This window comes from Mobilicoccus massiliensis (assembly GCF_000826525.2).
Taxonomy (GTDB): domain Bacteria; phylum Actinomycetota; class Actinomycetes; order Actinomycetales; family Dermatophilaceae; genus Mobilicoccus; species Mobilicoccus massiliensis.
In genome coordinates, this window is record NZ_LN651328.1 from 1 (window position 1) to 115,343 (window position 115,343).

89 protein-coding genes, 4 pseudogenes and 1 riboswitch (1 of these 94 running past the window's edge) are annotated in these 115,343 nt (G+C 71.0%); of the genes and pseudogenes, 38 read left to right on the forward strand and 55 right to left on the reverse strand.

The window, feature by feature from the left end; genetic code table 11:
- Nucleotides 1–506: 506 nt before the first annotated feature.
- Nucleotides 507–2,099 carry an acyl-CoA carboxylase subunit beta gene (locus BN1197_RS06085; protein WP_052466104.1) on the reverse strand — a complete coding sequence of 531 codons (1,593 nt, stop codon included), beginning with the start codon at nt 2,097–2,099 and terminating at the stop codon, nt 507–509.
- A 254-nt stretch (nt 2,100–2,353) separates the two neighbouring features.
- Entirely contained in the window at nt 2,354–3,529 is a 1,176-nt protein-coding gene (locus tag BN1197_RS06090; RefSeq protein ID WP_040157342.1) for an acyl-CoA dehydrogenase family protein, read from the reverse strand.
- 85 nt (nt 3,530–3,614) lie between these two features.
- Here BN1197_RS06090 and BN1197_RS06095 point away from each other — a divergent pair, with 85 nt between their 5' ends.
- The 7 genes from BN1197_RS06095 to BN1197_RS06125 all read left to right on the forward strand — a co-directional run bounded on the left by BN1197_RS06095 (nt 3,615) and on the right by BN1197_RS06125 (nt 12,994).
- Nucleotides 3,615–4,019 carry a MerR family transcriptional regulator gene (locus tag BN1197_RS06095; RefSeq protein ID WP_040157343.1) on the forward strand — a complete coding sequence of 135 codons (405 nt, stop codon included), beginning with the start codon at nt 3,615–3,617 and terminating at the stop codon, nt 4,017–4,019.
- A gap of 247 nt (nt 4,020–4,266) precedes the next feature.
- A complete protein-coding gene (locus BN1197_RS06100) occupies nt 4,267–5,256 on the forward strand; it encodes an ABC transporter permease (protein ID WP_040157911.1) in 990 nt (329 codons plus the stop codon).
- Between the two features lies 1 nt (nt 5,257).
- Entirely contained in the window at nt 5,258–6,424 is a 1,167-nt protein-coding gene (locus tag BN1197_RS06105) for an ABC transporter permease (RefSeq protein WP_082043681.1), read from the forward strand.
- The gene (locus BN1197_RS06110; RefSeq protein ID WP_040157344.1) at nt 6,421–8,592 is read left to right on the forward strand and encodes a dipeptide ABC transporter ATP-binding protein; all 2,172 of its coding nucleotides are present in this window, start codon (nt 6,421–6,423) and stop codon (nt 8,590–8,592) included. The genes BN1197_RS06105 and BN1197_RS06110 overlap by 4 nt, the downstream gene beginning before the upstream one ends.
- Entirely contained in the window at nt 8,589–10,319 is a 1,731-nt protein-coding gene (locus tag BN1197_RS06115; RefSeq protein ID WP_040157347.1) for an ABC transporter family substrate-binding protein, read from the forward strand. The genes BN1197_RS06110 and BN1197_RS06115 overlap by 4 nt, the downstream gene beginning before the upstream one ends.
- Before the next feature lie 262 nt (nt 10,320–10,581).
- A complete protein-coding gene (locus BN1197_RS06120; protein WP_141397234.1) occupies nt 10,582–11,070 on the forward strand; it encodes a hypothetical protein in 489 nt (162 codons plus the stop codon).
- 118 nt (nt 11,071–11,188) lie between these two features.
- Entirely contained in the window at nt 11,189–12,994 is a 1,806-nt protein-coding gene (locus BN1197_RS06125) for an acetyl/propionyl/methylcrotonyl-CoA carboxylase subunit alpha (protein WP_040157351.1), read from the forward strand.
- Nucleotides 12,995–14,017: 1,023 nt separating this feature from the next.
- Here BN1197_RS06125 and BN1197_RS06130 read toward each other — a convergent pair.
- A complete protein-coding gene (locus BN1197_RS06130) occupies nt 14,018–15,460 on the reverse strand; it encodes an NAD(P)H-quinone dehydrogenase (protein WP_040157354.1) in 1,443 nt (480 codons plus the stop codon).
- 80 nt (nt 15,461–15,540) lie between these two features.
- On the opposite strand from BN1197_RS06130, the gene BN1197_RS06135 reads away from it, so the two are divergent.
- From BN1197_RS06135 to BN1197_RS06160, 6 genes are all read left to right on the forward strand, one after another.
- Nucleotides 15,541–16,791: a DUF7847 domain-containing protein gene (locus BN1197_RS06135; protein WP_040157357.1), complete on the forward strand. Its 1,251-nt coding sequence runs from the start codon at nt 15,541–15,543 to the stop codon at nt 16,789–16,791.
- 7 nt (nt 16,792–16,798) lie between these two features.
- Nucleotides 16,799–17,473, forward strand: coding sequence for a DUF4129 domain-containing protein (locus BN1197_RS06140; RefSeq protein WP_052466105.1), 675 nt, complete (start codon nt 16,799–16,801; stop codon nt 17,471–17,473).
- 161 nt (nt 17,474–17,634) lie between these two features.
- On the forward strand, nt 17,635–18,663 hold the full coding sequence (locus tag BN1197_RS06145; RefSeq protein ID WP_425437376.1) for a DUF4350 domain-containing protein: 1,029 nt from the start codon (nt 17,635–17,637) through the stop codon (nt 18,661–18,663).
- The gene (locus BN1197_RS06150) at nt 18,660–19,031 is read left to right on the forward strand and encodes a hypothetical protein (RefSeq protein ID WP_217991162.1); all 372 of its coding nucleotides are present in this window, start codon (nt 18,660–18,662) and stop codon (nt 19,029–19,031) included. Before BN1197_RS06145 ends, BN1197_RS06150 begins: the two co-directional genes overlap by 4 nt.
- A complete protein-coding gene (locus BN1197_RS06155) occupies nt 19,028–20,068 on the forward strand; it encodes an AAA family ATPase (RefSeq protein ID WP_040157359.1) in 1,041 nt (346 codons plus the stop codon). Before BN1197_RS06150 ends, BN1197_RS06155 begins: the two co-directional genes overlap by 4 nt.
- Nucleotides 20,069–20,076: 8 nt before the next feature.
- Nucleotides 20,077–21,399: a DUF58 domain-containing protein gene (locus BN1197_RS06160; RefSeq protein ID WP_040157361.1), complete on the forward strand. Its 1,323-nt coding sequence runs from the start codon at nt 20,077–20,079 to the stop codon at nt 21,397–21,399.
- 19 nt (nt 21,400–21,418) lie between these two features.
- Here BN1197_RS06160 and BN1197_RS06165 read toward each other — a convergent pair whose 3' ends face one another.
- Entirely contained in the window at nt 21,419–22,420 is a 1,002-nt protein-coding gene (locus BN1197_RS06165; RefSeq protein WP_040157364.1) for a stage II sporulation protein M, read from the reverse strand.
- Nucleotides 22,421–22,470: 50 nt separating this feature from the next.
- Here BN1197_RS06165 and BN1197_RS06170 point away from each other — a divergent pair, with 50 nt between their 5' ends.
- Nucleotides 22,471–23,316 carry an RDD family protein gene (locus tag BN1197_RS06170; protein ID WP_052466108.1) on the forward strand — a complete coding sequence of 282 codons (846 nt, stop codon included), beginning with the start codon at nt 22,471–22,473 and terminating at the stop codon, nt 23,314–23,316.
- On the opposite strand, the gene BN1197_RS06175 is transcribed toward BN1197_RS06170, so the two are convergent.
- The 3 genes from BN1197_RS06175 to BN1197_RS06185 form a co-directional block, all read right to left on the reverse strand.
- The gene (locus BN1197_RS06175; protein ID WP_040157367.1) at nt 23,299–24,483 is read right to left on the reverse strand and encodes an amidohydrolase; all 1,185 of its coding nucleotides are present in this window, start codon (nt 24,481–24,483) and stop codon (nt 23,299–23,301) included. The genes BN1197_RS06170 and BN1197_RS06175 overlap by 18 nt on opposite strands.
- A 120-nt stretch (nt 24,484–24,603) precedes the next feature.
- Nucleotides 24,604–26,193 (reverse strand): acyl-CoA mutase large subunit family protein, encoded by a 1,590-nt coding sequence (locus BN1197_RS06180; protein WP_040157370.1) that lies wholly within the window; start codon nt 26,191–26,193, stop codon nt 24,604–24,606.
- Nucleotides 26,194–26,265: 72 nt separating this feature from the next.
- Nucleotides 26,266–27,375 (reverse strand): mannose-1-phosphate guanylyltransferase, encoded by a 1,110-nt coding sequence (locus tag BN1197_RS06185; RefSeq protein WP_040157372.1) that lies wholly within the window; start codon nt 27,373–27,375, stop codon nt 26,266–26,268.
- Nucleotides 27,376–27,716: 341 nt separating this feature from the next.
- On the opposite strand from BN1197_RS06185, the gene BN1197_RS06190 reads away from it, so the two are divergent.
- Together BN1197_RS06190 and BN1197_RS06195 are read left to right on the forward strand one after the other, a co-directional pair.
- On the forward strand, nt 27,717–28,847 hold the full coding sequence (locus tag BN1197_RS06190; RefSeq protein ID WP_040157373.1) for a glycosyltransferase family 4 protein: 1,131 nt from the start codon (nt 27,717–27,719) through the stop codon (nt 28,845–28,847).
- A gap of 480 nt (nt 28,848–29,327) precedes the next feature.
- Entirely contained in the window at nt 29,328–30,821 is a 1,494-nt protein-coding gene (locus BN1197_RS06195) for a D-alanyl-D-alanine carboxypeptidase family protein (protein ID WP_052466109.1), read from the forward strand.
- On the opposite strand, the gene BN1197_RS06200 is transcribed toward BN1197_RS06195, so the two are convergent.
- From BN1197_RS06200 to BN1197_RS06235, 8 genes are all read right to left on the reverse strand, one after another.
- Nucleotides 30,745–31,287, reverse strand: a complete 543-nt coding sequence (locus tag BN1197_RS06200) for a 2'-5' RNA ligase family protein (RefSeq protein WP_040157374.1) — start codon at nt 31,285–31,287, stop codon at nt 30,745–30,747. The genes BN1197_RS06195 and BN1197_RS06200 overlap by 77 nt on opposite strands.
- A gap of 9 nt (nt 31,288–31,296) precedes the next feature.
- Entirely contained in the window at nt 31,297–32,322 is a 1,026-nt protein-coding gene (gene trpS / locus BN1197_RS06205; RefSeq protein ID WP_082043686.1) for a tryptophan--tRNA ligase, read from the reverse strand.
- 34 nt (nt 32,323–32,356) lie between these two features.
- Entirely contained in the window at nt 32,357–33,634 is a 1,278-nt protein-coding gene (locus BN1197_RS06210; protein ID WP_040157377.1) for a zinc-dependent metalloprotease family protein, read from the reverse strand.
- A 111-nt stretch (nt 33,635–33,745) separates the two neighbouring features.
- Complete coding sequence (locus tag BN1197_RS06215; RefSeq protein WP_052466110.1) at nt 33,746–34,582, reverse strand: hypothetical protein; 837 nt, start codon at nt 34,580–34,582, stop codon at nt 33,746–33,748.
- 7 nt (nt 34,583–34,589) lie between these two features.
- Complete coding sequence (locus tag BN1197_RS06220) at nt 34,590–35,468, reverse strand: hypothetical protein (protein ID WP_052466111.1); 879 nt, start codon at nt 35,466–35,468, stop codon at nt 34,590–34,592.
- A 177-nt stretch (nt 35,469–35,645) separates the two neighbouring features.
- Nucleotides 35,646–36,611, reverse strand: coding sequence for a hypothetical protein (locus tag BN1197_RS06225; protein ID WP_040157379.1), 966 nt, complete (start codon nt 36,609–36,611; stop codon nt 35,646–35,648).
- Nucleotides 36,612–36,753: 142 nt separating this feature from the next.
- The gene (locus BN1197_RS06230) at nt 36,754–37,656 is read right to left on the reverse strand and encodes a hypothetical protein (RefSeq protein WP_040157382.1); all 903 of its coding nucleotides are present in this window, start codon (nt 37,654–37,656) and stop codon (nt 36,754–36,756) included.
- Between the two features lie 238 nt (nt 37,657–37,894).
- On the reverse strand, nt 37,895–40,120 hold the full coding sequence (locus BN1197_RS06235; protein WP_040157384.1) for an NADP-dependent isocitrate dehydrogenase: 2,226 nt from the start codon (nt 40,118–40,120) through the stop codon (nt 37,895–37,897).
- A 155-nt stretch (nt 40,121–40,275) separates the two neighbouring features.
- Between BN1197_RS06235 and BN1197_RS06240 the strand changes: the two genes are divergently transcribed.
- The 3 genes from BN1197_RS06240 (at nt 40,276) to BN1197_RS06250 (ending at nt 43,455) form a co-directional block, all read left to right on the forward strand.
- Complete coding sequence (locus tag BN1197_RS06240; protein WP_040157387.1) at nt 40,276–41,256, forward strand: hypothetical protein; 981 nt, start codon at nt 40,276–40,278, stop codon at nt 41,254–41,256.
- A 310-nt stretch (nt 41,257–41,566) separates the two neighbouring features.
- Nucleotides 41,567–42,334 (forward strand): aquaporin Z, encoded by a 768-nt coding sequence (gene aqpZ, locus BN1197_RS06245; RefSeq protein ID WP_040157389.1) that lies wholly within the window; start codon nt 41,567–41,569, stop codon nt 42,332–42,334.
- 131 nt (nt 42,335–42,465) lie between these two features.
- Nucleotides 42,466–43,455 (forward strand): malate dehydrogenase, encoded by a 990-nt coding sequence (locus BN1197_RS06250; protein WP_040157392.1) that lies wholly within the window; start codon nt 42,466–42,468, stop codon nt 43,453–43,455.
- A 72-nt stretch (nt 43,456–43,527) separates the two neighbouring features.
- Here the strand turns inward: BN1197_RS06250 and BN1197_RS06255 are convergent, their stop codons facing one another.
- The 3 genes from BN1197_RS06255 to BN1197_RS06265 form a co-directional block, all read right to left on the reverse strand.
- Entirely contained in the window at nt 43,528–44,775 is a 1,248-nt protein-coding gene (locus tag BN1197_RS06255; RefSeq protein WP_040157394.1) for a serine hydrolase domain-containing protein, read from the reverse strand.
- Between the two features lie 237 nt (nt 44,776–45,012).
- Nucleotides 45,013–45,315, reverse strand: coding sequence for a DUF3017 domain-containing protein (locus BN1197_RS06260; protein WP_040157396.1), 303 nt, complete (start codon nt 45,313–45,315; stop codon nt 45,013–45,015).
- Between the two features lie 46 nt (nt 45,316–45,361).
- The gene (locus BN1197_RS06265; protein ID WP_040157399.1) at nt 45,362–46,216 is read right to left on the reverse strand and encodes a bifunctional methylenetetrahydrofolate dehydrogenase/methenyltetrahydrofolate cyclohydrolase; all 855 of its coding nucleotides are present in this window, start codon (nt 46,214–46,216) and stop codon (nt 45,362–45,364) included.
- Nucleotides 46,217–46,465: 249 nt separating this feature from the next.
- Between BN1197_RS06265 and BN1197_RS06275 the strand changes: the two genes are divergently transcribed.
- The gene (locus BN1197_RS06275) at nt 46,466–47,317 is read left to right on the forward strand and encodes a hypothetical protein (protein WP_040157403.1); all 852 of its coding nucleotides are present in this window, start codon (nt 46,466–46,468) and stop codon (nt 47,315–47,317) included.
- Here the strand turns inward: BN1197_RS06275 and BN1197_RS06280 are convergent.
- The 4 genes from BN1197_RS06280 to BN1197_RS06295 form a co-directional block, all read right to left on the reverse strand.
- Complete coding sequence (locus tag BN1197_RS06280; RefSeq protein ID WP_052466114.1) at nt 47,292–48,368, reverse strand: DMT family transporter; 1,077 nt, start codon at nt 48,366–48,368, stop codon at nt 47,292–47,294. The two genes, BN1197_RS06275 and BN1197_RS06280, sit on opposite strands and share 26 nt — an antisense overlap.
- 10 nt (nt 48,369–48,378) lie before the next feature.
- Nucleotides 48,379–50,028, reverse strand: a complete 1,650-nt coding sequence (purH, locus tag BN1197_RS06285) for a bifunctional phosphoribosylaminoimidazolecarboxamide formyltransferase/IMP cyclohydrolase (protein WP_040157406.1) — start codon at nt 50,026–50,028, stop codon at nt 48,379–48,381.
- Nucleotides 50,029–50,059: 31 nt separating this feature from the next.
- Nucleotides 50,060–50,137: riboswitch (ZMP/ZTP riboswitch) on the reverse strand.
- 123 nt (nt 50,138–50,260) lie between these two features.
- Nucleotides 50,261–50,869 (reverse strand): phosphoribosylglycinamide formyltransferase, encoded by a 609-nt coding sequence (gene purN / locus BN1197_RS06290; protein WP_040157940.1) that lies wholly within the window; start codon nt 50,867–50,869, stop codon nt 50,261–50,263.
- A 646-nt stretch (nt 50,870–51,515) separates the two neighbouring features.
- The gene (locus tag BN1197_RS06295) at nt 51,516–52,886 is read right to left on the reverse strand and encodes a cell division protein PerM (protein ID WP_040157408.1); all 1,371 of its coding nucleotides are present in this window, start codon (nt 52,884–52,886) and stop codon (nt 51,516–51,518) included.
- Nucleotides 52,887–53,226: 340 nt separating this feature from the next.
- Between BN1197_RS06295 and BN1197_RS06300 the strand changes: the two genes are divergently transcribed.
- Nucleotides 53,227–53,922 (forward strand): prepilin peptidase, encoded by a 696-nt coding sequence (locus BN1197_RS06300; protein ID WP_052466115.1) that lies wholly within the window; start codon nt 53,227–53,229, stop codon nt 53,920–53,922.
- Nucleotides 53,923–54,052: 130 nt separating this feature from the next.
- Here BN1197_RS06300 and sucD read toward each other — a convergent pair whose 3' ends face one another.
- The 3 genes from sucD to icmB all read right to left on the reverse strand — a co-directional run bounded on the left by sucD (nt 54,053) and on the right by icmB (nt 56,784).
- Entirely contained in the window at nt 54,053–54,940 is an 888-nt protein-coding gene (sucD, locus tag BN1197_RS06305) for a succinate--CoA ligase subunit alpha (RefSeq protein WP_040157411.1), read from the reverse strand.
- A gap of 32 nt (nt 54,941–54,972) precedes the next feature.
- Entirely contained in the window at nt 54,973–56,154 is a 1,182-nt protein-coding gene (gene sucC, locus BN1197_RS06310; RefSeq protein WP_040157415.1) for an ADP-forming succinate--CoA ligase subunit beta, read from the reverse strand.
- Between the two features lie 228 nt (nt 56,155–56,382).
- Nucleotides 56,383–56,784: a coenzyme B12-dependent isobutyryl CoA mutase small subunit gene (gene icmB / locus BN1197_RS06315; RefSeq protein WP_040157418.1), complete on the reverse strand. Its 402-nt coding sequence runs from the start codon at nt 56,782–56,784 to the stop codon at nt 56,383–56,385.
- 373 nt (nt 56,785–57,157) lie between these two features.
- On the opposite strand from icmB, the gene BN1197_RS17505 reads away from it, so the two are divergent.
- A complete protein-coding gene (locus BN1197_RS17505; RefSeq protein ID WP_217991163.1) occupies nt 57,158–57,937 on the forward strand; it encodes a M23 family metallopeptidase in 780 nt (259 codons plus the stop codon).
- 198 nt (nt 57,938–58,135) lie between these two features.
- Nucleotides 58,136–59,481: pseudogene (locus tag BN1197_RS06325) on the forward strand (MFS transporter).
- A 9-nt stretch (nt 59,482–59,490) separates the two neighbouring features.
- On the opposite strand, the gene pcrA reads toward BN1197_RS06325, so the two are convergent.
- From pcrA to gabT, 6 genes and pseudogenes are all read right to left on the reverse strand, one after another.
- Nucleotides 59,491–62,007 carry a DNA helicase PcrA gene (gene pcrA, locus BN1197_RS06330; RefSeq protein WP_040157420.1) on the reverse strand — a complete coding sequence of 839 codons (2,517 nt, stop codon included), beginning with the start codon at nt 62,005–62,007 and terminating at the stop codon, nt 59,491–59,493.
- Nucleotides 62,008–62,186: 179 nt separating this feature from the next.
- Nucleotides 62,187–63,755, reverse strand: a complete 1,569-nt coding sequence (locus BN1197_RS06335) for an APC family permease (RefSeq protein WP_245851842.1) — start codon at nt 63,753–63,755, stop codon at nt 62,187–62,189.
- Between the two features lie 81 nt (nt 63,756–63,836).
- The gene (locus BN1197_RS06340; RefSeq protein WP_040157949.1) at nt 63,837–65,036 is read right to left on the reverse strand and encodes an acyl-CoA dehydrogenase family protein; all 1,200 of its coding nucleotides are present in this window, start codon (nt 65,034–65,036) and stop codon (nt 63,837–63,839) included.
- Nucleotides 65,037–65,246: 210 nt separating this feature from the next.
- A pseudogene (locus tag BN1197_RS06345) lies at nt 65,247–66,413 on the reverse strand (CaiB/BaiF CoA transferase family protein); the annotation flags it as partial.
- Nucleotides 66,410–68,080 carry an aldehyde dehydrogenase family protein gene (locus tag BN1197_RS06350; RefSeq protein WP_052466117.1) on the reverse strand — a complete coding sequence of 557 codons (1,671 nt, stop codon included), beginning with the start codon at nt 68,078–68,080 and terminating at the stop codon, nt 66,410–66,412. The gene BN1197_RS06350 and the pseudogene BN1197_RS06345, both read right to left, overlap by 4 nt.
- Entirely contained in the window at nt 68,077–69,462 is a 1,386-nt protein-coding gene (gabT, locus tag BN1197_RS06355; RefSeq protein ID WP_052466205.1) for a 4-aminobutyrate--2-oxoglutarate transaminase, read from the reverse strand. Before gabT ends, BN1197_RS06350 begins: the two co-directional genes overlap by 4 nt.
- A gap of 233 nt (nt 69,463–69,695) precedes the next feature.
- On the opposite strand from gabT, the gene BN1197_RS06360 reads away from it, so the two are divergent.
- Nucleotides 69,696–71,144 (forward strand): PucR family transcriptional regulator, encoded by a 1,449-nt coding sequence (locus BN1197_RS06360; RefSeq protein ID WP_040157423.1) that lies wholly within the window; start codon nt 69,696–69,698, stop codon nt 71,142–71,144.
- A 469-nt stretch (nt 71,145–71,613) separates the two neighbouring features.
- Here BN1197_RS06360 and BN1197_RS06365 read toward each other — a convergent pair whose 3' ends face one another.
- From BN1197_RS06365 to BN1197_RS06375, 3 genes are all read right to left on the reverse strand, one after another.
- Nucleotides 71,614–71,967: a hypothetical protein gene (locus BN1197_RS06365; RefSeq protein WP_040157426.1), complete on the reverse strand. Its 354-nt coding sequence runs from the start codon at nt 71,965–71,967 to the stop codon at nt 71,614–71,616.
- 146 nt (nt 71,968–72,113) lie between these two features.
- Nucleotides 72,114–72,812, reverse strand: a complete 699-nt coding sequence (locus tag BN1197_RS06370; protein WP_040157429.1) for a LuxR C-terminal-related transcriptional regulator — start codon at nt 72,810–72,812, stop codon at nt 72,114–72,116.
- Nucleotides 72,809–74,134: an ATP-binding protein gene (locus tag BN1197_RS06375; protein WP_082043688.1), complete on the reverse strand. Its 1,326-nt coding sequence runs from the start codon at nt 74,132–74,134 to the stop codon at nt 72,809–72,811. Before BN1197_RS06375 ends, BN1197_RS06370 begins: the two co-directional genes overlap by 4 nt.
- Nucleotides 74,135–74,302: 168 nt before the next feature.
- Here BN1197_RS06375 and BN1197_RS06380 point away from each other — a divergent pair, with 168 nt between their 5' ends.
- Genes BN1197_RS06380 through BN1197_RS06390 form a run of 3 tightly spaced genes read left to right on the forward strand, consistent with a single transcriptional unit; the run spans nt 74,303 to nt 76,303 of the window.
- Entirely contained in the window at nt 74,303–75,301 is a 999-nt protein-coding gene (locus BN1197_RS06380) for a PspC domain-containing protein (RefSeq protein ID WP_040157432.1), read from the forward strand.
- Entirely contained in the window at nt 75,237–76,001 is a 765-nt protein-coding gene (locus BN1197_RS06385; protein ID WP_052466118.1) for a hypothetical protein, read from the forward strand. The genes BN1197_RS06380 and BN1197_RS06385 overlap by 65 nt, the downstream gene beginning before the upstream one ends.
- Entirely contained in the window at nt 75,998–76,303 is a 306-nt protein-coding gene (locus BN1197_RS06390; RefSeq protein ID WP_040157434.1) for an LPXTG cell wall anchor domain-containing protein, read from the forward strand. Before BN1197_RS06385 ends, BN1197_RS06390 begins: the two co-directional genes overlap by 4 nt.
- 6 nt (nt 76,304–76,309) lie before the next feature.
- Here the strand turns inward: BN1197_RS06390 and BN1197_RS06395 are convergent, their stop codons facing one another.
- The 3 genes from BN1197_RS06395 to BN1197_RS06405 all read right to left on the reverse strand — a co-directional run bounded on the left by BN1197_RS06395 (nt 76,310) and on the right by BN1197_RS06405 (nt 79,445).
- Nucleotides 76,310–77,173 (reverse strand): type 1 glutamine amidotransferase, encoded by an 864-nt coding sequence (locus BN1197_RS06395; protein ID WP_082043690.1) that lies wholly within the window; start codon nt 77,171–77,173, stop codon nt 76,310–76,312.
- Entirely contained in the window at nt 77,170–78,480 is a 1,311-nt protein-coding gene (locus tag BN1197_RS06400) for a MurT ligase domain-containing protein (RefSeq protein ID WP_040157436.1), read from the reverse strand. The genes BN1197_RS06395 and BN1197_RS06400 overlap by 4 nt, the downstream gene beginning before the upstream one ends.
- Nucleotides 78,481–78,602: 122 nt before the next feature.
- A complete protein-coding gene (locus tag BN1197_RS06405) occupies nt 78,603–79,445 on the reverse strand; it encodes a phosphatase PAP2 family protein (RefSeq protein ID WP_052466119.1) in 843 nt (280 codons plus the stop codon).
- 394 nt (nt 79,446–79,839) lie between these two features.
- On the opposite strand from BN1197_RS06405, the gene hemG reads away from it, so the two are divergent.
- Nucleotides 79,840–81,252 (forward strand): protoporphyrinogen oxidase, encoded by a 1,413-nt coding sequence (hemG, locus tag BN1197_RS06410; RefSeq protein WP_176489719.1) that lies wholly within the window; start codon nt 79,840–79,842, stop codon nt 81,250–81,252.
- Nucleotides 81,249–82,475 (forward strand): TIGR04053 family radical SAM/SPASM domain-containing protein, encoded by a 1,227-nt coding sequence (locus tag BN1197_RS06415; RefSeq protein WP_040157965.1) that lies wholly within the window; start codon nt 81,249–81,251, stop codon nt 82,473–82,475. Before hemG ends, BN1197_RS06415 begins: the two co-directional genes overlap by 4 nt.
- A 109-nt stretch (nt 82,476–82,584) precedes the next feature.
- Here BN1197_RS06415 and BN1197_RS06420 read toward each other — a convergent pair whose 3' ends face one another.
- Both BN1197_RS06420 and guaA read right to left on the reverse strand, forming a co-directional pair.
- Nucleotides 82,585–82,959, reverse strand: a complete 375-nt coding sequence (locus BN1197_RS06420) for a nuclear transport factor 2 family protein (RefSeq protein ID WP_040157439.1) — start codon at nt 82,957–82,959, stop codon at nt 82,585–82,587.
- A gap of 143 nt (nt 82,960–83,102) precedes the next feature.
- Nucleotides 83,103–84,713 (reverse strand): glutamine-hydrolyzing GMP synthase, encoded by a 1,611-nt coding sequence (guaA, locus tag BN1197_RS06425; RefSeq protein ID WP_040157441.1) that lies wholly within the window; start codon nt 84,711–84,713, stop codon nt 83,103–83,105.
- A 175-nt stretch (nt 84,714–84,888) separates the two neighbouring features.
- On the opposite strand from guaA, the pseudogene BN1197_RS17695 reads away from it, so the two are divergent.
- A pseudogene (locus BN1197_RS17695) lies at nt 84,889–85,218 on the forward strand (NADPH-dependent FMN reductase); the annotation flags it as partial.
- Nucleotides 85,219–85,288: 70 nt separating this feature from the next.
- Nucleotides 85,289–85,477 carry a hypothetical protein gene (locus BN1197_RS17700; RefSeq protein ID WP_245851856.1) on the forward strand — a complete coding sequence of 63 codons (189 nt, stop codon included), beginning with the start codon at nt 85,289–85,291 and terminating at the stop codon, nt 85,475–85,477.
- 133 nt (nt 85,478–85,610) lie between these two features.
- Here BN1197_RS17700 and purL read toward each other — a convergent pair whose 3' ends face one another.
- The 5 genes from purL to BN1197_RS06455 form a co-directional block, all read right to left on the reverse strand.
- Nucleotides 85,611–89,555, reverse strand: a complete 3,945-nt coding sequence (gene purL / locus BN1197_RS06435) for a phosphoribosylformylglycinamidine synthase (protein WP_040157443.1) — start codon at nt 89,553–89,555, stop codon at nt 85,611–85,613.
- 132 nt (nt 89,556–89,687) lie between these two features.
- Complete coding sequence (locus tag BN1197_RS06440) at nt 89,688–90,053, reverse strand: DUF3817 domain-containing protein (RefSeq protein ID WP_040157445.1); 366 nt, start codon at nt 90,051–90,053, stop codon at nt 89,688–89,690.
- 106 nt (nt 90,054–90,159) lie between these two features.
- The gene (locus tag BN1197_RS06445; protein WP_052466122.1) at nt 90,160–90,984 is read right to left on the reverse strand and encodes an SURF1 family protein; all 825 of its coding nucleotides are present in this window, start codon (nt 90,982–90,984) and stop codon (nt 90,160–90,162) included.
- 57 nt (nt 90,985–91,041) lie between these two features.
- Nucleotides 91,042–92,163, reverse strand: a complete 1,122-nt coding sequence (locus BN1197_RS06450) for a GuaB3 family IMP dehydrogenase-related protein (protein WP_040157447.1) — start codon at nt 92,161–92,163, stop codon at nt 91,042–91,044.
- Nucleotides 92,164–92,231: 68 nt separating this feature from the next.
- Nucleotides 92,232–92,711: a DUF3995 domain-containing protein gene (locus BN1197_RS06455; protein WP_040157448.1), complete on the reverse strand. Its 480-nt coding sequence runs from the start codon at nt 92,709–92,711 to the stop codon at nt 92,232–92,234.
- Nucleotides 92,712–92,955: 244 nt separating this feature from the next.
- Here BN1197_RS06455 and BN1197_RS18100 point away from each other — a divergent pair.
- The 4 genes and pseudogenes from BN1197_RS18100 to BN1197_RS06480 form a co-directional block, all read left to right on the forward strand.
- Nucleotides 92,956–93,735: pseudogene (locus tag BN1197_RS18100) on the forward strand (glucose PTS transporter subunit IIA); the annotation flags it as partial.
- A gap of 85 nt (nt 93,736–93,820) precedes the next feature.
- Nucleotides 93,821–95,749: a phosphoenolpyruvate--protein phosphotransferase gene (gene ptsP, locus BN1197_RS06470; RefSeq protein ID WP_245851843.1), complete on the forward strand. Its 1,929-nt coding sequence runs from the start codon at nt 93,821–93,823 to the stop codon at nt 95,747–95,749.
- A 25-nt stretch (nt 95,750–95,774) separates the two neighbouring features.
- Nucleotides 95,775–97,868, forward strand: a complete 2,094-nt coding sequence (locus BN1197_RS06475; protein ID WP_040157454.1) for a PTS transporter subunit EIIC — start codon at nt 95,775–95,777, stop codon at nt 97,866–97,868.
- Nucleotides 97,869–98,137: 269 nt separating this feature from the next.
- Entirely contained in the window at nt 98,138–100,087 is a 1,950-nt protein-coding gene (locus BN1197_RS06480) for a hypothetical protein (protein WP_141397237.1), read from the forward strand.
- An 82-nt stretch (nt 100,088–100,169) separates the two neighbouring features.
- On the opposite strand, the gene BN1197_RS06485 is transcribed toward BN1197_RS06480, so the two are convergent.
- The 6 genes from BN1197_RS06485 to rfbF form a co-directional block, all read right to left on the reverse strand.
- Complete coding sequence (locus tag BN1197_RS06485; RefSeq protein WP_052466124.1) at nt 100,170–100,739, reverse strand: Uma2 family endonuclease; 570 nt, start codon at nt 100,737–100,739, stop codon at nt 100,170–100,172.
- A gap of 1,082 nt (nt 100,740–101,821) precedes the next feature.
- Complete coding sequence (gene lhgO / locus BN1197_RS06490) at nt 101,822–103,180, reverse strand: L-2-hydroxyglutarate oxidase (protein ID WP_261795883.1); 1,359 nt, start codon at nt 103,178–103,180, stop codon at nt 101,822–101,824.
- Nucleotides 103,180–104,478, reverse strand: a complete 1,299-nt coding sequence (locus BN1197_RS06495) for an NAD(P)H-dependent oxidoreductase (RefSeq protein WP_040157458.1) — start codon at nt 104,476–104,478, stop codon at nt 103,180–103,182. Before BN1197_RS06495 ends, lhgO begins: the two co-directional genes overlap by 1 nt.
- Entirely contained in the window at nt 104,475–105,017 is a 543-nt protein-coding gene (gene rfbC / locus BN1197_RS06500; protein WP_040157460.1) for a dTDP-4-dehydrorhamnose 3,5-epimerase, read from the reverse strand. The genes BN1197_RS06495 and rfbC overlap by 4 nt, the downstream gene beginning before the upstream one ends.
- Complete coding sequence (locus tag BN1197_RS06505) at nt 105,017–106,042, reverse strand: NAD-dependent epimerase/dehydratase family protein (protein ID WP_040157462.1); 1,026 nt, start codon at nt 106,040–106,042, stop codon at nt 105,017–105,019. The genes rfbC and BN1197_RS06505 overlap by 1 nt, the downstream gene beginning before the upstream one ends.
- A complete protein-coding gene (rfbF, locus tag BN1197_RS06510; RefSeq protein ID WP_040157464.1) occupies nt 106,042–106,818 on the reverse strand; it encodes a glucose-1-phosphate cytidylyltransferase in 777 nt (258 codons plus the stop codon). Before rfbF ends, BN1197_RS06505 begins: the two co-directional genes overlap by 1 nt.
- A 430-nt stretch (nt 106,819–107,248) precedes the next feature.
- Between rfbF and BN1197_RS06515 the strand changes: the two genes are divergently transcribed.
- On the forward strand, nt 107,249–108,298 hold the full coding sequence (locus tag BN1197_RS06515) for a glycosyltransferase family 2 protein (RefSeq protein WP_040157466.1): 1,050 nt from the start codon (nt 107,249–107,251) through the stop codon (nt 108,296–108,298).
- On the opposite strand, the gene guaB is transcribed toward BN1197_RS06515, so the two are convergent.
- From guaB to shbA, 3 genes are all read right to left on the reverse strand, one after another.
- Nucleotides 108,231–109,766, reverse strand: coding sequence for an IMP dehydrogenase (gene guaB / locus BN1197_RS06520; RefSeq protein ID WP_040157468.1), 1,536 nt, complete (start codon nt 109,764–109,766; stop codon nt 108,231–108,233). The two genes, BN1197_RS06515 and guaB, sit on opposite strands and share 68 nt — an antisense overlap.
- A gap of 123 nt (nt 109,767–109,889) precedes the next feature.
- Nucleotides 109,890–110,969: a superantigen-like protein SSL4 gene (locus tag BN1197_RS06525; RefSeq protein ID WP_040157470.1), complete on the reverse strand. Its 1,080-nt coding sequence runs from the start codon at nt 110,967–110,969 to the stop codon at nt 109,890–109,892.
- A complete protein-coding gene (shbA, locus tag BN1197_RS06530) occupies nt 110,969–111,625 on the reverse strand; it encodes an RNA polymerase sigma factor ShbA (protein ID WP_187122593.1) in 657 nt (218 codons plus the stop codon). Before shbA ends, BN1197_RS06525 begins: the two co-directional genes overlap by 1 nt.
- A 272-nt stretch (nt 111,626–111,897) precedes the next feature.
- On the opposite strand from shbA, the gene BN1197_RS06535 reads away from it, so the two are divergent.
- A complete protein-coding gene (locus tag BN1197_RS06535) occupies nt 111,898–112,185 on the forward strand; it encodes a WhiB family transcriptional regulator (protein ID WP_040157975.1) in 288 nt (95 codons plus the stop codon).
- Between the two features lie 226 nt (nt 112,186–112,411).
- On the opposite strand, the gene groL is transcribed toward BN1197_RS06535, so the two are convergent.
- Both groL and groES read right to left on the reverse strand, forming a co-directional pair.
- A complete protein-coding gene (gene groL / locus BN1197_RS06540; protein ID WP_040157472.1) occupies nt 112,412–114,019 on the reverse strand; it encodes a chaperonin GroEL in 1,608 nt (535 codons plus the stop codon).
- A 143-nt stretch (nt 114,020–114,162) separates the two neighbouring features.
- Nucleotides 114,163–114,459 (reverse strand): co-chaperone GroES, encoded by a 297-nt coding sequence (gene groES, locus BN1197_RS06545; protein WP_040157474.1) that lies wholly within the window; start codon nt 114,457–114,459, stop codon nt 114,163–114,165.
- A 438-nt stretch (nt 114,460–114,897) separates the two neighbouring features.
- On the opposite strand from groES, the gene BN1197_RS06550 reads away from it, so the two are divergent.
- A protein-coding gene (locus BN1197_RS06550; protein ID WP_040157476.1) for a class I SAM-dependent methyltransferase crosses the window boundary here: on the forward strand, nt 114,898–115,343 show its start. Its footprint extends 832 nt past the window's final position; 446 of the gene's 1,278 nt are visible here — the first part of the coding sequence; the start codon lies at nt 114,898–114,900; its stop codon lies off the right edge, out of view.

The window sequence follows — 115,343 nt, forward strand, 5'->3', positions numbered from 1 at the left end:
CGCCAGCGTTCGTCCTGAGCCAGGATCAAACTCTCCATAAAAGAAATTCAAACCCAGCTGATCAATCCATTGACGATCAACCAACAAACAATTGGCATCGATTTTTGGCACGCTGTTGAGTTCTCAAGCATCGGATGCACTCGCTAGCCAGCGCCTGGTTCAGACGCTCGCCCTCCGGGGCAACCCCTCAAGGTTACCTGTTCAACTTAACGGTGTCAACTTGGCCGTTCACTCTGAGTCGAGTTGTGGACTTCGTTGTCACCTGCCGTTCAGGTGCTGTTGAAACTTACTGTGGCCCAGCGACCCGGTCAAATCGGCCGGTTAGTGCCGGTTTTCGCGATGCGAACCCCGTTCTGGGCAACCCGAGAACCATAGGACGCGGCGGCTCCGAGACGCAAATCGGCCCGGCCCCCTCGCCGAGGAAAGGCCGAGCCGATATGTCCAGCGTGTGCGAACGCGCAGGTCATCCTGCCGGGTGGGCTGCGACGCCACGTTTCAGACGCGCATCAGACCGGGGGAACTCCGTGCCGACGAGCCGAGAAGTACCGCTCCCGCCCACGCGCGTAGGTGAGCCGGCGGACGAGGTCGGCGCGCAGGCAGTCGGGCTCGATGACACTGTCGATGACGAGGTCGGCGGCGAGTCGCTCGAGGTCGACGTCGGTCTCGTACTCCGCACGGCGGGCCGCGACGTACTCGGCGCGCTCGGCCTCGTCCTCGATCTGGGCGATCTTGTTGGCGTACACGGCGTTGACCGCGGCCTCCGGGCCCATGACCGCGATGCGGGCCGTGGGCAGGGCGATGGTCGCGTCGGGCCCGAAGCCCGGACCCCCCATCGCGTACAACCCGGCCCCGTAGGCCTTGCGCACAATCACACAGAACTGCGGAACGGTGGCCTCCGACACCGCGCTCACCATCTTGGCGCCGTGCCGGATGATGCCGCCGCGCTCGACCTCCGAGCCGATCATGAAGCCGGGCACGTCGGCGAGGTAGATGAGCGGGATGCCGTACGCGTCGCACTGCCAGATGAACCGGGCCGCCTTGTCGGCGGAGTCGGTGAACAGCACTCCGCCCTTGACCGCCGAGTTGTTGGCGACGAGCCCGACCGTGCGCCCCTCCATCCGGGCGAAGCCGACGATGAGCTCCTGGGCGAACAGGGTCTTGATCTCGAAGAACGACTCGTCATCGACGAGCCCGTCGATGACGTCGTGCATGTCGAACGGCACGCTCTCGATCTCGGGCACCGACGTTCGCGTCAGCGGCTCGGCCGGCTCCTCGACCGCGTACACCGGCGGATCCTCGCGCCAGGTCGAGGGCAGGTAGGAGAAGTAGAGGCGCGCGAGTTCGATGGCGTCGGCGTCGTCGGTCGCGAGCAGATCTCCGACTCCCGAGACCGTGCAGTGCATGCGTGCCCCGCCCATGTCCTCCAGCGAGACCTTCTCGCCCACCACCATCTCGGCCATACGTGGGCTGCCGAGGTACATCGAGGCGTTGCCCTCGACCATGATGATGACGTCGGTGAAGCTCGGGATGTAGGCGCCGCCGGCAGCGCTCGGCCCGAACAGGCAGCAGATCTGCGGCACCCGGCCCGAGAGCGCCACCTGGTTGTGAAAGATGCGGCCGGCGCCCCGCCGACCGGGGAACATCTCGACCTGGTCGGTGATGCGCGCACCCGCCGAGTCGACGAACCAGAAGACCGGCAGCTCCTCACGCAGCGCGGCCTCGGTGGCCCGGATGATCTTCTCCACCGTGCGGGCGCCCCAGGATCCGGCCTTGACCGACGGGTCGTTCGCGATGACGATCGCCGGCCGGCCCTCCACCGTTCCCCGGCCGGTGACCACGCCGTCGGCCGGCAGCCCCTCGACCATCGCGTTCGCGTACCGCCCGTCCTCGACGAAGCTCCCCTCGTCGAAGAGCAGGTCGATTCGATCGCGGACGAACATCTTGCCCTGGCCGTCGAGCTTGGCCTTGGCCTTCTCGGTCAGCGTGGCCGACGCGGCGTGCGCAGTGTTGAGGCGCCGGCGGATATCGGCGACGCGCGCGTCGCCTCCCGCCGTGGGCCCGGCGAACGGGGCGTCGGTACGGCTCATCGAGTCGGTCATCACGACCTTCCTTGTCAGGACGCGCGGGCGGACGCCGCGGCGGGCGTCCTCGTCGTCACGTGCAGGCTATCTGGCAAAGCGATGCGGGGGGTCGAAGCGGGCGGACGAGTCCCCCACGCCGAGACCGCCGTCCCACCTGGCTCCGGCGGACCTGCGTCGGCGCCGGGTCAGCGCCAGGCCGTCGTCAGGACGACGCAGGTCCGCCCCCCCTTCGGGCGGCGATCCCCACCGGTCCACGCGGGGCGATGCGAGCGTCAGAGACCGAACGCGCGGGCGATGAGCATGCGCTGGACCTCGGAGGTGCCCTCACCGATCTCGAGGATCTTGCTGTCGCGGTAGAAGCGGGCGACGGGGTACTCCTCCATGAACCCGTTGCCGCCGAAGATCTGCGTCGCCATCCGCGTGGAGGTGACCGCGGCCTCCGAGGTGTAAAGCTTGGCGATCGACGCGGCCTGCTTGACCTCGCTCAGGGAACGACGGCCGGCGTCCATCTCGTCCTTGAGCCACGCCGCCCGGTACGTGAGCAGGCGGGCCGTCTCGAGCATGACCGCCATGTCTGCGACCTGGAACGACACGCCCTGGTTCGCGCCGATCGGCCGGCCGAACGCCATGCGCGTCTTCGCGTACTCGGCGGACTCCTCGAGCATGCGGGCGATACACCCCACCGCGAGCGCGGCGATGGCGATGCGGCCGTCGTCGAGGGTCGCGAGGAACTGCCCGTACCCCTTGCCGCGCTCGCCGAGCAGGTGATCCTCGGGCACGCGCACGTCGTCGAACGTCAGCCCGTGGGTGTCGGAGATGTTCCACCCGAGCTTGTCGTAGGCCTTCTCGACCACGAACCCGGGCGTGCCCGAGGGGATCATGATCGCGCTGATCTCGGGCTTGCCGTTCTCGCGGGTGCCGGTGCGCGCCGTGGCCGTGACGACCGAGGTGATGGGCGTGCCGGAGTTTGTGATGAACGCCTTGGAGCCGTTGACGACCCACTCGCCGTCACGCAGCTCGGCCTTGGTCTTGGTGCCGGAGGCGTCGGAGCCGCAGTCGGGCTCGGTGAGACCGAAGCCCGCGAGTGCGCGACCGGCGGCGAGGTCGGGCAGCCACCGCTCCTTCTGCTCCTGGGTGCCGTAGGTGAGGATCGGGTTGATGCCGAGCCCGACCCCCGCCTCGAGCGTGATGCCCATCGACTGGTCGACGCGGCCGAGCTCCTCGATCGCGAGGCAGAGGTAGGTGAACTCGCCGCCGTCGCCGGCGTGGCCACCGAACTCCTCGGGGACGACGAGGCCGAACAGGCCGAGCTCGCCCATCTTGGGGATGAGGTCGGCGGGGAAGTGGTACTCGCGATCCCACTCCCCGACGTGCGGAGCGATCTCCGCCTCGGCGAAATCGCGGACGGTACGGCGGAAATCCTCGTGGTCGGCGGTGAGCTCGAACATCGTTGTCCCTTCTCGGCGTTGACGCTTCATGACGGCGGAACGGTCGCGCTTGACGTTGACGTAAACGTAAAGCATCGTTGTCCACGTGACAACCCGTCCGCAGACGCCCGTCGAAGCCGAGCCTCGCACCATCGCGCAGGTGGCGGAAGAGTTCGGCGTCACCCATCGGACGCTTCGTCACTACGAGTCGCTCGGCCTCCTCTCCCCCGAGCGCCGCGGCACCCAGAGGCTCTTCCACCGCCGCGACCGCATCCGCCTCGACCTCGTGCTGCGCGGCCGCCGCCTGGGCTTTCCGCTCGAAGAGATCCGCCGCATCGTCGACATGTACGACGAGCACCCCGGCGAGCGCGGCCAGCTCGAGTACGTCCTCGCCCAGATCGACGCCCGCCGCGCCGACCTCGCACAGCGCCTCACCGACATCGAGGTCGCGCTCGCCGAACTCGACGTTCTCGAACGCCGTTGCCGAGAGGATCTCGACGCCCTCGCCTGATCGAGGTCGGTGACCGAGGTCACAGGAAGATCACGAAGATCTGTCGAATCGTTCCATTTCTCCCACCGGTTCGGGCGAGGCGGTGCTAGCTTCACGCCAACACGCGGGGGCGTCTTCCACTTCGGATGAAGGGGTTTCGACAGGCCTCGCGGCGCACACCCCGCGCGAGGACGAGAGGAACGACGATGCGCCAGACCACCCTGGCCACGCCCCAGGCACCGAACCGCGGAAGACCGGCGTCATGGACCTGATCATCTACATCGCGAAGCGCATGGCGAACTACGTCGTCATGATCTTCGTCGCCACCTCGATCGCGTACTTCGCGGCCGTGGGGTTCATGAAGCCCCAGACCCGACTGCTGCAGCGCACCCCGCGGCCGACGCCCGAGCAGGTCGACGCACAACTGCGGGCCATCGACCTCGACCCGAACATGAGTGCCCTCGAGCGCTACTGGCAGTGGCTCAGCAACATCGTCCTCCACTGGAACTGGGGCTACGGCGCCGACGGCGCGTTCGTCAACGACCAGTTCTTCGCGCGTGCCCTCATCTCGGCCCGGCTCGTGCTGCTCGCGACGATCCTCTCGATCGTCATCGGCGTCGCGCTCGGTGTCATCGGCGCCGCCCGCCAGTACAAGATCAGCGACCGGATCATCACGTACGGCACGTACTTCATCTCGGTGATCCCCGCCCCGGTCATCTACCTGCTCGTGCAGATGAGCGGCATCAAACTCAACGAGACGGCCGGCTCCCGCCTCGTCTACGTCACCGGCATGCGCTCGCCGCGCGCCCCCGCCGAGACGTGGCCGCGGATCGTGGACGAACTGCAGCACCTCATCCTCCCGACCATCGCGCTGACGATCGTCGCCTACACCGGCTACACGATCCTCCAACGCTCGCTGCTGCTCGACAACGTCAACGCCGACTACGTGCGCACCGCCCGCGCCAAGGGCCTCACCCGCATGCAGGCCATCAGCAGACACGCGTTGCGCACCTCGTTCATCCCGGTCGCGCAGAGCATCGCGTTCCAGATCCCCGGCATCTTCGTGGGCACCTTCATCATCGAGACCGTCTTCGCCTGGCAGGGCCTCGGCCGGTGGACCCTCGACGCGATCGTCGTCACGCAGAGCGTCAACATCGCCGTCGCGGGCGTCGCCTTCGGCGGCCTGATGTTCGCCATCGGCGCCATCCTGGCCGACCTCTCCGTCGCCATCGTCGACCCGAGAGCGCGGGTGAGCTGACATGACCGACCACACCTCCCGTCGTCCCGGCCCCGACGACAACCCCCGCGAGGGGCAGACCCCAGCGGGACCCCCGGCGGAGAACATCACCCCGCCCGGCGACGGCGTTTCGGCCGACGTCGAGGAGACGACACCCGTTCCCTCGCGTCAGCGCGCGCTCGAGGAGAACCCCGACTACCTGCCCTCGACCCCCCTTGCCGACGGTGCCAACTCGGCCGCGCGACTCGGCAGCGGCGCGATCCCACAGGGCGTCCTCATCGAGACCCAGATCCTCGAAGACCCCGACGACCCCGAGGGCGAGAGCGTCAAGGTCACCAACAAGACCATGCTCATCGTGCGCCGGTTGCTGCGGAACAAGGGCGCGGTGCTCGGCCTCATCGTGTTGGTGCTCATCACCCTGTTCGCACTCTTCGGCAACACCGGCAACCGGTTCACCTACCTCGACCAGGACCTGCTCAACCTCGGCGCCCGACCGGGCCAGGGCGGGCACCGCCTCGGCACCAACGGTGGCGGCATCGACCTGTGGGCCATGCTCGTGCGAGGCACCGGAAAATCGCTGCTCATCGCCTTCTTCGTCGGCATCCTCACCCCCGTTCTCGGCGCGATCTACGGCACCGCGATCGCATTCTGGGGAGGACGCCGCGAGAAGGTCGGCATGTGGATCCTCGACATGCTCATCCTCATGCCGTACTTCCTCATCGTCGCGGTGTTCATGGGCTCGACCGGCGGCAGTGCCGTCATCCTCGCGCTGCTGCTCACCGCATTCGGGTGGATGGGTCTCGCCCGTGTCATCCGTGCGACGACCGCCTCGCTGCGGGAACGGGAGTACGTGCGGGCCGCCGGATTCATGGGGGTCTCGGACTGGAACATCATCCGACGCCACATCATCCCCAACATCGGGTCGCTGCTCATCGTCAACATCATCACCGGCACGTATTCGGCGATCATCGCCGAGACCGCGCTCTCGTTCCTCGGCGTCGGAGTCCGGCCACCCGACGTCTCCCTGGGATCGCTCATCGGGCAGTCGGCCAGCCAACTCGCGGCCTACCCGTGGATGTTCTGGGGGCCGACGGTCTGCCTGCTGTGCATCACGTTCTCCCTCGCCCTCATCGGTGACGGAATGCGCGACGCGCTCGACCCGAACAGCAAGTCAGGAGGGCGGGCATGAGCGCCGCACAGAACTCCGGATCGCACGCCGCGAACCCCACGACCGGTCAGCCGGTGCTCTCGGTGCGCGACCTGCACGTGCGCTTCGGCACCGAGGCCGGATCGGTGCACGCCGTGCGCGGCGTCGACTTCGACCTCCAACCCGGCCGGGTGCTCGGCATCGTCGGTGAATCCGGCTCGGGCAAATCGGTCACCTCGCTCGCGATCATGGGCCTGCTCGCCGACAACGCGAAAGTCACCGGCTCGATCACCTACAACGGCACCGAGTTGCTCGGGCTCTCGGACAAGGCGATGTCGGGTTACCGCGGCAAGGACATCGCGATGGTGTTCCAGGACCCGCTGAGCTCGCTCACCCCCGTCCACACCGTCGGCGACCAGATCGTCGAGGCGCTGCGCGCACACGGTTCGATCGGCAAGGACAAGGCCCGGGCCCGCGCCATCGAACTGCTCGACATCGTCGGCATCCCCAGCCCCACGACGCGCGTCGACTCCTACCCGCACGAGTTCTCCGGCGGCATGCGCCAGCGCGTCGTCATCGCCATCGCGATCGCGAACAACCCCCGCGTCATCATCGCCGACGAGCCCACCACGGCCCTCGACGTGACGATCCAGGCGCAGATCCTCGACGTGCTCAAGATCGCCCAGCGCGAGACCGGCGCCGCGGTCATCATGATCACCCACGACCTCGGTGTCGTCGCCGGCATCGCCGACGAGGTCATGGTCATGTACGCCGGCAAACCCGTGGAGAAGGGCCCGGTCGACGACGTCTACGAGCGCCCCCGGATGCCGTACACCGTCGGCCTGCTCGGCTCGATCCCCCGCGTCGACAGCGCAGAGAAGCGCAGCCTCGTGCCGATCGAGGGCAATCCGCCCAACCTGCTCGTCGAACCCACCGGATGCCCGTTCGCCCCCCGCTGCCCGATCGCGGTCGACGCCTGCCTCGACGGGGAACCGCCGCTGCAGGGCGTGGATCCCGGGCATCAGGCGGCGTGCATCCGCAGCCAGGATCTGCGCAGCATCGACGGCGCGGAGGACATCTTCCCGGTGCCGCCCGTCGCCGAGAACGCCCTCACCCGGCGCCCGCGCGAGGTGGTTCTGCGCGTCGAGAACCTTCACCGCCACTTCCCCCTGATGAAGGGGACGCTGTTCAAGCGCCAGGTCGGCGACGTCAAGGGCGTCGACGGGCTCGACTTCGACATCCGCGAAGGCGAGTGCATGGCGATCGTCGGCGAGTCGGGGTGCGGCAAGACCACGACCCTGCTCGAGATCATGGAGATGTCGCCGAAGACCGACGGCAACATCGTCGTGCTCGGCACCTCGATCAAGGACGTCAGACGCAAGGCCGAGATCACCAAGCTGCGCAGCAACGTGCAACTCGTGTTCCAGGACCCGATGGGCGCCCTCGACCCCCGCTTCACCGTGTTCGAGGTCATCGCCGAGCCGCTGCAGACCGCCGGCTACAGCCGGGCCGACTGCGAGAAGCGCGTGCGCGAACTGATGAGGACCGTCGGGCTCATGCCCGACCACCTCAACCGCTTCCCCACCCAGTTCTCCGGTGGCCAGCGCCAACGCATCGGCATCGCTCGCGCCCTCGCGCTCAACCCCAAGGTCATCATCCTCGACGAGCCGGTCTCGGCCCTCGACGTGTCGATTCAGGCCGGCGTCATCAACCTGCTCGACCACCTCAAGGCGCAGCTCGGCATCAGCTACCTCTTCGTGGCCCACGACCTCGCGGTCGTGCGGCACATCTCCGACCGCGTCGGAGTGATGTACCTCGGCAAGTTCGTCGAGATCGGGGACGTGGACGAGGTCTTCGACCACCCAACCCACCCCTACACCCGCGCGCTCCTCTCCGCGATCCCCCTTCCGGACCCGGGCAAGGAACGCACGAGGCAACGCATCCTGCTCTCCGGCGACCTCCCCAGCCCACTGGAACGCCCCGAGGGATGTGACTTCGCGACCCGCTGCCCCGTGTTCAAGGGGCTCGACGAGGATCGTCGAAACCGTTGTCGCACAGAGGAACCGCCACTCATCGGTACCGGTGCGGCGGATCATCTTCAGGCATGCTTCTTTCCGGAGGAGAAGCTCGTCACCACCCGGGTCTCGGCCCGCAGCACGACGTCGGCGGACGACCGGCCGCAGGCGCACACCGAAAGGAACACTCGATGAAGAGTCGTCGGACCCAACTCGCCCTCGCCGTCGCCATGAGCAGCGCCCTCGTGCTCTCCGCCTGCGCGGACGGCGGCAACACCGGTGGCGGTGGAGACAGCAAGGGTGGGGGGAACTCTCCCGGTGCGGAGAACGCGAGCAACCTCGACGCCCGCAACCTGCAGGACCGCAATTCCCTCGAGCAGGGCGGTTCGCTCACCCTCCCTCTCGAGTCGTTCCCCACGAACTTCAACGGGTGGCACACCGACGGCAACCTCGGGGCCTGGCACGACGTCGAGCGGGCCACCGACCCTGCGCTGTTCCAGTACGCGCCCGACGGCACCGCCTCGGCCCGCGCGGAGTTCCTCACCGAGATGCCGAAGACGGACGACAGCAGCGGCAAAGAGGTGATCACCTACAAGCTCAACCCCAAGGCCGTGTGGAACGACGGCACGAAGATCGACTGGAAGACCTTCGAATCGACGTGGAAGGCCAACCGCGCCACGGTCGACAAGGAGGGCTTCAACAACACCGGAACGACCGCCGGCTACGAGGACATCGAGTCGGTCAAGCAGGGTGCCAGCGCCGACGAGGTCGTCGTCACGATGAAGAAGCCCTTCTACCCGGTCACCGAGATGTTCTCCGGTCTCGTCCACCCCAAACTCGGTGAGAAGGACGCCTTCAACTCACTGATGAAGACCGACCCGCACCCCGAGCTGCGCTCCGGCCCCTTCAAGATCGCGAAGCTCGACTCCCAGGCCCAGACGATCACCCTGACGCCGAACGAGAAGTGGTGGGGCAACAAGCCACTGCTCAACCAGGTCGTCTTCCGCCAGATGGAGGACTCGGCGACGATCCCGGCCTTCAAGAACGGTGAGATCGACGTGACCGGGGTGGCCAACAAGGCCCGGTTCGACCAGATCCAGGGAGCGCCCGACCTCGACATCCGCCGCAGCCAGCGCCTGGTGACCACGGTCTACGTGTTCAACTCCAAGGCCGAGGCACTCAAGGACGTCAACGTGCGCAAGGCACTGTGGCAGGGCATCGACCGCGAACAGCTCAAGCAGGTCCGCTTCAACGGCCTCGACTACACCGAGCCCCCGCTCGACTCGGCGGTGTTCTTCCCCTTCCAGCCGGAGTACGAGGCCAACATGCCCGTCACCTTCGACAAGGCCGCCGCCGAGAAGACGCTGCAGGACGCGGGCTACGCCAAGGGCAGCGACGGCGTCTTCGCCAAGGACGGCAAGAAGCTCTCGGTCGCCTACACGACGTTCGGCGACGACCCGATGACGACGGCCCTGGCCCAGACCACGCAGAACCAGCTCAAGGCCATCGGCGTCGACCTCAAGCTCGACATCCGCCCGAGCGCCCAGTTCGGTGCCGCCATGGAGAAGAAGGACTGGGACTTCCTCGCGATGGCCTGGTCGCCGAGCACCAACAGCCCGCTCGGCGGGATGTGCCAGACGATGTGCTCGGGGCAGTCCAACAACATGGCCGCCGTCGGCACCCCCGAGCTCGACGCCCGCATGAAGAAGGTCGGCGAGATCAGCGACCCGACCGCCCAGGCCAAGGAGATGAACGCCATCGAGAAGGAGTGGCTGCAGCTCTACGGCCAGATGCCCATGTGGAGCGGACCGATCATCGCCGCCCACCGCAAGGGCATCGCCAACTACGGTCCCGGCCTCTTCGCCTCCATCACCCCGAAGTGGGAGGACGTGGGCTGGGAGAAGGGCTCCAACCACAACTGATCGGTGACGGGTCGCGGCGGGCTGCGGTGACGCGCCCGCCGCCTGACTGATCCGACCGACGTCAGGGCCGGTCCCGAGAGTTCCTCGGGCCGGCCCTGACGCGTGTCCATGTGGCGACTCTCTCCTCCGATCGATCCGGTGAAAGCTTCCCCTCGGAGCGACACACCCCGCCCCGGGAACGACAGACCTCGGCCGATCCTGCGAAGATCGGGGAGTCACGCTCCGATTCGAGCCGCCGGACACACGAGAGGGGGTGGGCGCCGTGAAGAACCCCGGCCTGGCACCGATGGTGCTGCTCCTCTCCGTGCTGCTGCTCGCCTGGGGAGGGATGTTCGGCCTCACCCAGGTCACCGACGCCACCACCCCCCGCGACCGCCCCACCCCGACAGCCACCGCGTCTCCGACCGCACGGGACCGCGCACCCGCCGACCGTGAACGCCTCGGCACCGCACGCGACCGGGCTTCGGACGGATCCGCGCCCCCCGCATCCGACCGCTTCCTCGGCCGGGAGGATCGCGCCGGATCCGCCGACGAGAACCGTGCCGTCGACCGTGCACCCGCCGCCGAGCCCTCGGAACAACGCGTCGCCGACGAGCCGAACTTCCTCGACCGCCTCGCCGGACGCGACGGCACCGCCGCCTCCGCCGACGCCACCCGCGACCCCGACGGACTCAGCAACCGCGGCGCCGCGGCCCTCATCCTCGTGCTCCTCCTCGTCTTCGGCACCACCGCCTCTCGACGCAAGCGCTGAGCCGCGCGCCCCCGCACCACCGCACCAGGCGGCGAGCGGCACGAGTGTGGTTTCGGTCACCCGGCCGGTGGGCCTGCTAGCGATCCATCCACATCGGGAGCGCGCTAGAGTCCGGTCCATGGCGCCCATCAGCAAGGTACTGATCGCAAACCGCGGCGAGATCGCCGTCCGCATCGCACGCGCGTGCAAGGACTCCGGCATCGGCTCCGTCGCCGTCTACGCCGACCCCGACCGCGATGCGCTCCACGTCAAGGTCGCCGACGAGGCCTACGCCCTCGGCGGCTCGACCCCCGGCGACAGCTACCTCGTTCAAGAGAAGATCCTCGACGCCGCCCGCGAATCCGGCGCCGACGCCGTCCACCCCGGCTACGGATTCCTCGCCGAGAACGCCTCCTTCGCCCAGGCCGTCATCGACGCCGGACTCACGTGGATCGGACCCTCCCCCGAGGCCATCGACTCCCTCGGCGACAAGGTCAAGGCCCGCCACATCGCCACCCGCGCCGACGCCCCCCTGGTGCCCGGCACCAAGGACCCGGTCGCCGACGCCGACGAGGTCGTCGCCTTCGCCGAGGAACACGGCCTGCCCGTCGCCATCAAGGCCGCCTACGGCGGCGGCGGCCGCGGCCTCAAGGTCGCCCGCACCATCGAGGAGATCCCCGAACTGTTCGACTCCGCCGTCCGCGAGGCCGTCAGCGCCTTCGGCCGCGGCGAATGCTTCGTCGAGCGCTACCTCGACCAGCCGCGCCACGTCGAGACCCAGTGCCTCGCCGACGCCCACGGCAACGTCGTCGTCGTCTCCACCCGCGACTGCTCCCTGCAGCGCCGCCACCAGAAGCTCGTCGAAGAGGCCCCCGCGCCGTTCCTCACCGACGAACAGAACGCCGAACTCATCCGCGCCTCCGTCGCCATCCTCAAGGAGGCGAACTACCAGGGCGCCGGCACCTGTGAGTACCTCGTGGCCAACGACGGCACGATCAGCTTCCTCGAGGTCAACACGCGCCTGCAGGTCGAACACCCCGTCACTGAAGAGGTCTCCGGCATCGACCTCGTCCGCGAACAGTTCCGCATCGCCAACGGTGAAGAACTCGGCTACACCCAGGACGACCTGCTCGCCGGCGCCCGCGGCCACTCCTTCGAGTTCCGCATCAACGGCGAAGACCCCGGCCGCGGCTTCCTCCCCGCCCCCGGCACCGTGCTCACCTTCTCCCCGCCCAGCGGCCCCGGCGTCCGCCTCGACTCCGGCATCGAACAGGGCGATGTCATCTCCGGCCAGTTCGACTCGATGCTCGCCAAGCTCATCGTCACCGGCTCCACCCGACAGCAGGCCCTGGAACGCTCCCGCCGCGCCCTCGCCGAGTTCGAGGTCGAAGGCATGCCCACCGCCCTCACCTTCCACCGCGTCGTCGTCGACGACCCCGCCTTCGCCCCCGAGGGCGACGAACCGTTCTCCGTCCACACCCGCTGGATCGAGACCGAGTTCGACAACACCATCGAGCCCTACTCCGGCCCCGCCTCCGACGCCGTCACCGACGAGACCGAACGCCAGAAGGTCGTCGTCGAGGTCGGCGGCAAGCGCCTCGAGGTCAGCCTCCCCGGCGACCTCGCCATCGGCGGCGGCGCGACCGGCGGCGGCGGAAACTCCGCCCGCCGCAAGGCACCCCGCCGCTCCGGCGCCGGCGGCCGCGGCGGAGCAGCAGCAGGCGGCGACTCCCTCACCGCCCCCATGCAGGGCACGATCGTCAAGATCGCCGTCGACGAAGGCGCCACGGTCAACGAAGGCGACCTCGTCATCGTCCTCGAGGCCATGAAGATGGAGCAGCCCATCAACGCCCACAAATCCGGCGTCCTCACCGGCCTCAAGGCCAACGTCGGCGAGACCGTCACCAGCGGCGCCGTCCTCGCCGAGATCAAGGACGCCGAGTAACCTCTCCGCTGCACGCATGGCGCCGAGCCTCCGGTACTTCGCCGGGGGCTCGGCGCTTTTGGTGGGCGCGATGAACGGGGTCGCGGTGAGGTTCGCGCGGGCTGCCTGGGTGCGGTTCGCGCCGGTGTCCGGGTGCGGTTCGCGCGGGGCGCCTGGGCGGTTTCGCGGGGGTGCCTGGGTGCGGTTTCGCGGGGGTGTCTGGGTGCGGTTTCGCGGGGCTGGGGCAGGATGCGCGGCGTCTACCATCCGCGCTCCTCGCCTAGCGGCTCGGATCGCTCCCGCCAGACCCAGCCAGTCGCCGCGCATCCTGCCCCAGCCCCGCTGCGGTCATGTTCCGGTTCGCGGGGGCTCCGTTGCTGTTGCGACGCCTGGTCTGTGTGCGCCGTCCTGCGTCCTCTCGCCGAGACAGTAGGTTCGGGCCAGCCGGGAGGTGCACGTGCGGTTGACGTGGCGGCCCGAAGCTACTGTCTCGGCGGTTTGGGCACGGTTCTGGGTGCCGTGGGCCCTGCGGCCTCGGGGACTCGGCGGGTGCGCCGGCCTCAGAGAGGTTCGGGACGGTCGATGGGGGTCGGGGCCCTCCGGGCGGTGCGTGCCACGCCCTGCCTCCTTGCGGTAGGCGTCCACGGCCTCCGACGGCTTGCTCACCACGCCACCGATGACGCTGTTGCCTTTCGCCACCGCCTCGGTGAACCGGCCGTCGGTGCGCTCGTCGATGACCTCGCCCATGGCGCGCGCCGTCCTCCGCGCCTCGCCGGCGGCCTGACGAGCGCCCGCCGGAGCGTCGGCGGCGACCTCTCGGCCCTTGGCTCTCGCACGACGCCACATTCCGGACAGATCGACCATGGCCCTTCTCCTTCGCACGGGTGGAAACGCCTGTCTGAGCACGATTGTGCGTCGTGACCGGGTGGAACCGCCTGTGTGAGCGCGGATGTGCCGGTGAAACCGCCTGTTCGAGCGCGCCGACGGAACCGCCTGTTCGAGCGCGCCGGTGGAACCGCCTGTTCGAGCGGGTACGTGAGCGGATCAGTCCTCGACGGTGACGTGGAGGCGGCGGGCCGCCTCGGTGATCGAGCCGGAAAGCGAGGGGTAGACCGTGATCGTGGCCGCCACCTGATCGACCGTGAGGCGCTGCTGGACGGCGAGGGCGATGGGGAAGATCAGCTCCGAGGCACGAGGCGCGACGACGACGCCGCCCTTGAGCACGTTGCTGCCCTCGCGGGCGAAGAGCTTGACGAAGCCCTCGCTGAGGTTGTCCATCTTGGCGCGCGGGTTGGTGGCCAGCGGCATGAGGATCTGCCGGATACCGGGCTCACCCTCGACGGGCGACCCCTTCTCCTTGGCGGCCGGGGAGGCCAGGCCGGTGCCGACCGTGGCGATCTCGGGCTCGGTGAAGATGTTGGCGCTGATCCCCCGGATCTGCAGGGGCGCGACCGCGTCACCGAGCGCGTGCGCGACCGCGATGCGACCCTGCATCGCGGCGACGGAGGCCAGGGGCAGCACGCCGGTGCAGTCGCCGGCCGCGTAGACACCGCGGGCCGTGGTGCGCGAGACGCGATCGACGACGATGTGGCCGCTCTCCGACAACTCCACGCCCGCCTCGGCGAGCCCGAGGCCCTCGGTCTGCGGCACGGAGCCGACGGCGATGAGGGCGTGGGAGCCGGTGACGGTGCGACCGTCCTGCAGCGTGCAGACGATGCCGTCCTCCGTGCGCTCGACGCTCGCCGCGCGAGAACGGTTGAGCACCTCCATGCCCTGCGCACGAAAGACGTTCTCGATGAGTTCGGCCGCGTCGGCGTCCTCACCCGGCAGCACGCGGTCACGCGAGGAGACGAGCACGACCTCGCTGCCCAGACCGAGGTAGGCCTGTGCGAGTTCGGCGCCGGTGACACCGGAGCCGACGACGACGAGACGCTCTGGGACCTCCTGAAGATCCCAGATCTGCTTCCACGTGAGGATGCGCTCACCGTCGGGCCGCATCGTGTCGAGGACGCGGGGCGTGGAGCCCGTGGCGACGAGGATCATGTCGGCCGTGAGCGTGCGGGTCTCACCCGAGGCGAGCGTCACCTCGACGGTGGAGGCGTCGGTGAGTCGGCCAGTGCCGTCGAGCACGGTGACGCCGACGGTCTCGAGGCGCTCGCGGATGTCGTGGCTCTGCGCGTGGGCGAGGCCGAGGATGCGCTCGTTGACCTCGACGAGCTCGGGTTCGAGGGTGGTGTCGACGTCGGCACCTTCGGCGAGATGGACGCCGCGCTTGCTCGCCTCCTCGACCTGGCCGACGTACGCGGCCGTCGAGATCAACGCCTTGCTGGGCACGCAATCGGTCAGCACCGCCGCGCCACCCACGCCGTCTCGATCGACGACGGTCACCGAACCGCCGATCGCCGCCGCCACGAGGGCCGCTTCGTACCCGCCGGGCCCGCCGCCCAGCACCACCACGGAGGTCTGTCGCTCAGTCACGCCTCCCATCCTCTCAGAGAGCGGTGGGCGTCACAGGAGGACGGTGGTTAGGTCATCATGGCTGGTAGGTGACATCACGGGGAGGTTCGATGACTCAGTGGGACGACCCCACGCGGGGCGACGACTGGAACGACGGCTGGGGCGACGCGCGCAGCGGACGCACACCACAGAACGGGGAGCGGCTCACCCCTCCGGGGGCGTCGACGCCGCACGAGCAGGCGACGCCACCCGACTCCGGGACCGACTGGTCGACCAACTCGCCGACCGACGCCCCGGCCAACGACACCACCTCGCAGCCGCCCGCGACCCCCTGGGCGTCGACGGGCCCGGAGCCGGGGCGCGAGTACGAGCGCGGCCCCGCAGACGCCCGCGAGGGGTTCCGGCGGGTCGGACCGAATGGCGTGCCCGAGCTGTGGCCCGGGCCGATCCCGCTGCGCCCCCTGACGTTCTGGGAGGTCCTCGAGACCTCGTTCGGGGTGCTGCGGTTCAACCCCAAGACGCTGTTCGGCCTGTCGTTCGTCGCGATGGCCGTCGCGACACTGGTGTCGGCGCTCATCGCGGTCCCGGTTCTCCTGACGGATTCCTTGGCCGCCATCAGTGAGGGCGAGGACCCGGGCTCGTGGGTCATCAACCTCGCCAACGCCGTGACCGGCCTCGCGACGTTCGTGCTCAGCGGGCTCCTCATCGTGCCCATCGCCGATGCGGCCCTGGGCCGACGGTTGACGATGCGACAGAGCTGGGACGGCATGAAACGGCGCATCCCGGCCCTCATCGGGTACGCCGTGTTGCAGTTCCTCATCAACGCGCTGCTGATGGCGCCGTTGATCGCCGGCGTCGTCTGGGCGGTCGTGACCGAGCAGTGGACGGTCGTGCTCGTCGTTCTCGGCGTGGGCGGCCTCCTCACGTTCGCGGCGGTCGTCTACGTCAACGTGTCGCTGTCGCTGGCCCCCGTCGTCATCGTGCTCGAGCACTCCGGACCGATCGCGGCGATGCGACGTTCGTTCCACCTGCTCCGGGGCGGTTGGTGGAAGGCGCTGGGCCTCATCGTGGCCGTGTGGCTGCTCACGACGATCGCCTCCTCGATCCTCATGTTCCCCGCGCTCGCCGTCTTCGCCCTGGTGATACTCGGCAGCGTCGGCGGGCTCGATGCCGAGGCCGGCGCGGCCACCGTGGGGCCCGCGATGCTGCTCTGGTTCGTCGTCATCGCCGCGTTGTCGGTGGTCGTCGCCACGCTCATCCGCCCGTACCAGTCGGCGGTCACCGCGATGATCTACCTCGATCGCCGGTTCCGCACCGAGGCGCTCGCCGTCGATCTGCTCGCCGAGGCCGAGCGGCGTTGATTCGGCGGTGATCCCACCCCTCGTGCTCCACCTCGCCGCAGCCGCGCCGCCGGGTGTCGACGAGGCGCGCCGCGCGCTCAGGGACGAGTTGCTCGACCCGACCTACTGGCGCTCGTGGCGGGGCCTGGCACAACTGTGGCTCGTCGAACTCCTCGAAGCGCCCGGAGCCGGTGACGGACTCGGCGCGGTTCTCCTGCCCGTCCTCGTCGCGCTCGCCGTCGCGGCCGTGGCCGTCCTCGTGCTCGTGCTCGTCCGTCGGCGGCGGCAGACGACCTCGTCTTCGGAGGGTCACGTCGTGTTCGGAGCGGGCGAGGCGCTCACGGCGACCGAGTACCGGGCCAGGGCGCAGGCCCACCAGCGCGAGGGACGATTCGACGAGGCCGTCGTCGACGCGTTTCGCGCCGTCACGGCGCAGGCCGTGGATCGACGGATCGTGGACGGCTCCCCCGCCCTCACCGCGCACGAGGTCGGCCTCGCCCTCGGCGCCGCGCACCCCGACCTCTCCGCTCGCATCCGCGCGGCGGACCGCACGTTCGCCCGAGTGCTCTACGGCGGCGAGCGGGCGGGTGCCGCGCAGGCCGCCGAGATGCTCGACCTCGACCGGACCCTCGATGCCTTGCCGCCCAAGACCGGCGCGGCGAGCGACGCGGCAGCGCTCTCCGGGATCGAGGTGCCGCGGTGACCGACGTTCGCCACGACCACCGCGCGGCACCGCCCGGTGTGCGGGCCGGCGCGTCGGGGCCACGGCGCCGGGGGCGTCTCTCCTGGCGCGTCGCCCTCGGGCTGACAGCCGTCATCGTGCTCGCCGTGGCCTCGGTCCTCGCGGCGGGCAGTGGACGGCGGATGCCGCTCGATCCCGACGACCCCGGACCCGACGGATCGCGGGCGATCGCGCACGTCCTCGCCGACCGCGGTGTCGACGTACGCACCGCTCGCTCGACCGCCGAACTGCGGGCGGCCGTCAGCGAGCACTCAGAGGAGACGACCGTCGTCGTGCCGGGTGCGGATCTGCTGCCCGCGTCGTCGCTGGAGACGCTCTCCTCACTGGAGTCGGCGGCACGGCTCGTGCTCGTCACACCGTCGGCGGAGGTGCTCGGCAAGCTGCGGATCGACGCGCGGCCGGCGGGACGGTCGCGCAGCACCCTCGTCGCGAGCTGCGACACCGCCGTGCTCGATCCGGCCGACGAACTCGCAGCGGGTGCTGCCCTCTACCGAACGAGTCGAGGGCAGGCCGCGACCTGCTTTCCCGACGCCGACGAGGACGGCGATGCCGCGGCCGCCGCAGGTGCCTATCTCGACGTGCCGGCCGCGGGGTCGCGGCCGGCGACGACGGTACTCGGGCAGCCGGAGGTGTTCGCGAACGTCGGCATCACCCGCAAGGCCCACGCCGCGATCGCGATGCGGCTGCTCGCCGGTGGTGAGCGGGTCGTCTGGTTCGTGCCGCCGCCGGCCGAGGACGATCCGCCGCTGGGCACACCCGGGTCGGTCGACCCGCCCGCGTGGGCCCTGCCCGTGCTGGTCCTCGTGACGCTCACCCTGCTCGCGCTCGCGCTCTGGCGGGGGCGCCGCCTGGGCCCCCTCGTCACCGAGCCCCTGCCCGTCGCGGTTCCCGCCGCTGATACGACCCCCGCCCGGGCCCNGACGTGCCGGCCGCGGGGTCGCGGCCGGCGACGACGGTACTCGGGCAGCCGGAGGTGTTCGCGAACGTCGGCATCACCCGCAAGGCCCACGCCGCGATCGCGATGCGGCTGCTCGCCGGTGGTGAGCGGGTCGTCTGGTTCGTGCCGCCGCCGGCCGAGGACGATCCGCCGCTGGGCACACCCGGGTCGGTCGACCCGCCCGCGTGGGCCCTGCCCGTGCTGGTCCTCGTGACGCTCACCCTGCTCGCGCTCGCGCTCTGGCGGGGGCGCCGCCTGGGCCCCCTCGTCACCGAGCCCCTGCCCGTCGCGGTTCCCGCCGATGAGACGACCCGCGCCCGGGCCCGGCTCTATCGGCGGGCCGGCGACCCCGACGCGATCGCTCGCATCCTGCGAGACGCCGCCGCCGACGATCTGCGGCAGGCACTCCGGTTGCGTCCCGACTCCGAGCTCACCGAGATCGCCCGGGCGATCGCCGCAGCACTGCCCGATACGACCGCCGACGACGTCCATGCTCTGCTCACCCGCCCCGTCCCCGAGCGCGAGCTCCTCGCCCACGCCCGCGAGCTGCGCCGACTCCGCAGGAAGGTCCGCACGTCATGACCGACGACCACTCCCCGGCACCGGATGCGTCACCCGGTGCGACGCCAGACCCTTCACCGGCGCCGGGCGCCCGCGAGGACGACGCCGCGCCCGAGGCCCGGGCGGCTCTGCAGCGGGTGCGCACGGAGGTCGGCAAGGCCGTCGTGGGCCAGGACGCGGCCGTCTCCGGGCTGATCATCGCGCTGCTGACCGGCGGCCACGTGCTGCTCGAGGGCGTTCCCGGAGTCGCCAAGACCCTGCTCGTGCGCAGCCTCGCCGCGGCGTTGTCGGTCGAGACCACCCGCGTGCAGTTCACCCCCGACCTCATGCCCGGTGACCTCACCGGCTCCCTCGTCTACGACCAGCACCGCGGCGACTTCGTCTTTCGCCCCGGGCCGGTGTTCACCGGCCTCCTGCTCGCCGACGAGATCAACCGCACCCCACCCAAGACCCAGGCGGCGCTGCTCGAGGCGATGGCCGAGCGTCAGGCGTCGGTCGACGGGACTCCACACCGGCTGCCCTCCCCGTTCCTCGTCGCGGCCACGCAGAACCCCGTCGAGTACGAAGGCACCTATCCGCTGCCGGAGGCGCAGCTCGACCGGTTCCTGCTCAAGCTGCACGTCGACCTGCCGAGCCGCGACGACGAGGTCGAGGTGCTGCGCCGCCACGCCCGCGGCTTCGACCCCGCAGACCTCCAGGCCGCCGGCATCCGCCCCGTCGCCGGCCCGGCCGAGCTGCTCGCGGGAGCCGAGGCCGTGCGCGAGGTCTCGGTGTCGCGTGAGGTCGGCGAGTACATCGTCGACATCGTGCGCGCGACGCGATCGCTGCCGTCGGTGGCGCTCGGCGTGAGCCCCCGTGGCACCACGGCCCTGCTCGCGACGAGCCGGGCGTGGGCGTGGCTCGACGGCCGCATGTTCGTCACCCCCGACGACGTCAAGGCCCTCGCCCACGCCACCCTCGCGCACCGGCTCATGCTCCGTACGGAGGCAGAGCTCGACGGGGTCACGGCCGCCGACGCCCTCGCGAGCGCTCTCGCGTCGGTCGCCGTACCCCGCTGAGGGCTGCGATGGCGATCACCTGGCGCACGGTCGCGCTGCTCGCGCTCGGTCTCGTGCCGGTGCTCCTCGTGCCGAGCGTCGTCACGGCATGGGCGTGGGTCGCGCTCGTCGTCACCGCCGTGGTCACCGACGTGCTGCTCGCACCACGCCACGCCCGCATCGCGACGACCCGCGGGCCGGTCGCTCCGACGCGGCTCGGCGAGGAGACCGCGACGACGCTCACCGTGCGCAACGACGCCCGCCGCCGGGCCCGCGGCCTCCTGCGGGACGCGTGGCAGCCCTCCGCCGGAGCCACCGGAGAACGCCACCGCCTCGACCTGCCCTCCGAAGCGGCCGCCGAGCTGACGACCATGCTTCGTCCGACGAGGCGCGGGGACCTACGGGCCGACCGGGTGACGATCCGCACGCTCGGCCCCCTCGGGCTCGCCGGCCGCCAGGGATCGCTCACCGTCCCCGGCACCGTGCGGGTGCTGCCCGACTTTCCCTCCCGTCGACACCTGCCCGGTCTGCTCGCCGAGCTGCGACTGCTCGACGGACGCTCGGCGATGCGCACCCGCGGCCAGGGCACCGAGTTCGACTCGCTGCGCGACTACGTGCCCGGCGACGACGTGCGCAGCATCGACTGGCGCGCGACGGCCCGACGAGGCGACCCCGTCGTACGCACGTGGCGCCCCGAGCGCGACCGGCAGATCGTCGTCGTCCTCGACACCTCGCGGACGTCGGCCGGCCGCATCGGCGACGTCCCTCGTCTCGACGCCGCGATGGACGCCGCGCTGCTGCTCACCGCCCTCGCCACTCGTGCCGGTGATCGCGTCGACCTCGTCGCCGGCGACCGCGACGTGCGCGTGGTCTCCCCCGGCGGTCGTGGCGCCGGCCGGGAGGACCGACTGCACCAGGTCGTCGACCTCCTCGCCCCGCTCGACCCCTCGCTGCTCGAGGCCGACTGGCCGCGGCTCGCAGCGACCGTCCTCGGCCTGACCCGCGGCCGCGCCCTCGTCGTGCTCCTCACCACCCTCGACCCCGTCGTCGTCGAGGAGACCCTCCTGCCGGCACTGGACGCGCTCGGAGCCCGGCACCGGGTCGTCGTCGCCTCGGTCCAGGACCCGGGCCTGACGCGCATGGCCGAATTCGACACCGACGTCCCGGCCGGCGACGATTCCGCGCGGTTCGTCTACGAGGCCGCGGCCGCCGAGCAGACCCTCGCGCGGCGCCGGCGCACCGCCGAGGTACTCGCCGGGCTCGGCGTCACCGTGCTCGACCGGCCACCGTCGCAACTGCCCCTCGACCTGTGCCGCACCTACCTCGCACTCAAGGGGCGGGGACGTCTGTGAGACGCTCGCCGACCGCGTGTCAGGCCCGAGTGGGCAGTTCGGCCACGACCGCGTCCCCCTCGACGTCGCCGGTCGCCCCGGCTCGCGCGGCCCGGCGTCCGAGCACGAACACGTAGGCGAAGAACAGCGCCTCGACGACCACACCGATCCCGATGCGTACGCCCGTCGGCCACCCCGACGGCGTGACCCCCGCCTCGATCGACGCCGCGACGAGGAAGAGGGCCACGAGGCCGAGGGCGACGCCGACCGCGATCCGCCCCTCCTCGGCGAGCGCGGCCATGCGCGTGCGCGGGCCCGGCTCGATCCACGACCAGAACAGCCGCAACCCCACGCCGGCGGCGACGAACACGCCCGTGAGCTCGAGCAGCCCGTGCGGGGTGATGTAGGCGAAGAACTGGTCGACCCGCCCGTAGACCGCATGCAGCGCGCCCGCCGCCGCGAGCCCGGCGAGGTTGACGTGGAGCAGCACGAACACCGGCAACCCGAGGACGCCGAGGACGATGAGCCGCGCGCTGATCCACGCGTTGTTGGTGAACACCTGGAGAAAGAAACTCACCGGGTGGTAGTGGCTGTAGTAGTCGACGAAGTCGTGGTCGACGTAGCGCCGGGCCGCCTCGGAGTCGCCCGCCGCGAACAGGGCCTCGGGGTGCGCCGAGAACCACCACCACGCGCCGGCGGTGTAGAGCACAGAGACCACGAGGACCGAGAGCCACCACCACCGCATCCGGTACAGCGCGGCGGGAAACCCGGCCAGGAGGAAGTCGACGACCGCCATGGGTACGGGCCTTCGGTGGCCGCGCGTGTGAGCTCGGCCGCGAGCCCGCGCGACGAGCCACGACAGGTAGGGCACGAGGTAGGGGTCGGGAATCGACGAGCGCACCAGCGACAGGTGCGTCGTCGTGCGCTGGTAGAGGTCGAGGAACTCGTCGGTCTCGGCCGGCGACAGGCGCTGACGTGCGCAGAGCTCCTCCAGTCGCGCCCACGTGTCGCGATGGGCGGCGGTGAAGGCGTCGACGTCCATGCCGACCACTGTAGGGCGGAGGGGAGTGCGCCTCCCCCTACGCTGAGGCCATGCGAACAGCTCAGCGCAGCGACGACGTCACCGGCGAGGCGGTCGTCGTCGCGTTGCCGGTCGCGGGGCCACCGATCCGCATGCTGTCGGGTCTCATCGACGTCGTCGTCATCGTGCTCGTCTCGATCGTGCTGCAGTTCGCGGTCTTTCGGCTGCTGGGGATGTTGGGGAAAACGGGCGCCGGGGCGGACGAGGCGGTCATCGCCGCGATCATCATCGTGTTGCAGGTCGCGGTGTTCGTCGGGCTGCCCGTCGCGTGCGAGCGCCGCTGGGGACGCACCGTCGGCAAGGTCGTGACCGGGCTGCGCACCGTTCGCGACGACGGCGCCCCGGCCGACCTGCGGCGCCTCGTCACCCGCCATCTGGTGGGGGTCGTCGAGGTGTGGGGGTCGATGGGCTCGATCGCCCTCATCGCCCTGCTCGCGAGCTCCCCCACCCGGCGCCTCGGCGACATGGCCGCCGGGACCTACGTCGCTCGGGACCGGTTGCGCCTCGAGTTGCCGCCCGCGCCGCCGATGCCTCCGCCGCTCGAGCCCTGGGCCCGCAGTGCCGACCTCGGCCGGTTGCCCGACGACCTCGCGGCGCTCGTGCGCTCCTCCCTCGCCCAGCGCGCCCAGTTCACCGACGAGGCGAGCCGGCGCCTCGACGCCTCGCTCGCCGACCGGGTGCTCGCGCACGTCTCCCCGCCCCCGCCGGCGGGCACACCACCGCACGAGATCCTCCAGGCCGTGCTCGCCGAACGCCGCCGCCGCGAGGGCGTGCGACTCACCCGGCAGCGGCGACGGCGTGAGCGGCTGTTTCCGGCGCCCGGGGCTGCCGCGAGTGCGTCAGCGCGCCACGGATGACCGGGCGGCGGCGGCCGTGAACGGCATCGCCGCGTACATGCGAGCCCCGATGCCCACCGCGCGCTCGTCGATGACGAGATCGCCGCGGTGCAGGTCGTAGGTCGGGCCACCCGGCGTGCGGGTGCCCAGACGGCCGAGCGCCCCCTCCCGGTTCATGAGCAGCCAGGCGAAGTCCTCCCCACCGAGAGACTGCTCGGTGGGCCGGGCCGCCTGCGCCCCGAGCAGATGCACCGCCGCCGACTCGAGCGCCTCGATGCCCCACCCCGTGTTGACGACCGGCGGGACTCCGGGCACGTGCCGCAACTCGGCCTGCACGCCGTAGGGGGCGACGACCGCCTCGACGAGCTCGGTGAGCAGCGGCCCGATGCCGTGCCACGCGCTCGCGTCGAGCATGCGCAGCGTGCCGGTGACCTCCCCGGACTCCGGGATGACGTTGGGCACCCCACCCGCGTGCACTCCGCCCCAGACGAGCAGGGCGCCCGCGCGCGGATCCATGCGGCGGGAGAGGGCACCGGGCAGATCGGTGACGACCTTGCCCAGGGCGAAGATGAGGTCCTCGGTGAGGAACGGTCGCGACGTGTGACCTCCGTGGCCCGTGAGGCGCACGGTCACCTGATCCCCCGCCGCCGTGATGGGGCCGGTGCGCAGACCGATCTCACCGACGTCACGACGCGGGTCGCAGTGCAGGGCGAAGATGACGTCGAGGTCGTCGACGAGACCGTGGTCGAGGACGACCCGCGCACCGCCGGGCATCGACTCCTCGGCCGGCTGGAAGACGAGCCGTACCGCGATGCCCTGCCGCCGCAGTTCGTCCTCGTGCTCGGCGAGCGCGAGTGCGGCGCCGACGAGCGCGGTGGTGTGCACGTCGTGGCCGCACGCGTGCGCGACGCCGCGACGGCGGGAGGCGAACTCCAGGCCCGTGCGTTCGGTGAGAGGCAGCGCGTCGAGGTCGGCCCGCAGACCGACGCGCAACTCGGGATCGCCGGCGCCGAGATCGACGACCGCCCCCGTCTGGTCGAGCCGCTCGGCGGAGATGCCGGCCGCGGCGAGGCGGTCGAGCACGACCCGGGTGGTGCGCACCTCCTGCCACGAGGGCTCGGGATTGCGATGCAGATCCCGGCGGAAGTCGAGAAGCTCCTCGTCGAGGCCGCCGAGCATCCGACTCATTGAGGAGATCACGCGTTCCAGGTCCACAACTACGCGAGTGTACGGCCACGGCGGTGACACCCGGTATCGAGTGTCACCGCCGTGATGGGTGGTGCAGGTCGTGCCGTGCGCGGCGCGGGATCAGAACGCGTCGACCGGGGTGTAGACGCCCCAGACGTCACGCAGCGCGTTGCTCACCTCGCCGCCCGTGGCGCTGGCCGCAAGCGCGTCCTTCATCGGGTACAGCAGGTTCTCGCGACCCTCCGCGGCCTTGCGCAGGTCGCCCAGCGCCTGCTCGACCTTGGCGTTGTCGCGCGCCGCACGCAGCTTCTCGAGCCGCTCGTGCTGCTCGGCCTCGATGGCCGGGTCGACGCGCAGCGGGACGTACTTCTCGTCCTCGTCGATCTGGTACTTGTTGAGGCCGACGACGATGCGCTCGCCGGTGTCGATCTTGAGCTGCTGGTCGTAGGCCGAACGCTCGATCTCCTGCTTCTGGAAGCCCTGCTCGATGGCGGCCGCCGCGCCGCCCCGGTCGTCGACCGCCTGGATGAGCTCCCAGATCTTGTCCTCGAGGTCGTTGGTGAGCGACTCGACGACGTAGCTGCCGGCGAACGGGTCGACGGTCTTGCACACGTCGGTCTCGTACGCGATGACCTGCTGGGTGCGCAGCGCGAGCCGCGCGGCCTTCTGCGTGGGCAGGGCGATGGCCTCGTCGAAGGAGTTGGTGTGCAGCGACTGGGTGCCGCCGAGCACGGCCGCGAGCCCCTGCAGCGAGACGCGGATGAGGTTGACCTCGGGCTGCTGCGCGGTGAGCTGCACACCGGCGGTCTGGGTGTGGAACCGCAGCATCTGCGACTTGGGGTTCTGCGCGCCGAACTCCTCCTTCATGATGCGCGCCCAGATGCGCCGGGCCGCACGGAACTTCGCGACCTCCTCGAGCAGCGTGGTGCGGGCGACGAAGAAGAACGACAGCCGCGGGGCGAACGTGTCGACGTCGAGGCCCGCGGCCTGCGCCGCCTTGACGTACTCCTTGGCGTTGGCGAGCGTGAATGCGACCTCCTGCGCGGGCGTCGCGCCGGCCTCGGCCATGTGGTAGCCGGAGATCGAGATCGTGTTCCAGCGCGGCATCTCCTTGGAGCAGTACGCGAAGATGTCGCTGATGAGCCGCAGGGACTCCTTGGGCGGGTAGATGTACGTGCCGCGGGCGATGTACTCCTTGAGCACGTCGTTCTGGATGGTGCCGGCGAGCCGCGTGGAGTCGACGCCCTGCTCGGCCGCGACGAGCTGGTACATGAGCAGCAGCGTGGAGGCGGGGGCGTTGATCGTCATCGACGTCGAGATGTCGCCGAGCGGCAGGCCGTCGAAGAGCACCCGCATGTCGTCGATCGAGTCGATCGCCACACCGACCTTGCCGACCTCACCCGAGGCCAGCGGGGCGTCGGAGTCGTACCCCATCTGCGTGGGGAGGTCGAAGGCGACCGAGAGCCCGCCGGTGCCCGCGGCGACGAGCTGCTTGTACCGCTCGTTGGACTCCTTGGCCGTGCCGAAGCCGGCGTACTGACGCATGGTCCACGGACGACCCGTGTACATCGTCGGGTAGACGCCTCGTGTGAACGGATACTTGCCGGGCTCACCGAGGCGAGCCTGGGGGTCGAAGCCGTCGAGGTCGGCGGCCGAATAGACCGACCGCATCTCCAGATCGGACTCAGTACGTGCCGTTGATTCACCCATGACGTTCAGGGTAGAGGCGCGGGGGCGTTCGCGGGGAGGTGCGAGGCACGCGAGGACCTAGGTCCCCGGGGGTCACGTGAGGTCGGTACGGCCCTCGGCCTTGAGGTGGTCGACGATCTGTTTGACGTGCTGCGCACGCCCTCGTGTGGTGACCAGCAGGGCGTCGGGAGTGTCGACGACGACGACGTCGTCCATGCCGATCACCGAGATGACGCGCTCGCTGCGCGAGGCGACGACCCCGCTGGAATCGACGGTGACGACGTCGGCGGGCCCGACGGTGTGGAGCGCGTCGTCCTTGACCTCCCCGCCCGCGGCGGCCGCGGTCGCGAGCAGGCCCGCGAGGGAGTGGAAGTCGCCGATGTCGTCCCACGGCACGTCGCACCGCACGACCGCGACGCGCCCGGCGGCGGCGGCCGGCTCGGCCACCGCGTGGTCGATCGCGATGCGCTCGAGGGCGTCCCACTCGGTCTCGAGCAGCGCGGGGTCGGCCGCGATGCGGCGCAACGCGGCGGCGAGCTCGGGGTGCCACGTGGCGAGCAGGTCGAGCAGAACTCCGGCCTTGACGACGAACATGCCGGCGTTCCACCGGAACTCGCCGGTGTCGAGGTAACGCTGAGCGGTGGCCGCGTCGGGCTTCTCCACGAACTCGACGACGGCGCGAGCGTGCGGGGCGCCCTCGACCGCGAGCGCGTCACCCTCCCGGATGTAGCCGAATCCCGTTGCCGCATAGGTGGGCTCGATGCCCAACGTGACGAGGTAGTCGTGCCGGGCCACGGCGACGGCCTCGGTGACGAGGGCCCGGAAGCGCTCCTCGTCGCCGATGACGTGGTCGGCGGCGAACGAGCCGATCACGGCCTGCGGGTCCAGGCGCTCGACGACCGCCGCCGCCCAGCCGATCGCCGCCATCGAGTCACGGGGCGACGGTTCGGTGAGCAGCCGGTCCGCGGACACCTGGGGCACCTGCTCGGAGACGGCCTCGGCGTGGCGGCGGCCGGTGACGACGATGAGTCGATCCTCGACGAGCGGCTCGAGCCGGTCCACGGTCGACTGGATGAGGGTGCGGCCCGATCCGAGCAGGTCGTGCAGGAACTTGGGCGAGCCCGCCCGCGAGAGCGGCCACAGGCGCGTCCCGGCTCCCCCCGCCGGGATGACGCACCAGAAGTCCTCCGGAGTGTTCGTCATGTGGTCACGGTAATCGACCGAACGAGACGCCACGCCCCCCCGATGTGGACGACCGCCCCGGACACTCGCCCTGGAGCCCGTCCTCGCACCGACATGTCGGCGACCTTCACCTCGAGACCGGCGATGTCGCGTATCGTCTCCTGAATCGCGGTTCTGAATCGCGGCTCCACCGTCGCCGTGCGTGACGGCCCCCGCAGGAGAACGGGATCCGACGGGAGTGAACATCAGGCGGACGGCATCGGAGCACCCGGTGGCGCGATCCACGTACCGGTCGCCTCGCGGTCACCCGCCACACCCGCTCGCGTCGTCGCCCGGTCACCGCTTGTCGAGACGCTGACCTGGTGCGTATCGCGATCGTCACGGAGTCGTTCCTGCCCTCCCTCAACGGCGTGACCACGAGCGTGTGCCGGGTGTTGGACTGCCTGCGCGTCCGCGGTCACGAGGCCGTCGTCATCGCTCCCTCCCCCGCGCCGCGCGAGTACCACGGGTTTCCGGTACGCGGCGTGACGAGCGTGCCGGTGCGCCAGTTCCAGGTGGGGTTGCCGGCTCCGGCGATCGAGGCGATCCTCGCCGACTTCGCACCCGATGTCGCCCACGTCGCCTCGCCGTTCTTCCTCGGCGCCCGTGGCCTCGTCGCGGCCCGCAACCTCGGCATCCCCTCGGTCGCCCTTTACCAGACCGACATGGCGGCCTACGTCTCGCAGCTCGGCGGCGCCGCCGGCAAGGCCGCGGCCCGCGCGACATGGCGGTACCTGCGCTGGGTGCACTCGCTCGCCGACCTCAACCTCGCCCCGTCCTCCGCCGCCCTCACCGACCTGCGCCGCAACGGCGTCACGCGCACCGGGCTCTGGGGCCGCGGGGTCGACACGGCGCTGTTCCACCCGGGCTGGCGCGACGACGCCGGCTGCCGGGCACTGCGACGCACGCTGGCGCCCAAGGGCGAGACGATCGTCGGCTACGTCGGCCGCCTCGCTCCCGAGAAGGAGGTCGAGCGCCTGCAGCCCCTGCTCGGCCTGCCGGGCGTCAAGGTCGCCGTCACCGGAGACGGACCGTCTCGCGCCGCGCTGCAGGCCCTCATGCCGGAGGCGACGTTCCTCGGCCGTCGGGAGGGCGACGACCTTGCTCGCGCCTACGCGGCCTGCGACGTGTTCGTCCACACCGGCACCCATGAGACCTTCGGTCAGACCCTCCAGGAGGGCGCGGCCACCGGCCTGCCGGTCGTCGCCCCGCGGCGCGGCGGCCCGATCGACCTCGTCGACCACGGCCGGACCGGCCTGCTCTTCGACCCGGACGACCCCGAGGACCTCGTGCGGTGCGTGCGGCGACTCGCGGTCGACGACGACGCGTGGGAGCGTCGCGCGCTCATGGGCGAGGCGGCGTTCACTCGCGTGCAGGGCCGCTCGTGGCAGCGCCTCGTCGACGACCTCATCGGGCACTACTCCGCCCTCTCGAGCCTCGGCGCCGCGGCCTGACGAGCCGGACGGGAAACCGGCCACCGGCGTCGGTGTCCCGGGCGGTCTCCGGCTGCCCGCCACACCATCGCCGACACCCGCTCGAACAGGCCCTTTCACCTGAAGAGAACGCTCGAACAGGCCCTTCCACCCGAAGGGATCGCTCGGACAGGTGCTTTCACCCAATGGATTCGCTCGGACAGGCCCTTCCACCCGAAGGGATCGCTCGGACAGGCCCTTTCACCCGCAGGGACCGCTCGAACAGGCGCTTTCACCCACAGGATTCGCTCGGACAGGCCCTTCCACCCGAAGGGATCGCTCGGACAGGCGCTTTCACCCCGCGAAGCCGGGTGAAAGGGCCTGTCCGAGCGATTTTCGGGGGCCGACCTGGGCGCACGTCCCGATGAACCGACGCCCCGAATCTCGTTGACACCACTGCTGACCAGCGGAGATCCGGTACTCTCGATCGAGGGGGCATCACGATCGACCGGGGAGGAACCTGTGACCTTGCGCCATCACGGCGCCGCGGCAGCGCTCGCGTGCGTCCTCGTCGCGGGCACATCTGCGGTCGGCCCGGCCCACGCGGTGACGACCCCGCCGCCGCTGCCGGTGACGACCGCTCCCGCGACGACGCCCGGCGGTGACACGCCTCCCCCCACCCCGGCACCGACGTCGACGGTCGGCGGGCCGGGACTCCTCCGCCCCGGAGTGCTGCACAGCCTTCCCGCCGGCGTACCCAAGCCTCCGGAGCTCAAGGCGAACGCCTACGTCGTGGCCGACCTGCGCGACGGGCGCATCATCCTCGCCAAGAACGCCCACGTGCAGAGCCGCCCTGCGAGCACACTCAAGACGCTCACCGCACTCACGCTCGCGCCCAAGCTGCCGCCGCGCCAGATCGTCACGGCCACCGCCGAGGACGCGAACATCGAGGGCACCAAGGTCGGCCTCGTCGCGGGCGAGGGCTACACCGTCAGGGAACTGCTCATGGGGCTGCTGCTCAGCTCGGGCAACGACGCCGCCAACGCCCTCGCGCGCGCCAACGGCGGCATGCCGGCCACCGCCCGCGAGATGACCGAACGCGCGCACCGGATCGGCGCCCTCGACACCTTCGCCAAGAACTCCAGCGGGCTCGACGCCACCGGGCAGCTCACCTCCGCCTACGACCTCGCCCTGCTCGGCAAGGTCGCCGTCGACGACCCCCTCGTCTCGCCCTACCTCACGGTCAAGACCGCCGAGATCGCGGGCAAGCGCACCGCCGGCAAGGGCAGCCGGCGCGAGCGCTACCAGATCTCCAGCCACAACCGGCTGCTCTGGAACTACGACGGCATGATCGGCGTCAAGAACGGCTTCACCAAAGCGGCGGGCCAGACGTACATCGGGGCCGCGAAGCGCGGCGACCAGAGTTTCGTCATCACCTACCTCGGCGGCACGAACGTCGGCTGGCGCGACACCGCCGCCGTGCTCGACTGGGCCTTCGCCAACGGCCCCAAGGCGCGCCCGGTCGGCGAACTCGTCGACCCCGCGACCTTCGACGAGAACAAGACCCCGCCGGTGGAGCCCGTCGAACCCGCCGCCACCGGCGGGCCCCAAACCCACCGCCGCCGCGAGTGCCCTCGGACGAGAACAAGCCCCCGCCGGTGGAGCCCGTCGAACCCGCCGCCACCGGCGGGCCCGAATCCACCGCTGCCGCGAGTGCCCTCGGGCTCTCCCCGGCCGGCGGGCGAGGCCTGCTCGCCCTGCTCGGGGGCGGCGCGGCCCTTCTCGCCGGAGCCGCCGTCACCATCCGCCACCGGATGCGCCGCCGACGCCCCTGACCCGCCGCCTCACCGCCGAGACAGCCGCCGTTTCCGGCACGAGCGCACACCCCCTTCTACGACCAAGCCCTCGCCGGCCGGAAACCGCGGCTGTCTCGGCGGAATCAGTCGGCGAGGTGGAACTCGGCCGCGCGTTGCCACTCTCCGCGATCCACGAAGAGGACGAAGCGGTCGACCGTGAAGCGTTCGTCGACCGAGCCCATCGCCGCGAGGGCGCGATCGAGCCCCGCCTGCGGCACGTCGTGCGCGAGGGTGACGTGCGGATGGTAGGGGTAGCGCAGTTCGCCCTCGAGCGGGCCGGTGCGCAGCGCGTCCTGCAACCGATCGCAGTCGTCGGCGCCGTCGAGCACCTTCAGATAGGAGACGTCGGTGACGGGCTGGAAGCTGTCGGTGCCGCACAGGCGCAGCTCGAACGGCGCGTTCTTCGCGGCCACCGCCTCGAGATGGTCCATGACGGCCGGTAGCACCGATTCCGGCAGCGGCGTCGGCGGTACCAACGTGACGTGCGCGGGGATCTCGGCCCCCTCGGGGTCGGCGACGGACTCCCGCAGCGCGCGGACCCGGCCCGCGAGCGGCTCCGGCACGAGGATGAGGATGCCGACGCACACCTCGGTGCCGACGGGTGCGGAGGTCTCCGCGTTCGACATGGCGCGGCCTCAGCGTCGCCGGAGCAGACCGACCCGGTCGTACACGCGCTCCAGGGTCGCGGCCGCGATCGGCCGCACCCGCTCCGCGCCGTCGGCGAGGATGCGATCGAGCTCGGCCGGGTCGTCGAGCAACTCGGTGGCGCGCTCGCGGATCGGACCGAGCACCCCGACGACGACCTCGGCGAGATCCTTCTTGAGGTCGCCGTAGCCCGACCCCTCGTAGTCGCGTTCGAGCTGGTCGATCGAGCGTCCGTCGAGGGCGCTGTAGATGCGCAGGAGGTTGGAGACGCCCGGCTTCTCGACCTCGTCGTAGCGCACCTCGCGGCCCGGATCGGTGACCGCCGAGCGAATGCGTTTGCTCGTCACCTTGAGGTCGGCCAGCAGATCGATCGAACCGGCCGGGGCCGTCTTGCTCATCTTCGCCGTCGGGTTCTGCAGGTCCTGGATCTTGGCCGTGGCGGCGAGGATGTGCGGCTCGGGCACGACGAACGTCTCGCCGTACCGGGCGTTGAAGCGCTGCGCGAGGTTGCGCGACAGCTCGAGATGCTGACGCTGGTCCTCGCCCACCGGCACACGCGCCGCATCGTAAAGCAGGATGTCGGCGGCCATGAGGATCGGATAGGTGAACAGCCCGACGTTCGTGCCCTCGGAGCCGCGCTTGGTCGACTTGTCCTTGAACTGCGTCATACGGCTCGCCTCACCGAACCCCGTGATACACGAGAGCACCCACGTGAGCTCGGCGTGCTCGGGCACGTGGCTCTGCACGAACACCGCGGACCGGGCCGGGTCGACCCCGGCGGCGAGGTACTGCGCGGCCGTGGCCCGCGTGCGCGAGCGCAGCACCTGCGGGTCGACGTCGACGGTGAGGGCGTGCAGGTCGACGACGCTGTAGATCGCCTCGAACTCGTCCTGCATCGACACCCAGTTGACCAGCGCGCCAAGGTAATTGCCGATGTGGAGCGAATCCTGGGTCGGCTGCATGCCGGAGAACAGACGCGGACGCGTCGAGGCGGGAGTGCTGGTCATGGTCGCCATTGTGGCAGGACGGCCAGGTGGTCGCGGCACGTGGTCAGGATCGCGATGCGGCGGGTGAGACCGCTGCTTCGCCCCGGCGGGTGGGGGTCCCGGCGAGGTCGACGTCGATCGTCGCGCCGTCGGCATCGATGCGGCCCACACGCACGCGCACACCGCCGGAGGCCGAGACGAAGGTCTGTCCGGCACTCAGGTCGCGGTCGTAGCGCCAGCCTCCCGGCGAGGTGTCGAGAACGAGGCTGCCGCCCTCGGGGTTCTCGCGCAGGATGCGCACCCCCGTCGAGACCCGCCACTCCCCCGTCGCGATGGGGTGGTCGCGACCGGTGGCCGCGCGGTACTCGACGTAGTACACCGGCTCGCCGGGTGCGGTGATCTTCGCGACCCGCACACCCGACCCCACCCGCGCGAGGGGCTGCAGCCGCAGTCCGCTCGTCGTGACGTCCACGGTGCGGATCGCTGCCGGGTCCGCACCGAGCCGGTCGATGCCCACGGCGCCGAGGCTGCCGTCACCGAACCCCTCGCCGGAATACCCCATGACGTCGTACAGGTCGTCGTAGTCGCGCACGAGGCACTCCTCCTGCCAGGCACGCCCGGCGAACCGGCCGTCCTGCGCGCCGTCGCACTCGAGGGCCGCCGCGTGCCCGAGGCCGAGGTTGTGCCCGAGCTCGTGGGCCAGAAGCTGGGGGTGCAGGGCGGTGACATAGGTCGAACCACCGCTCTCACCCGTGCCGACCGAACCGAAGCCGTAGTCGCAACCGCTGCCGTCCTCCCCGGCCGAGCGAGGGGCGACGACGACGAGGTGGGTGCGAGTTCGCGCCGCCTCGGGAGCGGCCTTCAGCGCGTCGGCCCACAGCGCGGCAACGTCCTCGCAGCCGTGCGGAGAGTCGGTCCAGTCCGAGATCGAGACGAGCCGGAACGAGATCGCGCCCCGGGTCTGCTCGGACCAGTACGCCGAGGCACCCCGTACCGCGGCCCGGACGGCTGCCGGGGTCATCGTCGGATCCGGGGCGTGCCCCGCAGGCGCGAGCCGGACGACACGGACGTCCCGAGGTGCCCCCGTCGGGGCCTGCGGCCTCGCGGTCGCCGCCGCGCCGACACCCGTGGCACCCCCTCCTGCCACCGCAGCGCGTCCGTGATCCCGCGATCCCACCGCCGTGACGACGCCGAGCACCCCGCCCTCGCGGATCGCGTCACGTGCACCGATCTCGACGACCCCGATGACGGCGACGACGGCGAGAACGGCGAGAACGGCGAGGACGATGAGTGCACCGGCCCGCCGGACGCCACGGAGCCCGGGGAGATCGCGCCGTGCCACGAGCACTCCTGACGGCCGCCGGGCGGCGATCCCGTGGCGGGGCGCCGGCCCACGCACTCGCCGCAGGCCCTCTCCTATCGGCCTAACATGTTGCCCCTGTAGGCGATTCGTTTACCAGTTCCAGTGGATGCCGACGTCTGCCGGGCCGAAGTCTTGAAAGTGCAGATCGAGCGACGGGCCGGGGAGGACGAGGGGCGCGCGGGTCGTCGTGTGACCGACGTCGACGACGGACTCGGCCCCGAGCGGCAGGCGATCGGGGTGGAACGCGATCGCGACGTGGAGCAGACGGACCTCGCTGGTGACACAGCGCCCCCAGTGGACCATGGGTTCGAGGTCGCCCAGCAGGACGAGCGAGATCTCGGTCATCCAGGACTCCCCGGCCTCCAGCGGGCGGGGCAGCACGACCTCGGCCACGACGCAGCGATCGTTGCGGACGGAACGCTCCACGACGCAGTTGCCACGCGCCTCGATGCGGGCCTCCTCGGCCTCGTCCCCCTCGATCCAGTACGCGACCGGATACCGCTGGAACCCCGCGGCCTGCGCCGTCATCACCTGCCGCACCTGGTGCGAGACCGGGCGGCCGGCGGCGTCGAGCACGATCCGGTCGTGCACGCTCGACCGCAGGGCGTCGCCGAGCCACGACAGTCCGAGGCTCGCCGCGAGGTCGTCGATGCCCGGGTGTTCGACCTCCTGGGTGTCGCGCCGTCTCTCGAGCGTGCCGCTGAGTGCGCCCACCGGCAGCTTGAGGACCTCCTCGAGGGTGGCGAGGGCGTCGAGGGATCGCGCTCGGGTGGGCAACGAATGCCCGCGGCGCCAGTAGCTCAGGGTGGCGATCGACAGGTCGTGCCCGCGGCGCCGCAGCCGGTGCCGGACGGCGCCGAGCGACAGTCCGCGCCTGTCGACGGCCGCGTCGAGCACCTCGGCGAAGGAGGCTCCGGGTCCGGTCATCCGCCACTCACCACGCCCACTCGAGCCCGAAGACCCCCGGTTCGGAGTCGACGACGTGCGCCTGGACGACCGGCCCCACGACGAGAGGAGCCTCGGTACGCCTTCCACCGACGGCGCGGAACGAGATCGCCGTCGCGGGAAGAACCTTCGGATCGAAGCGCACCTCGACGACGAGCTCGCGGCAGGAGGTGGGCAGGCGTGCCCACACGTGGTCACGCTCGGTGTCGTCGCCCATACAGGCGGCGCGGTACTCCACGAGAATCGTCTCCCCCGCCGACAACGGTCGGTCGAGCAGCATCTCGACGGCGATGCCGGTGTGCTCGCGGTATTCGCGGACGCGGCCGAGGCGACACCGGGAGACGGGGGTGAGCACAGGCAGCGCCGAGGGGTGCGCCGACTCCAGCCACACCGGAAAACGATCGAGGCCGTCCTCGAGCGCCAGCAACAGGACCCGGGCGTCCCGGCCGACCTCGCGCCGATTGGCATCGATCCGGATGCGGTCGTGCACACTCACCCTCGAGACGCCCTCGACGTCGAGCCCCATCTGCCGGAACGCGAGATCGATGTACTCGGGCCCGTCACCACGGTGGGCGGGCAGGACACCTCGGGTGTAGAGAGTGTCCTCCTGCCGCCGTGGCGAGGGCGGCAGCCGGCTCGCGAGAAACCCGCGAGGCAGTGCGAGGCACTCCTCGAGGGGACCGATGGCGGCCAGTGACGTCGCCCGCTCGGGCCGGCTGCGCCCGGACTGCCAGTAGCTGAGGGCGGCCACACTGATCGTGATGCCCTGGCCGGCGAGGGCTCGACGCACCCGATCCAGGCTCATGCGGCGGGCGGCGATCGCCTGTCGCAACGCCACGGCGAAGTCGTCGGCGGGGTCGCCGTCCATGGTCGTACCCTCCTGCGACGGCCGTTTGGGCCGTCTGTCTTTCACGCGCCGCTGAGCGAACGGCACCTCCGCCGCCGCGGCCCCGATCAGGGCCGGCCCGGTTGAGCTCCGATTCTGCCCGATGGGCGCGGTGGGCACGCCGAGAACGCCCGGTTCGCGCCCGGCCACTCGGCCGCATCAGGACAGGGGGTCGCGATCTCCTCCCGGCGCATCGTCCGGCAGTGGCGCATCGTCGGGTCGTGGCGCATCGTCGGGTCGTGGCGCATCTCCGTCGACTCGAAGGCCCCCCTCCTCGCCGGCCTGCCCCGGCCCCCACGACCACCGCACCTCGGCGACCCCCGGCCCGAAGTCGACGAGATGCACGTCGATCGAGGCACCGGTCATCACCTGCGGGACCTCGCGGACCACGCCCTTCACCTCGGTACTGAGCACGGCCTCGACCGGCACGTGGTCGGGGTCGAAACGCAGACTCAGGTGCAGGTCACGCAACCGGCGGCCCGTGTGCCGCCCCCACCGGGTCATGGATTCGGTCGATCCGCCGATCGTGACGAGATACTCCGACATGCCGGTGTCGCCCGTATCCAACGCGCGCGGCAGGAGCACTTCGGCGAGCACGACGGTGTCCTCCCGCACCTCCCGGCCGATCGCGCAGTTCGCCCTCGCGTCGTAGGTGACCACGGCCGTCGGATCGTCCTGGTGGAACGCGATCGGGAACCGGTCGACCCCGTCCCGGACGGCGCGGAAGGTCTCGCGCACCCGGTGACGCATCGGGCAGCCGCGGTCGTCGAAGACGAGCGCGTGGTGGACGCTGGTGCGCCGCAGGCCGTCGTCCCAGCTCAGCCCGAGACGCTCCGCCAGCTCGTTGACCACGGCTCCGTGCCCGGGCTGGTCGGGGTCTCGCAGCTCCTCGATCGGCGTCGTCAACGTACCGGGCGTCACCTCGAGGATCTGCTCCAGTGCCTCGATGACCGCGAACGAGGCCGACCGCGTGGGGTTGGACAGACCGCGACGCCAGTAACTGAGCGCTGCCGGCGACAGGTCGTGTCCCCGCCGACGCAAGTGCCACCGGATGCGCTCGAGCGTCAGCCCGCGGCGGTCGATGGCCTCGCTGAGGATCTCGTGGAAGGGGCGGGGGTCGTTCACGGGTCACTGCCTCCTGCGACAGAGCTGGCCGGCCGGGGTCCGACCGTCTGCCGAGTCTCACATCCCGGATGACCCACACCCGTCGCTCCACTGGCCGGGGCGACGAGGGCGACCGCGCGAACCACCGCCCGAACCGTCGTGCTCACCACTGCCACGTGAGCCCGTACTCGCCCGGGGCGCCGTCGACGAACAGGGCCTGCACGGTCGGCTGCACCTCGAGGGGGCGGTCCTCGCGGCGTCCGCCGAGGACGGTCGACGACCACACCCTGGCCGGCAGGTCGTCCGGCGGGAACTCCACCTCGAGAAAGATCTCCCGGAACGGCGTATGGACCATCCGCCACACGGCGTCGCGCGGGGTCTGCGGGCCGGCGTGGGTCTGGCGGTGCTCGGTGAGGATCGTCTCGCCCTCACGCAGCGGTCGATCGAGCAGCATCTCCACCATGCGCCCACCGAACTCCGCGGAGACCACGACCCGGCCGACCCGGCAGTTCTCCACGGCCGTGACCTCGGGCATGCTCTCGAGATCCTCGGACTCGACCCAAACTGGGTAGCTGTCGACGCCGCCGCGCGTGGCGATCATGAGGAGGCGCACCTCGTGATCGGCCTCGCAGCGATCGGCGCCGATGCGGAACCGGTCGTGGATCGTGGAGCGGACGGCGCTCTGATAGTCGAGGCCGAGCAGGGCGGCCGCTTCGACGACGTGCCGGCGCGGAGCGAACGCGCCGTTCATCCCGCCGTCGAGCAGTTCGAGACCGGGAGCGGCGACGGCCGCCGCACCCGTCGCGGCGATATCCGAGGGGCGCACGCGCACGCGGCTGCCGAGGTGGCCGCGCGCAAGGCCGAGGCACTCCTCGAGCGTGCCGATGGCGGCGAGTGAGGAGTCGCGTTCGGGCACGGAACGGCCCGATTGCCAGTAGCTCAACGTCGCCGTGCTCACGCGGACACCGCGCTCCCCCAGTGCCTGACGCAACTGCTGAAGGCTGAGCCCCCTGGTGGCAATCGCCGAGCGCAGAGCGGTGGCGAAGTCCTCGTCGTTCGTCGTCATCCTGACCTTCGGTCCTCGAGTCCCGCCGGTCGTGAAATCCCGATAGTGCCGGAATCACACGTGTGGAACACCCGGCGATGACCGTGCTCGACGCCCACCCTTCACTTATCGTCCATACTGTTATCGACTGTACCGGTCGCACGAAAATCGTGCCGTTCCAATCGAATCGGTGCGAGCTCCGGGCGTACGAACGGCCCACCGAGGGTGCTCGATGGGCCGCTCGTAACTAAACGGGGTGTCAGCGAAGAGCGTCGACGATGGCGTTAAGCGTGGGGCTCGGGCGCATCGCCGCGCTCACCTTCTCGGGGTCGGGGCGGTAGTAGCCACCGAGGTCGACCGGCTTGCCCTGGGCACCGATGAGCTCCTCACCGATCTTGGTCTCGTTCTCGGCGAGCGCTGCGGCGACCGGCTCGAACCGTGCCTTGAGGTCGGCGTCGTCGTCCTGCGCGGCGAGCGCCTGCGCCCAGTAGAGCGCGAGGTAGTAGTGGCTGCCGCGGTTGTCGATCTGGCCGAGTTTGCGGGCCGGCGACTTGTTCTCGTCGAGGAACCGGCCGATGGCCGAGTCGAGCGTCTCGCCGAGGACCTTGGCCTTCGCGTTGTCCGTGGTCTGGGCGATGTGCTCGAAGCACGCACCGAGGGCGGAGAACTCACCGAGGGAGTCCCAGCGCAAGTAGTTCTCCTTGAGGAACTGCTGCACGTGCTTGGGGGCCGAGCCGCCCGCACCCGTCTCGAAGAGGCCACCACCGTTGAGCAGCGGGACGACCGAGAGCATCTTGGCGCTCGTGCCCAGCTCGAGGATGGGGAACAGGTCGGTGAGGTAGTCGCGGAGCACGTTGCCCGTGACGGAGATCGAGTCCTCGCCGCGGCGGATGCGCTGGAGGCAGTAGGTGATCGCGTCGACCGGGGACTTGACGACCCACTCGATCTCGTCGCCACCCGCCTCGGAGATGTACCTCTTGACCTTGTCGATGACGTGGGAGTCGTGCGCACGGTTCTCGTCGAGGAAGAACACCGCCGGAGCACCCGTGGCCTTGGCGCGGGTGACGGCCAGCTCGACCCAGTTGCGCACCGGCACGTCGCGCACCCGGCTCATGCGCCAGATGTCGCCCTCGTGAACCTCGTGGTCGAAGAGCTTGGCGCCGTGCTGGTCGGTCACCGTGACCGTGCCGTCGGCGGGGATGACGAACGTCGTCGGGTGGCTGCCGTACTCCTCGGCCTTCTGCGCCATGAGCCCGACGTTGGGCACCGAGCCCATCGTCGCCGGGTCGAGCGCGCCGTGCTTCTTGCAGTCCTCGAAGACGGCCTCGTACATCGGCCCGTAGGAGCGGTCGGGCACCATCGCGAGGGTCTGCTGGAGGTTGCCGTCGGCGTTCCACATCTGGCCGGAGTCACGCACGACGACCGGGAGCGAGGCGTCGATGATGATGTCGTTCGGCGCGTGCAGGTTGGTGATGCCGCGGTCGGAGTCGACCATCGCCAGCCGCGGGCGCGACTCGTACTGCTTGGTGATCGCGTCCTCGATCTGCTTGCGCTTCTCCTCGGGCAGGCCGCCGATCTTGCTGTACAGGTCGCCCAGACCGAGGTTGGGGTTGACGCCGACCGAGTCGAGGTCGTCACCGAACTCGTCGAAGACGTCGGCGAAGAAGACCTTGACGCCGTGGCCGAAGAGCACCGGGTCGGAGACCTTCATCATCGTGGCCTTGAGGTGCAGCGAGAGCAGCAGGTCCTCGTTCTTCGCGGCCTCGATCTGGTCGCGGTAGAAGCTCTCGAGGGCCGCGACGTTCATCACCGTGCCGTCGACGATCTCGCCCTCGAGCACGCCGATCCCGCTCTTGAGCACGGTCTCCTGCCCGTCACGACGACGGAACGTGATCGTGAGCTCGGAGTCCTCGCGTGCGACGACGGACTTCTCGTTGCCGTAGAAGTCGCCGCCCTCCATGCTCGCGACGCGCGCCTTGTTGTCGGCGGTCCACTCACCGAGGCGGTGCGGGTTCTTGCGGGCGAACGCCTTGACCGACTGCGGCGCACGACGGTCGGAGTTGCCCTCACGCAGCACCGGGTTGACCGCCGAGCCGAGCACCTTGGCGTACTTGGCCTGGATCTCCTCCTGCTCCGGATTCGCCGGCTTCTCGGGGTAGTCGGGGATGTCGTACCCCTTCTCCTGCAGCTCCTTGATCGCCGCCTTGAGCTGCGGCACCGAGGCGCTGATGTTCGGGAGCTTGATGATGTTCGCATCGGGGCTCTGCGTGAGCTCGCCGAGCCGCGTGAGGTTGTCGTCGATGCGCTGGTCGGCGGTGAGCCGCTCGGGGAACTGCGCGAGAATGCGGCCCGACAGAGAGATGTCGCTGGTCTCGATGTCGATCCCCGTGCCGTTGGTGAAGGCCTCGACGATCGGCAGGAACGAGTACGACGCGAGCGCCGGCGCCTCGTCGATCTGGGTCCAGATGATCTTCTGTGTCGCCACGGGACAAGCTCCTTCGAACGAGTGCGAGGTCGGGGATGACGCGCGGACGGCCCGCTGCGTTCGAACAGGGGCCGTGATCTCGCGAGATCCGGCAGGATCGACCCTACCCGGCGGGCCACCGCGCACGCGGGCGGACGGTAGGGAAGGATGACCCCATGGCCGGCAACTCGTATCCGTACATCATCTTCGCGAAGGACGCCGAGGTCCTGCCCCAGCAGGTGCTCGCCGACCTCCTCACCGGGATGTTCCCGGGCGTCGAGGTCGAACGCGGCGAGATCAAGGCCGTCCTGCGCCTGCCCGACTACGCCTACACCTTCTGGTACGACGACGACGCCGAGGGCCTCGGCGACCGTTACGCCGACTTCGCCGCCCCGTTGCGGCGCAAGCGGGTCACGCGGTGCACGACGATGATCGACGCCTCCGGCGAGGCCGACACCGACGGCCGGCACGCCGAGGACGTCGCCCGCGTCATGGCCGCGCTCGCCGAGCGCGAGGGGGTCTACGTGTTCTCCGAGGAGACCAAGCGGTTCCTCGCGATGGACTACGGCGACGAGGCCGCCGCGAGCACGGCCGGCGTGAGTGCCGGGGCCACGGCAGCCACGGGAGCCACGGCCTACGCCGACGACGACCAGGTGGGCACGGCGGCGCGGCACGGCGATCCGGCCGAGGCCGGCGTGGGTGGTGGAGCCGGTGCCGAGGACACGATGATCGCCGAGATCTCGGCGACCACCGACACGGCCGAGCAGGAGTTCGTCTCTCCGCTGGAGGGCAACCGCGAGCCCGAGGCCGACCTGCAGTCCACCGCCTCCTACGCCCCGCACGCCGACCCCGCCCACAGCGAGGTCGTGCTCGAGGACGACGAGCAGTCCGGCGACTTCCCGCACACCGAGGAGCACCCCGTCGACCGCCCGACGGCCGAGCACGCCCCCGACGAGGACCGCGCGGTGCGGGCCCCCGAGGCCGCGACGCAGGCCACCTCGGCCGACCGGCCCGCCGAGCCGTCGGAGCAGCCCGCCCCGGCGACGCCCACGGCACCCGCCGCTGCCGGAGCACCCGTCGAGCCGAGCCGCGGCGACGCCGAGAAGCACGAAGAGAAGCCGGGACTGCTCAAGCGGCTGTTCGGCCGCAAGCGCTGATCGCAGCCGCCGGCGCGGCCACCTTCGGCCACGCCGGCGTGGGCCTCCGATCGGCTTCGAATCGGCCGCGAGTCGGCCTGGGATCGGCGTCGTAGGGGCGTCGAACGGGCGTCGCTGGAGCGTCCAACGGGCATCGGCCGTGTGGTGATCGTCAACACCACTCCCCAGGATCGAAACACGCGCATTCTGTGGCGGTTTCGGCGTGCCCGCCGGTCGCGCACCGTCGGGGCGGGGTTGCCACTCCGGCGCCTCCGCCTGTCCTCCTACGGCAGTGGGCGCGCCATCACCCCGTACGGAATCAGGAGTTCTCGTGCCCACTCCCCCTCTCGTCCACCGTCTGAGCGCCGAGGCGCTCGGTACCTTCTGGCTCGTCTTCGGCGGCTGCGGCAGCGCGATCTTCGCGGCGCACTTCATGCACAAGACCGACCCCGTGAACATGGGCATCGGGTTTCTGGGGGTCGCCCTCGCCTTCGGCCTCACCGTGCTCACCATGGCCTACGCGGTCGGACACGTCTCCGGCGGTCACTTCAACCCGGCCGTGACGATCGGCGTCGCGATGGCCCGCCGGTTCGAGTGGAAGGACGTGCCGGCCTACGTCGTCACCCAGGTCGTCGCCGGCCTTGTGGCCGGTGCCGCGCTGTTCGCCATCGCGTCGGGCAAGCCGGGCTTCACCGCCGCCGGCAACATGGCCGCGAACGGTTACGGCGCGGGCTCCCCCGGTGGTTACGGTCTCGTCGCCGCCCTGCTCGCCGAGGTCATCCTCACCGCGTTCTTCCTCTACGTCATCCTCGGGATCACCGACGGCCGCGCCCCGGTCGGCTTCGCCCCGCTCGCCATCGGGCTGGCGCTCACGCTCATCCACCTCATCTCCATCCCGATCACCAACACCTCGGTCAACCCCGCTCGCTCCACCGCGGTCGCGTTCTTCAACGGCGGCGACGCCCCGGCCCAGCTCTGGCTGTTCTGGGTGGCGCCCATCGTCGGCGCGCTCATCGCGGGTGCCACGTACGCGATGCTCACCGGCGAACACCGCGAGGGCGTCGACATCGAGGGTGAGGCCGACGCGGCCACCCGCTGACCGCCAGCACCTCGACACCTCCGTCCCGGCGCTCGGCGTGGCCGGGATCGCGTTCGGCGTTCCGGTATCAGGTCGAAGGCCCGGTGATAGCGTCGAACACGACATCTGTTCCCTCGTCGGAAGGGCATCCCGTGAGCAACTCCCCCGTCAAGGTCGCCGTCACCGGCGCCGCCGGTCAGATCGGTTACAGCCTGCTGTTCCGCATCGCCAGCGGTGCGCTGCTGGGCCCCGACACCCCGATCCAGCTGCAGCTCCTCGAGATCGAGCCGGCCCTCAAGGCGCTCGAAGGTGTCGTCATGGAGCTCGACGACTGCGCCTTCCCCACGCTCGCCGGCGTCGAGATCGGTGCGGACCCGAACGTCATCTTCGACGGCGCCAATCTCGCGCTGCTCGTCGGTGCGCGCCCCCGCACGAAGGGCATGGAGCGCGGTGACCTGCTCTCGGCCAACGGCGCGATCTTCACCGGCCAGGGCAAGGCCCTCAACGACCACGCGGCCGACGACATCCGTATCGGGGTCACGGGCAACCCGGCGAACACCAACGCGCTCATCGCCATGAGCAACGCTCCCGACATTCCTCAGGAGCGGTTCTCGGCCCTCACGCGCCTCGACCACAACCGGGCCATCTCCCAGCTCTCGGCCAAGCTCGGCGTGCCGGTCACCGAGATCACCAAGATGACGATCTGGGGCAACCACTCGGCCACCCAGTACCCCGACCTCTTCCACGCCGAGGTCGGCGGCAAGAACGCGGCCGAGGCCGTGGGCGACCAGGCCTGGATCGAGAACGACTTCATCCCCACCGTCGCCAAGCGCGGCGCGGCCATCATCGAGGCCCGCGGTGCCTCTTCGGCGGCCTCCGCGGCGAGCGCCACCATCGACGCCGCCCGCGACTGGCTCACCGGCTCGGCCGCGAACGACTGGGTGTCGATGGCCGTCGCCTCCGACGGGTCCTACGGAGTGCCCGAGGGCATCATCAGCTCCTTCCCCGTCACCACGAGCAACGGTGACTGGAAGATCGTCCAGGGCCTCGAGATCGACGACTTCTCGCGCGGCAAGATCGACGCCTCGGTCAAGGAGCTGCAGGAGGAGCGCAGCGCCGTGCAGGAGCTCGGCCTCATCTGAGTCCCACTCATGCGCGCGACGGCGCCCGCCCGGATCGAATCCGGGCGGGCGCCGTCGTTCGTGAGGCCGAGGTCAGAACCGCAGCGAGCCGGTGCCGTCGCCCGATCGGCCCGGGCCGCCGGAGGTCGCGGGCTTCGTCGGGCAGGTCGTGCGGAACGCGGTGACGATGAAGTCGTCGATCGGCAACGGCGGGGCATCCTGCCGGTAGCTGCGCCCGGTCCACGCCATCGCGACCTTGCGGGTGCCGTCGGGCGAGGCGAACGCGACGGCCTGCGAGCCGAACCCGGCGCCGTCGTGACCGACGAGCCGGGCCGTCGAGCCGTCGGCGGCCGGGCAGGGGTCGGGGATCGTGTACAGGCCGTAGCCGTAGCCGTACCGCGCCGCGGCGCCGGTGGGCGTCGACATGAGGTCGACGTACTTCTTGCCCACGAGCCGGCCACCGAGCAACGCGTCGTAGAACTTCGTCACGTCGTCGGCCTGCGCGTACACCGCCGCCGCGCCGGAGAAGATCGACTCGTCGACGGTGATGCGCACCGGCGCGCCATCCCAACGGCCGTAGTCGACGAGGGTGCGGCCACGGGTGAGAGCGGAGTCCCCGAGCCACGACTGGTTCATCTTGGCCGGGGTGAAGATCCGCTGCTTCATGAGTTTCTCGATGGGCTGCCCGGTCTGCTTCTCGAGCATGAGCGACAACACGACGTAGCCGGTGTTGCTGTACGCCATGTCGGCGCCCGGTGCGAACAGCCAGTCGAGGGTGCGGGCGACGTCGACGATCTCGCGCTCGGTGTACGTGCGACCGACCACACGTCGGAGCAGGTCGGGAGTGATGTCCCAGAAGTCGCGGCCCTCCATGAGGGCCCAGATGGCGTCGGGCATGCCCGAGGTGTGGTTGAGCAACTGGCCGACCGTCACGTCGCCGTGACCCGGGTACAGCCCGGGGAGGATGTCGTCGATCGTCGTGTCGATGGTCCAGTGCCCGGCCTCGATCTCCTGCATGGCGAGCGTCGCGGTCATCGCCTTGGTCACCGAGGAGAACCGGGCGCGATCCTGCGGCCCCGCGCGCAGCCCCTTCTCGAGATCGCGATAGCCCGCCGCCCCGACGCAGGAGGCTCCCGGCATCTCGACCGCGGCGACGACGCCCACGGCGCCGGCCGCGTGCACGGCGTCGACGGTCGGCTGCATCGCGGCTGCGAGCGGCCGGTCCTTCTTGGGCGCGGCGTCGGCGGGCGCGACCCCGGCCCCGGCGACGAGGGCCATCGCGGCGGCGGCCGTGAGCACCGTGGCCAGACTTCGGCGGCTGACGGGACGAGTGGTGGTCATGGCCGTTCTCACTTTCGACGCATCGGCGCGTCACCGGGGACCCAGTGAGGATTGGATATCACCGCGTCGTCCGCCCCGGAAGGGTCATCTCAGAAACCGCCGCATCCCGGACATACCGGCGCGCTTCGCGTGCGTGCGTTCGCTCGAACAGGCGGTTTCGCCCGGGCTCCCGAGCCCTGCGCTCGGACAGGCCTTTCCACCGCGCGCCGGCTCGCGCCCGCGGCGGAGGGTCGGCGATCAGGTGCCCTCGCGCAGGTGCACGAGAACGACCGCGAGCGCGACGGCAGCGGCGAGACCGGCGTGCATGATGACGTCCCGCCGGCGGCCCCGCACGTGCAGGCCGCCCACCTGGTCGTCGGGCAGCACGGCGCGCAGCACGGCGGCGAGCGCGAAACTCGCGGCCACGAGCAGCCCCCCGTCGAGCACTCGATCGCCGACGACGAGCCACGCCAGGCCCGCGCCCATGACGACGGCCCACGCCCACCACCCCGCGCCCAGTCGGATCAGGGGGCGAGGTGGCGGCGCGGTCGAGCTGCTCACGGGCCGATCATCGCAGGCGGGACCGGTGCTCGCGGGGAGGCCGCGCTCAGACCCGCTCGCCGGCCTGACGTTCGGCGACCTCGACGACGTTGGAGAGCAGCATCGCGCGCGTCATCGGCCCGACGCCCCCGGGGTTGGGCGTGAGCCAACCCGCGACCTCGGCCACGTCCTTGGCCACGTCGCCCGCGACCTTGCCCTCGCGACGTGAGACGCCCACGTCGAGCACCGCGGCGCCGGGCTTGACCATGTCCTTGGTGATGATGTCGGGCACTCCCGCCGCCGCGACGACGATGTCGGCCTCGCGCACGTGCTTGGCGAGGTCCCTCGTACCGGTGTGGCACAGGGTCACGGTGGCGTTCTCGGACTTGCGGGTGAGCAGCAGGCCGAGCGGGCGACCCACGGTGAGCCCACGACCGACGACGACGACCTCGGCTCCGGCGATCGGCACCTCGAACCGGCGGAGCAGCTCGACGATGCCCACCGGGGTGCACGGCAGCGGCGCCGGGCGGTTCATCACGAGGCAGCCGAGGTTGAAGGGGTGCAGGCCGTCGACGTCCTTCGCAGGGTCGATGCGTGAGAGCAGCGCGAACTCGTCCAGTCCCGTGGGCTGCTGCACGATGTAACCGGTGCATGCCGGGTCGGCGTTGAGCTCGTCGATGACCGCCTCGGCCTCGGCCTGGGTGGCGGTCGCAGGCAGATCCTTGCGGATGCTGTGGATGCCGATCTCGGCGCAGTCCTTGTGCTTGGCGCCGACGTACCAACTGGAGGCGGGGTCGTCGCCGACCAGCACGGTCGCGAGTCCGGGCGTGATCCCCTTCTCCGCGAGCGATGCCACTCGGGCCTTCAACTCGGTCTTGATCTGCGCGAGTGTCGCCTTGCCGTCGAGAAGTTTCGCAGTCACCCCTTCATCCTGTCACTCGCCTCCGACCCGGGTCAGGCACATCGAGGAAAGGAAGGACGCCGCCACCGCTGGAGGCACGATGGGTGTGCGCAAGTGTGCCGCGCCTCCGGAGGCGCCCGGTCGCTCACCACCGCCGACGCGGACGCGAGCGCCTGCGCGAGCCAGAGACCGGCTGGAAGCGCCTGTTCGAGCGAGGGACGTATTCTTCGGGCCTGGCCGGGGGCCGGGCGGGCTTTCTATCCTGGCGCTATGAGCCGCCGACGTGGATCCGCCCTGTTCGCAGGCCTGTTCGGCGTCACCGTGCTCTCCGGCTGCGCGGGGCTGGGAGTCCCGGCGCCCGCCACGACCTCGGCCGGATCCGCGGCGCCGACGGCGGAGTCACCCGTAACGCAGTCCTCGTCGCCGGCCACCCCCGGCTCCGAATCATCCCCCACCGACGCAGCGCCTCCGACCCCCTCGTCCTCCGGCGCGACGGGCTCCGAGGTCCCCGACACCGTCGCGAGGATGACCGGCGGCAACGGCAGCGCGTTGCCTCTGCTCGTGCCGACCTCCGCGCTGCCGAGCGGATGGACCGCGACGCAGGCCCGCGACACCCGCGGCTACCGGATGACGGTGTGCGGGGTCGATCTCGAGCCCCACGAACCGGTCGACGGCGCCCAGCAGAACTGGCAGAAGGGCGCCGCCGGCCCCTACCTGCAGCAGAACGTGCGCGTGTACCCCGACGCGACCGCCACCACCGTCGTCGCAGACCTCGCCGAGAAGGTCCCCGGGTGCAGGACCTACACGGCCAAGGACACCAAGGGCCAGAGCACCTTCACGGTCGAGAAGCTCACGCTGAAGGGGGCGCCCGCGGGCACGGTCGCGTGGCGGCAGCGGGTCGACGTCGTCGTTCCCGGCGCGGCGACCGCGGCTCCCTCCGGTACGGGCACCGGCACGAGCACGGGCGCACCCGCGACTCCGCCACCTGCGCAGACGGTCGAGGTGGTGCAGGACATCGCCGTGCGCCGGGTGGGCGCGGCCGTCGTCCTCATGAACGCCTACGCGGTCGACGGGCCCCCCGACGACGGCGTGCTCGTCACGGCGCTGACGAAGGCGGGCTGACCACCCGCCCCGGCGAACTCGCCGACTCGGCGTGTTCACGCCGCCGGGCACGTCGGGCCGCCGCTGCCGCGAAGACCGCCGAGAGCAGCGTCACCGCGACCCCGACGAGGACGAGCGTCGGCACCTGCCCCTGCCCCGACGAGACGAGGTCGATGACGACTGCACCGATGAGCTGCCCGGCGAGGGTGAACAGGACGGCGAGCAGCACACCGAGGTGGTGCACGACGGTCGCGCCGATGGCGATGTAGACGATGCCGACGACGCCGCCCATCCACGCCCACGCGGGCGCGTCCAGCGTCATCGGTGCGCGCCACGTGCCCTGCGCGAGTTGTGCGAGCGCGATGCCGAGCAGCAACGGCAACCCCCACGAGAAGTTGACCCACGTCGTCGCGAGCACCTGATCGGTGTGGCGGTTGACCCGGCCGTTGATCGCCTGCTGCACCGCCATGCCGGCGCCGGCGGCGACGGCGAACAGCACAGGGACGAGGATGACCCCGGAGCCGTCCGCCCCACGCCCGACCATCGCGATCGCGACGCCGACGAACGTGCCCAGTGCGCCGAGCACGCGGGCGAGTGTGACCGGCGCCTTGCCTGCCGGGCCGAGCCCCAGACCGTCGACGAGCATGGCGTTGAGAGTCTGGCCGCCGACGATGGCGATCGTGAACATCGCCACCCCGATCTGTGGGACCGACCACGTCTGGGCCGCGACGAAGAACCCGCCGAACATGCCCCCGAGGAACTGCCACCACGTGAGGTGCTGCGCCCGATAGGCGCGGTAGGCGCTGCGCAGGCCCGCCCGGGCCGAGGGCAGCAGCAGACCGAGGGTCAGCAGCACCCAGCCGCTGCCGAACGACCACAGCGCGGCGTCGATCGGGGCGTGGAACACCTCGGCGAGCGTGCCGTTCACCCGTGACTGCATGGCGCTGAGCGTGCCGGCGAGGAACGCGGCCACCGACGCGAGCAGGGCGGCCCGCCCGGTGGAGCGTGCGAGAGGAGTCTGGGCGTCTGCGGTGGGCTCCGACGATTCGCCGCCCGCCGCGCCCTGGGACACGTCACGGGGCTCAGTGCGCAAAATGACGGGCTCCGGTGAAGTACAGCGTCACACCGTGGGCACGACAGAGCTCGATGGTCTCGTCGTCACGGATCGAACCGCCCGGGGCGACGATCGCACGCACCCCCGCGTCGACGAGGATCTGCGGGCCGTCGGAGAACGGGAAGAACGCATCGGAACTCGCGACCGCGCCCCGCGCCCGCGGCGCCCCGGCACGCTCGACGGCGAGCCGGCAGGAGTCGACCCGGTTGACCTGTCCCATGCCGATGCCGACCGAGGCGCCGTCGTTCGCGAGCAGGATCGCGTTGGACTTCGTGGCCCGCACCGCGCGCCAGGCGAACTCGAGATCGCGGATGGTCGCGGCGTCGGCCGGTTCTCCGGCGACGAGGGTCCACCGTTCGAACGCGTCGCCGTGACCCGCGGTGGGCTTGTCCTCGCTCGATTCCGCGATCTCGGCGTCGATGCGGTCGACGGTCTGCACGAGCATCCCGCCACTGATCGGGCGGTACTCCAGCGCGTCGTCGTCGGCCGCCATCGCCGAGGCGTCGATCTCGAGCAGGCGGATGTTCTTCTTGGCCGTGAGGATCTCGAGCGCCTCGGGCTCGAAACCGGGCGCGACGACGACCTCGGTGAAGATGTCCTTGACCGTCTCGGCCATCGCCGCCGTGACGCGGCGGTTGGTCGCGATGACCCCGCCGAACGCCGAGAGCGGGTCACACTCGTGCGCCCGCCGGTGCGCGACCGCGATGTCGTCGCCGGCGTTGGCGACCGCGATGCCACACGGGTTGTTGTGCTTGACGACGGCGCAGGTCGGAACGTCGCCGTGGTCGTACGCGGCGCGCAGGGCGGCGTCGGCGTCGACGTAATTGTTGTAGCTCATCGCCTTGCCGTGCAGCAGCGTCGCGTTCGCGATGCCCGAGCCCGCGCCGGCGTAGAGCGCCGCCTGCTGGTGGGGGTTCTCGCCGTAGCGCAGCGGCCGGACCCGCTCGTAGGCCAGGCCGAGGAACTGCGGGAATCCCGTGTCGTCGGTCGTGTCGACGTAGCCCGCGGCCATCCAGTCGGCGACCGCGACGTCGTAGGCCGCGGTGTGCGCGAACGCCGCTGCCGCGAGCCGCTTGCGGGCCTCGAGCGTGAACCCGCCGCCGCGTACGGCGTCGAGCGCGTCGGCGTACTGCGCCGGTGAGGTGAGCACCGCGACGCTCGGGTGGTTCTTCGCGGCCGCCCGCACCATCGACGGGCCGCCGATGTCGATCTGCTCGACGCACTCGTCGGGGGTCGCGCCCGAGGCCACGGTCTCGCGGAACGGGTAGAGGTTGACGGCGACGAGCTCGAACGCTTCGACGCCGAGCTCGGCGAGCTGGGCGACGTGGTCGGGTTTGCGGGAGTCGGCGAGGATGCCGGCGTGCACCTTGGGGTGCAGGGTCTTGACGCGGCCTTCGAGGCACTCGGGGAACCCGGTGAGCTCCTCGACGCGGGTGACGGGCAGGCCGAGGTTCTCGATCGCCGCCGCCGATCCGCCGGTGGAGACGAGCGCGACCCCGGCCTCGTGCAGACCCCGGACGAGGTCCTCCAGGCCGGTCTTGTCGTAGACCGAGACGAGCGCGCGGCGCACCGGTCGGCGGCCCTCGTTCGACGTGGTGGCAGGGGTGGGTTCGGACATCCTCGGCTCCTGGTGACGAGTTCGAACGGTTCTGCGGCACCCAGGCGGGCGATGCCGACGTGCTTCACTCCCCGGTGGTGGCCCACCCGCGCCAGTCGTGTGCGGCCAGCCTACCCACGACCGGCGCCGAGCTCCGGGCGGAGCAGACGCGCCCGAAGGTGACCGCGAGCACAGGCGATCCGAGGCGGAGCGACCTCGGGGGCGATCGGGGGCCGCTCGCCCCCTTCGACGGTCACCCGGTCGTGCCGAAACGCACCCGCCGGCCGTCGACGCTCCACCCGTCGCGGGCGAGGCGGGCGACGACGTCGACGAGCATCGCGCGTTCCTCGACCTTGATGCGCTCGTGAAGGCTCTCCTCGGTGTCGTCGTCGAGCACTTCGACGCTGCGCTGGGCGACGATCGGACCGGTGTCGACACCCGCGTCGACGAAGTGCGCCGTGCAGCCGGTGACGCGGACCCCGTAGGCGAGGGCGTCCGGAACCCCGTGCGCGCCGGGAAAACTCGGCAGCAGGGCCGGGTGGGTGTTGAGGACGCGGCCGTCGAAGCGGGTGAGGAACGCCGCGCCGAGGATCTTCATGAACCCGGCTCCGACGACGAGATCGGGCTCGTACGCGGCGACCGCGTCGGCGAGGGCGATGTCCCAGGCGAGGCGGTCGGGGTGGTCGCGGACGCTGAGCGCGAACGTCGGGATCCCGGCGCGCTCGGCGCGGGCGAGCCCCTCGATGCCGGCGCGGTCGGCACCGACGGCGACGATCTCCACGCCGCACGCCGGATCACGCGAGGCGTCGATCAACGCCTGCAGGTTGGTGCCGCTGCCGGAGACGAGGACGACGACGCGCATGAACCCCACCCTACGGGCCGGCGATCAGGCTCGTTCCGCGTCCTCGTCGATGCCCGTGCCGCGTGGTCCATGCACGGGAAGCGCACGGTGGGCAGGCAGCAGACGACGTGCCCGGAGTGCGGAAGACGTGCATCGACGCCCATGCCCGCTTCCCGTCATCCGTGCACGCCTTGAGCCGGCCATGCACGGGAAGGGCCCAGCAGACACGCCACAGACGACGTGCCCGGAGTACCCAAGACGTGCATGGACGCCCATGGCCGTGTCACGTCATCCGTGCACGTCTCGAGCCGGTCGCGCACGGAAACTGCGCAGAGTGCATGCCACAGACGACGCGCCCGGAGTGCGGAAGACGTGCATCGACGCCCATGCCCGCCTCCCGTCATCCGTGCACGCCTTGCGCTGGCCGTGCACGAGAAGCGCCCAGTGAACACGCCGCAGACGACGCACCCGGAGTGCGGAAGACGTGCATCGACGCCCGTGCCCGCTTCCCGTCATCCGTGCACGCCTTGCGCTGGCCGTGCAAGGAAACTGCGCAGAGCGCACGCCATCGACGCCATGCCCGGAGTACCGGAGGCGTGCAGGGACGTCCGTGTGCTGTCGACACGGTCGCGCAACACCTGGGGTGGGGCTCCGGTGCGGGCGCGTGTCAGTCGAACTCGTCCTCCGCGTGGCGGCGCAGACGACGCCGGGGCTTGTTCGCGCCGCCCTTGTCACTGCCGGTGCTCCGGGTACTCGTCGCGCTCGTGCCACTGCGGGAGTCGTTCCGGCGGCGCCCCGGGCGGGCGACGCGCAGCCCGGAGATTCCGGCGACGGCGAGAGCCGTCAGACCCACCTCGCCGGTGAGCGCGAGCGCGGTGACGACGGCGTCGAGACCGACATGCGCGAAGTAACCGGCGCCGACGGAGCCGGAGGCCGCAACCCCGAGGACAAGGATCGCCAGGGCGTACAACACGACCGCGACACCGGTGAGGCGTAGCCGTTCGAGCCAGGTGCCCCCGGCGCGGCGCACGCACCAGATCCCGAGCATCAGCCCGATGAGCAGCGGCACCGTCACCACGGCCGGGCTCCAGGTGGGCAACGGGCCGGGGGTGGGGACGGTCGCGAGCACTGGCACGAGCGGGATGATGCCCGGGTCGGAGACGAACCACGTCACCGAGCTGCCTCCGCCGAGCGTGAAGCCCGGACCGGCGAGCCACGAAGCCGCCCACATGGCGAGGGTCGGCAGGTAGGCGAGCTGGGCCAGGGTCATCAACGTGATGCCGACCGGACCGCCGCCGATGCGGGCGTAGACCTCCGCCATCTCGCCGAAGCGCAGAACGATGCCGACGACGAGCACGACCGCACCGGCGGCGAGGGTCGCGAGCACGGCTGCCGCAGCGGGGCGCACGGCGCGACCGACCCACGACGGCACGTACTCGCGCTGGGCCCACTGGAGCCGGGGCGCGAGGTCGCCCAGGTGATGCAGCGGTCGCAACGCCAGGAGGTACGCGAGCGTGGCGAGCACGATGCCACCGAACGTCGCGAATCCGATCGAAGGACGCGCACCGCCGAAGTGCGCGGCGACCGCGAGCACCAGAGCGGTCGCCGCGTAACCCGTGACGAACGCTCCCCCGGCCACCGCGACGTCCTCGCGGATCGCGCCGAAGCCGCGCAACCGCCGCGACTTGCTCGCCGGATCGGGGACGACGCGCTGCGCCGACCACCACGCGCACACCAACGGCCAGGCGAGCAGCAGCCACGGGATGAGCCCGACCCTGCCCGCGTCGAGGGTGAGTGGGGCGCCGTGGGCGAAGGCCCACCCGGCGAGACCGGCGGCCACGGTGGCTCCGGCAGACTCCGAGCCTCCGGCACCCGTCAGCCACCCGAGCACGCAGAGGACGACGATCATCGTCGCCGAGGCCAACGCGGCTCCGGCACCATGACCGCCGGCGACGAGCCACAGCGGCAGGACATCATCCTCCGAGGACGGCCGGCCGGGGTCTCGAAGCTCTCGCACACGCATCAGGGTGTCACGCATCAGGAGGACATCCTCACCCGACCACGGTCGGAACCCGTGGCCCCACGCCGATGGGGCCGTGCCGACGCGTCCGCCCCACCCCGCAAGATGGAAGATGGGATGGGAGCAGGAGTGGGGTGATCACCCCCGATTCGCTGCCATCCCATCTGCCACCTCGGGTTGAAGAGGCGCCAGGGGCAATGGGTCGGGGGACGGCCCGGACGGGAGAGGGCGTGGTGTCCGGCGGGGATCGGGGCGATGTGCACCCCTGTGGATGGCCGAGTCCGGGTGGGTCCACGGCGGGTGAGCCACATGCCACCCTCCCGAAAGACCGTGCCGCCTCGACCACCCCGGAGCTCCGATGCACCTCGCCGCCGTCGAGCCCTCCACCCTGACGAGTGCGATCGCAGCCGCCATGGCCTGTGTGTCCGGAGCCGGCATCGGCCGGTTGCTCGCAGGTCTCCATCGGCGCGGGTGGTACCGGCGTGCCGGAGACGGGCCCTGCGCACCCGTGCCCGGCACGAGCATCGTCCTCGCCACCGCCGGGATCTGGTCCGTGCTCGCCGCGACCCTCCCGGCCGCCGGTCTCGTCGACGCCGTCGTCCTCTGGCTCGACCTCGTCGTCGTCACCGTGGCCGTACTGCTCTCGGCCGCCGACGTGGCGCAGCGACGACTCCCCGACGTCGGGACGATTCCGCTCGCGGCCCTCGCGGTTGCGGTGATGCTCGCGATCGGCCTGTTCGGTGGGCCCTCCGCCGTGGTGACGAGCCGGCAGGCCCTCGCCGCCGGACTCGCAGTCCCCCTTGTCCTCGCGGCGATCACCCTGACCGCGGGCGGAATCGGGCTCGGCGACGTCAAGCTGTCGTGCTCCCTCGCCGTGCTCCTCGGTCTGCGCGGCCTCGACGCCGTGCTCACCGGTGCGTTCCTCGTCGTCGTCCTCGCCGGCGCGTGGGCGGTGCTCCTGCTCGCGCGCGGTCGCGCCGATCGTCACACTGCCATCGCCCTCGGTCCGTTCCTCACGGCCGGCACCGCGGTCGCCCTCGTCGTCGGCGCCTGACCTGCACCCACCCGTCGCCCCGACTACACATCCTCGGCCGCGACGGCCGTCAGCATGTCGCTGAACACGGCGACGGCCGGACCCCGAAGGGATCCGGCCGTCGACCGTGTGCTCGTTCGGACGCCAGGTGTCAGAGACCCTGGACGATCTCGCGCATGAGCTGAGCCGTCTCCGACGGCGTCTTGCCGACCTTGACGCCGGCGGCCTCGAGGGCCTCCTTCTTGGCCTGCGCGGTGCCCGAGGAGCCGGAGACGATGGCGCCGGCGTGGCCCATCGTCTTGCCCTCGGGAGCCATGAAGCCCGCGACGTAGCCGACGACCGGCTTGGTCATGTTCTCCTTGATCCAGGCGGCCGCGCGCTCCTCGGCGTCGCCGCCGATCTCGCCGATCATCACGACGCCGACGCACTCCGGGTCCTTCTCGAACGCCTCGAGGCAGTCGATGTGCGTGGTGCCCACGATGGGGTCGCCGCCGATGCCGACGCCGGTGGTGAAGCCGATGTCGCGCAGCTCGTACATCATCTGGTAGGTCAGCGTGCCCGACTTGGAGACCAGGCCGAGCTTGCCCTCGCCCGAGACGTCGGCCGGGGTGATGCCCGCGTTCGACTTTCCGGGGCTGATGATGCCGGGGCAGTTGGGGCCGATGATGCGCGTCGTGCCCTTGTTCTTGCAGTAGTTGAAGAACTCCGCGGTGTCCTTGACCGCGATGCCCTCGGTGATGACGACGACGAGCGGCATCTCGGCGTCGACGGCCTCCATGACCGCGGACTTGGCGAAGGCCGGGGGCACGAAGACGACGGAGACGTTCGCGCCCGTCTGCTTCATCGCCTCGGCGACCGTGCCGAACACCGGGATCTCCTGGCCCTCGGGGAACGTGACGGTCTGACCCGCCTTCTTGGGGTTGACGCCGCCGACGATGTCGGTGCCGCTCGCGAGCATGCGGGCCGTGTGCTTCATGCCCTCGGACCCGGTCATGCCCTGCACGATGACCTTCGAGTCGGAGTCGAGGAAGATAGCCATGTCTGTTGTGCCGTCCTTTTCTTCGATCTCGATTACTTGGCGGCCAGTTCGGCGGCCTTGCGGGCGGCGCCGTCCATCGTGGCCTCGACCGTGACGAGCGGGTGGTCGAACTCGGCGAGGATGGCTCGGCCTTCCTCGACGTTGTTGCCGTCGAGGCGCACGACCAGCGGCTTGGTGGCCGCGTCGCCGAGGGTCTTGAGGGCGCCGACGATGCCGTTGGCCACCGCGTCGCACGCGGTGATGCCGCCGAAGACGTTGACGAACACCGACTTGACCTGGTCGTCGCCGAGGATGACGTCGAGGCCGTTGGCCATGACCTCGGCCGACGCGCCACCACCGATGTCGAGGAAGTTCGCGGGCTTGCTGACGCCGCCGGTGTGGTCCTGGCCGGCGTAGGCGACGACATCAAGGGTGCTCATGACGAGACCCGCGCCGTTGCCGATGATGCCGACGTTGCCGTCGAGCTTGACGTAGTTGAGGCCGAGCGCCTTGGCCTTGGCCTCCAGCGGGTCCTCGGCCGCCTCGTCGACCAGAGCCGCGTGCTCGGGCTGGCGGAAGCTCGCGTTGTCGTCGAGCGTGACCTTGCCGTCGAGGGCGATGATCTCGCCGTCCTCGGTCTTGACGAGCGGGTTGACCTCGACGAGCGTGGCGTCCTCACCGCGGTAGACGTCCCAGAGCTTCTGCAGCACCGGCACGATCTTGGCGCCGGTCTCGGTGTCGAAGCCGGCCGCGTCGACGATCTCCTTGGCCTTGGCCTCGTCGATGCCCGTGTTCGGGTCGACGGAGATCTTCGCGAGCGCCTCGGGGCGCTCGACCGCGAGCTGCTCGATCTCCATGCCGCCCTCCTTGCTGCACATCGCGAGGTAGGCGCGGTTGGCGCGGTCGAGCAGCAGGGAGAAGTAGTACTCCTCGGCGATCTTGGCGCCCTGGGCGATCATCACCGTGCGCACGGTGTGGCCCTTGATGTCCATCCCGAGGATGTCGTTCGCGTACTTCTCGGCCTCGTCGGCGCTCTTGGCGACCTTGACTCCACCGGCCTTGCCGCGGCCGCCGGTCTTCACCTGGGCCTTGACGACGGTGACCCCGCCGCTCTTGGCCCCGATCTCCTCGGCCGCCGCCTTGGCCTCCGCGGGCGTGGTGGCGGTCTTGCCTGCGAGCACGGGTACGCCGTGCCTTTCGAACATGTCACGAGCCTGGTACTCGAAAAGATCCACGGCACTTCCTCGTCATCGATGGATAGACGTCCGAGGCGCATTCTAACGACGCGTCGCACCACGATCGGACGAGGGCGTGTGCCACTTCGACGTGGGTGAACACGTCGTGAACAGCGATGACCCCCGCCGCCGGGGCGCGCGAGGGTCATCGGGGTCGTGAAGGGCGCACCGGCCTGACGGAGCGCGCCGGGAACGCCGTACGGCCCGTGGGCCGACGTGGTGAATCTCTCAGCTCTGCGAGACGTTCTGCTCGACCCAGTCGACGATCTCGGTGGTGGTCGCCCCCGGCGTGAACACCTTGGCGACACCGAGCTCGGTGAGCTGCGGGATGTCGTCCTCGGGGATGATGCCGCCGCCGAACACCGTGATGTCGGCCGCGTCGCGCTCCTTGAGGAGCTCGATGGTCTTGGCGAACAACGTCATGTGGGCGCCGGAGAGAACCGAGAGCCCCACCGCGTCGGCGTCCTCCTGGATGGACGCCTCGACGATCTGCTCAGGGGTCTGGTGGAGGCCGGTGTAGATGACCTCCATCCCGGCGTCACGCAGGGCCCTCGCGATGACCTTCGCACCACGGTCGTGCCCGTCGAGTCCGGGCTTGGCCACCACGATGCGCAACGGAGATTCACTCATGCGCCCAGGGTAGCCGTCGGGGCCGGGCCCGTGTGGCGAAGAGGACCGAAGTCCCCCGCCCCCGCGTCGCCCGCGGGACGGTCGCGACGACCGGCACGGCGCGGCCACGGAACCGGGGGAGAACGACGTCGCCGTCACCAGCTCGCGGCGGCGGAAGATGTGAGATATCGGACGAACGTTCAGAAGGGGGTTTCGTCATCGGATCGTGACCGTGCATAGTGGCCCGGTCACTGTTCCGTGCACTACGGAACCCACCCACGGTCGAGGTGCCATGCCGACGAAGTCAGGACACCGTTCCGCTTTCCCGACCCCGCACACGCGGGGTGAACGACGGGAGGCCACACGCCGTCGACGGCGCGAACGTCGGCTGGGGGTGATATCCGGGCTCGCGGTGCTCACCGCGCTGGCCTCCCCCCTCGTCGCCGAGGTGGTGACCGCCGACGCCGCCACCGGCGCCCACTTCACCGGCAACGCGACGGTACCGAACGCGGCCCCCGATCAGGCCGCGGTCGACGCGGCCGACCAAGCACGTGTGGCGTTCCCGGCGCACACGATCCCCGCCCGAGAGGTGCTCGCCCTGTCGGTGCCGGCACGCGGTGTGCAGGCTGCCCACAGCGCGGCCGCAGCCCGGACACCGGCCGCCGCTCCGGCCGGAGCGATGCTCACCCCCGCGGCTAAGGCCCGCCTGGCCGTCGAGGCCCGCGCCTCGCGTGCGACGGCCCGAGCGGTGGCCGGAGCCCGCCCCGGGTTCTCCCGTCCCGTCGAGGGCACCCGTCTCACCTCCGGATTCGGCCCGCGTTGGGGTCGGATGCACGCCGGCATCGACTTCGCCGGCCCCATCGGTCAGGTGATCCGCGCGGTCGGTGGCGGGACCGTCACCGTCGCGGGACCGGCCTCCGGTTACGGCCGGCTCATCGAGATCCGCCACGACGACGGACGGTTCACGCGCTACGGCCACCTGCACCGCGTCGACGTCAAGACCGGAGATCGGGTCGAGGCCGCGCAACCCATCGGCGCCCTCGGCAACGCGGGCCGCTCCACCGGCCCCCACCTGCACTTCGAGGTGCGCACCCCCGCCGGCACCGCCGTCGACCCCGCCCCCTGGCTCGCCGAGCGCGGCATCACGCCCGTCGAGGCGCCGCCCAAGCGCTGACGTCACCTCGTCGTCGGTGGCCGCGGTTACCGTGACCGCGTGCCGACCGACGACGCCCGCCCTGCCACGGCCGACCATCCATCAGCGGACGATCCATCAGCCGACGATCGACGACCTGACCATCCACCAGCGGACGAGCCCCAGGTGCCGGTACATCCCACCGGACCCGTCACCGCCGACTCCGCGCCCACCCCGCACCTGCTCGACCCCGGTGCGGTCCATGTGAGCGTGCGCTCGCCGGAGCAGCGCCGCGCGACGTTTCGCGCGATCCTGCTCAACACCGGGGTCGCCAACGTCACGACCAGCTACCTGTGGTTTGCGCTGACGTTCTGGATCTACCTCGCCACTCGCAACGTCATCGCCACCGGCGTCGTCGGCGGCACGTTCATGCTCCTCATGGCCGCGACGAGCATCAGCTTCGGCACCGTGGTCGACCGGTATCGCAAACTGCTCGTCATGCGCGTCGCGGGCGGTGCCACGCTCGCCGCGTTCGCGATCGCGGGGCTCGTCTACCTCGTCGCACCCGACGAGCAGATCGTGCGCCTCGACCGCCCGTGGTTCTGGGTGCTCTCCCTCGTCGCGTTGCTCGGCGCCGTCGTGGAGAACCTCCGCAACATCGCCCTGTCGACCACCGTGACGATCCTCGTCGACCCCGACGAGCGGGCCCGGGCCAACGGACTCGTGGGCATGGTGCAGGGCCTCGCGTTCATGGTGACCTCCGTGCTCTCCGGCCTGTCGATCGGCTTCCTCGGCATGGGAGGAACGCAGGTCGTCGCGCTCGCCCTCACCGCGATCGCGTTCGCGCACCTGTTCACCGTGCGCATGCCCGAGGAGATCCGGCCCGCGGCCTCCGACGCGCACGGTGCGTTCGACCTCGCCGGGTCGTGGCGCGCGGTGAGTGCGGTGAGCGGACTGTTCGCACTCATCGTGTTCTCGACGTTCAACAACCTCATCGGCGGCGTGTACATGGCGCTCATGGATCCGTACGGGCTGGAGCTGTTCTCCGTGCAGCTCTGGGGCGCGCTGTTCGCCCTCGCCTCGACCGGGTTCCTCGTCGGGGGTGCCGTCGTCGGCAAGCTGGGCCTCGGATCAAACCCGCTGCGCACGCTGCTGCTCGCCGCCGTCGTCATGGGCGTCATCGGCGGTGGTTTCACGATTCGCGAATGGGGCTGGCTCTACCTGGCCGGCATCTGGCTCTACATGTGCCTCATCCCGTCGTCGAGGCGGCCGAGCAGACCGTCATCCAGCGCGTCGTTCCGCTCGAACGCCAGGGCCGGGTGTTCGGGTTCGCGGGCGCGTTCGAGGCCTCGGCCGCTCCCGTCACCGCGTTCCTCATCGCGCCGATCGCGCAGCACTGGCTCATCCCCTACGCCCGTGGCGCCGAGGGCTCCGCCGTGCTCGCACCGCTGCTCGGCACCGGCACGTCACGGGGGATCGCGCTCGTGTTCCTCGTCGCGGGCGCCGTCATGATCGCCGCCGCACTGCTCGCGTTCCTCACTCCCGTGTACCGCCGGGTCTCCGCCGAGTACGCCGCGGCGGGGTGAGGTGCGCGCTCAGAGCTTCTCGAGGGGGGCGTAACGCAGCAGGAGGCGCTTGACCGCATCGCCGCCGAAGTCGACGTGAGCCATCGTGCGGTCGCCCTCCCCCTCGACCCGGACGACCTTGCCGAGGCCGAACGAGTCGTGGTTGACCCGGTCGCCCGGCTTGAGCGAGGGGATCGCCCGCGTGCCGGGGGTCTTGGGGCCGCTGCGGCTCGACAGGGTGGCGACCCCCGGCGCGCGCCGACTCGTCACCGCCGACGCGCCCGTGACCGAGGCATCGCCCCGCTCCCAGTCGATGAGCTCCTCGGGGATCTCACCGAGGAACCGCGAGGGCGGGTTGTACTGCGGTTGCCCCCACGCCGAGCGCACGACCGCGCGCGAGAGATGCAGACGTTCGCGCGCGCGGGTGATGCCGACGTAGGCGAGGCGGCGCTCCTCTTCGAGCTCGTCGGTGTCGGCGAGGGAGCGGGCGTGCGGGAACGTGCCGTCCTCGAGACCGACGAGGAAGACGACGGGAAACTCCAGTCCCTTGGCCGTGTGCAGGGTCATGAGCGTGACCGTGCCCTGGTCCCCGGCCTCGTGGCCGGTGCCGTCGGCGACGGCCTCGTCGGGCACCTCGTCGGCATCGGCGACGAGCGAGACGCGTTCGAGGAAGTCGTCGAGGCTGCCCGGGCCGCCCTCGGCCTGGGCCTGTTCGTCGAACTCCCGCGCCACGCCGACGAGTTCGGCGAGGTTGTCGAGACGCGTCTCGTCCTGCGGGTCGCGGCTCGCGCGCAACTCCTCGACGTAACCGCTCTGGTGGAGGATCGCCTCGAGCAGGTCACCCACCCCCGCACCGGAGTCGCGCACCTCCCCCAGCGACTCGAGCAGCTTCGTGAACCCCTCGATCGCCTTGACGGAGCGGGTCGCGATGCCGGGCGCCTCCTCGGCCATGGCGAGGGCCTGGACGAACGAGAGGCGTTCACGCTCGGCGAGCAGTGACACGCACGCCTGGGCGCGCTCGCCGATGCCGCGCTTGGGGACGTTGACGATGCGCCGGAGGTTGACGGTGTCGGCCGGGTTGGCGAGCACCCGCAGGTACGCCAGCGCGTCCTTGACTTCGCGACGCTCGTAGAACCGGGTGCCGCCGACGATCTTGTACGGCAGCCCGACCCGGACCAGCACCTCTTCGAGCGCGCGGCTCATCGCGTTGGTGCGATAGAAGATCGCGACGTCGCCCGGACGCACGCCGTGGCGGTCGGCGAGCTCGTCGATGCGCCGGGCGACGAAGGCCGCCTCGTCGTGCTCGGAGTCGGCGACGTAGCCCACGGCCTTGTCACCGTCGCCCGCGTCGGTCCACAACCGCTTGGGCCGCCGCTCGGTGTTCTTGGCGATGACGGCGTTGGCGGCCTTGAGGATGGTGTTTGTCGACCGGTAGTTCTGCTCGAGCAGGATGGTGCGCGCCTGCGGGTAGTCCTGCTCGAACTCGACGATGTTGCGGATGGTCGCCCCGCGGAACGCGTAGATCGACTGGTCGGCGTCGCCGACCACGACGAGTTCGCCGGGAGCGACCGGATGCTCGCCGGGACCGATCTCCACCGGAGCCGACAGCTCCTTGACCAGCACGTACTGGGCGTGGTTGGTGTCCTGGTACTCGTCGACGAGCACGTGGCGGAACCGGCGGCGGTAGTACTCCGCGACGTCGGGGAAGGCCTGGAGGATGTTGACCGTGGTCATGATGAGGTCGTCGAAGTCCATGGCATTGGCCTCGCGCAGCCGCCGCTGGTACATCGTGTACGCCTCGGCCAGCACCGCCTCGGCGGGGTTGGCGCCCTCCGCGCCGGCCCGCCGGGCGAACTCCTCCTCGTCGATCAGCTCGTTCTTGAGGTTGCTCACCTGCGCGGAGAACGACCGCGGCGGGTAGCGCTTGGGGTCGAGATCGAGATCGCGCATGACCATCGCCATGAGGCGCTGGGAGTCGGCGGCGTCGTAGATCGAGAAGCTCGACTTGAGACCGACGCGCGTGGCCTCCTTGCGCAGGATGCGGACGCACGCGCTGTGGAACGTGCTCACCCACATGGCCCGGGCCCGCGGGCCGACGAGCGACTCGACGCGCTCACGCATCTCGGCGGCAGCCTTGTTGGTGAAGGTGATGGCGAGGATCTGCCCCGGGTTGACGTGCCGCTCGGCGAGCAGATAGGCGATGCGGTGCGTGAGGACGCGGGTCTTGCCCGAGCCGGCGCCCGCGACGATGAGCAGCGGCGAGCCCTGGTGCACGACGGCCTCACGCTGCTGCGGGTTGAGCCCGGCGAGCAGGGTCTCGATGTCGACGTCACCGACCGGACGACTCCCGCGGGGGCCGGACGGCCGCTCGGGTGCGGGTTCACCGCGCACCGCCCACAACGGCACCCCGGACTCGTCGACCTCCTGCGCGCGAGCGGTGTTTCTGCTGGTCGCGGCCCCGGAGGGTCGGCGGCGGGTCTCCTGCACGTCGGGGGCGGCGGTGGCGGGCGGGAGGTCGAGATCGGGGAGTTCGTCGAAGAGGCTCATCGTGCTGCCGAGTCTATGCGGCCCCACCGACAGCCCTACGGGCGTCGGTGGGGCCGCGGGAGAACGTCGAGGCCGGCCGATCCGGCCGCTCGACGGGCCTTCACCAGAGCTCGAGCGGGATGCTCACCCGCGCGAGGAGAGCCCGGGACGACGAGTTCACCCACCCGAGCGGTCGGGGCTCACGCCCTGTCGCCGACGTCGGAGCCCGTCACCTCTTCGGAGTGCGCGCGGCGGGGCCGACGAGAGCCGTGCTCGAAGATCGGGTGGTCTCCGTGCCGGTCGTCGTCGTGCTCGTCGTGGTAGCGGGTGACCTCGGCGGGCATCTCGTGCGCGCCCGCCTCGCCCCACGGGGTACGCGTGGCCGCGATGAGCCGGCGCTCGGCGTCGGGACCGCCCGCGATCCTCGGGATGCGCATCATGAGCGGCACGCCGAACACCGTCCACGCGGCGACGATGACCCATTCCGGCCCGGTCAACGCGGCCGGCATCCCGGGGAGGAACAGCACGGCGATGCCGGCACCGAGCACGACCGCGATCCCACCGGTGACGACGCCACCGGGAGTGACGAACGGCCGCTCCATCTGCGGCTCCCGCTTGCGGAGCACGATGAACGCGAGCGCGACCATGATCCAGGCGACGACGATCGACAGACCACCGGCGTCGACGAGCCACACGAGGGTCTTGCGGCCGAAGAACGGAGCGAGGATCGACAGGGCGCCGATGAAGATCACCGCGTTCGCCGGGGTGCGGTACTTCGGGTGCAGCCGCCCGAACCACGCGGGCAACATCCCCGAGCGGGCGAGGGCGTAGACGAGCCGGCTCGCGCCGATGAGGAACCCGTTCCACGAGGTGAGGATTCCGGCCACACCACCGAGCACGAGGAACGTGCCCCAGGCCGGGTGCCCGAACATCTTCGTCATCGCGTCGGCGACGGCGAGGTCGGAGTTCGCGAGGTCGACGGCGTGCATCGAGGAACTCGTCGTCAGCATGATCATCACGTACCAGGTGATGGCGAGCAGCACCGAGACGATGAGGGCCTCACCGATCTTCTTGTACGGCAGGTGGATCTCCTCGGCCGACTGCGGGATGACGTCGAACCCGACGAAGAGGAACGGCGTCGCGACGAGCACGGAGATGAATCCGCCCATGCCGCCCTTGAACAACGGCTCCATGTTGTCGGTGCTCCCGCCGATGAAGGCGCCCGCGACGAGCACGACCCCGACCGCGGCGAGGAAGAGCACGGCGATCGTCTGGAACACCGCGGCCGGCCGCACGCCGATGACGTTGATCACGGTCATGACCACGGCGGCGACGACGCCCACGGCGACCCAGCTCGCGTACACGTCGTAGCCGGCGACCGTGTACATCTTGCCGACGAGCATGTCGGGGAAGATGTACAGCAGCGTCTGCGGCAACGCGACCGCCTCGAACGCGACGACGGAGACGTAACCGAGCACGAGGGTCCACGAGCAGAAGAACGACGCTCGCGCACCCATCGACCTCAGCACGTAGGAGTGTTCGCCGCCGACGTGCGGCAGGGCCGCGACGAGCTCGGCATAGGTGAACGCGACGAACGCCACCACCGTGCCGCCCGCGACGAACGCGAGCGCCGCGCCCAGCGTTCCGGCGTTGTTGAGGAAGTCGCCCGTGAGAACGATCCAGCCGAATCCGATCATCGCCCCGAAGGCGACGGCGAGAACGTCCCAGCGACCCAGGACCTTCTCCATCTTGTCGTGTTCTCTGCTCATCGTCGTTGATGCGCTTTCTGTGCGGGGGCAGCTCCGTGACCGCCGGAGGGTTGGGGGTGGGGGTGGTGGCGCTCGGCCCGCTCAGCGGTAGGCCGGGATGCCCGTGAGGGCGTTGCCGATCATCAGGGTGTGCATCTCGGGCGTGCCCTCGTAGGTGAGGACGGACTCGAGGTTGTTCGCGTGGCGCATGACGGGGAACTCGTAGGAGATGCCGTTGGCGCCGAGGATCGTGCGCGCGGTGCGGCAGATCTCGATGGCCTTGTCGACGTTGTTGAGCTTGCCGATGCTCACCTGCTCGGGGCGCAGACCGACGGAGTCCTTGCGGCGCCCGAGGTGGAGGGCGAGCATCGTGCCGAGCGTGAGCTCGACCGACATGTGCGCGAGCTTGCGCTGGGTGAGCTGGAACGAGGCGATCGGCTCGCCGAACTGCACGCGTTCGGTGGAGTACGTCAGCGCCGCGGAGAACGCCGACCGAGCCGCGCCCATCGCGCCCCAGAGGATGCCGTAGCGGGCCTCGTTGAGGCAGCTCAGCGGGCCCTTGAGGCCGTTGACCTCGGGCATCACGGCGTCGGCGGGCAGGCGCACGTCGTCGAGGACGAGCTCGGAGGTGATCGAGGCGCGCAGCGACGCCTTGTGCTTGATCTCCGGCGCCGAGAAGCCGGGGGTGTTCGTCGGCACGACGAATCCGCGGATCTCGGAGGACGATTCGCCGGTCTGCGCCCACACGACGGCGACGTCGGCGATCGAGCCGTTCGTGATCCACATCTTGCGCCCGTTGAGCACCCAGTCGTCGCCGTCGCGGCGCGCACGGGTGCGCATCGAGCCGGGGTCGGAGCCGTGGTCGGGCTCGGTGAGGCCGAAGCAGCCGATCGCCTCACCCGCGGCCATGCGCGGCAGCCACTCCTGCTTCTGCTCCTCGCTACCCCACCGCCAGATCGCGAACATCGCGAGCGAGCCCTGCACGCTCACCAGCGAACGGATGCCGGAGTCGGACGCCTCGAGCTCGAGGCACGCGAGCCCGTAGTCGACGGCGCTCATGCCGGCGCAGCCGTACCCCTCGAGGTGCATGCCGAGCAGCCCCACCTCGCCGAGGCTCTTCGCGAGTTCGCGGGCGTTCGGCAGCTCGCCCTTCTCGAACCACTCCCCGATGTACGGGTCGACCTGCTCGGCGCACACGTGACGCACGGCGTCGCGGATCGCCTTCTCCTCGTCGGAGAGCAGGTCGTCGATGTCGGCGAGGTCGAGCGGACGGATGGTCTTCGGAGGCGTGGGGTGTGCCATGGTCCTTCGCTTTCGTGGGCGTCGTGAACGGTGATCGTCGATGTTCGTGAGGGTGAGATGCGGGGGGCGGCCGTCGCCGGGGCCGGCGTCGGCGGGCTCGGTCAGGGCAAGCCCGGGGTCCGCGGATGATGCGCCCGTCGGGACGTCACCGAGCGGAGCGCGGGGGTCGCCCGCGAGCCAGGCGCGCACGGTGGTGTCGTGTTCACCCAGGCGAGGCGGGGCGGCCGGGGTGGCGAGCAGCGGCTCGCTGTAGGTGACCGGGTGACGGACCTGGGGGGAGGCGCCGTCACCGAGGTCGTGCACCGGGTCGAGGCCGAGGTCGGTCGCGAGTGCGAAGGCGGCGGCCAGGTCGTTGACGCCGCCGGCAGGAACACCCGCGGCGTTGAGCCGGCGTTGCCAGTTCGCGGCGTCGTCGGTGGCGAGGACGGCCTCGAGGGCGGCGACGAGCTCGGTGCGGTGACCGACGCGGTCGGCGTTGCGGGCGAAGCGGGGATCCTCGGCAAGGTGCGCAACGCCGAGTTCGGTGGTCATCCGCACGAACTGGCCGTCGTTGCCGCACGCGACCGCGAGCAGGCCGTCGCGACAACGCAGGGTCTCGTACGGGGCGATCGACGGATGCCGGTTGCCCATCGGGCGCGGCACCGAGCCGGCGCCGAGGTAGCCCGAGGCCTGGTTGACCAGCGACGACAGCAGGCTCGACAGCAGGTTGACCTCGACGCGACAACCTCGGCCGGTGCGGCCGCGCGCGGTGAGGGCCGCGAGAATCCCGATCGTCGCGTCCTTGCCGGTGAGCACGTCGACGAGTGCGACGCCGGCCTTCGTCGGCTCGCCGCCCACCTCTCCGGTGATGCTCATGAGCCCGCCGACGGCCTGGACGACGAAGTCGTAGCCGAGCAGGTCGGCGCCCTTGCCCGCGCCGAATCCCGTGACGGAGGCGTAGACGATGCCAGGGTTGGTCGCGGCCACGTCGTCGTAGCCGAGACCGTGACGTTCGAGGCTGCCGGGGCGGAAGTTCTCGATGAGCACGTCGGCGCGGCGGGCGAGCTCGTGGGCGAGGCCGCGATCGGCGGGGTCGGCGAGGTCGAGGGTCACACTGCGCTTGCTGCGGTTGACCGACTCGTAGTACGTCGCGGTGCGCTCACCCGTGCTGCCGTTCTCGCGCCACGGCGGACCCCACGAGCGCGTGTCGTCGCCGGCCCCCGGGCGCTCGACCTTGACGACGGTCGCGCCGAGGTCGGCGAGGTTCATCGTCGCGAGCGGCCCGGCGAGCACCCGCGAGAAGTCGGCGACGAGGATGCCGTCGAGCGGACGGGCGGCGGCACCGTCGCAGGTCGCTCCACGAGTTGCGGGGTCGGTCGTCGTCGGGGACGGCGTCACGATGCCTCACCCCCGCGGTCGACGAGGCGCCCGTCGACACGGCGCGGAACGCCCCACGGATCGGCCTCGCGCACCGCCGGAGGCAGGGCGGAGTCGGGGACGTCCTGGAACGCGACCGGGCGCACCCAGCGGTCGAGTGCGGCGGCGCCGACGCTGCTCGCCTCGGGGCGGCTCGTCGCGGGCCAGGGGCCGCCGTGATGCTGGGCCCAGGTACCGACGACACCGGTCGGCCAGCCGTCGACGACGACGCGCCCGGCCTGCCCGGCGAGCAGCGCGACGAGACCGGCGGTCTCGGGGTCGCCGTCGCCCGCCGTCGCCACCGCCGCCGCCAGGCTCGGCTGGAGTCGCGCGAGGACGGCGTCGCGCTCGGCGGTGCCCGCGTACTCGACGACGAGTCCGAGCGGGCCGAAGCACTCCTCGAGCAGCCGCGAACCGGGCTGCAGATCGGCCGCGGCGGCCGTGAGGACGGTCGGGGTGACGGCGAACCCCTCGCCGCTCGTGCTCTCGCCGGCGCTCTCACTCTCCCGCTCGGGCAGTCGCTCCGTCCCGGTCCCGCCGGTCGAGGCGGGCGACGACCCCGGCGTCGCCTCGTCACCCGGCGCGGCGTCGCGCGCACCGGCCCCCCGCAGATCGGCGAGCCCCGTCGCGAACGCGTCGGCGATGCCGGCGGTGAGCGCGTACCCGGTCGGCCGCCGGGAGGCCTCCGCCGCGACGGCCTCGACGAGCCCGCTGCCCGCGGGAACGAGCAGCAGGCCCGGCTTGGTACAGAACTGGCCGGTGCCGAGGGTCATGCTGTCGACGAACCCCGCGGCGATCTCGGCAGCGCGTGTCACCGCGGCGGCGGTCGTCACGACGGCCGGGGTGACCGTGCCCATCTCGGCGTAGACGGGGATGGGGCGCGCCGGCCGGCCGTGGGCGTCGGTCCCGGTGCCCCGGGCCGCCGCGCGCTCGACGAGGGCCATGCCGCCGGACTGCGAGCCGGTGAATCCGACCGCCGCGATGCGCGGGTCGTCGACGAGCGCGAGCCCGGCCTCGAACCCGGCGACCAGGCCGAACGTGCCCGCAGGCGCGCCGGCCGCGGTCAGCGCGCCGGTGACGAGCTCGGCGAGCCGCGCCGAGAGCCGCGGGTGCGCCGGATGCGCCTTGACGACCACGGGGCACCCGGCCGCGATCGCCGAACACGTGTCGTGGCCCGCGACGCCGAAGCCGAAGGGAAAGTTGCTCGCGCCGAACACGGCGACCGGGCCGAGCGGCATCCGCACCCGGCGCAGGTCGACCGGCGGAGCGCCCGCGGCGTGATCGATCGTCGCGTCGAGGAAGGCGCCGTCGGCGGCGACGGTGCCGTAGAACCGGGCCTGGGCCGCGGCCTTGGCGAGTTCGCCCGGGAGCCGGGGAGATCCGAGGGCGGTCTCGGAGTCCGCGAGCGCCGCGAGCTCGTCGGCGTGCGCCTCGAGGGCGTCGGCGACGGCGTCGAGCCAGACGGCGCGCTCGGTGGGAGCCGTCGCCGCCAGCGCCGGGGCGGCGGTGGCCGCGGCCTGCAGCGCCGCCTCGACCTGTGCAGGCGTCGAGTGCGCGACCGCGGGGTGGGCGGTTCCGGTGCGAGGGTCGTGGCCGACGTCGGCGCTGCCCGGGTTCGCGGACGTCTCGGCCGCCGTGGTCGTGCTCATCGGGCCGCCCGCACGGCGTCCGCGAGCACGCCGAGGGCGTCCTCGAGCAGCTCGTCGGAGATGACGAGCGGCGGCAGCAGCCGCAGCACGTTGGAGTGGGTGCCGCAGGTCAGCGTGACGACGCCCTGCGCATGGCAGGCCGCGGCGATCTCCTTGGCCGTCGGCGCGTCGGGCTCGTCGGTGCCGGGGTGGCAGATCTCGATGGCCATCATCGCGCCGCGACCGCGGACCTCGGCGACGATGCCCGTCTCGTCGACGAGCGGCTCGAGGTGGGTGCGCACGAGCTCCTCGATGCGCCGGGCGCGCTGCAGCAGGGTGTCGTCGCACTCCAGCTCGTCGAGGACGGCGAGCGCCGCGGCGCATGACAGCGGGTTGCCGGCGTAGGTGCCACCGAGGCCGCCGGCGCCGACCGTCTCCATGATCTCGGCGCGTCCGGTCACCGCCGAGAGCGGCATGCCACCCGCGAGTGCCTTGGCGGTGCAGACGAGGTCGGGGACGACGCCCTCGTGCTCGATCGCGAGCATTCGTCCGGTGCGACCCATCCCCGCCTGGACCTCGTCGGCGACCATGACGATGCCGTGACGCTCGGTGATCTCGCGGATCCCGGCGAGGAACCCCTCCCCGGGGACGATGAACCCGCCCTCACCCTGGATCGGCTCGATGACCGCGGCCGCGATGCGATCGGGCCCGACCCGCTCGATGAGCGCCTCGAAGGAGGCGAGGGCCTCGGGGACGGCGTTCTGGGCACCCGTGCGCCAGTGCAGGGGGTAGGCGAACGGCGCCCGGTGGATGTGCTCGGGGAACGGCGCGAAGCCCGTCTTGTACGGCGCCTCCTTGGCCGTCATGCCGAGCGTCAAGAGGGTGCGGCCGTGGTAGGCGTGGTCGAAGACGACGACGTCGGGACGTCCCGTGTAGGCCCGGGCGATCTTCACCGCGTTCTCGATCGCCTCCGCGCCCGTGGTGAACAGCGCGGTGCGCTTCTCGTGCTCCCCCGGCGCGATGCGGTTGAGGCGCTCGGCGACCTGGGCGTACCCGTCGTACTCGGTGACCATGAAGCACGTGTGCGTGAACGCCGCGGCCTGCTTCTGCACGGCGGCGACGACGGCGGGGTGGCTCGCACCCACCGACGTCACGGCGATGCCGGACGCGAGGTCGATGAGGTGATTGCCGTCGGCGTCGACGAGGATGCCGCCGGAGGCGCGCTCGACGAACACCGGCAGCGTGATGCCCAGACCGACCGGCACGTGCTGCGTGCGGTGCGCGTGCTTCTCGCGTGAGCGGGGGCCGGGAACCTCGGTGACGAGGATGCGGCGCTGCTCGACCGGCTGTGCGATGGCGGCATCGGATGCGGTCGGCTCGGTGGTGGGAACGGCGGTGTCCACGGTCACGGTCTCTCCTCTGGTCGGGGATTGCCGTCACGTTAGGGCTACCGGCGGGCCACGTCATCGTGCAGAGTGGCCACGATGAGACCCCCGCTGTGCAGCCTGCACAAGAGGGGTGACCCGCCGAGACAGCCGTCGTTTCCGGCCACGGTGGTCGGGCGACGCTCGTCCGGGCCGCGAGGGCCGGAAACGACGGCTATCTCGGCGGATTCAGGGGACGGGAAGGAGTCGGGATGGACGTCACCCTCGCGGGACTCTCGCAGGCGCTCGGCGACGAACTGCGCCCGGTCGCACCGGTACCCGTGCCGGCGACCGCGGTGACCGGCGTCCACGTCAGCGAGCTGCTCGACCCGACCCCGTTCCTCGAGGGGGGCGAGTTGCTGCTCACGACCGGACTCAAGCTGCCCGATCAGGCCCTCCCCCTCGACGCGTACGCCGCCCGCCTCGCCGGAGACGGGGTGGCCGGACTCGCGCTCGGCCTGGGGCCCATGCACGCGGGCATGCCACCGCTGCTCGTGCGGGCCTGCGAGCGCGCCCGCCTGCCACTGTTCGAGGTGCCGGTGCGCACGCGATTCCAGTCGGTGGTGCGGGAGTTCTGGCGGCAGGTCGGCACCGGGCGCGAGGAGGATCTGCGGGCCGCGATGGGCTCGTCACACGCGCTCGTCCGAGCCGCGACGGCCGAGGACGCCCCCGCCGCCGTGACGCGCGCACTCGCCGCGGCGGTCGGCGGCTGGGTGGCGGTGCTCGACCCGGCGGCGCAGGTGCGCACCGTGCACCCCCGCGCGGCGGTGGGCACGGCGACCCGGGCGGCGGCCGAGATCGGGCGGATGCGGCTCTCCGGCCCCCGCGCGGCCGTGACGTTCGGACTCGGTCGCGACGACGTGCTCGCCCATGGGCTCGACCGAGCCGGCGGTCACCTCGTCACCGGTTGCCCACGGCCGCTGCCGCCGCACGCGCGACACCTCGTGATGTCGGCGTGCGCACTGCTGCAACTGCGCGCGGAGTGGTCGAGCCCCACCACCGCCTTTCCTCTCGCCGCCCCGGTCGCGGTGGGAACGCTCGCGCGACTCGGACACGCCACGGCCGCGGCCGACCTCGCCGCTCACCTGCGGCGACCCGTGCCGCGAGTCGTGCGCCTGGCATTGGTCTCCGGCGTCGAGGCCGAGGCGGTGGCGGTGGACACCGGCAGCCTGTTCGCGCCGGGCGATCCGACCCTGCTCGTCCTCGACGCCGAGCACGCCGACGCGACCTGGGGCCGCCTCACGGCCTCCGCCGACGCGAGCACGACGCCAGGCGCGCGCGGTGTGCTCACCGCCCCGGCAACGTGGCCGGAGATCCCGCACCTGCTGACCCGGGGCCGGGAGGCGTACTCACGCACCCCCGACGGGGTGCTGCGCGACCTCGCCGCCCCCACGCCCGCCGCGTCCGTCGCCGCCGGCGTCGTCGACGAACAGCGGCTGGCCGCCCTCGCGGCACACCCCCGGGCCGAACTCGTCGCGACCCTCGCCACCTACCTGCGTCATCGCGGTCGCGTGGGCCCGGCCGCCGACGCTCTGGGGCTCCACCGCAACTCCGTGCGTCACCGGCTCACGCTCATCCGGCAGATGCTCGGCGTCGACATCGACGACCCCGACGTCGCCGCGCAGTGGTGGCTCGAACTCCGCTCCCGAGGGCTCGCGTAACCATCTCGCGCACGTTCCGAGACGCCGAGTCCGCTCCCGACCCCGCCCACCACTCCCCCGCTCGCAAGGTGGCAGATGGGATGGCGACCGGGCGGGGGTGATCACCCCAGAAGCGCCGCCATCCCATCTGCCACCTCGAGGCGGGATGAGCGTGCCCGGAGTTCGCATCCATCCGGGCATGCCCCGGCGAGAAAATCCGTTGCCGTGCCGAGGCGGTGCGTTCTACCGTCGAAGAACACGGGAAAGGAGGTGGTCCAGTAGTGAAGACTTCTCGGACACGTGAGGTGACCGCGCGATAAGCGCGTCCACGGACGCGTGATCTCGAATCCCACGCGATCACCGCGCCCGGCAGGCTCCGGCGGACTCGTCCACCGCCCCGGCGCAATGCGCCACCTGCCCGGCGTCCAGCACGACGAACCGGCGCCACCCGCAGTGCGGATGGCGCCGGTTTCGTGATGCTCGAGAACCGTCAGCCGAAGTAGCCGTACAGGGCGTTGACGAGAGCGAGGACGGCGGCGAGGTGCATGAGGACGGGCCGGTTCGAGCCCTTCTTCGCCTTGGACCGCGCGATCTCGCAGAACGCGACGACGGCGAGCGCGACGACGAGCTTGATGCCGACGAACATGTGATAGGACGCCGGCAACGCGCCGCCCCCCATCTCCATGACAGCGACCATCGCGAGACCGATGAGCAGCTGCAGCCGAGCGCCCCACACCATGACGGGGTGGATGACGCCCTGGGCGAGGCTCATGACGTAACCGATGACGATGAGTGCGAGCCCACCCCAGTGGGCCCATCCGAGGATGCCGATCGCGCTGACCATGACCTCACCCTACGTGGCCCGTTCGCCGATCTCCTCTCCAGACACCGCCGCCCGCGACGATTCGTCCTCCCCCTGGCACCGGGGCGAGTGCCGGCCGGTCGCGTCGACCGGCCGAAGCCCGGGTCGGGCGCGTCGGAGCAGGAACGTCAGAGCAGGTGCCGGTGCATGGCCCAGGCGGTGAGTTCGTGGCGGGAGCTGAGCTGGAGCTTGCGCAGCACGCTGCTCACGTGGGTCTCGACCGTCTTGATCGAGATGAACAGCTCCTTGGCCACCTCCTTGTACTGGTAGCCGCGGGCGATGAGGCGCATGACCTCACGTTCGCGAGCCGAGAGCCGGTCGAGTTCCTCGTCGACCTCGGCGACCTCACCGGCCGCGGCCCCGAACGCGTCGAGCACGAAACCGGCCAGCCGGGGGCTGAACACGGCGTCCCCGTCGGCCACCCGGCGGATGGCGGCGACGAGGTCGGTCGGCGAGATCGTCTTGGTGACGTACCCCCGGGCCCCGGCGCGGATCACCGAGATCACGTCGTCGGCGGCGTCGGAGACCGAGAGGGCGAGGAACCTCACCGGCTGCCCGTTCTCGCTGGTCACGCCCTTGCTCTCGAGGAGGACGTCGGTACCGCCCCGGCCCTGTCCGCCGGGGAGGTGGACGTCGAGCAGCACGACGTCGGGGCGTTCCCGGGCGACGACCGCGACGGCCTCCTCCACGGTCGCGGCCTCACCGACGACCTGCAGTTGCGCTCCGGTGTCGGCGAGTTCGCTCCTCACCCCGGTGCGGAACATGCGGTGGTCGTCGACGAGCACGAGCCGAATCGGCCCGCTCTCGGCGTTCGTCGTCTCGGTCACGATCGTCGTCCCCGTTCTCCCGTGGCAGTGGGCATGGCGGTAGGTGTCTCGCTGGCTGTCGTGGTGGGTGTCGCGGTGGGTGTGGTCTCGGGTTGCGGCGTGCGCGGCTCGGCGACGACGCTCGAGGCATCCGGGGCAGCGCCCACGTTCTCGTCCGGCTTCTCGACCGGCAGCTCGAGGATGACCTCGGTGCCCTCGTCGAGCCGTCGGATGCGGGCCGAGCCGCCGTGGCGTTCCATGCGACCGAACAACGACTCGCGCACGCCGAGACGGTCCTCGGGCACGGCGTCGATGTCGAAACCGGAGCCGTGGTCGCGGACGAAGACCTCGACGAGCCGCGGCCCGATCTCGACGAACGCCGACACCGGGGGCGCACCGTGACGCACCGCGTTGGCGAGCGCCTCGCGCGTCGCGGCGACGAGAGCGGCACCCGCTTCGTCGATCGGGCGTTCGCCGGTGACGACGAGATCGACCGGGACCCCGTGCAGATCCTCGATCTCGTGGGCAGCGGCCGTGATCGCGGCGCCGAGCGTCTCGACCACGGGCTTCGGCGCCCCGTACAGCCACGCCCGCAGCTCACGTTCCTGAGCGCGTGCGAGCTGGGTGACGCGGGTCGGGTCGTCGGTGCGCTGGATGAGCGCGAGCGTCTGGAGCACGGAGTCGTGCAGGTGGGCAGCGATGTCGGCGCGTTCGGTCTCACGGATGCGCGTGCGCTGCTCCTCCTGCAGCCGCTCCCAGAACCGCATCGCGAGCGGCCCGAGCACGAGCGCGAGCCCGGCCAGCACGGCCAGGGTCGCGAACGCGACGTCCCAGAGCACTCGCATTCCCTGTTGTCGCGCGACGATGACGACGACGCCGGTCACGGCGAGCACCGCACCGAGCAGCACCCGGATCGCGCCCTGACGGCGGCCGTTCTGCTGATCGAGCTGCGACCAGGCGAGGATCGCGCCGCCGCCGACGGCGAGGACCGGGACGAGGTCGCCCAACCTCACCCCGGAGACGCCGGCCAGCGAACCGCTGACCATGAGCCCCCCGACGACGAGCAGCCCGGCCCCCACGACGAGCAGGGCACCGGCGGGCGAGACGCGATCGAGTTCGATCGGCGACCGGCCGGAGTCTCCCCGCGGCGTCATCACCCACAGCAGCACGTAGGCGGCCACGCCGAGTCCGCCGGCGAGGGTGGCACCCAGGAACACCCACCGCACGAACCGCACCGGCACGTCGAGGTGCCGCGCGACGCCCGCGCACACCCCGGCCAGGTAGCCGTCGGCGCGCACGAGTCTGGGCAACTCGGGCAGCTCGGCGGATGGTGTCGTGGTCACACCCCCATCGTGGCCCACCCCGAGCTGCGGCGTCACGCGCCCGCGCACGGTTCCAGGGGGATCCCCGAGGGCGTCAGGGGCTGCTCAGGGTCGCCCCTCATGTCCATCGGCCCTCCCACCACCCAGGATGGAAGGCAGAAGGAGACACCTCGACGAGCAGGAGTGGTGATGAACAGCAACGGCCCGCTGGACCGACTGGTCGAGCGTTGTCGGGAGACCGGCGTGCGTCGCGCGCAGGACCGGCGTTGGGTCGCCGGCGTGTGCATCGGCCTCGCCCACCGCTGGAACGTCGACCCGGTATTGATCCGGGTCGGGTTCATCCTGTTGACGATCTTCGGAGGCATCGGCATCACGGTGTACCTGCTGTGCTGGCTACTGCTGCCCGGGGCCGACGGGTCGGTGGCACTCGATCGGGCGCTACGCGCCGGCGACGGCGCCGCGATCACCCTGTTCATCTTCACGGTCGTCGTCACGATCGGCACCCTCACCCCCGACGACAACGGACCCCCGAGCGGTCTGCTCGGCCTCGTGCTCCTCGGTCTCGTCGTGTGGTGGCTGGTCCACAGCGGGCGGTTCTCGGCGGGCACGGCCACCCCGGCGTCGGCCCAGGCCGCACACGACGCGGCAGGCACGACGGCACCCACCGCCACAACCGCCACCCCCTCCACTGCCTCGACCGCCCTGGCACCGACCACCTCCGCACCGTCCCGCCCAGCCCGGGCCTCCCCCGCCGCCCCCGGCCCCACGACCCGCACCAGCCCCGGCCGCACACGACGCGGCAGGCACGACGGCACCCACCGCCACAACCGCCACCCCCTCCACTGCCTCGACCGCCCTGGCACCGACCACCTCCGCACCGTCCGGCCCAGCCGGGGCCTCCCCCGCAGCCACCGGCTCGACGACCGTCACCGGCTCGGTGCCTGCCACCGGCGCGGCATCGCCTTCTGCCTCGGCGGCTCCCGGCGTTGCGGCCGGCGACGTCGGCCAGGCACCCGCCGGGCCGCGCCCGGGCGCAGCGACCGCACACACCCCCTCCCCGATCCAGGACGTCCTCCCGTCACAGTCGGCTCCGCATGCGGGGACCCGACAGGAGGCGGCCTTCATGTCCCCCGCCTCCCAGCCGGCCGGGGCGTCCGGAGCACCCGGAGCACCCGGAGCACCCCATGACCCGGCCCACGTCGCAGACCGGCATCGCCACGACCGGAGCTCCGGACTCGTCACGCTGCTCACTGCTGGCCTGGCCCTGCTCGCCTACCTCGGCGCCGACGCGGCCGTGGCCGGCCTGGACCTCGACCGTCCGTGGCTGGTCGGTCTCGCGGCAGCGCTCGGCGTCATCGGGATCTCGCTCGTCATCACGGCGTTCACCGGCCACCGGGTGCCGATGCTGCGCGTCGCCGCGTGGATCCTCGGCATCAGCCTGGTGACGAGCACCGCCACGGCCGGAGTCTCCGGTGAGGACCACGACGTGACGTGGCGACCCACGACGGCGAGCGAGGTGCTCCCGGTCTACGACCACGGCGTCGGCTCCGCGCAGCTCGACCTCACCGCGCTCCCCGCCGACGGGGTCCGCGACATCTCCGTGTCCCACGGAGTCGGCGAACTCACCATCCTCGTTCCCGCGAACGTCACCACCCGCGTCGAGGCCGAGAAGGGCCCGGGCCCCCTGCGCGTCGAGGAGGACGGCCATTCGCGTGAGCTCGGCGACGGCTTCTCCACCATCGAGCCGTTCACGCTCGGCAGCGGCCCCGAGGCCTACCGGGTCAAGGTCGATGCCGGCGTCGGTGAGGTCGACATCAGGGTCGTCCCACCCACGTCCGCCCCAGCCCCCGCATCGCAGCCGGCGTCGAAGCAGGAGGTCACGCCATGACGCCCATCCCGTCCGACCCGTCCATCCCGTCCGACCCGTCCAGCCCGTCCGACCGGGCGCCGTCGAGCGGCGGTCACCTCGCGACGGCCTCGGTCGACGTGCCCGATCGCACCACCCGCCGCGTCGATCCGTGGCGACTCGTGCTCGGCCTGGTCGCGATCGTCGTCGCCGCGGTCACCGCGATCGGTCAGCTGGCCGGGTGGTCCGGTGTTCCGCTGACACCGACCCAGTGGCTCTTCGGCCTCGGCGGCCTCTGCGTCCTGCTCGGTGGCCTCGGACTGCTGCTGCGACGCCGGCGGTGACCCCGCTCAGACCTCCCGACGCTGCGCGGCGGCCGTGAGCAGGCGCTGCCGCTGACGGCGATGGGCCTGGTCGGCCAACGTGTCGTCGATCTGCGCCGGTCGGAACCCGGCGGTGAACGCGCGTTCGAGCGCTGCCGCGAGCAGCCGGTCGATGAACGCCGGGTTGGCCGGCAGCACCGGACCGTGGAGATAGCTGCCGTAGACGTGGTCGCGCACGGCGCCCTCGGTGCCGTCCTTGCCGTTGTTGCCCTTGCCGTAGCCGAGCGTGCCGAGCGGCGCCTGCCCCTGGCCACGCTCCGTCGAGCCGGAATGGTTCTCGTAACCGACGATCTCGCCGAACTCCGTACGCACGAGCACCGGCCCGATCATGCGCACGTCGTTGCCCTTGGTGGTGACGTCGAGGATGCCGAGGCCGGGGATGACACCGCCGGAGCGGGTGCGAAAGTCGTGGCCGAAGAGCTGGTACATGCCGCAGATCATGAGCATCGGCGTGCCGTCGTCGGCGAGGGCACGCAGCATCGGGCCGATGCGCTCGAGGTCGGGTCGCACCCTGTCCTGCCCGGAGTCCTGACCGCCGCCGCCGAGGACGAGGTGAATCTTGTCGGGCAGCCGTTCACCGGGGTGATGCTCGTGAACCTCGGCGTCGTAGCCGTGGCGGCGGGCCCGCATCGCGACCGCGCGGGTGTTGCCGCGGTCTCCGTAGATGCTCATCTCGCGCGGGTAGAGGTGGACGATGCGCACCGTGCCCTTGCTCGCGCCCACCGCCGGGCCCGCCCCCGTCGGATCCTCGATGGGCACGTCGACGAGTTCTCGCGACTCCGCGTGCGTGCCATGGCCGTTGCGGTAGTCGTTGCGGTGGCCGTTCGTCATGATCGCTCCCCCTCCTCGCCGAACGCCGACAGGTGGTAGCGCGCGGCGAGCACCCGGCGCAGGTGCATCATCGCCGTGTACGTGCAGAACAGCCGCAGCGGCTCCCCGGGGTGCGCGGCGAGGAACGCGTCGAGCGCCTCGTCGAGGTCGGGGGTCACCTGATCGGTGGTCACCCCGTCGTACTCGAGGCGCAGAGCCATGTCGTAGGCGCGGATGCCGCTGGTCAATGCCACGCCACGCTCGCGTAGCGACGCGAACGACACGTCGTAGAGCCAGCTCACGTCTCGCCCGTCGGCCGTGTTGTCGTTGATCGCGATCATCGTGGCCGCGGGCGTGCCGCCGTACGTGCCGAGCGCCACCGTGAACCCCGCCGGGTTCTTGACGAGCACGAGCTCGAGGCTGCGACCGTCGCCGAGATCGATGACCTCGCCGCGGCCGAACGGCGGCGCGACGGCGGCGAGGGCACGCGCCGCGACGACCGGATCGAACTCCTCGCCGAGCACCACGCGCGCGGTGGTCGTCGCGGCCGTGGCGTTGATCATCGCCGCCAAACCACGTTGGCGGAGCTCGACCGGCCCGACGTGCGGCCCACGGCCGAACTCGACGAGGAACGCGGCCGAGTGCTCACCCAGGGGATGCAGCAGGCCGTCGTCGCCGGTGGGCGACGGGAGTTCGGTGCTCTCGCCCCGCAGGTCGGACTCCTGCAGTTCGGCGAGCCGCTCGGCGACGTCGGCGTGCAACCCGAAGTAGGTGACCGGAGCCGTCATCTCACCGGCGTGGCGGGCGACGAACGCGTCGTCGCGGTTGAGCACGACGCCCTTGGTGGCCTGCACGCCGAGGCGCCGAAGCAGATCGGCCGTGTAGTCGATCTCGGCGAACCGGTCGAGCTGGTCGCGCGCGACGTTGAGCAGCAGCGCATGGGTGGGTCGGACCACCTGGGCGAAGTGCAGAGCGTGGGCCTCGTCGAGCTCGAGCACCGCGACGTCGGCCCGCAGCCGCCCGTTCAGCCCGATGCGGCCGAGCATCGAGCTGATGACGCCCCGGGTGAAGTTGCTGCCCGTCGGGTTGCTGAACACCTCCCGGCCGTGCGCGCGCAGGACGGCGGCGAGCATGCGGGTGGTCGTGGTCTTGCCGTTGGTGCCGGTGACGACGACGACGTCGTCGACGTCGGCGAGCGCCGTCGCGAGGAACTGCGGATCGAGACGCTCGGCGAGCAATCCCGGCAACGCCGATCCGCCCCCGCCCTTGAGACGGGCGGCGACCCGAGCGGCTTTTCCGGCGGCGACGGCAAGAGGGGTTCTCAGCACGGCGTCAGCCTAACGGGGACGTCCGACACGCTCGTCCGTGCTGGTCACGAGCTGGTCACGAGGCCACCAGTGACGGATTCGTCCCGCACACGCGCCGGGGTCGTCGCCCTGACCGCCCCAGGTCACGACGAACGCGGCGCGGCCCGCAGCGCATCGAGCCCGGTCGCGGTCAGGGCGACGACCCCGGCGCACACGAACCCCATCGTCGACAGGACGATCGCGCCGAGCAGGAGGTTCGACGGCTGCCCTTGGGTGACCAGGCCCGCCAGCAGGAGGAACACCCCGGCGAGCACGGCTCCGACGAGGGCGGGGAGCACGTTGCGCGACCACGGTCGTCGCAACGGGATCGGGCCGGTGGCCGGGGTGTCGACCTGCCCGCTCGTGCGGTCGGCCAGCACGAGCCCGAGCCCCGCGAACACCGCACACACCCCGTACGCCGCGACGACGTCGCTCGGGCGGTGCCAGCGCTCGACGAGCACGGCGGCACCCGTGAGAGTCCCCGCGCCCGCGGCGAGCAGCGCGACGACGCGCCGCCACGCGGCCGGCACGACGATCAGCGTCGCGAGCACGAGCGAGGTGACCACCGTGACGTGCCCGCTCGGCAGGGTGTTGTCGGCCCCGATGCCGTGATCGGGCCGGGGCAGGCCCACCTTGAGGACCTGGGTCGCGAGGTTGGCGCCCGCGATGACGAGCAGCGCGGCGAGCGCCCGCGACCCGCGCCGCCGCACCAGCGCGAGCAGCACGACGACCGCGAGGATCACCGCGATGAACTCGACGCTGACGAGCCCGAGCCAGTGCTGCAGCACGTCCCCCGTCCTCGAGGGCACCCCCACCGACCAGCGGCTCCGCTCGTCCGCGCGCTGTCCGAGGTGAGTCCAGACGACGAGGACGACACACGCCGCGACCCCGGCGCCGCCGAGCGCGGCCATCACCCATCCGATCGTGCGTGCCCGTCGATCCGCCATCGAAGCCCTCTTCTCGTCCCGACCCCCGCTCCGGGGCTGCCCCCGGCCGACCATGTACGTCCTGGTCCGTCCTGATACGCCTGCGACGTCCGATACGCCCTGGTGGCCGCGGTGGCGCCTCCTGATCCCAACGTGACACGCACGCGGATGAGTTCCGGTGCCGACGAGGCGCGTGTCGCGCTGCGGGCCTCGATGCGCCAGTCATTCCGCGCGCTCTTCCTCATGCTCGGACAGGCGGATTGCCCCGTCTGCGCGGGGCCGAACCGCCTGTCCGAGCGCGAGGTGCCGGCGAGGAGCGCACCGATCGGTCCGATGGTCCCGGCTCGTGGCACTCGTGGGCGGTGCGACGCCGGTGAGAGATAACCTGGGATCCCCCGGAGGAAAGAGGCCTGTGGTGAGCGCGGAACACGCACGTGTCGCGGTGATCGGTGCCGGTGTCACCGGCCTGAACGCGGCGAGACGACTCCGGCAGGAGGGCGTCGACGTCGTCGTCCTCGAGGCCTCCGGCCGGGTGGGCGGCCAGATCCGCACCGTCGAGGTCGGAGGAACCGCGGTCGACGTCGGTGCGGAGGCGATGCACCTCGGCGCCCCCGGTGCGGCGGACCTCATCGACTCCCTCGGTCTCACCGACTCCATGGTCACCGCGCGCCCCGGCTCGTCGTGGATCGTCACACCGCGTGGGTTGCGCAGGGTGCCCGCGGGCGTCGGCCCTGCCGGCCCGACACGCCTGCGTCCCGTGCTCGCCAGCGGGGTGATGACGGTTCCCGGCCTCGTGCGCGCCGGCCTCGAGCCCGCACTCGCACGGGTGACGGGCGGTGCCGACCTCTCCCCCGGGCACGACCGCTCCGTCGGCGACTTCGTCGGTTCGCGGTTCGGCTCCCAGGTCGTCGAGCGGTTCGTCGACCCGCTCCTCGGCAGCCTCCACGCCGGTGACGTGCGCCGACTCAGCCTGCGGGCCTGCACGCCCTCGCTCGTCCCGGCCGCGTCGGAGGGCCGCTCCCTCGTCGCCGGCCGCAAGAAGACCGGGCGCAAGGCGCCTGCCATGTCCTTCGTCTCGTGGCGCGAGGGGCTCACGCGTGTCGTCAACGCCCTCGCCGACGACCTCGACGTACGCACCGACGCACCCGTCGAGCGGATCGAACGTCGCGACGACGGCGGTTATCGGCTCGCGATCGGCGGGGGGTCGCCCACCACGATGGAGGCCGATCAGGTCGTCCTCGCGGTCTCCGGTCGGGGTGCCCAGAAGATCCTCGCCGAGCTCGCGCCACGGCCCGCCGCCCTCGTCGGGCAGACCGAACGGGCCGACGTCGCGACGATCGTCCTCGCCTACCCCCGACACGTCGTCGAGGCGCTACCCGCGTTCCAGGGCACGGGCATCCTCGTGCCCTCGTCGGTGGGATCGCTGCTCAAGGCCGCGACGTTCCTCTCGACCAAATGGCCGCACCTCGACCACCCCGACCTGTATTTCTGCCGCCTCTCGGTCGGCCGCGCCGGAGACTCCCGGCTCGCCTCCCTCGACGACGACGCGCTGCTCACCCGGGTGCGCGCCGACCTCAAGGCGTTCATCGGGCTCGACGTCACGCCGCGACACACGCACGTCCAGCGGTGGCCGGCGACGATGCCGCAGCTCACCGTGGGTCACCCCGACCGGCTCGCGGCCGCCCGCGCCGAACTCCCACCGGGGCTCGTCCTCGCCGGCTCCTCCTACGACGGGGTGGGCATCGCCTCCTGCCTCGGCTCGGCGAACCGCGCCGCCGACGCCGTCCTCGCCTCGCTCACGACCGCACCAGGAAAGGCGCACGCATGACGACCATCGCCCCCGACAAGGCGGTCCGCCGGCTCAAGCACGACATCGACGACCGGCCGATGATCGTCATCTGGGAGGTCACCCGCGCCTGCCAGCTCGCCTGCAAGCACTGCCGGGCCGAGGCCCAACCCCAGGCGCATCCCGAGCAGCTCACGACCGAGCAGGGCAAGGCACTGCTGGACGACATCGCCTCGTTCGGCAAGCCGCTGCCCATCGTCATCCTCACCGGCGGCGACCCCTTCGAACGTCCCGACCTGTACGAGTTGCTCTCGCACGGCGCGAGCCTCGGCCTGCACATGGCGCTCTCACCCTCGGTGACGCCCAAGCTCACGCAGGAGACCGTGCGCCAGATGCACACCGCGGGCGCCAATTCGATGTCGCTCTCGCTCGACGGCGCACGGCCCGAGACGCACGACGCGTTCCGCGGCTTCTCCGGCGTGTTCGACGACACGCTGCGCGCCGGCGGCTGGATGCGCGACGACAAGGTGCGCCTGCAGGTCAACTCCACCGTCACCCGCGACACGATGGCCGAGCTGCCCGATCTGCTGCGCATCATGTTCGAGCTCGACGTGCACCTGTGGAGCCTGTTCTTCCTCGTGCCCACCGGCCGTGGCCAGCAGCTCAAGACCCTCACCGCCGGTGAGATCGAGGACGTCCTGCACTGGATGGCCGACATCGCCGACATGATCGCGGTCAAGACGACCGAGGCGCCCCACTTCCGTCGCGTCCTCGTCCAGCGCGCCCGTGCCCAGGCCGAGGGCCGCGACCCCCGCGACCTCGAGAACCGCGGCGAGACCTACGACTACCTCACCCGCGAGACCGAACGGATGCTCACCGAGTGGGAGGCCGACGGACACACTCGCCCCCAGCGCAAGCCGCGCCCGCCGATCGACATCAACTCCGGCCGCGGCTTCGCGTTCGTCGACCACCGCGGCAACGTCTACCCCAGCGGCTTCTTCCCCCAGCACTGCGGCAACGTCAAGGAGCTCGGCTTCACCGCCGTCTACCGCGACTCCGAGCTGCTGCGCTCCCTGCGTCGCCCCGACACCTTCCACGGCAAGTGCGGCATGTGCGAGTTCAACCAGATCTGCGGCGGATCCCGCTCGCACGCCTACGCGGTCACCGGCGACATCCTCGGCAGCGACCCCACGTGCGTGTACATCCCCGCGGCCATGCGGGAACCCCACGACCGCCCCGGCCACGCCGTGCAGGCCCCGGCCTGAGATCGCCGAGACAGGCCCTTTCACCCGCGCCGGCCACCCGGGCAGGCGCCTTCTCCGGGTGAGAGCGCCTGTCTCGGGGTCTTTCGCTGGCTCTCGATGCCTCTCGGTGTCAGATCGCCGGCGTGAAGAAGTACGTCGTCTGCTCGATGATCCGGCCACCGGAGTCGAACGTGAAGAACGCGGCGAACCCGACGGTCGTGCGACCACCGTCCTTGAGTTCGCCCTCGTAGGTGCCGTGAGCGGCCACCGTCGTGTCCTCGACGACCATGGCGCGCAGCACGTGGCGGCCGGGCGCGAGCATCCGGTCGGCGGTGTAGTACCTGCGCAGACCCTCCAGGCCGGTGATCGGGTCGTATCCCGGGCGGCGATAGAGCACGTCGCCACTGAAGTCACGGAGGATCTCGTCGACATCACCGCGGTCGAGGGCGTCGTAGTACCCCTGGACCGTCTGCCTCAACCGGGTCTCAAGCGGGACGTTGCTCATGCGGGTCTCCCGTCATCGGATCGGACACGTCGAACTCGTCCGGCCATTCTGGCCGACCGGAGCCGCTCGCGCACCGCCCCGCTCGGACAGGCGTTTTCAACCGCGCAGAGCCGGGTGAAAACGCCTGTCCGAGCGACGGCGGGTCACTCCCACTCGATCGTGCCCGGCGGCTTGGAGGTCACGTCGAGGACGACGCGGTTGACGTCGGGCACCTCGTTGGTGATGCGGGTGCTGATCTTGGACAGCACGTCGTAGGGCAGACGGGACCAGTCGGCGGTCATCGCGTCCTCGCTGCTCACGGGCCGCAGCACGATGGGGTGGCCGTACGTGCGACCGTCGCCCTGCACTCCGACCGAGCGGACGTCGGCGAGCAGCACGACGGGGCACTGCCAGATGTCGCGGTCGAGCCCGGCCTCGGTGAGCTCGGCGCGGGCGATGGCGTCGGCCGCGCGCAGCGTGTCGAGACGCTCCTTGGTCACCTCACCGATGATGCGGATGCCCAGGCCGGGGCCGGGGAACGGCTGACGCCACACGATGGCCTCGGGCACGCCGAGTTCGAGGCCGACCTGACGCACCTCGTCCTTGAACAGGTCGCGCAGCGGCTCGACGAGCGTGAACTGCAGGTCGTCGGGCAGACCGCCGACGTTGTGGTGGCTCTTGATGTTGGCCGTGCCGCTGCCGCCGCCGGACTCGACGACGTCGGGGTAGAGCGTGCCCTGGACGAGGAACTTCACCGGGTGCTGCTCGGCGTCCTGAGGGCTGTTCGAGCCGACGGTGCCCTCGACGATGTCGCGCGCGGCCTGCTCGAAGCTGCGGATGAACTCTCGGCCGATGATCTTGCGCTTCTCCTCCGGGTCGCTCACCCCGGCGAGCGCGTCGAGGAACTGCTTCTCGGCGTCGACGACGACGAGGTCGACGCCGGTGGCCTCGACGAAGTCGTTCTCGACCTGCTCGGCCTCCCCGGTGCGCAGCAGCCCGTGATCGACGAACACGCACGTCAACTGGTCTCCGACGGCCTTCTGCACGAGGGCCGCGGCCACGGAGGAGTCGACCCCGCCCGACAGGCCGCAGATGACTCGCGCGTCGCCGACCTGCTCACGGATTCGCGTGACCTGGCTCTCGACGATGCTCGACGCCGTCCAGTCGCCCTCGAGCCCGGCGCCCTGGCGCAGGAAGTTGACGAGGACGCGCTGACCGAACGTCGAGTGCATGACCTCGGGGTGCCACTGCACGCCGTAGAGCCGACGCTCGTCGTCCTCGAACGCGGCGACCGGCGCTCCGGAGGTCTTGGCGGTGACCCGCATGCCCTCGGGCGCCTCGGTGACCGAGTCGCCGTGGCTCATCCACACCGACTGCGAGCTCGGCTGGCCGTGGAACAGCGTCGAGTCGACGTCGAGCAGCTGTGCCTGCGTCGACCCGTACTCCCCGAGCCCCGTGCGGGCGACGGTGCCGCCGAGGGCCTGGACCATCGCCTGGAATCCGTAGCACATGCCGAAGACGGGGACCCCGGCGTCGAGCAGCGCGGGGTCGAGACCGGGAGCATCGTCGGCGTACACCGACGACGGGCCGCCGGAGAGGACGATCGCGCTCGGCCGGCGGGCCAGCAGATCGGCGGTGGGCGTGGTGTGCGGGACGACCTCGCTGTACACGTTCGCCTCACGGACGCGGCGAGCGATGAGCTGCGCGTACTGCGCGCCGTAGTCGACGACGAGGACGGGGTCGGTGTGCAGGTCCTCAGGCCGGGTTGCGGTCACGGAGGTCTCCTCGAATCGGCGCCGGCGGCGCGAGGGACGGCAAGAGGTCCCACTCTATCGGGGCGGCGCCGACGCACTTCGCCGGCAGTGACGCACAGGCGGCGTGGGAGCGAGGTCGCGGCAGGCGCTTCGGCGTGCTCGCACCGAAACCGTGACGGTAGGGTGCATTCACGTAATGATTGACACGTCATCGAAAGGGATTCAGGTGAAGATCGCCATCCTCATCGGCAGCACCCGCCCCGGCCGCGTCGGAGAATCCGTGGGCCGGTGGGTCCACGAGATCGCCTCCACCCGCGACGACGCCACCTACGACCTCGTCGACGTCGCAGAGTACGACCTGCCACTGCTCAACGAGCCGGTGGTGCCCGGTGCGGCGAACCGCGAGTACGAGAACGAGACCACGCGGCGCTGGAGCCAGGTGATCGACGGCTACGACGGTTACGTGTTCGTCACCGCCGAGTACAACCACGGCATCCCCGCGGCGTTCAAGAACGCGTTCGACGTGCTCTACCCCGAATGGGGCCGGAAGGCGGTCGGGTTCGTCGCCTACGGCGCCGACAAACGGAGTCCGGTCGGTGGAGGCGTGGCGGGGCGTCGTGGCCAACGCCTACCTGTACGCCACGCGTGCGCAGGTCGGCCTCAGCACGTTCACCGAGTTCACCGACGGCGAGGTCACCCCCGGGGAGCGCAAGAACGCCGGCGTCCACACCCTGCTCGACGAGCTCGTGCCCCTCGCCCGCGCCGTCAAGACGCTGCGCGACTGACGCACCGCGGCGCGCCCTCGACGGGCGCCGCTCGAGTTCGTTCCGCGCCCGCCACCCCCACCCGGGCGGGACGGGCGCGTGTCACGCCGTGCGCTCCCGGCAGCCCGGGAGCGCACGGCGTGTTCATCCGACCTCAGCCGACGTGCACGCGGGCGTTGCGGAACATGCGCAGCCAGGGGCTCTCCTGCTCGATCGGGCCCGTGGTCCACGACATCTGGACGTTGCGCTGGACCCGCTCGGGGTGGGGCATCATCGCGGTGAACCGGCCATCGGTGGTGGTGACCGCGGTCAGCCCGCCCGGAGATCCGTTGGGGTTGAGCGGGTACGTCGTCGCCGGCGCCCCGTGGCCGTCGACGAACCGCAGGGCTTTGGCAACGCTCGCCTCGTCACCGCGCGCGCCGAAGTCGGCGTAGCCCTCACCGTGCGCGACCGCGATCGGCACGCGTGAGCCCGCCATGCCCGTGAAGAAGATCGAGGGCGAGTCGAGCACCTCGACCATCGAGAGCCGGGCCTCGTACTGCTCGGAGACGTTGCGGGTGAACCGCGGCCAGGCCTGCGCACCGGGGATGAGATCGGCGAGGGCGGCGAACATCTGGCAGCCGTTGCAGATGCCGAGCCCGAACGTGTCGGGTCGCGCGAAGAACGTCGAGAACGCGTGCTCGAGCCGGGCGTTGTAGAGCACCGACCGGGCCCAGCCCTCGCCGGCGCCGAGCGTGTCGCCGTAGGAGAACCCGCCACACGCGACGAGCCCGACGGCGTCGGCGAGGTCGAACCGGCCGTTCTGCAGGTCGGTCATGTGGACGTCGTAGGCGTCGAAACCGGCTCGGTCGAACGCGAAGGCCGTCTCGACGTGCGAGTTGACGCCCTGCTCGCGCAGCACCGCGACCTTGGGTCGCGCTCCCCGTGAGAGGTAGGGGGCGGCGATGTCGTCGGTCGGGTCGAACGTCGTCGACACCTGCAGCCCCGGGTCGTCACCACCGACCGCATCGTGCTCCTGCTGCGCGCACTCGGGGTTGTCGCGCAACGCCGCGATGCGCCAGGAGACCTCGTCCCACGCCTGTGCGAGGTCGCGCGTGGATTCGTCGAGCAGCGGATGCCCGTCGACGCGCACCGTGAGACGGCGCTCGGTCGTGACCCTGCCGACGTGGCGCACGAGCTCTGCCAGGCCGTGCTCGGCGAGGATGGCGCGTGCCCGGTCGACGTCGCTCACGGCGAGGACGACGCCGAGCTCCTCGGCGAACAGCGCGGCGAGCGAACCGGTCTCGGCCTCGATGCCGACCCCGCCGGCGAACGCCATCTCGGCCAGAGCGGCCCACAGGCCGCCGTCCGACCGGTCGTGGTAGGCGGTGACGACACCGGCCTCGCGCAGCGCGGGCATCGCCGCGGCGAGCGCGACGAGTCGCTGCGGGTCGTCGAGATCGGGCACGGTGCCGCCGAACTCGCCTCGCACCTGGGCGAGCATCGACCCGCCGAGCCGGTCGCGGCCCGCGCCGAGGTCGACGAGCAGCAGCTCCTCACCGGCCGAGACGACCGGCGTGAGCGTGCCGCGCACGTCGGGCAGCGACGCGAACGCCGAGACGACGAGCGAGACGGGCGAGGTGACCTGGCGCGCCTCGCCCGACTCGTCGGTCCAGCGGGTGCGCATCGACAGGGAGTCCTTGCCCACCGGGACCGAGATGCCGAGCGCGGGGCACAGCTCCATCGCGACGGCGTGCACCGTGTCGTAGAGCGCCGCGTCCTCACCGGGCTCGCCGCAGGCGGCCATCCAGTTGCACGAGAGCTTCACGACGCGCAGCTCGACCGGCGCCGCGAGCAGGTTGGTGAGGGCCTCGCCGACGGCCATGCGCCCGGAGGCCGGAGCGTCGACCGACGCGAGCGGTGTGCGTTCTCCGCTGCTCATCGCCTGCCCGGCGAGCGAGACGTGATCGGTCAGCGTGACCGCGACGTCGGCCACCGGCACCTGGTGGGGCCCGACCATCTGGTCGCGGTGGGTGAGCCCGCCGACCGTGCGGTCGGCGATCGTGATGAGGAAACGCTTGCTCGCCACGCTCGGGTGTCGCAGGACGGCGTAGGCCGCGTCCCGGACCTGCTCGTCGGACATCGCGAGGTCGAGCTCGGGCGTCGAGCGCTCGATGCGGGTGACGTCGCGGGTCATGCGCGGGGGCTTGCCGAGCAGGACCTCCAGAGGCATGTCGATGGACAGGTCACTCGTGGCGTCCATCGACTCGTCGGCGCCCGGGGCGAGGACGAGCCGCCCGTCGGCGCGGGCCACCCCGACGACCGCGAACGGACAGCGTTCCCGTTGCGCCAGAGCGGCGAACCGCGGCAGCGACTCCGGCGCGATCGCGAGCACGTAGCGCTCCTGCGACTCGTTGCACCAGATCTCCTTGGGCGCGAGCCCGGATTCCTCGAGCGGCACCGCGGAGAGGTCGAACCGCGCGCCCATACCGGCGTCGTCGACGAGTTCGGGGAACGCGTTGGACAGCCCGCCCGCGCCGACGTCGTGGATGGCGAGGATGGGGTTGTCGGCCCCGAGCTGCCGGCAGTGGTTGATGACCTCCTGCGCGCGGCGCTCGATCTCGGGGTTGCCGCGTTGGACGGAGTCGAAGTCGAGATCGGCCGCGTTGACGCCCGCCGCCATCGACGACGCCGCTCCCCCACCCATGCCGATGCGCATGCCGGGCCCGCCGAGCTGGACGAGGAGCGTGCCGCTGCCGAAGGCGATCTTCTCGGTCTGATCGGCGTCGATCGAGCCGAGACCGCCCGCGCTCATGATCGGCTTGTGGTAGCCGCGGTGGACCCCGTCGACGATCTGTTCGTAGACGCGGAAGAAGCCGCCGAGCCCCGGGCGCCCGAACTCGTTGTTGAACGCGGCCGCCCCGATGGGCCCGTCGATCATGATGTCGAGCGGGCTCGCGAGGTGGCCGGGCGAGCCCTGGTCACGGGCCTCCCACGGCTCGTTCGTCCCCGGCAGGTCGAGGTTGGAGACGATGAACCCGGTGAGCCCGGCCTTGGGGGCCGACCCGCGACCGGTCGCGCCCTCGTCACGGATCTCACCGCCCGCGCCCGTCGCGGCGCCGGGGAACGGCGAGATCGCCGTGGGGTGGTTGTGGGTCTCCACCTTCATGAGGACGTGGACCTCGCCCTCACGCCCGGCGTACCGGGCCGGCGCCTCGCCGGTGCCGTCGGGCGCGAACCTCGTCGCCTTGCCGCCCGCCATGATCGACGCGTTGTCCTTGTACGCGACGATCGTGCCGTTCTCGAGGCCCCCCGCGACGGCCTCGGTGTGACGGATCATGCCGAACAGCGAACGGTTCTGCGGTTCTCCGTCGATGACGAAGTCGGCGTTGAAGATCTTGTGCCGGCAGTGCTCGGAGTTGGCCTGGGCGAACATCATGAGCTCGACGTCGGTCGGGTTGCGTCGCAGGCCCGTGAACGCCGCGACCAGGTACTCGATCTCGTCGGCGCTGAGCGCGAGCCCGAAGGCCCGATCGGCCTCGACGAGCGCCTGCGCGCCACTCCCCAGCACGTCGACGTGGGCCATCGGCTCGGGATGACGCTCCGCGAAGAGCTGCGCCGCCTGCTCGCGGGCGTCGAACACCGTCTCGGTCATGCGGTCGTGCAGCACCGCCGCGAGCGCCTGCCGCTGCTCGGGAGTCGCGCGCGGCGACCCCGGCGCCATCGAGATCGCGTACTCCGTCACCCGTTCGACACGATGGATGTCGATGCCGCAGTTGTGAACGATGTCGGTGGCCTTGGAGGCCCAGGGAGAGATCGTGCCCAGCCGGGGGGCGACGACGAGGCGCTCGAGGTTCTCGACGCCCCCGCTCTCATCGTCTGCCGAAGCGAGCGTCGGCCCGGTGTACGGCTCGCCGTAGGTGAGGATCGCCTCGACCACCTCCGCCGCAGGCGCCTCGAGCGGCGCCTCGCTCGACACCCAGTGCACGTACCGCGCGCCGACCCCGGTGACCTGCGGATTCACCGCCTCCAACCGCGCGAGCAGGGCGCGGGCGCGAAAGTCGGACAGTGCGGATCCGCCGTCGAGGGTGGCGAGGGCGAACTCGTGCGTGGCAGCCATGGGCAGGGCCTTTCGAGGCGTTCGTGGTGGAACACCGCAAGGCTACCGGCGGGCACCGACAGCCCCCGGGGGCCGTCCGTAAGCCGTACTCGATCGAGGCGACCGGTGTCGTCGGCCTGGCCGGTGCGGGGCCTACCGCTCGGGAGCCGCCTCGAGCTGCGCCTCGACCCCTCTGGCGACGCGGTGCTCGACGTAGAACGACAGGAACGGCACGCACCCGGCGAGCATGACCCCGATCATCTTCGGCAGGCTCCACCGAGCCGGGAACCCGAGGTTGGCGACAGCGGCGAGATAGACCATGTAGATGAAGCCGTGCGGGCCGGGCCACCACGACAGCGGATTCTCGTCCTTGCTCATCTTCATGCCGTAGGCGAACCACATCTCGACGACGAGCACGAGCAGACCGATGCCCACGACGAACGCCATGATCTTGAAGAACGGCAACGCCTTCCGCGTCTTGGTGGCGTCGAAGCCGCGGGGGACGGTGGTGGTCGTCATCGGGGATGATCCTCCTGAGAACGGGTCACGCCAGTCTAGGACGCCCGACCCGCCGCACGGACCCCCGCCCCACCCCGCCGAGACAGCCGTCGTTTCCGCCCACGACTCACGCGCCGGTCCGGTGCTCGGCGTCGGAAGACTCGGACGCTTCGGGCGTCTCGGGGGGCTCGAGCGCCTCGGACGACTCGGGCGCGTCGAGGGCCGTGGCGAGAGTCAGCTCGTGGTCGTCGCGAACCATGCGCCACCAGATGTAGACGACGAATCCGGCGAAGATCCACCACTGCAGCGCGTAGGCGGCATTGCGCCAGTTGATGCCGCCGAGGTCGACCTGCGGAGGCGGGACGTGGGTGAGCTGCGCGTCGCGCGCCGGGGGATCCTCTGCGCTCGCGAGGACGAACCCGTTGTAGACGTCGCCCGACCACTCGTTGACCAGGCTCGCGACGTCGACGCTCTGGACCTGGCCCTCGGGCAGGAGTCGTGGCTCCTCCGGCGGGCCCTCCTGAGGTTCGAGCACTCCGCGCACCGTGACGGTTCCGGGCGGCGGCGCCGGGATGGGGTCCCCCTGCCCGACGAAGCCGCGGACGACGGCCAGCCGCGCACCCGTGGTGTCGGTGACGAGAGGGGTCAACACCCAGACGCCGAGGCGATCACCGAGCCGCCGGTCGACGACGAGCACCTGGTGCGCCGGGTCGTAGGTCCCGGTGGCGCGCACCGCTCGCCCGACCTGGGTGCCGTCGAGGGAGGTCTGCGGCGCGAGGATGTCGTCGACGGCCACCTCGGGAGCCTGTTGGACCTTCTGCACCGCCTCGATCTGGCCCTTGCGCTGGGCGACGTTGAGCTGCCACAGGCCGAGCCAGCCGAAGAGCACGACGACGACCGCGACCAGCCCCAACAGGGCGAGCCACTTGGGTCGTAGCGCCGTGCGGATCACCCGTCCAGGCTATGCCACGACCCCGACAGCCCGACCCGCCCCCAGGGGCCCGACGCCTCAGGCCGGCGTGTACGGCGAGACGACGACCTCGACGCGCTGGAACTCCTTGAGCTCGGAGTATCCGGTCGTCGCCATCGCGCGGCGCAGGGCCCCGACGAAGTTCGTCATGCCGTCGGCCGACTTGCCAGGCCCGTGCAGGATCTCCTCCAGCGGCGCGAGGGCGCCGACGTGGACTCGCTCACCGCGCGGGAGTTGCAGGTGGTGCGCCTCGGAGCCCCAGTGGTACCCGCGGCCGGGCGCCTCGACGGCCCGGGCGAGCGCGGCGCCGATCATCACCGCGTCGGAGCCGCAGGCGATGGCCTTGACGACGTCACCGGAGCGGCCCATGCCGCCGTCGGCGATGACGTGGACGTACCGGCCGCCGGACTCGTCGAGGTAGTCGCGACGGGCCGCCGCGACGTCGGCGATGGCCGTGGCCATCGGGGTCTGGATGCCGAGGGTCTGGCGCGTCGTGTGCGCCGCGCCGCCACCGAAGCCGACGAGCACACCGGCCGCACCCGTGCGCATGAGGTGCAGGGCAGCGGTGTAGGTGCCCGCGCCGCCGACGATGACCGGCACGTCGAGCTCGTAGATGAACCGCTTGAGGTTGAGCGGCTCGGCGTGGCTGCTCACGTGCTCCGCCGACACCGTCGTGCCACGGATGACGAACAGGTCGACCCCGGCGTCGACCACGGTCTTCCAGTGCTCCTGGGTGCGCTGCGGCGACAGGGCACCGGCAACCGTCACTCCCGACTCGCGCATGTGCTGCAGACGGGCGGTGATGAGCTCGGGCTTGATGGGCTCGGCGTACAGCTCCTGCATACGCGCCGTGACCGCACCCGGGTCGAGCGAGGCGATCTCGGCGAGCAGCGGCGACGGGTCGTCGTACCGCGTCCACAGCCCTTCGAGGTCGAGCACACCGAGGCCACCGAGCTTGCCGAAGGCGATCGCCGTGTCGGGCGACATCACCGAATCCATCGGCGCCGCCATGAACGGCAGCTCGAACTGGTAGGCGTCGATCTGCCAACTGATGGAGACCTCCTCCGGGTCGCGCGTGCGCCTGCTGGGCACGATCGCGATGTCGTCGAAGGAGTACGCGCGGCGGCCGCGCTTGCCTCGGCCGATCTCGATCTCAGTCACGCGGGCCAGGCTACCCGTCCCGTGCCCCGCGCCCACTCGACCGGGCCGGGAGCGGTGAGCGGACGACCTCAGGACGCGACGCCCGCCCGCCACCACCCTCGTGAGCGCAGGAGCCCGACGCCGAGCAGCACACCCCAGACGACGAAGAGCGGATCCCAGAGGAACGCGTGGCCGACGAGCGCCGCCTGCTCGCCGCTCGTGACCAGCGCGGTGCCCGTCGCGAGGGAGTACCAGGAGCCGAGCATGCCCATCCCGCCCCAGGCGACGAGCACGGCGACCCCGAGCCACGAGACGACCCGCACCCACCGGTGGGCGGGGGGACGCAGGTGGTCGACGAGCGGCACCAATGCGCCGGCGATCTTCATCACCGTGATCCCGGCGAGCATCGCCCGGATCGCGAGCCCGCCCTCCTCCTGCATCCGCACGGCGAACGCTCCGACGGTGTCGAGCAGCCACGTGCCACCCAGCGTCCAGTAGAGACTCGCCGCCGCATGGGCGAGCCCGGCGACCGCGGCTCCGACGAAGAACGGGATTCCGGGTCGGGTCATGGCCTCGACGGTAGGCACGGCGCGTGTCCCGGACGTGACGCGGCGGCGACGAGACGGCGTCGGAACACCGCGGTGTGTGGGCAAGAGGGGGCGGACGAGCCGAGCAGGACTCACGTCCAATCCGACGATCCCGTCCGCGCGCCTCTGTCGGAGCTCGGGGTTACCGTGGGCCTGCCCTGCTCGCCCGAGGTCGTCCGCGCTGGACGATCCACGGGCGTTCCTTCAGCGCAGAGAGGACCCGGCCATGCCTGCCGATCCCGTCGAGTTGGTGGCGCCGATCACCGGTGTGATGGTGCCCATCGAGGAGGTGCCAGACCCGGTCTTCGCCAAGAAGATGGTGGGCGACGGTTTCTCCGTCTATCCCCTCGTCGGGGTCCTCGTGGCGCCGGTCGACGGGGAGGTGGCCCACGTCCACGACTCGCGCCACGCCGTCACGGTCCGCTCGACCGAGGGGCTCGAGGTGCTCATGCACATCGGCCTCGACACCGTGCGGATGAACGGCGAGGGCTTCGAGGTCCAGGCCGAGGTGGGCACGAAGGTCCACGTCGGCGACGAACTCGTGCGATTCGACCTGCCGTTGGTCGCGCAGCGCGCCGAGAGCGTCCTCACCCAGGTCGTCATCGCCAACGGCGATCGCGTGGCCTCGATCGACCCCGTCATCGGCATGGTGAACGCCGGTCGAGACGTCGCCGCACGGGTGACGCTCGCGGGCGAGGCTCCGGCCGGGGCCGCCTCGGGCGCAACCGGCACCCCGCAGCCGACCGCGTCGCAGACCGGCGGTGACGCGCCGATGCTCACCTCGGACGAACTGACGATCCTCAATCCCACCGGCCTGCACGCCCGCCCGGCGGCGACTCTCGTCAACCTCGCCAAGGGGTTCGCCGCCGACGTGCAGTTGCGGCATGAGGGCGAGTCGGCCAACGCCAAGAGCATCATGGCGGTCATGGCCATGGGTCTGCGCAACGGCGCGACGGTGCAGCTCGCCGCCGCCGGTCCGGATGCGCGGGAGGCGATCGACGCGCTCTCGGCCGGCATCCGCGAGGGCCTGGGCGAGGAGGGCGCCGGCGCACCCGCCGCATCCACCGGGACCGGGGCGGCTGCGGCTGCCGATGTCCGTCCGACGGACGACGGTGCAGCTCGCCGCCGCCGGTCCGGATGCGCGGGAGGCGATCGACGCGCTCTCGGCCGGCATCCGCGAGGGCCTGGGCGAGGAGGTCGCCGGCGCACCCGCCGCATCCACCGGGACCGGTGCGGCTGCGGCTGCCGATGTCCGTCCGACGGACGCCGCGTCGAGCGGGGGCGGAGCCACCGCGGTGGGAGCCGCCCCGACCGCACCCGAGGAGTCGGGGGACCCGAACCTGCTGCTGGGCGTCTCCGCCTCCCCCGGCCTCGGCGTCGGCACCGTCGTGCAGATCCGCCCGCACGTCGTCGACGTCGTCGAGCACGCGCAGGACCCGGCCCTCGAACGGCGCCGGCTCGACGATGCCGTCGACCGCGCGACGGCGCGCATCACGGCCTTGCGCGACTCCCTCGACGGGCAGCCCGACAAGGCGGCGATCTTCGACGCGCACGCCGAGATCCTCGCCGACCCCGAGTTGCTCGACCAGGCCCGCAATGGCCTTCAGCAGGGCAAGAGCGCGGAGTTCGCCTGGCGCGCCGCCTACTCGTCCTACGCCGACACGCTCGCCGGTCTCGACAACGAGGTCCTCGCCGGCCGCGCCACCGACGTGCGCGACGTCGGTCAGCGGGTGCTCGAGGAGCTCACCGGTCAGCACCGCGAGCAGCGTGACCTGCCCGCCGACTCGATCCTCGTCGCCGAGGAGCTCACCCCGTCCGACACCGCGCAGCTCGACCCGTCCAAGGTCGCAGGGTTCGCCACCACCACCGGCGGCGCCTCCAGCCACGTGGCGATCATCGCCCGCAGCCTCGACATCCCCGCCGTGGCCGGCATCGACGCACGCGCCCTCGACATCCCCGACGGCACGCGCGTCATCCTCGACGGCGCCAAGGGCTCGCTGCAGCAGGGGGTGAGTGACGACGAGGTCCATGCCCTGCGGCAGCGACAGGAGCGCATCGCCGCACGCCGCGAGGCCGACCTGGCGGCCGCGTTCGAGGAGGCGCGCACGACCGACGGTCACCGTGTCGAGGTCGTCGCCAACGTCGGCAACGCCGCCGACGCCGCGCAGGCGCAGAAGTACGGCGCCGAGGGAGTCGGGCTGCTGCGCAGCGAGTTCGCGTTCCTCGAGCGGTCCTCCGCCCCGAGTGAGGACGAGCAGGCGGACCTGTACTCCGACGTCGCCCGCGCCCTCGCACCCGGTCAGCGACTCGTCATCCGCACTCTCGACGTCGGGGGTGACAAGCCGCTGTCGTACCTGCCGATCGCGCCGGAGGAGAACCCCTTCCTCGGCGTGCGGGGCGTCCGCGTGGGCCTCGAACGCCCCGACGTACTGCGTACCCAGTGCCGCGCGATCCTGCGGGCGGCCGACGCCGGCGCCGAGCTCAACGTCATGTTCCCGATGATCGCCACGGTCGACGACTTCCGCCGGGCCAAGGCGATCTTCGACGAGGAGTCCCAGTCGCTCGGCGTCGCCGGTGTGCCGCTCGGCATCATGGTCGAGGTCCCCTCGGTCGCGGTCATGGCCAAGCAGTTCGCGCGCGAGGCCGACTTCTTCAGCGTCGGCACGAACGACCTCACGAGTTACACGCTTGCCATGGACCGCGGCCACCCGCGCCTCGCCCCGCAGGTCGACCCGTGCAACCCCGCGGTGCTCGCCCTCATCGGCCGGGCGGCCCAGGCCGCGCACGACGAGGGCAAGTGGCTCGGGGTGTGCGGCGGCATCGCCTCCGACGTGCAGGCCGTGCCCATGCTGCTCGGGCTCGGGGTCGACGAACTGTCGTGCACCGTCCCTGCGATCCCCGCCGTCAAGGCCGCCGTCCGCGCGTGGTCGCTCGGTGACTGCCGCGACCTCGCCGCCCGCGCCCTGCAGGCCGACACGGCCCGCGAGGTGCGCGACCTCAACCCCATCGACGAGGCCTGAGCCTCCTGCTCCGAAGGAACACACCATGGCAGACAGCCCAGCGAGTGCCATCGTCGACGCAGTCGGTGGACCCTCGAACATCACGAGCCTCACGCACTGCGCGACCCGGCTTCGGTTCCAGCTCGCCGACGGCTCGGTCGTCGACACGGCCGAGGTCGAGGCCATCCCCGGCGTCATGGGCGGTGTGCCCCAGTCGGGCAACCGCTACCAGGTCGTCATCGGCGGCGCGGTCGAGCAGGTCTACAACGACATCAAGAAGCTGCCGGCGATGACGGAGTCCGGCGGCGCGGCGGGCGGCCCCAGGTCCGACGACGACGTCAAGGCCGAGATGCGCGCCAAGGGGCCGCGCGGCAACCGGGAATGGCTCGACAACTTCTTCGAGTTCCTCTCCGACAGCTTCCGTCCGATCATCGGCGCCCTGCTCGGCGCCTCGTTGTTCATCACGTTCATGGCGTTGATGTCGACGCTCGGCGTCATCGGCAACTGGGCCGACCCGCGTGTCTCGCTCGAGGGCGGCTGGGCCGCCGTCAACCTCATGTGGCAGGGCGTGTTCACGTTCCTGCCGCTGATGATCGCCTACAACGCGAGCAAGAAGCTCGGCGCCGACCCGTGGGTGGGCTTCGCGATCATGGCCGTGCTGCTGCTGCCCGGTTTCACCGCCCTCGGTGATCAGGCCCACACCACCACGGTGTTCGGCTCCGAGGTCAAGATCCTCGACGTCTGGGGACTCCCCCTGACGGTCTTCGGCTACGGCTCGTCGGTGTTCCCGCCACTGCTCATGGCCGCTGTTCTCGGCCCGCTCTACTCGGCGCTGAAGAAGATCATCCCGAGCAACGTGCAGCTCATCTTCGTGCCGTTCCTCGCGATGCTCATCATGATCCCGCTGACGGCGTTCCTCATCGGTCCGATCGGCGTCTACGTCGGTGCATGGCTGGGTCAGGTGCTCAAGTCGATCAACGACATCAGCCCGTTCATCTTCGCCATCGTCATTCCGCTCGCGTACCCGTTCATGGTGCCGCTCGGTCTGCACTGGCCCATCAACGCGATCATGCTGCTCAACATCCAGACCCTCGGCTACGACTTCATCCAGGGCCCCATGGGTGCGTGGAACTTCGCGTGCTTCGGCGCCACCGCCGGCGTGCTCATGCGCTCGATGCGGCACAAGGACGTCCAGATGCGGCAGACGGCCACCGGTGCCCTCGCCGCCGGCCTGCTGGGCGGCATCTCCGAGCCGAGCCTCTACGGCATCCACCTGCGGTACAAGCGGATCTACCCGCGGATGCTCGTCGGCTGTCTCATCGGTGGCATCATCATCGGCCTGGGCGGTGGGTTGCACACGCAGGCGTTCGTGTTCACGTCGCTGCTGACCATCCCGGCCTTCGACAACATCCCGCTCTACGCGGGCGCGGTCGCCGCCGCGTTCTTCACGGCGATGGCGCTGGTGTACTTCAGCGACTACATGACGCCGGAGCAGCGCGCCGAGGCCGAGGCCGTCCAGCGAGCCGGGCTGGTCGACCCCGCCATCCCGCCGGCCGCGGGTGAGACCCCGGCCGCCGACGGCGCCGTGGCCCCGGGCGCGGTCGGCGCCGGCGCGGTCGGTGCAGGAACCGGAGCCCGCCGGCCGGCGGTGCCGGAGCTCGCCGAGGGTTCGGAGCTCATCGAGATCGGTGCCCCCGTCGACGGTGACGTCGTGCCGCTGACCCAGGTGCCCGATCCGGCGCTGGCCGAGGGCATCGTCGGTCCGGGTGTCGCGGTGGTCCCCACGGGCGACACCGTCGTCGCACCCGCCGCCGGCACCGTGCTCCTCACCTCGCAGGACGGCACCGCCGTCGGTCTCGCCCTCGCCAACGGCGTCGAACTGCTGCTGCGCGAGGTCGTCGACGGCGAGGAGAACGAGGCGGCGCACCCGCGCGTGCAGGCGGGCGACACCGTGGAGACGGGCACCCCGCTGCTCACCCTCTCGCCCGCAGAGGGTCGCCGGTTCGTCGCGATGGTCGTCACCAACCGGCGCGACTTCGCCTCGGTCGACGCCTCGGTGGCCGGGGCGGCCACGAGCGGTACGCCGATCCTCGCCGTCGCCACCCGCCCGGTGGCCGATCGGACGGGTGCCACCGTCTGACCTCGCCCCCCTCGCAGCGACGCGGCTCCAACCCGGATCGGTTGGAGCCGCGTCGTTTTCGCGTGGGGACGCATTCTCGTGAGGCGTCCCCACTGCACCCGCGCGGGATCTCAGGAACGCCCGTTGTATCCGAGCGGAGAAGTCGAACCCTTGTCTTGAACGGACGTCCGACTATTCTCGAAACACGCCATCGGGGTGGGGGAACACCGGCATGGCGTGCGGACCGGGGAACGGTCCGCGGTTCGGGGAGGGGAATCATCATGCGTTCGATGCGTCACATCAGTCTTGCCGCCGTGGCCGCACTCGCCGGGGGACTCGTCGTCCTCCCGGCGGGCTCCGCGTCGGCGACGAATCCGGGCAGCAAGAAGGGCAACCAGACGACCGGCTGCGAGGTGCGCTGGGCGGCCGCGTCCATTCAGGACCCCGACGAGGGGGACATGCCCGCGGATCTGCGCCATTACAACGAGAAGAGCGGGAACTACGAGTACTCCAACTCGGGCTTCGCGCAAGAGGTCAACAACGTCGTCCACCGCGACCCGGGGTTCTTCGAGATCCAGCACTACCTCGTCGGCAGCGGCGACGCGGCCACCGTCAACTGGCGCCTGCCGATCGGCACGGACAAGACGATCCTCGGCGCGAAGCTCACTCTGCAGCTTCCGGCGGGGTACGAGTACACGGTCACCGGTGCCGGGGATCTCGCTGCCTTCGCCGCGCGTCACTCGGGTGAGAAGGGCTACACGTTCAAGCCCGTCGACAACGTCGTCATCAAGGGCGACACGGCGACGATCGACCTCGGCACGTTGCCCGCCAAGGGGGGCGCGATGCTGCAGATCTCGCAGCGAGTGGGGGCCGACCGGGCCTCCGACACCTTCGAGGCCTCGGCCGTGCTCACCGGCTCGTACATCGAGGGCGCCGGCTGCGACGCGGCCGAGCCTCCGGCACGTACGGACGCCCCTCCGCTGCAGCCGTGCCAGATCGCCCTCACCGGGCGCAGCATCCGCGGCATCACCGCACCCGACGTCGAGGCCCGGATCAAGGACGACGAGCTGCCCGGCGAGGTCAACGCCGACTCGTGGGCGGGACACACGAACGCCGACTCCTGGACCACCGAGAACGGCCGCACCGAGTGGCGCCTCTACGCGGCCTCCGACATCGACCTCACCGACGTCACCTACACGGTCAAGGCGGTGCAGGGCCTGACGTTCGGCGAGAACGTGACGTTCGCATCCCCCGGCGGCGGGGCGCTCGGCAAGGTCAACGAGCACGGCAAGTCCTACCCCGGCGCGGTCTCAGGGGAGGGGAAAGTCGTCCGCAGCGCCGACGGCAAGACGCTCACCGTCACCGTGAAGCACATGCCCGCCAAGTCGTCGTTCAGCCTCAACGTCGCGGGCATCCCGGACGGGTCGGGCAAGAAGGCGGTCATCGACGAGGTGCTCGTCGGCACGGCGACCCGGTGCACCGAGGGCGCTCCGGCGGCGAAGGTCGACACCGACACCCGTGAGGGCAGCCCGGACTGCGCGACGAAGACCGTGCCGATCACGACGGTGACGACGATCACCCGGTACGTCTTCGACCCGAGAACGGGCCGTTTCGTCGCGGCCGAGCCCCAGCGCATCACCACGACGAGCAGCCGCTCGCTTTCGTCCGCCGAGGCCAAGGCCTGTGCGCCCGTGGTCACTCCCCCGGCCCCGGAGAACCCGAAGCCCGGCCACCCCAAGCCCGAGCAGCCCAAGCCGGAGCACCCCAAGCCCGAACAGCCGAAGCCGGGGACGCCGACGCCCGAGCGTCCGACGCCGCCCGACCTCACCCGGCCGGACATGACGAAGCCGGGCACCCCACCGAAGCGCCCCAGGATGGTGACGCGGACGTTCCAGGTGGACCGCTACATGCCCCGCACCGCCGCCCAGGCCCGCCTCGTCGCGCGCCTCGCCCGCGACGGCCGGCTGCGCTACCGCGAGGACAGGCCGATGTGGGGAGCCGCGCGCTGGCAGTTCGTCACGGTCACCGTTCCGGCGAACGCCACCCGCGCGCAGGTGATGAAGGCGATCAACGCCAAGACCTCGACGAGGATCGGGGATGTGCGCACCACGTCGCGACTGGCGACCATGCGCCCGGGTCGCGCGGTGGTCGTGGCCTGGGAACTCGGCAAGGGCGCGACGACCAAGGCCGCCTGGGGTCCGAAGAAGAACGTGAACCAGACCTTCTTCGCCCGCTCCTGACGAGCCGACAAGGGCCGCCGACCTGGGACACCCCGGTCGGCGGCCCTTCGCCGTCGTGAGAGGCGTGGTTGCGGCCGGCCCGCTACAGGAGATCGTCGAGCGTGAGCGTCAGGCTCGCGTCGTCGAGCACCAGCGTCACGGAATCGGCATCCGTCCTGGGGTCGGCGTAGCGGCCGTCGACGATCTCGTCGAACAGCGCGAGTCGTCCGGTGAGGCCGTCGACGATGAGGTACCTCGGAATCCCGGCCGCGGCATACTCGGCGCGCTTGGCGACCCAGTCACGTTCGACCGATGTCCTGGACACGACCTCGGCGACGAGGAGCGCCCTCGACGCCGCCATGACGGCTGCGGACTCGGTGAGCTCCCCCTCGAAGACGACAAGATCGGGGATGCGGACGGTCGGTCTCTCGCCGTCGACGGTCACATCGACGGGAACGCCGGGAAGTGTGCTCAACCTGCGATTCGAGGCATCCTCGATCAGGCGGCCAAGCCTTCCTGCGGCGCCGAGGTGCGCCAATGGTTCGAAGGGACTCACGACGGGTACGCCCTCGACCAGCTCGACGGGGCGTTCGGCGTCGAGCCGCGTCCACTGTTCGAACGTCATGAAGCGCGGCAGGACGAGCTCATCGACGGGGTCGTGCGTCACGGTCATCGGGCCTCCTCCTCTCACAGTCTGGCGCAGGGACGGCGAACCCGGAAGGGCGGCCACGAGAACGCTAGAACCCGGGAGGACCCACACCGGCCGCTCGTCCACAGGGCTCGACGGGCTCGAACGCCACCTCGAGATCTACGAGCCGCGTCGGCGTCTGCCTCGAGCGACCGATCCGCGGTGTCCTCCACCGGGCACGGCGCAGCGAGGCCGCCAGCCAGGCGATCGAGCGCCCCACCGCATCGGCGTGGTGGATCTCGCGCAACAAAGACCGGTGACCGCACCCCTCTCTACATACCCGCCCGCTATCCCCCCTGGTCATGGCGTTGTCCCGGCGAGACTCTCGGGGTCTGACCGGTCTTTGTTGCGCGAGGTTCGCGGCCACCGGGTTCATCTCGGCCGGCAATGCGACCGGCAGTCCCTGGGTGGGTGACGTGGTGCCGCGTCCCCACGCCCCGCACCGACACCCGCATCCCGTGTCCCGCATCCCGCATCCCGCATCCCGCATCCCGCATCCGAGATGGCAGATGGGATGGCGACGAGCCTGGGGGTGATCACCCCCGAATCGCCGCCATCCCGTCTTCCACGACGCCTGCCATCACGGGCCGGTCGGTCCGAGACGGTGTCCGAGGCTGCCGCGTCATCTCGGGCGTGCTCGCTGCACCCCGATCCGTACACCGTTGCTCACCGGCCGCCCGCCCACCGTGATGACTTATCCATGCACGGCTTGCGTGCTCAGGGCACGGCTTACATCCGGTGGGCACCCCTCGAGTTAGGCGTGCACGCCGTCTTCGACGTGCACAGTGCACCTGTGACGTGCACAGATCACCGCTGCCCGGCGTCGAGACTCCCCGAAGCGCCTTGCGAGCCCCCTGCCTGCTCCCCGTACTCCGTGCACGGCTTACGTCAGGTGGGCACCCCTCGAGTCCGGCGTGCACGCTGTCTCCGACGTGCCCCCTGCACGCAACGCGTGCACAGTCGTGGCCACCGGTCGCCGCCGGCGAGCGCCCCCACACACGACGCGACGACGACGTGGGCCGGGCGGATCCTTGCGATCCACCCGGCCCACGTCGGAAGAAGAATGCTCAGCCTCGGGCGAGCACCTTGTCGGCGATGAGGTCGCCGATCGGCATCGCGCTCGTCGCGGCGGGCGACGGGGCGTTGCACACGTGCAGCATGCGCGGGGTGTCGTAGAAGAGGAAGTCCTCGACCATCGACCCGTCCTTGCGCACGGCCTGGGCACGGATGCCTGCGGGCTCCGGCGTAAGGTCGGCCGTCGTGAGCTGCGGGCAGTACTTGCGCACGAGTTCGAGGTACCCCGGCTTGTACATGGAGTTCCACTGCTCGACGATGCCCGTCTTCAACTGCGACTTGGCGATCTTCCAGAACCCGGGGAACCGGACGAAGTCGGCCATGTCCTTGCGGTTGAGCGACCACTTGGGGTAGCCCTCGCGGGCGAAGCCCATGACCGCGTTGGGTCCGACGGTGACGCCGCCGTCCATCATCAGCGTGAGGTGCACGCCGAGGAACGGCAGGTCGGGGTCGGGCACCGGGTAGATCAGCGTGTCGACGATGTCGTTGTGCTTGGGGTCGAGCCGGTAGTACTCGCCTCGGAACGGCACCATCTGGAAGTCCACGTCGATGCCCGCCATCTGGGCGAGCCGGTCGGCCTGGATGCCGCCGCACACGACGAGCTGCTTGGCGTAGAGCGTCTGCCCGCCGTGCGTGGCCGCCGAGTGCCGGCCACCGCCGTCGGTGCTCTCGACGTCGATCCGCACCTCCGAGAGCGACTCGGTGATGTCGGTGACCTTCGTCCCCAGCCGGATCGTGCCGCCGGCGCGCTCGATGACCTCGGCCATCGTGCGGCACACGGCCTTGTAGTCGACGATGCCGGTGCTCGTGAGCCAGATCGCACCGATGCCGGTGATGTTGGGCTCTCGACGCTTGAGCTCGGCCTCGTCGATCTTCTCGACGTCGAGCTCGTTGATGAGCGCCCGCTCGTAGAGGGCGTTCATGCGCTCGAGCTCGGCCTCGTTCGTGGCGACGATGAGCTTGCCGGTGTTGCGGTAGGGGATGCCGTGCTCGTCGCAGAACTGCCGTGTGCGAACGGCGCCCTCCTTGCACAGCTTCGCCTTGTGCGAGCCCGGCTTGTAGTAGATGCCCGCGTGGATCACGCCGCTGTTGTGCCCCGTCTGGTGGGCGGCGACGCGGTCCTCCTTCTCGATGACGACGAGGCTCGAACCCGGTCGCTCGGCGAGGAGTCGCATGGCGGTCGCGAGGCCGACGATGCCGCCGCCGATCACCGCGAAGTCGTAGAGCTGCGTCGACTTGGTCGTGGTGGCCGGGCCTGCCTCGGCCGACGCCTCCTTGACCCCGCCGTCCATCGCCGAACCGTCGAGCCCGGGCCCGGCGAGGCTCGGGTCGTCCTTGGGGAACTGCGACATCACACCTCCTGGGGGAAGGTCTCGTCCTGCTCCTTGCGGAGCCGGTCGGCGAGGCGTCCCTCGGGCACGGTGACGTCGTCGTAGGAGATGGCCTCGTCCTTGGCGACGTCGCGAGTGAGCACGCAACCCTCGGCGAGACCGACCGGGATGAGCCGCTCGGCGGCCGCGACCGGCGCCTTCTCGCACTCGCCGTAGTAGGTGTATCCGCCGAGGGCGTCGAGCGTCTCGCCGGCCTTGAGGTCCTTCTTCGCGACCGTGATGACCTCGACCTTGGGTGCCTGCAGCAGCGGCGCGATGGTCGCGTCGCCGAGCAGCACCGCGCGGGCGACCGTGTCGGGCACCTCGAAGTGGCACAGGTGGTAGGGCGTGTAGAAGCTGTACAGCGGCCCCTCGCCCAGCTTGTAGAGGTTGAGGTAGTGCTGCTGCTTGGGGTCGTCGTGCGTCGCGAGCACGTAGACGCCCGGGCCCGGCTGCGAGCCGACGACGTAGTCGACGGCCCCGCCGAGCTCCTTGAGCTCGTCGACGTCGTACATGCCGGTCAGCTCGTCGACGTGCCCGCGGTGGTCACGCTGCAGGCAGCCGCGGCGGTGCACCGACAGCCCGGCGGCGTTGGCGACGAGGGCCTGCTCGACCGACACCTTGGTGCCGTCGGCGAAGCTCGTCACCATGTGCGGGTCCTGTCCCCACTTCTTGGCGAACCCCTCCTGGGTGGTGGGGTTGCGGTACGGGTCCTGCAGGCCCTTGACGTTGCCCGCGACGAGCGGGGTGAGCCCGAGGCCGCGGACGAACCGGATGAGGTTCATCTGCACGCCGGGCTGGTCACCGTCGCAGCCGGTGTAGACGAGGCCGGCCTCGGTGAACTTCTTGTTGAGGATGACGCCAACCGTGGCGTCGACCTCGGCGTTCATGAGCACGAGGTGCTTGCGGCCCTCGAGCGCCGCGAGCGCGAGCTCGCAGCCGAACTCGACCGAACCCGTGCAGTCGACGACGCAGTCGACGACCTGGGAGGCGGTCATCGCCTCGTGGTTCGAGGTGACCGCGACCTTGCCCTCGCGGGCCGCCTCATCGATCGCCTCGGCGGTGTCGACGACGACGATCGAGTCGGAGGCGATGCCGGCGTTCTCCAGCGCGGCGACACCCTTCTCAGGGGTCCGCGCGTAGGCGACGGCGACGTCCATGCCCGTCTTGGTGTTCGTGATGTGGTTGATGAGGCCCTTGGCCATGAAGCCCGGGCCGGCGATGCCGACCTTGACCGGGTCGTCGGCGCGACCCTCCAGCAGGGTGTCGGTGATGATCACTTGATCGGCTTTCCGTCCCAGTCGGGCCAGGACTTGTCCTTGTCGCTGATGACCTCGACCTCGATCGGCCACTCGAGGCCGAACGCCGGGTCGTCGTACCGGTTGCCGCGCTCGTGCTCCGGGGAGTACATGCCGGAGACCTGGTAGGTCACCTCGGTGTCGTCGGTCAGCGTGAGGTAGCCGTGGCCGCAGTAGGGCGGGATCCACAGCGCGCGGTGGTTGTCGGCCGACAGCTCGACCATGACGTTCTCGCCGAACGTGGGGCTGTCCTCGCGCAGGTCGAGGCAGCAGTCGACGATGGTGCCGCGCACGCAGCGGACGAGCTTGCCCTCGGCCGCCGGCGCGATCTGGCGGTGCATGCCGCGCATCGTGCCGCGCTTGTGGTTCCACGACATGTTGGCCTGCTTGACCTCGGTCGGGATGCCGTGCTCGGCGAACTCGTCGACGCAGAACGTGCGGGAGAACCCGCCACGGGCGTCCTCGAACGGCTTGAGGTCGATGATCCAGCAGCCGTCGACGGCGGTCTTCGTGAACTCCATCAGTGGTTCGCCTTCCAGAAGAGCTTCTCGTCGACCTGGCCGGTCTTGAGCAGGTAGTCGATCTGCTTGAGGCGGGTGTGACCGCGGCCGGTGAAGGTCTCCTCGTCGAGCTGGATCGCGTCGAAGACCTCGTGGAGCTGCTTGGCGCCCATCGCGAGGTTCCAGTCGGCGGTGTAGCCGAGCGTGTCGCTGATCTTGTCGAAGTTGACCTTGTAGGAGCGGTTGTCGGCTCCGGGCTCACCGAAGGAGAGCTTGCAGCCCTCGAACTCGTTCGCGACGGTCTCGGCGATCTCGCGCACCGTGTAGTTGTTGTCGTTGCTGCCCGAGTTGAACGCCTGCGCGTGGATCTTCTCGACCGGGGCGTCGAGCATCGTCATGATGCCCTTGCACAGGTCGAGCGCGTGGGCCATCGGACGCCACGGGGTGCCGTCGGAGGTCATCGCGATGACGCCGGTGGTGTAGGCCAGACCGCAGAGGTTGTTGAGCACGATGTCGAACCGCTGGCGCGGGCTCGCACCGAACGCCGTGGCGTTGCGCAGCGCGACGGGGTGGAAGTCGTCGTCGGCGAGCTCCCACAGGTCCTGCTCGGTGAGGTACTTGCACTTGCCGTACGCCGTCTGCGGGTTGACCGGGCTGCTCTCGTCGACGGTGCCGTCGGCGACGCCGTAGACCGAGCAGGAGCTCATGTAGACGAACCGCTCGACGCCCGCGGCCTTGGCGGTCTTGGCCACGTGCGAGCTGCCGAGGTGGTTGATCTCGTACGTGAGCGGGCCGACGAGGTCGCCGACCGGGTCGTTCGACAGCTCGGCCATCGCGACGACGGCGTCGACGCCCTCGAAGTCGGCCTCGGTGAGGTGACGCATGTCCTTCTCGAGGGTGAGCGCCGTGCTCTTGAGGCCGTTGTACAGCCAGCCGTTCTTGTAGAAGCCCGCGTCGACCGCGACGACGTCGTGGCCGGCCTCGATGAGCATCGGGGCGAGCAGGCACCCGAGGTAGCCCTCGGTACCGGTGACGAGGACCTTCATCAGTTCCACACCTTCCAGGGGGCCTCGCCGGAGGCCCACAGCTTCTCGAGCTTGTTCTTGTCGTTGAGGGTGTCCATCGGCTGCCAGAACCCGGCGTGCTTGTACGCGTTGAGCTGGCCGTCGTGGGCGAGGTTGCGCAGCGGCTCCTGCTCCCACGTGGTGTCGTCGCCGGAGATGTAGTCGATGACCCCGGGCTCGCACACGAAGTAACCGCCGTTGATCCAGGCGCCGTCACCGTCGGGCTTCTCCTGGAAGTGCTCGATCGTCGTCTCGTTCGCGCCGAGGCTGATCGCGCCGAACCGGCCGGGCGGCTGCACCACGGTCATCGTCGCGAGGCGGCCGGACTGCTTGTGGAAGTCGACCGTCGCGCTGATGTCGGTGTCGGAGACGCCGTCGCCGTAGGTGAAGCAGAACGTCTCGTCACCGAGGTAGTCGCGCACCCGCTTGAGACGGCCGCCGGTCATCGAGGAGAGGCCGGTGTCGACGAGCGTGACCTTCCAGTCCTCGACATCGCGCTTGTGGATCTCCACGTCACCGGTGGCGAGGTCGAACGTCATGTCCGAGTTGCGCATCGCGTAGGTGGAGAACCACTCCTTGATGTACTCGGCCTTGTAGCCGCAGCACACGACGAACTCGTTGATGCCGTGCGCGGCGTACTCGCTCATGATGTGCCACAGGATGGGCCTGCCGCCCACCTCGACCATCGGCTTCGGCTTGAGCGTGGTCTCCTCGCTCAACCGCGTACCCAGCCCTCCTGCCAGGATGACTGCCTTCATCGTGCCCCTCCCCGAGTGTCGAAATGCGTCCTGGGCATGCAAGATCCCCCTTGCGAGAAACGTCTGCCGGGCCGAGCGTGCGACCCCTCCCCCTGGCGCTCCGCGCCGCCTGTCGAGCGTCCGGCGAAGCCACCGCGCCCAACTATACAAGCGTCCTGGACGATTCACAGTCGGGTGTATTCATGGCCGCACCGCGACGCGCCGGTCCGCGCGTCGGGCCTGGCCGGCCCACCGATGACGTAGTGTCGCCACCGAGTTCGCCGGAATCGACGACCCCGCCGCACGGCGGGATCGGACCGCACCGTCGCGGTGTGTCACGAGGAATGAATACATGGCACGTCAGCCGGGCCGAGCGTCGGAGTCGGCCGCCACGCGTGGGACGGCACCTCGGGTGGACGGGGACGCCCGTGCCGGTGACCGACCTCCCGCCGTGAGCATCGTCGTCCCCACGTTCCGCCGCCCCCACTTCCTGCGTGGCGCACTGGCCTCCGCGCTGGCCCAGAGCGAACGCGACCTCGAGGTGCTCGTGTGCGACAACGGCGGGGACGCGGAGACCGCGGCGGTCGTGGCGGGAGCGGCCGACTCGCGCGTCGTTCACGTCGTGCGGCCACGCAACCTCGGCATGGTGCGCAACGCCGTCGACGGGTTCCTGCGTGCCCGTGGAGAGTTCGTCATGAAGCTCGACGACGACGACCGGTTGCACGCCGACGCCGTGAAGCGCCTGCTCACCGCCGCCCGCCACCCGGGCGTGACCCTCGCGTTCGCCCCGATCGACCTCGTCGACGACGCGGGCCGGCAACTGCCCGAGCGCACTCGCGCGAACGAGCTCCACAGCGGCCGCGCCACGCTCGCCGAGGGTGTCCACCGTCCCTTCGACCGGCTCGTCGCCCGCGGCACCGTCGCGCTCGCCTGCGCCCTCGTCCGCCGCGACGCGGTCGACTGGACCGAGGTCCCGGACGACGTCGCCACCGCCTACGACCGGCACATCGCACTCCAGGCCGCACGGGACGGCGCCGCCGCCTGGTTCGTGCCCACTCCGCTCGCCGACTACCGCATCCACCCCGGCTCCGACACCGCGCGGCACTTCACGCGCCAGAGCCTCGGCAGCCTTCGGGCGATGGAGCATGCGTGGAACGCGGGCCGGCACGTCGACCGCGGGGCTCTGCTCGACGGGTTGCAGACGAGTACGGTCCCCGCTGCGCGCCAGCTGCTCCGCGAGGGCGAGGTCGGCGCGGCGCGCGACGTGCTGTGGCGAGCACTGCGACGTCGCCCGGACCGTGAGCTCTGGCCGCTGGTCGCGCTGTCACTCCTGCCCGATCCGCTCGCCGTGCGGGTGGCCCGTCACCGTCAGGAACGCGCGCGGCGACTCGAGGAGGGGAAGCGGACGAGAGCCGGCAGCGACGACGCGTTGGTCAGCGCGGCCCCGAGTAGTTGGGGGCCTCGGTCGTCATCTGGATGTCGTGCGGGTGGCTCTCCTTGAGGCCCGCCGCCGTGATGCGCACGAAGCGCCCGCGCTTCTGCAACTCGGGGATGGTCGGTGCGCCGACGTAGAACATCGACTGACGCAGGCCCCCGATGAGCTGGTAGGCCACCGCACCGAGCGGGCCGCGATAGGCGACCTGGCCCTCGATGCCCTCGGGCACTACCTTGTCGTCGTCGGAGACATCGCCCTGGAAGTAGCGGTCCTTGCTGTACGACTTGGCCCGGCCCCGCGACTGCATCGCACCGAGCGAGCCCATGCCGCGGTAGCGCTTGAACTGCTTGCCGTTGACGAACACGAGCTCGCCCGGACTCTCCTCGCACCCCGCGAGCAGGGAGCCGAGCATGACGACGTCGGCGCCCGCGACGATGGCCTTGGCGATGTCGCCGGAGTACTGCAGACCGCCGTCGCCGATGACCGGCACACCGGCCGGGCGAGCGGCCAGCGCCGCGTCGTGGATGGCGGTGACCTGCGGCACGCCGACGCCCGCGACGACGCGGGTCGTGCAGATCGAGCCCGGTCCGACACCGACCTTGATGCCGTCCGCGCCGGCGTCGACGAGCGCCTGCGCGCCGGCCCGGGTCGCGACGTTGCCGCCGACGATGTCGACGTCCGCGAACAGCGGGTCGGTCTTGAGCCGGCGGATCATGTCGGTCACCCCGCGGGCGTGGCCGTTGGCCGTGTCGACGACGAGGAGGTCGACCCCCGCGTCGGCGAGCGCGGCGGCACGGTCGTAGGAGTCACCCCAGAACCCGACCGCGGCACCGACGCGCAGGCGGCCCGCGTCGTCCTTGGTCGCGTGCGGGTACTTCTCGGTCTTGGTGAAGTCCTTGACCGTGAAGAGCCCCTTGAGGCGGCCGGATGAGTCGACGAGCGGCAGCTTCTCGATCTTGTTCTTGGCGAGCAGGGCGAGCGCCTCGTCCTTGTCGACCCCCACCCTGGCCGTGACCAGCGGCATCGGCGTCATGACGTCGCGCACCGGCCGGGAGTAGTCGGTCTCGAACCGCAGGTCACGGTTGGTGATGATGCCGACGAGGCGGTCGTCGGCGTCGACCACCGGCAGACCCGAGATGCGGAACTGGCCGCACACCTCGTCGACCTGGGCGAGCGTGGCGTCGGGCGTCGTGGTCACCGGGTCGGAGATCATGCCGTTCTCCGAGCGCTTGACGACGTCGACCTGGTGCGCCTGGTCCTCGATCGAGAGATTGCGGTGGAGGATGCCGATGCCGCCCTGGCGGGCCATGGCGATCGCCATGCGCGACTCGGTCACGGTGTCCATCGCCGCCGACAACATCGGCATCGCGACGTGGATGCGTCTGCTGACCCGGCTGCCCGTGTCGGCCTCGCTGGGGATGACGTCGGTCTCCCCCGGTAGGAGCAGGACGTCGTCGAACGTGAGCCCCAGCCGAGCGAACGCTGCCGGGACCTCTTCGACGTGAGCAGGAGCGTCGTACTGGGCATCGCGCATGACGGCGATTCTACGTGGCCGCCCTGTACCCCTCGGACGCGCGTCGGGGACCCCGAAGGGCCCCCGAGCACATGATGATTCCGCGACCGACCCGAGCGGTCGTCCGCCGTCGGACCTACCCGATCACTCCGCGGCCGCTGCCTTGGCGTCGGACCCGAGGGGGGCCCGAGGGGCGGACTCCGCGAGCCGCCCCGCCGAATCCGCCGAGGCACCCTCTCCACGAGGGGACTCCGGGGCGGCTGCCCCGTTCGTGTCCTTCGAGGCCGTCTTGCCGCTGTCGCGCGGACGCTCGGCGCTCGGCTCGACGTGTGCCGACGTGGAGGGCGAGGCCGATTCGGGTGCCGACGTGCCCGGGCTCTGAGCGCCGTTGGAGTTGCCCAGACCGCTGCTCGGCTGCGTGGTGGCCGGCACGTCGGTGGTCGACGGCTTGGGAGCGGTCGTCCCCGTCTGAGCCGGGGGTTTCGTCGTCTCGGGGCCCGAGGTCGGCGAGGCCGTCGTCGGCGCCGTCGGAGAGCCGGTGGTGGACGAGCCCGGAACCCCGGTCGTCGCCGTCCCGGTCGTCGCCGAGGACGTCGGCTTCTTGGACGGAGAAGCAGCGAACGTCGCGGGGGTCGTCGCGAGCTGGCTCTCGAGCTCCGCGAGCTGCTGGGTCATCTGCGTGACGTTGCCCTCCTTGGCGAAGCCCCGGGCAGCGTCGATCATGCCCCTGGCCCTCTGGACGTCGCCAGTGCCGAGGGCGGACTTGATCCCCGCCACGATCTCGGACGGCAGCGACGTCGGTGCCGCAGGGGCGGGAGCGGCGGTGGGCGTGACCGTGGATCCGGCCGTCACCGAGGCAGGAATCTTGAAGGCCCTCGCGATCTCCTTGGGCAGCTCCGTCTGCGTCAGCGCCGCCGCGACCCCACCACCGGAGATCGTCAGCGCGAAGGCACCGAGCACGGCCACCGCGCGGGCGCGGTGGACGCGCACGACCTTGACGCGGGACCCATCGGCCATGTCGGGGCCGCCGGGGAGGCCGGGTACCCGGCGTAGCCCGAGCGGACCGACGTGGAGCGCGCCCTCGCGCTCGTCGGCGTCGATCCTCTCGGTCCAGGCGGCGAAGATGCCCTCCAGGCCGTCGTCACCGTCGTACTCGCGCGACCCCAACCGGTCGAGCAGCTCGTCGTCGTCCTTGATCGGCCCGAAGCCGAGTGCGGTGGACATCACGCCTCCCCTTGGCGCTTGTGGAACATCTCACGCAGACGGCCCAGCGCGCGGTGCTGGGCGACCCGCACAGCACCCGCCGTCATCCCCAGTGACGTGGCCGTCTCCTCCGCCGACAGACCCACGGCGATGCGCAGCGTGAGCAGTTCGCGCTGGTGATCGGGCAGGGTCTGCATGAGCGCCCACGCCTCGTCGGCCTGGGAACCCGCGATGACGACCTCCTCCGGACCGGCGTCGAGGTCGACACGGTCGGGCACGTCGTCGGTGGGCACCGGCTGACGAAACATCGCACGCTGCACGTCGGCGACCTTGCGGGCACAGATGGAGTACACGTACGCCTCGAAGGGGACGCCGCGCTCGTCGTACCGCGACAATGATGTGAGCACCGCGATACACACCTCCTGCGCTGCATCCTCGGCGGCCCCCGCAGCCTGCGGAAAACGCCCCAACCTGGCCCTGGCATAGCGGAAGGCACGCTCGCGCACGGCGAGCATGAGCTCTTCCAGCGCCGCAGTGTCCCCGGTCATGGCGGCCCGAGCCGTCTCGGCCAGGGTGGTGGCGGCGTTCACCGATGACATCGCGTCGGAGGATCCCGGCGTTACGCCCTCGCCCACGTCACCGCCGGCGGAGCGGAGAGGCCGCGTCGGAACGGTCATGCAGGTCCTCCTCGGGTGGGCCGCGCACGGCCCGGATCCACGGACGTGAGCACCGCACGTCGATGCACCCCATCGACCGGCAGAGCCCCCCTCTGAGGCAGTGCCCCAGAAGTTGCGGCCGAAGGTTTGGACTCCCCGGGAGCGGGTATCCGTGGAGAGACACGCCCTCAGGAGTCGGCACCGACCGGCACCTCATATCGACTGTGCCTCATCGACGACGCTGCGGCAACTCATATGGGGCAATGTTTCGTCACGAATCCAGGAGGACCACCATGGCGGAGATCTCTCGACTCCCCGGACCACAGGCGGACCTGTGGGAATGGCAGTACCAGGGCGCCTGCAGGGCGACGGGCCCCACGTCCTTCTTCCACCCCGAGGGTGAACGCGGCGCCCGGCGCCGCTCCCGGGATGCGGCCGCCAAGCTCGTGTGCGCCGGGTGTCCCGTCATCCAGGAGTGCCGCGAGCACGCGCTGCGCGTGCGCGAACCCTACGGCGTCTGGGGTGGAATGACCGAGGACGAGCGCCTCGCCTTCTACGAATCGCGAGAGCTGGCTTCCTGATCCACCGCTGACGCCGAGACAGCCGTCGTTCCCGGCTCCGCGCGTCCGACTTCTCGAACGCGACCCGGGAGAGCGAGAAAGGGCGGCTGTCTCGGCGCCTGGATTCGGGATGAGGCAGTCACGACAGCCAGATCCTGCGCCGCGCGCCTCAGGCACGACGAAGGCCCCACCGATCGGTGGGGCCTTCGTCGTGTGCGGAGGGTAATGCGGAAGGGTCCGCAGAGGATCAGTGGGCGTGGCCGTGGGCCGCAGCCGGGTCCTCGTCCTCCTTCTTCTCGACGACGAGCGTGTCGGTCGTGAGGACCATCGCGGCGATCGAGGCGGCGTTGCGCAGCGCGGAACGCGTCACCTTGACGGGGTCGATGATGCCCTTGGCCACGAGATCGCCGTACTCGCCGGTGGCGGCGTCGAGACCGGTGCCGGGGCCGGCCTCGCGCACCTTGGCGACGGCGACGTAGCCCTGCAGGCCCGCGTTCTCGGCGATCCACCGCAGCGGCTCGGCCGCGGCCTTATACACGATCTGCGCGCCGGTGGCCTCGTCACCTTCGAGCGACAGGCCCTCGGCCACGGCGGAGGCGTGGATGAGCGCCGCCCCACCACCGGAGACGATGCCCTCGTCGATGGCCGCGCGGGTCGCCGAGATGGCGTCCTCGATGCGGTGCTTCTTCTCCTTGAGCTCCACCTCGGTGTGAGCACCGACGCGGATGACGCACACGCCACCGGCGAGCTTGGCGAGGCGCTCCTGGAGCTTCTCGCGGTCCCAGTCGGAGTCGGTGCGCTCGATCTCGGAGCGGATCTGGCCGACGCGGGCGTCGACCTCGTCCTTGGCGCCGGCGCCGTCGACGATGGTCGTCGTCTCCTTGGTGACGACGACACGACGGGCCTCACCGAGCATGTCGACGTCGACGTTCTCGAGCTTGAGGCCGACCTCCTCGCTGACGACGGTCGCACCCGTGAGCACGGCGATGTCCTGCAGCATCGCCTTGCGGCGGTCGCCGAAGCCCGGCGCCTTGACCGCGACGACCTTGAGGACCTCGCGCATGCGGTTGACGACGAGCGTCGAGAGGGCCTCGCCGTCGACGTCCTCGGCGATGATGAGCAGCGGCTTCTTGGCCTGCGCGATCTTCTCGAGGATCGGCAGGATGTCGGTGACCGTGCTGATCTTGCCCGAGTTGACGAGCACGTAGGCGTCCTCGAGGACGCCCTCCATGCGCTCGGGGTCGGTGACGAAGTAGGGCGAGAGGTAGCCCTTGTCGAACTGCATGCCCTCGGTGAAGTCGAGGTCGGTGGTCGCGGTGTGGTTCTCCTCCACCGTGATGACGCCGTCCTTGCCGACCTTGTCGAACGCCTCGGCGATGAGACCGCCGATCTCGGCGTCCTGCGCCGACAGCGACGCGACCTGGGCGATCTCGTCCTTGCCCTCGACCTCGCGGGCGCCCTCGAGCAGCTTGGCGTCGACGGCCTCGACGGCCTTCTCGATGCCACGCTTGAGGCCGGACGGAGCCGCACCGGCGGCGACGTTGCGCAGACCCTCCTTGACCATGGCCTGCGCGAGCACCGTCGCGGTCGTCGTGCCGTCACCGGCGATGTCGTTGGTCTTGGTCGCGACCTCCTTGGCGAGCTGCGCGCCGAGGTTCTCGTACGGGTCCTCGAGCTCGACCTCACGGGCGATCGTCACGCCATCGTTCGTGATGGTCGGGGCGCCCCAGGACTTGTCGAGGACGACGTTGCGGCCGCGCGGGCCGAGCGTCACCTTGACGGTGTTCGCGAGCGCGTCGACACCGCGCTCGAGCGACTTGCGTGCGGAGTCGTTGAACTCCAGCTCCTTGGCCATTCGTGTAACCACCCTCTGATGTCTGGGTCCTGCTACGGAAGAACGACGACGCCCCGGCGAGCGCCTTGCACAGGCGGCCGGGGCGCGTCGGTGATGCTGGTGGGCGAGCCGCGCTCACACCGGGGTGCGGGCGGCTCAGCGGGTCACTTGGTGACGACCGCGAGCACGTCGCGGGCCGAGAGGATGAGGTACTCCTCGCCGGAGTACTTGACCTCGGTGCCGCCGTACTTGCTGAAGATGACCTTGTCGCCGACCTGGACGTCGAGCGGGATGCGGTTGCCGTTGTCGTCGACCCGACCCGGGCCGATGGCCAGGACCTCGCCCTCCTGGGGCTTCTCCTTGGCGGTGTCCGGAATGACGAGGCCGGAGGCCGTGGTCTGCTCGGCCTCGCTGGACTTGACGACGATCCGGTCCTCGAGCGGCTTGATGTTCACCGACACGGTATGACCTTTCGCTATGGCGCCCGTGGGCGCGTGACGTACGGTGCAGGCATCACGCCGGACGAGCCGCCGTCGCGGGGGTCGACCCGTGGCGCATGACGCCTGATGTTCTCTGATCTCCCGCCAGGCTCCCGCGCTGATCCGACCGGGTCGGAGCTGGCACTTGAACCCCACGAGTGCTAACTCCGAATCTAGGCCCACCGTTAGCACTCGGTCAACTCGACTGCCAAAGTTGCGTGAGCCGGACTCAAGACGCCCGCCGGCGCGCCGTGGTGTTCCGGGATGACCGACGTCGAGCAGGGCCGATCCGTGCACGTCCCGGGCATGCCGTGCACGCGGTCGACGGGGTGCACGGAAGGCATAAGACGTGTGTCCTCGACGCGAGGCAGCCGCTCGCGGACTGCGGGTGCGCGGGGGTGCCCGGTAGCGTCTCGGGTCATGGACGCCGGTACCGCGCGGCTGCTGCTCGACGAGGGTCTCGACCTGCTCGCCGAACTGCCGCCCTACGAGGAGAAGGACGCGCTGGCGCTCGGCACCCGGCTTCGAGGGCAAGGTCACGACCCGGCGCTCGTCGCCGCGGTGCTCACCCAGGCGCGGCTGCGCGCCCGCGCCCGGGGAAAGTTCGGCGACGACGCCGCGCGCATGCTGTTCACGGCGGACGGGCTCGAGCAGGCCACGCGGCGGGAGGTCGCCGGCCGGCACGCCGAGCGGTTCGCCCGGGCCGGGGTCACCCGCGTCCACGACCTGGGGTGCGGACTCGGGGCCGACGCGATCGCGTTCGCCCGTCACGGCATCGAGGTGCACGCGGTGGACGCCGACGAGGCCACGGCCCTGCTCGCCGCGCACAACCTCGCGGTCTGCACGACCGGCGAGGGGAACGAGCG

Bases quoted from the DNA above. Each gene is read 5' to 3' on its own strand.
- guaB (WP_040157468.1), bottom strand. From the start codon at position 109,766: ATGCGCGATGCCCAGTACGACGCTCCTGCTCACGTCGAAGAGGTCCCG.
- BN1197_RS06275 (WP_040157403.1), top strand. From the start codon at position 46,466: ATGAGCCGCCGACGTGGATCCGCCCTGTTCGCAGGCCTGTTCGGCGTC.
- BN1197_RS06340 (WP_040157949.1), bottom strand. From the start codon at position 65,036: ATGGCACACCCCACGCCTCCGAAGACCATCCGTCCGCTCGACCTCGCC.
- rfbC (WP_040157460.1), bottom strand. From the start codon at position 105,017: ATGGAGTTCACGAAGACCGCCGTCGACGGCTGCTGGATCATCGACCTC.
- BN1197_RS06240 (WP_040157387.1), top strand. From the start codon at position 40,276: ATGGCCGGCAACTCGTATCCGTACATCATCTTCGCGAAGGACGCCGAG.
- BN1197_RS06350 (WP_052466117.1), bottom strand. From the start codon at position 68,080: ATGAGCACGACCACGGCGGCCGAGACGTCCGCGAACCCGGGCAGCGCC.
- ptsP (WP_245851843.1), top strand. From the start codon at position 93,821: ATGTCCGTCCGACGGACGACGGTGCAGCTCGCCGCCGCCGGTCCGGAT.
- BN1197_RS06155 (WP_040157359.1), top strand. From the start codon at position 19,028: ATGACCGACGACCACTCCCCGGCACCGGATGCGTCACCCGGTGCGACG.
- BN1197_RS06105 (WP_082043681.1), top strand. From the start codon at position 5,258: ATGACCGACCACACCTCCCGTCGTCCCGGCCCCGACGACAACCCCCGC.
- BN1197_RS06160 (WP_040157361.1), top strand. From the start codon at position 20,077: ATGGCGATCACCTGGCGCACGGTCGCGCTGCTCGCGCTCGGTCTCGTG.
- pcrA (WP_040157420.1), bottom strand. From the start codon at position 62,007: ATGAGCCTCTTCGACGAACTCCCCGATCTCGACCTCCCGCCCGCCACC.
- trpS (WP_082043686.1), bottom strand. From the start codon at position 32,322: ATGGCGACCATGACCAGCACTCCCGCCTCGACGCGTCCGCGTCTGTTC.
- BN1197_RS06415 (WP_040157965.1), top strand. From the start codon at position 81,249: ATGACGACCATCGCCCCCGACAAGGCGGTCCGCCGGCTCAAGCACGAC.
- BN1197_RS06300 (WP_052466115.1), top strand. From the start codon at position 53,227: ATGCACCTCGCCGCCGTCGAGCCCTCCACCCTGACGAGTGCGATCGCA.
- BN1197_RS06180 (WP_040157370.1), bottom strand. From the start codon at position 26,193: ATGGGTGAATCAACGGCACGTACTGAGTCCGATCTGGAGATGCGGTCG.
- BN1197_RS06395 (WP_082043690.1), bottom strand. From the start codon at position 77,173: ATGACGAACGGCCACCGCAACGACTACCGCAACGGCCATGGCACGCAC.
- BN1197_RS06220 (WP_052466111.1), bottom strand. From the start codon at position 35,468: ATGGACGGCGACCCCGCCGACGACTTCGCCGTGGCGTTGCGACAGGCG.
- BN1197_RS06360 (WP_040157423.1), top strand. From the start codon at position 69,696: ATGGACGTCACCCTCGCGGGACTCTCGCAGGCGCTCGGCGACGAACTG.
- BN1197_RS06115 (WP_040157347.1), top strand. From the start codon at position 8,589: ATGAAGAGTCGTCGGACCCAACTCGCCCTCGCCGTCGCCATGAGCAGC.
- BN1197_RS06230 (WP_040157382.1), bottom strand. From the start codon at position 37,656: ATGACGACGAACGACGAGGACTTCGCCACCGCTCTGCGCTCGGCGATT.
- BN1197_RS06110 (WP_040157344.1), top strand. From the start codon at position 6,421: ATGAGCGCCGCACAGAACTCCGGATCGCACGCCGCGAACCCCACGACC.
- BN1197_RS06130 (WP_040157354.1), bottom strand. From the start codon at position 15,460: ATGGGAGGCGTGACTGAGCGACAGACCTCCGTGGTGGTGCTGGGCGGC.
- BN1197_RS06390 (WP_040157434.1), top strand. From the start codon at position 75,998: ATGACGCCCATCCCGTCCGACCCGTCCATCCCGTCCGACCCGTCCAGC.
- BN1197_RS06215 (WP_052466110.1), bottom strand. From the start codon at position 34,582: ATGACCGGACCCGGAGCCTCCTTCGCCGAGGTGCTCGACGCGGCCGTC.
- purL (WP_040157443.1), bottom strand. From the start codon at position 89,555: ATGGCTGCCACGCACGAGTTCGCCCTCGCCACCCTCGACGGCGGATCC.
- BN1197_RS06170 (WP_052466108.1), top strand. From the start codon at position 22,471: ATGCGAACAGCTCAGCGCAGCGACGACGTCACCGGCGAGGCGGTCGTC.
- BN1197_RS06085 (WP_052466104.1), bottom strand. From the start codon at position 2,099: ATGACCGACTCGATGAGCCGTACCGACGCCCCGTTCGCCGGGCCCACG.
- BN1197_RS06135 (WP_040157357.1), top strand. From the start codon at position 15,541: ATGACTCAGTGGGACGACCCCACGCGGGGCGACGACTGGAACGACGGC.
- BN1197_RS06175 (WP_040157367.1), bottom strand. From the start codon at position 24,483: ATGAGTCGGATGCTCGGCGGCCTCGACGAGGAGCTTCTCGACTTCCGC.
- BN1197_RS06385 (WP_052466118.1), top strand. From the start codon at position 75,237: ATGTCCCCCGCCTCCCAGCCGGCCGGGGCGTCCGGAGCACCCGGAGCA.
- BN1197_RS06485 (WP_052466124.1), bottom strand. From the start codon at position 100,739: ATGACCGTGACGCACGACCCCGTCGATGAGCTCGTCCTGCCGCGCTTC.
- sucD (WP_040157411.1), bottom strand. From the start codon at position 54,940: ATGGCTATCTTCCTCGACTCCGACTCGAAGGTCATCGTGCAGGGCATG.
- BN1197_RS06455 (WP_040157448.1), bottom strand. From the start codon at position 92,711: ATGACCCGACCCGGAATCCCGTTCTTCGTCGGAGCCGCGGTCGCCGGG.
- BN1197_RS06335 (WP_245851842.1), bottom strand. From the start codon at position 63,755: ATGAGCAGAGAACACGACAAGATGGAGAAGGTCCTGGGTCGCTGGGAC.
- BN1197_RS06295 (WP_040157408.1), bottom strand. From the start codon at position 52,886: ATGCGTGACACCCTGATGCGTGTGCGAGAGCTTCGAGACCCCGGCCGG.
- BN1197_RS06475 (WP_040157454.1), top strand. From the start codon at position 95,775: ATGGCAGACAGCCCAGCGAGTGCCATCGTCGACGCAGTCGGTGGACCC.
- rfbF (WP_040157464.1), bottom strand. From the start codon at position 106,818: ATGAAGGCAGTCATCCTGGCAGGAGGGCTGGGTACGCGGTTGAGCGAG.
- BN1197_RS06505 (WP_040157462.1), bottom strand. From the start codon at position 106,042: ATGAAGGTCCTCGTCACCGGTACCGAGGGCTACCTCGGGTGCCTGCTC.
- BN1197_RS06090 (WP_040157342.1), bottom strand. From the start codon at position 3,529: ATGTTCGAGCTCACCGCCGACCACGAGGATTTCCGCCGTACCGTCCGC.
- icmB (WP_040157418.1), bottom strand. From the start codon at position 56,784: ATGAGTGAATCTCCGTTGCGCATCGTGGTGGCCAAGCCCGGACTCGAC.
- BN1197_RS06165 (WP_040157364.1), bottom strand. From the start codon at position 22,420: ATGGACGTCGACGCCTTCACCGCCGCCCATCGCGACACGTGGGCGCGA.
- BN1197_RS06185 (WP_040157372.1), bottom strand. From the start codon at position 27,375: ATGACGAACACTCCGGAGGACTTCTGGTGCGTCATCCCGGCGGGGGGA.
- BN1197_RS06440 (WP_040157445.1), bottom strand. From the start codon at position 90,053: ATGACGACCACCACCGTCCCCCGCGGCTTCGACGCCACCAAGACGCGG.
- BN1197_RS06525 (WP_040157470.1), bottom strand. From the start codon at position 110,969: ATGTCCACCGCACTCGGCTTCGGGCCGATCAAGGACGACGACGAGCTG.
- shbA (WP_187122593.1), bottom strand. From the start codon at position 111,625: ATGACCGTTCCGACGCGGCCTCTCCGCTCCGCCGGCGGTGACGTGGGC.
- purN (WP_040157940.1), bottom strand. From the start codon at position 50,869: ATGCGCGTCGTCGTCCTCGTCTCCGGCAGCGGCACCAACCTGCAGGCG.
- BN1197_RS06420 (WP_040157439.1), bottom strand. From the start codon at position 82,959: ATGAGCAACGTCCCGCTTGAGACCCGGTTGAGGCAGACGGTCCAGGGG.
- BN1197_RS06365 (WP_040157426.1), bottom strand. From the start codon at position 71,967: ATGGTCAGCGCGATCGGCATCCTCGGATGGGCCCACTGGGGTGGGCTC.
- purH (WP_040157406.1), bottom strand. From the start codon at position 50,028: ATGTCCGAACCCACCCCTGCCACCACGTCGAACGAGGGCCGCCGACCG.
- lhgO (WP_261795883.1), bottom strand. From the start codon at position 103,180: ATGTCGCAGTTCCCCAAGGACGACCCGAGCCTCGCCGGGCCCGGGCTC.
- BN1197_RS06255 (WP_040157394.1), bottom strand. From the start codon at position 44,775: ATGACCACCACTCGTCCCGTCAGCCGCCGAAGTCTGGCCACGGTGCTC.
- groL (WP_040157472.1), bottom strand. From the start codon at position 114,019: ATGGCCAAGGAGCTGGAGTTCAACGACTCCGCACGCAAGTCGCTCGAG.
- BN1197_RS06380 (WP_040157432.1), top strand. From the start codon at position 74,303: ATGAACAGCAACGGCCCGCTGGACCGACTGGTCGAGCGTTGTCGGGAG.
- BN1197_RS06200 (WP_040157374.1), bottom strand. From the start codon at position 31,287: ATGTCGAACGCGGAGACCTCCGCACCCGTCGGCACCGAGGTGTGCGTC.
- BN1197_RS06125 (WP_040157351.1), top strand. From the start codon at position 11,189: ATGGCGCCCATCAGCAAGGTACTGATCGCAAACCGCGGCGAGATCGCC.
- BN1197_RS06480 (WP_141397237.1), top strand. From the start codon at position 98,138: ATGCGTCACATCAGTCTTGCCGCCGTGGCCGCACTCGCCGGGGGACTC.
- BN1197_RS06535 (WP_040157975.1), top strand. From the start codon at position 111,898: ATGGCGGAGATCTCTCGACTCCCCGGACCACAGGCGGACCTGTGGGAA.
- BN1197_RS06405 (WP_052466119.1), bottom strand. From the start codon at position 79,445: ATGGCGGATCGACGGGCACGCACGATCGGATGGGTGATGGCCGCGCTC.